Here is a 115343-nt window from a genome sequence, read left to right on the forward strand (position 1 = left end):
TCAAATGCCAAAGCAGACTCACCTCCGGCAGACCAACTACTCAAACTTACTTGCGTTAATTTTAACCCGAAGTAACCGGCTTTTGTCCATGCAGTATCTCTTACCGGTTGCGCATACAATTGTCCTAAACCCAATACAAATAGGGCAATAACAAAGAATCTTTTCATCATACTCTCATTAAATTATTTAGGTTTAAATTTTAATATCTTTTGACTGGTAAACGTAAAACAACAAAGATTTGTTATAAAAAAAGCAGGTTATTTTCTAACCTGCTTCAGAAGAAGTGTTTCTTCACTTATATTTTAGCACATAACTCGGAGATCTTCACAATCACGTTCACGATCTTCTCCATGGAAGACACGGGGATATACTCGTAACGTCCATGCCCGTTATGCGCCCCATTGGACAAATTCGGTGTGGGCAATCCCATAAATGACAATCTTGACCCGTTAGTACCACCGCGAATAGGAACAATCAAAGGTTTAATGCCCAATTCTGCCATGGCCTGTTTGGCTATTTCTACGATATATCTTACCGGTTCCAAACGTTCTTTCATATTCGCATACTGATCCTTCATTTCCAGAAGTACCGGCAAATCATACTTCTTTGAATATTCCCGAACCCCATTTTCAATGACGTCCTTTCTCCATTCAAAACGCTCCTTATCAAAATCGCGAATCAATATTTCCAACAAGGTTTCTTCTACCGTCCCTTTAATGGAATAGATATGAAAGAACCCTTCGTAACCGGAGGTATATTCCGGAGCATCTTTTTTAGGGAGACTAGCCATAAATTCATTAGCCACCTTGATTGAATTGACCATCTTATTCTTGGCATATCCCGGATGGAAATTACGCCCTTTAAACGTCAAACGAGCTAAAGCAGCATTAAAATTCTCACACTCTAACTCTCCGATCTCTCCCCCATCCAAAGTATAGGCAAATTTAGCCCCGAATTTTTTCAGATCAAAATGATCAACACCTTCCCCGATTTCTTCATCCGGCGTGAAACAAACTGCAATACGTCCATGCTTGATTTCCGGATGTTGAACCAAATACTCCATTGCCGTCAGAATTTCGGCGATCCCCGCTTTGTCATCTGCTCCTAAAAGCGTGTTACCATCCGTAACGATCAAATCCGTACCGACATAATTCATCAGTTCCGGAAAATCATCCGGTGACAGAGTGAATCCCTTTTCCTTGTTCAACAACACGTCATTTCCCCTGTAATTCTCGATAATCTGAGGTTTCACGTGTTTACCCGTCATGTCCGGACTGGTATCCATATGAGCGATAAACCCTATCGAAGGACACTCTCTATCAGCATTAGCAGGTACAAACCCCATGACATACCCGTAATCATCCACGGCAACATCCTGCATCCCTATTTTCTGCATCTCCTCGCAAAGAAGATAGGCAAACTGCAATTGTCCCGGAGTACTTGGAACTAAACCCGTCTCCCGATCCGATTCCGTGTGAATCTTAGCATACCTGATAAAACGCTCAACTACTGGCAGCATAAAATAATTTTAGATTTATGATTTATGATTAAGTGATTTATAATCCCGTAACGTGAATCACGCAATCATAAATCACACAATCATCAATTAGTAGGCTCTCGCAATCAACACCCTCTTATGAGAAGGTTTACCTGTTACCATACACTTACCCTCCTCATCGGGAGCATCGAATGGAATACAGCGGATGGTTGCTTTCGTTTCGTTCTTGATAAGTTCTTCAGTTTCCGGGGTTCCATCCCAATGACACAGGAAGAATCCGCCTTTCGTGTCCAACAAAGTCTTGAACTCCTCGTAAGAATCCACTTTTGTAATCAATTTAGAACGACGTTCCAAAGCCAGTTTGTATATATTTTCCTGAATTTCCTCCAACAACGTCTCGATGTGTTGTTCCACGCCTTCCAATGGCAATGTTTCCTTGGTCAAAGTATCACGACGAGCCACCTCAATCGTACCGTTTTCAAGATCACGTTCCCCCATAGCCAGACGTACCGGAACTCCTTTCAACTCGTAATCGGCAAATTTCCAACCTGGTTTTTGCGTGTCACGATCGTCAAATTTCACGCTGATTCCCGCAGCCTTTAATTTATCCATCAACCCGCTAACCGTTTGACGGATTTTTTCTAATCCTTCCAAACTCTTATAAATAGGCACTATTGCCACTTGCAACGGAGCTAACTTCGGAGGTAATACCAAACCGTTATCATCGGAATGTGACATGATCAACGCCCCCATTAAACGGGTAGAAACTCCCCATGAAGTTGCCCATACATATTCTTGTTTTCCCTCTTTCGTGGCAAATTGCACATCGAAAGCCTTCGCGAAGTTCTGACCCAAGAAATGAGAAGTTCCGGACTGAAGGGCTTTCCCGTCCTGCATCATCGCCTCGATAGTCAAGGTATCCAATGCACCGGCAAAACGTTCCGTTTCACTCTTATGCCCCATAATCACCGGCATAGCCATCCATTTTTCGGCAAACTCAGCATATACACGAATCATTTTCTGAGCTTCCTCAACGGCTTCCTCTTTCGTAGCGTGAGCCGTGTGTCCTTCTTGCCACAAGAATTCAGCAGTACGCAGAAACATACGCGTACGCATCTCCCAACGCATCACGTTAGCCCATTGGTTACAGAGGATAGGAAGATCACGATAAGACTGAATCCAGTTTTTATAAGTATTCCAAATAATCGTTTCAGAAGTCGGACGAATAATATATTCCTCCTCCAGTTTGGCAGCAGGGTCCACAACTACCCCACCTCCATTCGGATCATTTTTTAATCGATAATGAGTTACAACCGCACATTCTTTCGCGAAACCCTCCACGTGATCAGCCTCTTTTGAAAAGAAAGATTTGGGGATTAACAACGGGAAATAAGCATTACTATGCCCCGTTTCCTTGAACATCTTGTCCAATTGTTGTTGCATTTTTTCCCATATGGCATAACCGTAAGGTTTAATCACCATACATCCTCTTACAGCTGAATTCTCTGCTAATCCGGCTTTTACGACCAGATCATTGTACCATTGCGAATAATTTTCTTCTCTTGAAGTTAAAAACTTAGCCATCTCATTATTTTTTGATAAAACAGCAGCAAATTTAAAACAAAAACTAGGAAATCCGATTATTATTTTCTATTTTTATAACATAGAATACAAAACAAGCCGCATGGGATGCTTGTAACAGGGAAACACCGAATGAATGGTACGCATTTTGTTAGAAGTAAATAAACCAATAGTCAATGAATTTGTCATACAAGAAAGGAATTAATATTATTACTATGAAGATAGCATTATATTTTTCAGCATTAGCAGTCCTATTAGGCGCTTGCTCTTCCTCGCAAAACTTCACGCGAGCGCAGGAAGATGATATCTACTATGTTCCTGGTAAACGTTCCCTCTTCGCTCAAGAAATTAAAGACAAGACCGGAGTGGACATTACCTCGAATACTTCTTCTAGTTCTCAAATTAGTAAAAACACAAACAATGATAAAGTTTATCCGAAGGAAATAGATAACAGTGTAAACCCGAAATCTCATTCCATCGGTATGGCTCGTTATGCAACTGAAAAACAGGTGCAAAAAGAAGAGGCCAGAACCGGACAAACTGTTAACCGGGTTGCTGTTCCGGCAGATGACGGGTACTGGATCGGAGGCTTTAAAGGTAGTGAAAATGATTTGGAAGAGTGTGTCCGGATCATGAATCGTTACCCGGAAGGTTTCGCCTATTTTGGAAACGGGTACGAAATTGCCCAGAATCTTTCGTTCAGCTCCGACTGGAACGTGTACACAATTGACGGTCGCTACTGGTGGTTCCCCAGCAGTTCGAACGTGGGACTATACTCTCAATTAATTTTCGGTAATTACCCGAAATACATTTGGACCGTGATTTGGAACGATCCTCGTTTTGATAGTTTTGCATGGAGTAATAACGTAAGTTTCGGCTGGAACCGCTGGGGATGGGGAGCCTCGTTCGGTTGGGGTAACTCTTGGGGATGGGACCCATACTGGAACAATTACTATAGTTACGGTTATAATCCGTGGGGTTGGGGACATGGTTTCTACGATCCATGGGGCTGGAATCCTTATTGGAACCACTATTACGGTTATTATCCACACTGGGGACATCGTCCGGGACATGGACATCACGGCCCAAACTGGGGCAACCATCGACCGGACTGGGGTGGTGCCAGCAAACCAACTGTAACTACTCGGTATGCTCCTAAAAAGCAATACACGACGAATAGAAACGCCCGGTCATATAGTACCTATTCAAGAACTTCAAGAAGTTCCGCTATACAATCCAGGTCAAACAGCAGCCGCTACGAATCAGGCTCAAACTACAATCCATCGCATAACAACTCCAGCAATTCATCAGGAAGTTATTCTAGAGGGAACAGCGGATCTAGCTCGTATGGAAATAGTTCAACGACACGCTCCAGCAGTGGAGGTAGCGGACCTGTTCAACGTACAAATTCGGGTAGTAGAAGATAAGTCTAACTAACATTAATTGTCTATGAAAATATTATATATACTTCCGACATTACTCCTCTTCTCCTTATTCGTTTCGGCTCAAAACGAAGAGGATGCCCTTCGTTTCTCCAGGCAAACCCCATTCGGTTCTGCAAGAGTTACCGCAATGGGAGGAGCATTCGGTGCATTAGGTGGAGATTTAACAACCCTATCCACAAACCCAGGTGGTATTGGAGTATTCCGTAAATCTGAAATCAGTTTTACATCCATGCTCGATTTTGCTCACGCAAAAACAAAAGGTATTGATAATGAAAAAAATATGTATCTATTAGGAGGATTGGGATTCGTATTATCGTTCCAACCTATGAGTAATAAATGGAAAAATATCAACATCGGTTTTAATTATACGAACCTAAATAATTTCAATCGAAATATTTTCCAAGGATATTATGAAACTAATGGAGATTCATCCTTATCAAATATATGGAAAGAGGAAGCAGACGGTTTATCCCCGAAAGAATTAAATGATTTTACCACAGGACTTGCTTATGATGCTTACATGCTTTATTTAAGCCCGGAGGCGTTAGAAAACAAGGACTATGACTATCAAACTCCAATCAGAAGTATTGATCAGTTACAACATTATAAATACACGAGAGAACGGGGTTTTCAAAGTGAATATGCCATATCGGCAGGGGCTAATTATGATGACAAATTTTACTTTGGTATAACTTTAGGAATTCAATCACTACATTACAAATCGTTTTCCGTGTACACAGAAGAAATTGTTGGAGAAACAAATAACAAATTGGAAAAGTTCAGTATATACCAAGACTTTACAAGTAGTGGTATCGGGATAAATTTCAAAGCAGGTTTTATATATCGTCCGATTCCAGTTCTCCGTCTAGGTTTTGCCATTCATACACCTACATATTACGATCTTGATGCTTATGCCAATAATAATGTTTCTGCTAAATTCACTGAACTTCCGGTTGAAGACGCCAAACCTACGGACAACTTTGAATATGGAGAGAGTGCATGGACAGATTACTCCTACAAATTAAAAACACCGTGGAGATTTATGGCAAGTGCTGCAACAGTTCTAGGCCAAAGAGCTATTATCAGTTTTGACTATGAATATGTTGACTATACTACTGCAAAATACTCAAATGATGGTGCTAAAAACGAATATTTAGAAACTAATAATGCGATAAAAGCTATTTACAAAAGTACCCATAATTTCCGTGCCGGAGCAGAATATCGATTTAATAGTGTATTCTGTCTACGAGGTGGTTATGCTTATTCTGCCTCACCATACACGAAAGGAGAAATGAATGAAAAAAATGACATTCAAACAATCACTGGTGGTCTAGGATTAAATTTCGGAGTATTCTATGCAGACTTTGCTTATCTTCATAAGAATTCAAAGTTAAACGGTCTATTCTATTATTATGAAACTTCAAAGGGGGAAGTTATTGAATCACCCGAATTTCAGACAAAATTTAAAGATAACGAATTCAGACTAACATTAGGAATCAGATTTTAATAGACAAGAACGGGGACTATCAAAGTCCCCGTTTCTTTTTCGCTATTTGGCAAACTATTTCTTCATTTCAAATCCTAAAAGAATCTCATCATACCCATCCATTAATGAAGTAGTCGTTTTATCTGATTTTTTCAAAGCAGAGGATAATACACTAACAAAGTTCATAAGTTTTTCCGTATTGAAAAGTAATGATACCTGTTCTCCCGATTTCACTAACTGCACTTCCACACTTTTCACCGTGATCGTTTTTGCCAACACATAATGTAATGTCAATACACGTGTCTTCTCGTCCAAAGAATACGTTCCTTTTAATATCTTCTTCCCTATCGTATTTGTAAACGTACCATCACTATTAAACGTGTAGCTAAAATTCCCCGGCACAATCCCCAACTTTGTGTAAATATTCTCCATTTTTTTCTCTAACGCTGAGGTTACCAATGAACCGCTCGCCTCTTTCAACAAATCCCCACTCGTCATTTTACAAGCAGGCTCCACGTAATTCCAAGTTCCTTGAAGATCCGACAATTTAATCACATTACCTGTTACAAGATTCACCACGTCCTTTACCTTCGATGAATTCAAAATGTCCTTCAATGATTGGGCTTGTACTAATTGTACTCCCCCAAAGCACATCAATACACAACAAATTACAATAACTCGTTTCATAAAATATAATGTTTAGGTTTAAACACAAAAGCCTGTCTATCAGACAGGCCTCTATTTGAGCCAATTTGGGGACTCGAACCCCAGACCTACGCATTACGAATGCGTTGCTCTACCAGCTGAGCTAAATTGGCGATAACGGGTGCAAATGTACGACTATTTTTGTAATTTGAAAACGATAAATCAATTTTTTTCAACTCAAAAACGTACATTTTTTATACATTTGCGGCTACATTTTAATTATCAATAAGATGAAAAGAAAACTGCCGACAATTATTTTTCAATTTACCATATCACTTTCACTATTTTTATTCTTCATCACGAACATTTCTGCACAAAAGAAGGCTGTTGAGACCTCCGGAGACATTATATATTACGCAACTCCCGTCTTCTGTTTGACAACCTCTCTATTGAAAAAAGATTACCACGGAACCAAACAGCTTGTTTTTTCTACTGTCACAGCTGTAGGAATAAGTTACATATTAAAACATACGATCCGCAAAAAACGACCGGATGGAAGTGATTACCATGCTTTCCCGTCCGGACATGCAACCGTCACCTTCCAAGGAGCTTCCTTTCTACAACGCAGATATGGCTGGAAATTCGGTATCCCTGCTTACCTTTTATCCACTTACGTCGTTTGGGGACGGACTTATTGTGATAAACACGATTGGTGGGATATTCTCTGTGGTGCAGCAATAGGTGTGGGGAGTTCCTATATTTTCACCAAACCCTACGGCCGTACACGGATCACACTCACCCCTACCGTACTCCAGAAACACCCTGGAATCCACGCTTGTATCACTTTCTAACAGACTTCTAAATATTTTGTTAAAATAGTATTTAAAGAAATCATAAACCCTTTTTTTATCATGGTACATCCATATTATATGTCTATTTTTGTTTAAATCAGAACAACAACATATAATATGCAACTTTATATTTACAAAATAATTTTTCTTTTGTTCATGTTGGCCATACCCGTGACAATGTTTGCCCAAACGCAAAAGAGAGACACGATTAGAAAAGATACAACCACAATACCTGAAAAAAAGATTACCAAATACACACTAAAAGGTATTGTAACTGGAGAGCCTGATGACGAGACTCTGCCAGGTGCGCATATTTATGTTGGAGAAGATAAAAAACCGACAACTGTAACCAATGCCATGGGAGAATTCACCTTAAAAGACCTTCTTCCAGGAGAGCTGGTCATTACCGTTTCTTTTGTCGGTTACCAAGCTACAAGCAAAAAATATCTGGTAAAAGCAGATACAAATGTCGGAATGATTAATCTACTCCCGGAAGTACTGGAAGAAGTCGTTATTACAGCCAAACCACCTTTGATTATCCAGAAAGGTGACACGACAGAATTCAACGCAAATGCATTGAAGGTTCCGGAAGATGCTGAATTGGAAGATTTGTTGAAAAAATTACCCGGTTTCCAAATCGTCGACGGAAAATTAATGGCAAACGGAGAAGAAGTCAAGAAAATATATATTGATGGAACCGAATATTTCCTCAGCAACCCGATGGCCGCCCTCCAGACACTTCCGGCCAGCCTTGTCAACAAAATAAAAATGTTTGACGGGAAAAGTGAAGAAGCTGATTTCTCAGGATATGATGACGGGAAAAGATTCCGTTCATTAAACATTGAAACCAAGAATCCCAACCAGTTGAAAGTATTCGGTAAAGCCAACTTGGGATACGGCATTTCAGAAGACCTAGAAGATTCATTTAAAGACAATAACTATAACCTGGGTGTTTCTGCTAACGCCTTTAACAAAAAGCAGAAATTCTCCATCCAAGGAAGTCTACGTAACACGAACCAAGGATCTGAACTCCCCAACGCACAATACCACGGGAAAGGTGGGAATAATCGAGGGAAAAATTACTCCGTGGACTTCGCCAATACATTCAGTAAAGGTACTGATATAGGTGGGAGTTACAGTGGTAGCAACAGCGAATCCTATTCTGCCAGTTCCAGTATACAGGAATATTTCCCTTCTGAAAGTTTCCAGAGCAACATTTATAATTCAGAATCACATTCTTGGTCTGAAAGTTCAAGTCATAACGTGAATACCCGGTTTAATTACTCCATGAACAAGAAAAACAGATTCTACTTCACCCCCTCTTTTTCATTTAGCAAATCAGATAGTCGATCATTGAACATGAATAGTAATATTCAAGACAATGACACGATAAATATCACGAACAGTAAAAGACAAAGTCACAATGAAAATCGTTCCTTCGGGGGTAATTTCTCATGGATGCACGCTTTCCAAAAAACGGGACGGACATTAACATTAAACGGGAACATAAATATCAGTAAAAATGAAAACAATAATACACAACAAGATAGTAGTATTATAAACAAAAGAGATACGTTGCGTAATCTTATCAATACCTCCGAAGGTATATCAAATTCATACACGGGTTCGATCTCTTATTCAGAACCTTTAACGGAAAAAGCCCGATTATCGTTCAATTACTCTTTCAGTTACAACAAGAATAGTTCGGACAAAGAAAGTATGTCATACAAAGACGCACTTTTCACGGAAGTCATTGGTATTGATACGGCCTTAACGAATAAAACCAGTACCATAAGAACAAGTAATAACCTAGGCATCCGTTATGGGTATAATCAAGAAAAATTCTATTTCAGTGCAGGTGGATCAATCAATCTATCAAGAGAAGAAAATAGATACGAATACTTGAACGCACCGGACTCTAACGTGAGAAACAATTATTTGAATCTCTCCCCTCAAATAAATTTCAGTTATAGTTTATCCAAAAGATCAACCATGACTTTTTATTATAACGGGAATACAGATTCCCCTAGAGCCGAGCAACTACAAGACATTCTTGACGTGAGAGACCAATTAAATATTTCAACAGGAAATCCGAACTTGAAAAAAACATTCTCGCAATCAGCCTCAATGTCTTTTAGCCGGAACATTGTCAGTGAAGAAAATTTCAGTTTCTTGAACGTTAATCTTAGTTTTCGAAACTCTTTCAACAATATCGCCACGGCAACACAATTTATCTCAAAAGACACGGTTATCAACGGTTACCAAATATTACAGGGAGCCCGTCTCTCCCGCCCCGTTAACTTAAACGGGCAATGGGGGCTTTCCATGAATTCCAGTTATTCTTTCGAGATCAAAGCATTAAAATTAAGATTAGGCCCTTCCTTATCTTATAGTTATTCTCGTACACCTTCTATCTACGATAATATAAAGAACTTGACCAGTTCCCATAATGCATCATTCGGACTTAATATCAACAGTAACGTATCTGAGAATTTGGACTACAATATATCTTCCCGTACTTCTTACACCAATTCCACAAGTACAACCACGGAAGGTTCCAGTTCTTTCTCTCAATCTGTTAATGCAAGTGCCAAATGGGTTTTCTGGAAAGGATTCATTCTTGCAGGAGACTATTCATATAATTACACGTTAAGTAAAAAAGGTGGAAACGTGAACCAATCCAACAGTCTTCTAAACATGGAGATCGGGAAAAAATTCATGAAAAATAAACAACTACAAGTTAGATTTAAAGCGATGGACATTTTACGTCAAAGGAACCTGTTAAATTACAGTATTCAAGACCTGTATACTCAAACTAGTTACAGCACAAACGAGCGAAACTACTACATGCTAACTGTTTCCTATCGATTTAATTCCATTGGTAAAAAGAAAGAAGGAAGAAATGGTCCGGAAGGGCCACCACCTCCCGGATTCTTCTAAAAAAATTTAACGGGAACCTAATTCCTTAGCTTGTTCGAGATACGCTGTATTTCGAACATCTCCTTTTTTATCAACACCATAAGCAATAACCTCCCCGACAGAATGCCAACGCATATATTCTGCCAAAATTCGATAGGACTCTTGCACCCCTTTTATTTCATTTTCAACATCAGTTGCTGCTGCAAGCAGCAAGACACACTCTTTACCTGTCAGACTTCGTTCGCTTTTCTCCACGGTATAAGGATACAAACGATCTATAACACTCTTCAACTGAGTTGGCCAACTAAAAAAATACAGAGGAGAAGCAAACACGATCATATCCGCCTGCTCTATTTCCGGAAAAATCTTCTCCATATCATCCGACTGCACGCAAGGAGTTCCCATGGACCAACACATACCACAGGCAAAACACCCGTTTACCTTGTAACCCGGAACTTTTATCACACTTACTTCATACCCCTTGGCCCTAGCACCCGTGGCAAAGGCCTCTGCCAGCATATCACTGTTCCCGTTTGGCCGGGGACTTCCCTCTAAAATTAAAATGTTTTTGCCCATAATTTATTGTTTTATGATATACAAAAATACGTATTTATTGCTTCACTAAAACCACAAAAGGAAAAAACTCCTTGATCACGTGTCAAGGAGTTTTCATTTTTTAATGTACATAACGAATCTTTATCCGCTCTTGTATCTGAGTTGGAGGTAAATCCGTGTCAATCTTTATCTTATAACTCCTTCCCGGAATTACATCTATATAATTATCTGAAAAGAAAATCGATTCTCCCGGAATATAGAACATAACATTGCAAGCCAGTTTATCCGAGGAAACCCGAATAAATTTCTCTCCATTCTCCTCTCCTGCCTGTATAGAGAAATGAGGTGTCAGCAAATCTAAATCCTTATGATAAACGAAATAAACATTCTTTTCATCCAAGACCTGACCACCTTGTAAACGTACCACAAGCATCATCCCATTCTCAGAACCACCCGCAAGCAACGACTCCCGGTTCAATTTCCACAAAACCGTCGAAGTATTTGCCGGTACATTTACTCCTCTTTCAGTCAAGAAAATGAGATTACCATGAAAATCAAGAACCTCAATGCTCAATGTCCCATGAATAGCCTCCAACCTATCACTCACGGCATAAATTGCCAAGGAATCCCCCTCCCATTTCGGAGCAACGATCACCTCTTTAAAACAATCCCGCATCATGTAATGCGCCGCTTTCCATTTATGGTAATAATCCGTCGTCGACCAACTGGCAACAGGCCAACAATCATTAATCTGCCAGATCAGAGAGCCCATACAATAAGGCATATTCCGACGATGTGCCTCGATACCCATTTTCGTAGACAGTCCCTGCAACACGTGGGTCATGTAAATAAATTGTTCAAACTCTTCCGGAACCCGGTAATACATTTTCATATAATCCAGAATACGCCCGTTACCAATATAACTCCTTTGGTGTGATTTCATCACCTCCGATTCTATATCATAATCCTCCGGCAGTGCATACGTTTCTATCGTACTCATCTCCGGAAAGGACTGAAACCCGTATTCACTGCAAAAACGGGTTGTCACCTCATCAAAGCTTTCCAATGGTCGGAAACCATGCCACACACCCCAATAATGTTGATCCCCCGAAGTCGTCCCGTCCAATCCATGTTGATCCGGTTCCGGTCCCGCCATCGGTGAGGAAGGCCAGTAGTCATCTCCGTCCGTGTAATCCTTCACCACTTCGGGAAGTATCTCGTGAAAAACGGTATAGTAAGCCTTGAAAACCGTATCCTGTTCCTCTTTCGTGAAAGCGTTCTTCCATCCCCATCCCCCCGGCGCACCGTGTCGCCAAGCCAAAGCGTTTTCATTATTCCCACACCACAAAGCGATACTAGGATGATTCCGAATCCGAATAACATTATCAATAGCCTCCTGACGCACGTTATCCAAAAATTCTTGATTCCCGGGATACATCGCACAAGCAAACATGAAATCCTGCCACACCATGATCCCGTATTTATCACAGAATTCAAAAAATGCATCATCCTCGTATATGCCACCACCCCATATTCTGATCATATTCATGTTGGCATTCGCTGCATCTGCCACCATTTTCTCATACAAATCCGGGGTTACACGAGGCAGAAATACGTCATTCGGGATAGCGTTAGCCCCCTTGGCAAACACGGGTACTCCATTCAACTCGAAACCGAAAGACTCTCCCCATTGATCCTTTTCTCGAACTAATCTCAACGACCGTAACCCCGTCGTTACCTTCTTTTCCGCCACAACTCCTTCCTCGCTAGTCACCAGAATCGTGAAATCGTACAAGTTCTGTTCCCCTAACCCGTTACTCCACCACAAGCGAGGATTCTGAATTACATAAGGAATAGTTATTTTGTTTTCACCTTTTCTTAACTCTTTTGGCTCCTGCAACAGCACCTTCCCCTCATTCATAATCACTATCGTGACACTCTGTTGCTTGTCCGAATTCACACAAACCTCCGCCACCAGTTGAGCCTTTTCCTTTGTTACGGAAGGCTGGCGAATAAACACATCCTCCACCTTCACGTCATTCCAAGCCTCCAGAATCACCGGACGCCAGATGCCGGAAGTCACCAAACGAGGCCCCCAATCCCAACCATAATGGTAAGGAGCCTTACGAGTATACACGCTAACCCGGTCATTTCCCATCTCTCCCCGAACGCTCTGATCATTATCCGCGGGTAGTCTCAAACCGTAACGTTCCATCTCTTCCCGTCCCTTCAAAGTCGGGGAAGCAAACACGATACGCAACTCGTTACGACCAACTTTCAGTTTTCCTTCAACATCAAACCTCCACGTCCGGAACATATTATCCGTATTTCCCAATTTCTCCCCGTTCAAATAAACATCAGCGTATGTATCCAACCCCGTGAACGTGATCCGTTGATTGACCTTTTTCCCTATTTCCTCCGAAACAGTGAACTCCGTTCGGTACTCCCAATCCTTCTTATCAATCCATTGCAACTGCAATTCATTCATCCGGTAAAAAGGATCTTCAATCTTCCCGCTAGCCAACAAATCCGTGTGTACCGTACCGGGTACTGTTGCGGGCAACCACGTCCCCGAATCCCTCTGCCGGAATTGCCAACCGGAATTCAGCTCCGTACGAATCTCTTTTTCGGTTGAACACCCGATCATTCCCCAGGTGATACAACCGAAAAACAGCATCCAAACTATTTTATTCATTGGACTTTGACTCTTGTAGAATATGTTTTGCAAAATTATAACCTAAAGCCTCGTAACGTTGCGTCAATAACTTTGCCCGGTTCAGGAAATTCGAGTACTCTCTCGCCTCTTGCGGAGTCCATGCCACCTCTGCCAATGCAGCCATACGCGGCAATAACATATATTGAGCATGACTAAAAGTCGTGATATACTCCGCCCACAAATTAGCTTGTACCCCAATAATTTTCTTTCCTTCCTCGGCCGTCAATCCCTCTGTCGGGTTCAAACTATATACTTTTGCAACATCAACAAAACCACCAATACTAAAAGGTTCCTTGTCAACATCCTTAGATTGATAGTAATCAAAATAAGCGTAGTCATTCGGCACCATCACCACCTCATTCCCTCTCTTTGCTCCTTTGATTCCGCCCGTCTTACCTCTCCATGACATGACAATTGCCGTTTTAGAAACATCTCCTTCCAATATTTCATCCCAACCGAGGATTCTCTTCCCCTTCTCTTTCAAATACGCCTCGATCCGGTGAACGGTATAATTTTGCAATTCACCCTCTTCCTTCATCTTTTCCTGTTTCATCCGGGCCTGACATTTCTTACACTTTTTCCAAGCATCTCTCGGACATTCATCTCCCCCAATATGGATGATCTTTCCGGGGAACAATTCCGCTACCTCATCCAACACACCTTCCCAGAACTCAAACGTCTTCTCGTTACCGGGGCAAAATACTTCCGGGAACACTCCCCACATCTGGCATACCTCGTAAGGTCCACCCGTACATCCTAATTCCGGATAAGTAGCCAAAGCGGCAAGCGCATGTCCGGGAAGCTCTATTTCCGGAATGATCGTGATATACCGATCGGCAGCATATTGAATAACTTCTTTAATCTCTTCCTGCGTGAAAAAGTAGGGGCCGTATGGAGTCCCGTCATACTTTCCCGTATTTTTACCTATCACAGTCTGTTTCCGTTGACTCCCGATTTGCGTGAGTTCCGGATATTTCTTGATCTCGATACGCCATCCCTGATCATCCGTCAAATGCCAGTGGAACACGCTCAATTTATGTAAAGCCAACATATCGATAAAAGTTTTCACCTCATCCACCGTAAAGAAATGACGACACACGTCCAGCATTGTTCCTCGATACCCTAACCGAGGCTCGTCCTGAATCTGCACGTTTTGAATTCTGATCCGATCCATCTTCTCCCCTTTTTCCACGCCCACGGGCATCATCTGCCGTAAACTCTGCATGGCATAGAAAACCGCCTTTGAACTTCCTCCCTTCATATTAACCGCATTCTTCTCCACCGTCAAATCATAAGCATCCGCTTTCATAGAGGGGTCAACAAAAATATTTATCGCATTCTTTTTCGTTTCCCCATTCGCCACGGTTAAGGCCTTCCCGAAAGATTTTTCAACCAATGTACTCATAAAAGTACAAGCCGGTTGCAAATCATCCGCACCCTTCACCACGTTAATCACTGTTTTTGGAGATAGATAAAAACCGCCATCCGCAACTGTTACCTGCTGAGGCTGAGGAATAATATTCACCTCTTGATTTGGTTCACTGGCACATCCGCCAAGCAAAATAATACACAATACTACGATTGAAACAAAACTGATTTTTTTCATAAACGCATTTTTAAACACAACAGCCAAGATAAGTTAAAATTCGTTCCCGTGCAAATATTATAATTGTTCTATTTCTTCATTTGTTAAACCCGTACTACGAATGATGGAATCCAAAGGTACTCCTAGCTTTTTCAAATTACGAGCAACCTCAACAATTCCTTTTAATTTTCCTTCCACCAAACCTTCTGCCCGTCCTTCCACTCTTCCCTCCACCTTTCCTTCTTCCCTTCCTTCAGCTCTCCCCTCTGCTCGTCCTTCCACTAACCCCTCGAACTTGGCCGTTCCCAGCACGTCATTCTGGATCATGATCGCGTCAACGTGACGATCGTATGCCGCACGCTCTGATGCATCCATGCTATAATAAATCAATTTTTCCCGTGCTTCTTTCAATCCCGGAGCCGTTGTATCCGGACGGATATGATCATTCTTCAGGTAATCCAACCATTCCTCCAACGGCGTTGTAGCCACTTGATTAAACTCGTTCAAACGAATCAAGAAATACTCCGGGAATATCTCCGAAGGTAGGCGACGCACCAAAGCATCCTTTTCCTTCACGGTCACCTGCAGACGATCCCCCGTGTGAACCCCCGTGAACGTGTTCTGCCCGTGATAAAGGTAATCATCCCCCTTACCTATATCAAAATAAAGAATACTAATTGAATATACTTTTTTCACCTCCGAATAGAGATTACCCAACTTGATATGTTCCGTGATCGCTTTCGCCGCCCCGTAAAGAATACGTTCAAGGAAATAAAGCTCCCGGGTTACCTGCACCTCCACGATAATGATCTCCCCCTCGCTATTCCGTGCCTTAATATCCACTCGGTTAAACTTATCATTATCACACTGCTGATTACTCTCACTTTCTAGAATTTCCATGATATGGATTTCCTTACCCAACAACACCGTGAGCAAACCTTCCAACACCCCAAAATTCGCTTTATCACGCAATAATCGTTTCACGGCCCAATCAAATCGTATATACCTATCCTTCTCCATAACACAGCCAATTTAGTTATTCTTCACAAAGATACACTTTTCCACGACAAACGTTCCTTTTTTCGGGGAGAATATATCATTATAGAGACGACACACCTAATATAATGATTTTAGCATGAGCAACCACATTGCCAGATAAAACGTAGCATCTGTCACTTTACATACAGAACCTCCTTATCCCTGTATTTTCCCATGTCCGAAATAATCACCTTCTCCCCGACCGTCAACCCCTGCAACACCTCCACGTATTCGAAACCACTCTCTCCCAGCATAACCTTCCTCTTTTCCACTCGTTCCCCATTGCCAACCCACAAATCATAATCTCCCCGACCCATGTAATAGGCCCCCGTCGGCAAACGCAACGTTTCATCCTTCATGGCATGAGTAACATGTACATCCACTTTCAACCCGGAGCGCAACCGGGTGTTACTCTGATCATCCAGAAACACGACAAACTTGATGACACCGTTATTCACCGAGGGCGTGACATTCCCCACCGTGCCGGAAAGCTTTTCGTTCCCGATCACCACGTTCACCCGGTTCCCCGCGGTAATCTTATCCGCATAACTATCGGCAATCTCGCCCTCCACCTTAAAACTCGACAAATCAGACAATATCGCCAAATTACTTCCCTGCGCAACAGAAGCCCCAACCTGATCATTAATCCAAGTCAACGTGGCGGCACGAGGTGCCATCACTTGAGCCTCCCCAAGTGTCTTGAACAACAAGTCCATGTTCCTCTTGGCAATCTTGTAATCCAACTCCAGCGAGCGAATTTCCGATTGTGAAGTACTCTTTTTATTTTCAAACTTCCGTTTCAATTGTTCCAATTGCATTTGTTTCACCGTGTAATTCAATTCCGCCTCCCGCACCTTTTCCCTCGTACTGGCCCCGATACTATCCAGATAGCGCTCGTTATTCAGCGACACCAAAGTTCGTTTCAACATCATCTCGTCAATATCCACCTGCATTTTCATTTCCGCCAAATCACTCGCTATCGTTTTACGCTGTAAATCCAATTTATTCAACTGCATCTCCAACGACTCCTTCTTCGTTTCGTACTCCGTCCGTATCGTTTCCAAATCCAACTGTAACAACGGTTCATCTTTCTGCACCCGATCCCCCGACTTTTTATACACTTCCAGCACCTTCGAAGACACCGGAGAAGTGATGATTTCTTCTGCAAAAGGAACCACCTTTCCCGTGGCATACACGGAAACCCCCACTGCCCCCTCGTCCACCACACCAAAATTCACCTCTGCTCCCCGAATCTTGGGTTGAAACATATTCACCAAAAAAGAAAACACCCCCACGCATATTATCACAATCATAGTACCCCTTACGACCATTTTCCGTTTACGTCGTCTTTTTATCTCCAGAGATATTGCCTGATCCATAATCTAATATTTTTCTTGTTGATAAATTATATCTTCTCTCTTTTCAAAATCATACAAAGTCAACCTACGCAAGGCATAAAAATACACCCATGACGAATACAATTGACTCACATAAGTACGTCGGGCATTATCCTGCTCCGTCTGTGCGGCATTCAAATCCAGCACACTGATCTGCCCCAACACGAAAGTCTCGTATGCCGTCTTGTAACGCTTCCGGGCTACGGTATCCGCCAAACGCACGATCTCGTTCAGCCGATTCTGTTCCTGATACTGTTTTACCGCCGTCATCACATCTTGTTCGAAATTCAATGTTTCCTTCTCCACCTGTACCCGTGTGATCTCTGCTTGCGAGCGGGCCAACTCCACCTGTCCCCGTCCCTTTCCCCAATTCAATATTGGAATACTTATCCCCAAACTAACTGCCTCCCGATTTCGTAAATTCTGGTATGTCTCTTTAAAAGTCCTATCACTTCCAGTGAACCCGATCGAAGCATAAACGTCTGCCTTAAACCCTCTCCCGGCTTTTGCTTGTGCCACCTGCTGACGTGCTTGCAGCATCCGGCAAACCACATCATAACGGAAAGGATTATTCCTATTCGCCAGTTCCATAACCTCTTTAAACGTCACCTCGACTTCCGGACACTCTTCCGGCATATCAGGAACAATCACCACACGTTCATTATATCCCAGATAATTACGCAAAGCAAACATTTTCTGCTCGTAAGCCTGCTCCGTCTGAATCAGCGAAGACGAGGCATTCAAGTAATTCAACTTCAATTGCAACAAATCATTATCGGAAATCAATCCCCTCTCCCGTTTTCCTTGTGCTATCTGCATCAGTTTTTCCGAATTTTTCAAATTCTGCCGATCAATATCCACGTTAATCATCGCCAGCAACAAATCGAAATAATATGATATAACCTGTACTGCCACGTTTTCCATGTTCACGGCAAACTGCTGCTGAGCTTGCTTGTACTTTTCCGGCTCGATCTTCATACTCCATTTCAAAGGATTCGCCGTGATCAACGGTTGCGAAAAGATCACGTTAAACGGCACGCTCATATACTCCGTTGTCTTGTCACCATCCAACTGGTCCACCCGCTCTACCTGTGATTGTAAGGACAACGCACCTCCCGTCAGCGGGATATTCTGCGTCACCGACAACGCCAACTGCTCCGAAATCGAATTACTGGAAATATATTTGTACGTCCCATCTTCCTTCAAATAACTCGATAACGTCCGGTTAAAACTCGGTAATGTCCCCGTCAATGTCACGTTTGGCAACAAATCGGCCCTATAATTTCGATATTGCCAGTACGCTGATCTCAACTGACTCTTTGCCACCATCGCATCCAGCGACTGTTCCCGTGCCAGACGAATCGCCTCTTCCAAAGAAACGACCTTCTGTTCTTGTTGAGCTGCAACAGGTAAAACTACCAATAAACACCACCATATAAATAATCCTTTCATCATATCTCCATTTTTACTGTTACGCTTCTCGCATCGCCTCCACGGGATTCACCTGCGCCACTTTATAAGCCGGCCACCAAGCACTAAACACCGCAAAAACAATCATCACGACCAAAGTCATCCCGATTGCAGCCACGTTTACCCTCGTCCATTCATACACGAAACCGAAAAGCACCATTCCCGGCAAGGCAGCCAAAACACTCAAAATTAAACTTTCCATTACGACAAGACCTATCAAGCGCTGTTTCGTGGCTCCAACCACCAAACGCAAGGCAAATTCCACTTTCCGCTTTTTAGAATTTAGCCAAAACAAACCAAATGTCCCGATAAACGCGAAAAGTAACAAAAAAGCCGTAGGAATAGCTCGCATAGCAACACCAGAAACGACATCGAACATAGATTCTCGTTTCAATCCGCTCATTTCATAACAAAGCGATACCGCCTTTTCAGCCAACCCCAGTCGCTTATATTCCTTGCTAAAACAAGAGTGAAACTCATCCTCGTGTCCCGGCTTGATCTTGGCACAACATTCCTCGTAAGAAAATAATTGTTCCTCATCCCTAGGAATGATTATCGCCGTAGGCATATCGGAAAAAACATTTTGTTTCACGCCGGGACTTATCCCCACGATAGTCAACGTACGTCCCCCTAGGTACAATCTTTTCCCTATCGCCTCACTCCACCCCAACTTATCCATCAACTGGCGAGTTATGACTGCCGGACGAGAGCCGTCCTCCAAAACATTATTCGTAAGCCACTCTCCTTCCTCCAATTTCGGTTGAAAAACACTCTCCGCCTCTTTATCAGCAAACTTTACAATAACTCCCACGGATTTCCCATCCGCCTTAACCGTGTCGGCAAACATCTCGTCATAATAAACATCCGAACGTAGATAAGGAGCCAAACCGTCGCTCCGGGTGATCACCACCACGAACGGTTCCTTCCTCAATTTTTCAATAATAATATTCATTCCCTGTTCCACTTCCCGCGTATCCTCTAAACTACCATTACCACCACCATGCAACATATACCCGAAAAACACCACGTCATCCGTGTTTAGCAATCCGGGTTCCCGATATTTGTCTATCGCTCCAAACAAAGCCACCATACTTACCATCAGAATAATAAATATCAACATTTGCTCCATCAATACCCCGGCATATTTTCTCCGTTCCTGCCAAAGCATCTTTAATACATGACCTATCATTTAGAACCTCCTTTCAAAACCGTGGCTATATTTTTCCGGGCAATAATATATGCCGGGATTCCACCGGATAATAATGTAAACAACAACGAGAGAGGAAACACCCCGCATAGAATAACCAAATAATCCAAATCCTCTATCAACGATATTTGTCCCTCGTCTCCATTATTAAAAAATGACACGCTGATCCAATCCGCTACCGGATACGTCAGGAATATACCTAAAATAGCCCCGACAATCACCAACAGGGCGATCTCGGTGATCACTTGCATGAACGAATCCCAAAGCCCCGCTCCCAAAGCTCGTTTCAACGCGATTTCATCCGAATAATTATCCACGTTCGCCATGTTCAAGGTAACAATATTTATCGCGGGAATAAGTAGCAACAAGAGAATAGCCACGGGAATCCCGTAAGCATACAAATCAGAACCGAAATTATCAATTCTTGCCTCCCGGAATGTATATAAATTCTCCGGTTTCACATCCACTTGCATATTTATCAACCTCCAATAATCCCTAACTGCCACGGCAACATCTTCTTTCATATTTTGGACGGGAACATCCCGGGGAAACAGGACTCCCAAATCGTAATACCCAAACCCGCGAGGCGAAAAGCTATTAAAAACATGAGGTATCCATATCCCGTCCGCACGAATCGCGTAGGTCGAAAAATTACGCACCACGCCGATAACCGTGTACTCTCTCCCCTGAATCTCCATTTTCTGCCCGACAACATCTTCCCTCTTGAAAAACATCCCTGCCATATCCTCCCTCAACACGACATATGCGTCTTTATTCAGGCATTCCTGTTCCGTGAAAGGACGCCCTTCTATAAAATGGAACTGGTTAATTTTCCAATAACCTCCATTTACAAAAGCAAAAGAAAGTGTCTTACACGCGTCATTCACGGCCACCTCCCCAACACTATTATAATACATGAAATAATCCTCTTTCGCCCGTATCCTTTCCATCAACCAAGCTGTACTCTTCGAGTATATGCCTCCAACATCCCGTCCATTCATATCTTGAAAAGTGCTGAACACAATTGTCCTATCACCATTTACAAAAGGAGCCTTATTACTGGTTGTATCATACACGAGTTGGAGCATGATAATAATGAACACGAATGTAAACGCAGTACCAATCACGCAGAACAAAGCATACACTTTATTATGCCCTATACTACACAATGCTGATCTTAAATAATTCTTCCATTTATTCATAATCTCTTTATTTACTATTCCTCCCGCATCGCCTCCACGGGATTCATGCTCTTTTTCTTCACTTCAACGTCACCGCCGGGTTTACCTTCGTCACCCGGTAAGCCGGATACCAAGTACTCAACATCGAAAACATAACCATAACAAGCACCGTTATGCACACACCCGTCCATTCCGGCAAAGTATACTCATAAATAAACATGGACAAGAGAACTCCGGGCACACAGGCTAGTAAAGTAACAACAAAGCTTTCCAACATCACGAACACGAGTAACTTACGGGGAGTCGCACCCACGGCCAACCTCAAAGCAAATTCTCGTACTCGTCTTTCCGAATTCTGCATAAACAAGCCAAACGTACCGATAAATGCGAAAACAAACAGGAATATCGTGGGAACGGCTTGTAACATAATATTCACGAATGTTGTACTACATGCACCTCTTTTAGCTAACTCCATATTTATCGCAAACGGCTGAGCTTCTTGAACGGGTATCAATCGTTGAAATTCATTATAATAAGCCATAATAAACTCCTCCCCCTTGCCCGGCTCTACACGAACACAAAGTTCCCGAAACATATCATCATTCCCCATCGTATTACATGGTATAATGATCGTTGGATCAGAATCCAAAAAAATCTTATGTTTTATTCCGGATAGCACCCCCGTCACCGTAAAATTATTTCCTCTCACAAAAATTTTACGTCCAAGAGTTTGCGTCCATTTTAATTTATCAACGAGTTGTTGCGTAACGACACAAGCGGACGATCCATCCGCCAATCTATTGTCCGTGAGCCATTCGCCCTCCACAATTTCCAGATGAAACACCTTACAAGCCTCCTCGTCTGCTCCTTTGTAATTCACACGATACATTTTTCCTTCAACACGAATACTGTCATACCAAGCATACTCTCCCACATAAGGAGTCATCGCCATACTTTGTGTAATCCCGACCACATAATCCAACTTCTTCAAATTATCTGCCACAACATCAATACATCCTCCGATCCCTTCCTTATCGCAATCTTCACTCGCAAGTACATAACCAAAACAAACCGTATTATCCGTATCTAGCAATCCCGGCGAATACATCTTATCCAAAGTTACAAAGACAGAAACCACCACCAGCATCAATACAATGCAAACCGTTACCTGCTCTATGAAAATCCCATAAAATAATTTCCACGAATTCCTGATAGTCTTAAACACGTGCCCGATCATTCAGCACCTCCTTTCAGTACCACCGCCATATTTTTCCTCACAGCCAAGCAAGCGGAACAACCGCCCGTCAGCAGTGTAAATACAAGCATTAGAGGGAAAATTCCACCCAGTATAACCAAGGAATTAATATCCGTAACCAAAGAATCCGTACCGCCCGTCACGCCATTAACACACACCTCCTCGATCCAGTAAACCATCGGAAAAAACAACAATAATCCAAAGAACACCCCAACAACCACAAGAATCAGATTCTCCGTCATCATCTGAAAGAAAAGGGCCGAACGAGGAGCCCCTATCGCTCTTCTTATTGCAATTTCCTCGGATTGTTTATTCGAATTCGCCACGTTCAATGTCATGATATTAATCGCCGGAATAACCAAAAGGAGCAAAAGCACAACAGGTACCCCGTATGCCAACAAGCGGACTCCCACTCGGCGAATCAAACTCTCTCTCATCGTGTACAACGTTTCCGCGGAAACATCTACTTCCTCCCCTTGACGAGAATAATAATTCTTCACCACACGTACGATGCCCTGCTTTGCAGCAATCACAGGCATCTCATCCGGGAACAAAACATAAATCTCATAAAAACGATCCCCGCTAGGTGTAAATGTATTATACTTATCCGACAACCAGAACTTCCCGGATATTCCCGTTGTAAAAATAGAAACATCTTTCACCACCCCTGTGATTGTGTAAACGACCTTTTGACACTCTATTTTTTTGCCCACGGCACTCTCTTCCTTGAATAAAATATCTGCCATACTTTTATCTATCACGGCAACGGGTTGTTTCTTATCGAATTCTTGCCGTGAAAACGCACGCCCTTCTTGAAATTCAAACTGAAAAACATTCCAATAATCTGCATTCACGTAATTTACCGGGCGAGTAATAAATGTATGCTCACCAAAAACATCCGCAATCTCAGTGTGGCTGACTGCATACAAATCATATCCCTGTATTTCCTCCATAAAACCACTTACTTCCTTGGCAGAAATTTTATATAAAGGGTTACCTTGTGGATCTAAAAATTCATCAACACAAACAATCCGGTCCGCATTCACCATCGGCGGCTCGTTACCAACAACAGAATAAACGAGTTGCAACACGATCGCGATAAACACGAACGCCAACGCCGTACCCAACACGTAAAAAATTGCAAACGACAGGTTGTGCCGGATATGGTAAAACGCTGGAATTATATAATTTTTCCATCGATTCATAACACTAACTTTCCGTCAAACAAACGAATGATCCGTCCGGTTTCCTCCGCCAATCTCTCATCATGCGTCACCATCACGATTGTCGTCCCCTCCCGGTTCAATTGTACGAGTAAATCCATGATCTCCGTTCCCATCTTACTATCCAAATTTCCCGTCGGCTCGTCCGCCAGAATCACTTTCGGCTGCCCGATCAACGCCCTCGCTATCGCCACCCGTTGGCATTGTCCCCCGGACAACTGCGAGGGGAAATGTTTCAAGCGATGAGTCAACCCGACCTTTTCAATTAATTCCAGTGCCCTTTTCTTATTGGCCGATGCAGAACTTCCCCGGCGATACAACATCGGCAGCAACACGTTATCCAACACGTTCAGCGACGGGATCAAATGGAAACTCTGGAAAATAAATCCTAGTTTCTGGTTACGAATCCTCGCCATATCCCGATCATACAAAGAATCTGCCCGGACATCATCAATAATCACCCAACCACTCGTTGGCTTATCCAACAACCCCATAATATTCAACATCGTACTCTTTCCACACCCCGAAGGTCCCATGATAGCCACAAACTCACCTTTCTCCACCGTCAAATTAATATCTTCCAATGCCCGTGTCTCCACCTCGCTCGTGTAAAACGTTTTATTAATATTTTCTAAAGTTATCATACGATTTAAGTATTAGTTGATTCATGATTTATTTTACCATTACAAACATAACGAACTCCCTCCTAGGAAACCTCCCCGAATTATTGTAAAACTATTGTAAAATTTCGCTCCCGACATATCGCTCAACCACAACTCCTTGTAAAATCAATTCTAAATACGTAATTTCGTCTCGTCTATGTGACGGCAACCATTCAACAAACGTGCATGTTGAAATGGTAAAAGGAAAGTGAATGAAACACGATTTAAGAATAATAGGTTACATCACGTTCACGATATTCATTTTATTGTGGATCAATCAATTATTCTCCGGTATTAAATTATACGAAACCGTCAAGACACGCTGGCAAATTCACATGGATTCTATTATCGAATCAGTTATTCCCCCATACATAGAAATATTACAAACAGACTCCGTTCAAGAACGAACCCATCTTTTCTCGTCACTAGACAGCGTATTACGTATCCAAACACTCGATGCCGTTCATTTCACCATCGCACAATTAGACAGCACAAATCAAATCATAGTCCGGTTCCAGCATCACAAAACACGCACGCCCGACATAACACGAGGAAAAAACTTCCCGATAAATAATCTTTCCCACGAATCCTTGGCCATTTATTACAATTTTCCAATCTCCTTCTTTTTAGAGGAATCATGGCAAGACATCCTCGCCATTGTCGCGCTGACACTACTACTTGTTCTAGGTTTACAATACCTCTCCCACGCCCAACAACATCTATCCCGCCTTCAAGAAGAAATGATTAAACAAGTCGTGCATGACTGGAAGACCCCTCTTGCAAGTATCGTCACCCTGTCTGAACTTGTAGAAAAGAAATCCATCCCCGAGGATGACGAAAAGGGACGTGCGAAAATCCGGCTTATCCAAGAAGAAGCCAACCGACTGAAAACAAGCTCTCAGCAATTGCTTAAAACGTTAAGTGGGCTCGCCCACTTGAACATCACCCGGGACGAATTTAACCTGAAAGATGAGATACTCTCGTTATTCGAGAAACAATACCTCGCCAACCACGGACAAAAAAATATCCAGTTAAACTTGCGCTATCTCGTTGAATCCGAAATTGTTTATGCATCACATTTCTACCTACTCGGCGCTCTTCAAAATCTCTTGGATAATGCCGTGAAATACAGCGGAGAAACGCCACAGATCACCGTAATCTGTTACCAAAAAAGAGGAACCTTCGTTATAGAAATAAGGGACAACGGTCCCGGTATTCCCAAAAAGCAACAAAAATATATTTTCAACAAATATTATCAGGCAAACAAAGACTCTACCAATAAAAAAGGATACGGTTTAGGCTTGACATACGTCTACAACGTCATCAAAGCCCACAAGGGAAAAATCACGGTGGACAGCCCGCCGGGAAAAGGATGTACATTCACGATATACTTACGCAAATGGAAGAAAAAATAAATATACTCTATGCCGAGGACAACACCACGGCCGCCATGATATACACGGAAATCCTTGAAGAAGCCGGGTACACGGTAACCCTTGCCAAAGAGGGGAACAAGGCATGGCAACTATACGAAACCGGAACTTGGGATCTCCTGTTACTTGACATGGACCTACCGGGAAAAGACGGCCACGAACTGATTCGCCTCGTACGGGAAAAAGGGGATCAGATCCCGATCGTGATTCTCAGTTCCGTCAATCACAACCATGCCCTGTACGAGGGAGCCGACGATTATCTCGTGAAAGGTTGTAGCGTGGACGACGTGAAAGCTCGCTTGGACAAGGCTATCGCCAGAACCAAACGATTGAACACGGAAAAAGAACAAGGGCTTTTCCGCGTCTCTCCCGACACCACCTTCAACAAAAATAACCGACTGCTCACCATCTCCGGTAAACGAGAAGAGCTGAAAAGTATGGAATCAAACATCTTATGGCTATTCTGCCTGCGGATCAACGAGGTGATTCCCACCGTAGAAATGTGCGAAACGCTCTGGGGTGTCTATACCACAGACAAGGAAAAAGCCCTCACCAGATACGTCTGCCTGCTGAACAAAAAACTGAAAGCGGATAAAAGCATCGCCATCCAAAACGAATTTGCTCGAGGTTACAAACTCGTGAACGGCTTGTAGTATAAAAATTCACCCTAGGCCCTCAAATACGTAAATGCAAATTAATGTCACAAAATGTGACATTATCACTAACATATTCTTACCAAATTGCGAGCCGCTCCCATTCCGCTCCCATTCCGGCCCTATCCCCCTCCTACAATCAAAATTAAATATTGCAATTAATTTGTTTTTTTAAAGTAATCTATCTACATTTGAAAACTCCTATATAGCATTATTTTAGTCTAAAAATAGGAGACTGACTCATAAACACGACCGAAAGGTCAACAAAATCAGAAAATACATGGCAACATTAAACGATTCGGTATTACAAGGAGCCTCTGGGAAAATCGGGGGATACGTGACTTACTCGGTAGGAAACAAAACGTATGCCCGAAAATTGGCAGACACCATCAGCAACCCGCGTTCGGAAGGACAAACGACACAACGTTCAAAGCTCCCCGGAGCCCAGACCATGTACCGTGCCACACGAGGAAGCATGCTGGAAAAAGTGTACACGCTCGTGGCTCGGGAAGAGGAACGACGCTCCGGCTACCACTGGTTCCTTCACACGAACATGAATATGTTCGGCCCGAATGACTACATCGATTACCCCCGGCTAGTCCTGTCGGATGGTAGCCTGCAATTACCTTTCGGGATGAAAGCCACGGCCATTCACGCAGACAAACTGGAACTGGAGTGGCTGGATAACACGTCAACCGTCACCGCACAAGCGACCGACCAACTGACCGTTGCCGCCATCTTTGACAACGAACCCTATCAACCCGTCGTGCTGGATGACACAGGATTCTGCCGATCAGATGGAAAAGCCATCGTACCCGTCCCGGAAGGAACATGGACAACAGCTCATTTTTATTGCTTTTTCGCAGCCCAAGACGGGAAACGTTACTCCCCCTGCATGTATTTCTCTATTTCCAAATCTTAAAACACGAATATCATGGCAATCTTTAAACCGACCATATTTCAAGACATCTCCGGTTCCGTCGGCAACGTAACCTCCTACAAAGTGGGTAAAACTCAAATCGCGAGAGGAAAACCGGGTTTCGTGAAGGACGCGAAAACCCCGGAACAATTGAAACAACGTGCCAGACTTAGCCTGATCACGAAATTGCGTCGCCGTTTCCTCAAAATCCTATCCGTGGGGTATTGTTCCCCCTCCGGCAAGATATGCGCCAACTGCTTCACCCGTGACAATATTCACAAAGTGAACGCGGATGACGTGGAAAATCCCACCGTGGACCTGTTGACACTCTCGCTCTCCGGTGGCGGGTTACGATTACCCCTCATCGAGGCTGAAATGGACAAGGAAAAACGGCTGGTCACCTTCCGGTGGAAACAACAACCATTAATGCCTTTCATGGCTAAAGAAGACCGCTTGATGGGTGTGATTCACGAACGGGAAGAAAAGAAAAGCCGACTCGTGGAACTCGGAACTAGAAGCACAAGCGGGGAAAAAGAATGGCTGTTACCGGAAGACTGGGATGTAAACCAATTGGTCGTGTACGGTTTCGCTGTCAGCGCAAACGGGCAGAACGCATCGGGGACACTGGGATTACTCGAAACTAACGGGAACGCCTGATCACGAATCAATTTCCAGATTCGTGAAATCCCCCGTGATTTCAATTCTCGGTTCCGGATATTCAAAAAGGGCAAAACGGGATTCCGTGCGCCCTTCAGCATAATCCCACAACGAACTATAATCCTCCACACGTTCCCCCAACGCTTGCAATTGGCGTAAATAAGCCGCGATCGACTTGCTTTCCACGATATAAATCTCCCCCTCGTGATCCACTTGAGGGCTATGCCGTCGTCCCGCATCCAGAGAAAAACGTAAAATACGCTTTCCCTCCTTTGTCATCCCGACCGTCTGGTACGTCATGCTCTTCCCGATTCCGGGCAGGTTCATCACGTTTCGATCCGTGGCCAGAAACGGTTGCCGATATTTATCCAACAAATCCGGTAATTCAGCGGGAATCCTTTCCGGGTATTCCAACAATTCCAAGACCTCCTTTTCCAGCTCCACGGGCAAATCCCCGTACACTTTTTCCTCCAACACCTCTTGTAGCGAACGACTATTCGGGACAAACAAGGCATAATTCTCCTCGAATCCCTTCACGGAAAAAGTGTAATACGTCAGAATACCGATTCGATTCAAAACCTCTCTCAACCTCGCCGTATGTCCCCGACGTGAAGCCGCCACCGTGAACACAGCCTGATTGGTGATAATCCATCCGGCCTCCAGCAAGCGCCGGGTAGCCAGAATTACCTCCTCGGTCACTTCCAAAGGCGACTCGAAATGAGTCTGTATGAAAAATTGCTGAATCCCGACCTGTTCCGCCTTCTCCCGGAATCTTTTCAACACCTCGATCAACCCATCATTTACACGACTGGGTAAATAAGCCAATAACCTCGAACCCAATCTCACCCGTTGAATCTCGGCATATTTTTCTCCTTTCCCACGTCGCTTGTTCAATTCTCGCTTGCGCACGGCCATACGGAAAACGGCATCCAAGATTTTTTCCAACGTCTGGTTCTGACTCATCAGTGCATCCCCTCCCGTGATCAAAATATCCCGCAATTGAGAATCATGCTCGTAATACATCATCAGGCGCTCCATCTTGACTTCCCACCCGTCTGTCGGTTTCAGCCGATCCAAGTTAAAATTCAAATGTCCTTTCTGAAAGTCGTACATACGCTGGCATAAAGCACACAGCCCGCCACAAGCCCGTCCCATCGAATCCGGGATGAAAATAGCCACTTCAGGATAACGACGATGAATATTCGTGGCATTGGGCAACAACCACCCGGCAGCATTCGGTTTTCCCGGTTCCACCACATCCTCTTTCTCCCACGCCCGGATCTGCCCAAAATTCTCCACCAGCTCCTCGGAATAGATCACGTAACTCCGAATCGTGGAATCATCGTACCCATCCGTCCGAACGCTCAACAAGGAAAGATAATAGGGAGTCACGAAAAACGGGATTCCTTTCTGCTTCGCCCGGTGTAAAAGCTCCATTAACTCCGGCGATAACGTGTCACCCATGAACAGGTTCAACTCATCCGGTTCCCGGACGGCTAAAGCGAGATGAAATTTATAATCCCCCCACCATTCACCCACCAACTCCCGTTTTCTCTCCATGCTCATTCCCTCTTCAAAACGATAACGGGTATTCAACTTATCTCTCTTCTCTATTTTCCCAATCAACAAACCACATATCCGCTCCCGATTCTCCCGACGCTCTTGAGCTACATCCTCATCCATCCCGGTTTTCCAACGTCCCCGCCATTGATCACATTGCGCCCGCTCCGGTAAAACGACTTCATCTGTCTGGTATTTCTTAAATAGATAATACCAATCCAACAAAAAATCCGGATGTATGCCATCCCCCTCTCCCCGTAAAGCTTGCCATAACCATTTAATCGGTTCATAACGAATCTTCTCCCCCGTGGAAAAATCACGAATATGCCGGGTCTCGTTCATAAACATCCGGAAAAATCGTTTTATAGACGAAGAAGTCGAATGTTTTGTCAAAGCGGCACGCACGTACCCCTTCAGAAATTGTTCAAACTCTTTCCAATCCTTACTAAGGCTTGCACCTTGCATGATCGTCGGGAACTCCCGCTCAAATAAACTCACCAACTCTATACACGAAAAATTCAATACATCTTTCTCCTTCACATTTTCTCCTTATCTTAGATTAAACAAAAACGACAAATGGATATCGCCCAAACAAGTCCCCGGAAGTCAGGGTTTCGAATATTTATACAGAAAATAAATATCTGATGTTTACAAATTTAATAAAAAAAGAGAAAGTTCGCAACCTACAAAACAAAAAAAGACGCCGCAATCTCGTGGACACGGCGTCTTTTTCAATATTTACGTGATCTTATTTAAGATCTTCTTCTGTCAGATTTTCCAACAATTTACCATACATCATTCCGGAACAACCCAATATCATGGCCATATAAATAACCATCAAACAAAATGCAATAATAACCCCGATAAACGGAATCCAAGTCAATAACAAGGAAGCTACTAAAAAGGCTATATAAACAACAAACATCACGGCAAAAATGATCCATTTGTTGCCATAAGTCATTTTATTACTCAATGATAACGCTTTGGCCGGATTCACCCCCTTGTCCAGTACAAGATAAAGGGCTTGACTCCAAATAATCCCCAACACGATACCGGGTACAACAAGAAAAACCATGGCCATCAACACCCCTGCCGTGTACCACCCACAAGTCAAAAAGAACTCACCCATATAACGATAATATTGTTTCTCGAAAATACAGAGAGGGGAAAAAATCTCACCTTTACTGAATTTAATGGGGATCGTCATGATAGCTATCGTGGTTCCCACATTCACGTAAGGAATCCAGATCGTTAAAAGCCATAATACAATTGCTCCCAAAAGAGAAGGCAGATTTTTCATTCCCACCAAAAAACCTTGCGATAACACGCTACCAAAGTCTAATTTCTTTTCCATAGTTCTAAATTTAGGTTGAGTAATTAAATCCTACACACGACCTACCACGTTGTCATTCACAAATATAACAAATTTAAACGGAATAACAATTTCATTTAGAACACGAAAAAGAGAAGATATTAGAAAAAGGGAGTCAAAAAAAATTGACTCCCTTTTCTAATATCTCGTTTTATTATTGGTTGTCTGCCAAAGCCTGAATTCCTCTCCCGCACCCTCTTCTCGTTTGTTCTCAAAAGGGATACAACGCATAGGCCCATCCAACACGATCTCTTTATAGATAAAAGAATCATCAAATCCACCGACAGCGGCATCCTCCTTCGTACAGGCATAATACACCCGTTCCGGTCTCGCCCAGTAAATCGCCCCTAAACACATGGGACACGGTTCACAACTGGAATAAATTTCACACCCCTTCAACTGGAAAGAATCAAGTTGCTTACAAGCCTTGCGAATAGCATTCACTTCCGCATGAGCCGTGGGATCATTATCCGGAACAACCGTATTCCCGGAAGTTGCGATAATCTTACCATCCCGCACAACTACCGCCCCGAACGGTCCTCCCATCCCCTTCTCCACGTTCTCCACGGCAATACGAATTGCCTCCTTCATAAACTCCGGATTATAAGAGTTCGCCTCCGGCGAGTTGCAGGTTGATTGGTTACAAGTTACAGATTCTTTCATCTTTTAGTTTTTAACTTTTATCTTTTTCCCGCTTCTCCAAATCATGTAAATCCCGATCAATACAAACGGAATACTCAACCATTGCCCCATATTCAAGGTCATGGCGTTTTCGAATTCTTCCTGGTTCTCTTTCACAAACTCGATCACAAAACGAGCGGTAAAGATCAGTACCAAAAACATTCCAAAAAGAAAGCCCTGACGATCTTTCGCTTTCGTCTTCCAATACAAATGCATTAAAACAGCAAAACTGATCAAATAACAAATCGCCTCGTACAACTGTGCAGGATGACGGGGAGTCATCGGATCAGGCATCCCGGAATGTACAAAACGGAATCCCCAAGGCAGCTCTGTCGGTAAGCCGACAATCTCCGAGTTCATCAGATTTCCCATCCGGATAAAGAAACCGGCCAATGCGATTGGAATTACGGCACGATCCAGAATCCAAAATATTGATTTCCTACTTACCTTCTTGGAATAATACCACAACCCGGCAATAATACCGATTGCAGCCCCATGGCTGGCCAACCCTTGGTATCCTGTAAAACGGAATTCCGGTTGAAACCGAACCGGTAGAATAATTTCAAACGGATGAGCGCTATAATATGCCCAATCATAAAAGAAACAATGTCCCAACCGGGCCCCGATCACAGTGGCAACCGCCACGTATATCCACAACTTATCCAACCACTGCTGGCTTAACCCTTCCGACTTGAACATCTTCTCCTCTACCTTATACCCGCACACGAAAGCCAAGGCGAATAATAACCCGTAATAACGAATCGAGAAACCACCTAAACTAATTAATTCGGGACTAACATCCCAATTGATAAATAATGAAACCATAATTATTTTGTGATTTAGTGATTTATGATTAAGAGATTCAATGATTGCATAATCACGGAATCATCAAATCTCTTAATCACCGAATCAGTCTATTCTTCCCCCTTCCCGTGGCAATTCTTGTATTTCTTACCACTTCCGCAAGGACACGGATCATTACGTCCTACCTTGGGGCCCACTTTCACGGGCTCGGTTTTACGGGGAGCTTGATTGGTCTGAGCGGCAGGAGCATCACTACGTCCCATACGCATCTTACTTAAATCAGTTCGTTTCTCTTCAGCCTGTTTCACTTCTTCAGGAGCCTCAAAAGGAATTTGTCCCTTCATCAAAGTAGACACGACATTCTTGTTGATTTTGTCCACCATACTCTTGAACAAGTTGAATGACTCGAACTTATAGATCAATAACGGGTCTTTCTGCTCGTAAGTTGCATTCTGCACGGATTGTTTCAAATCATCCATTTCACGCAAATGCTCTTTCCATGCGTCATCGATATGAGCCAACATGATAGACTTCTCGTAAGCACGGATCAACTCCTCACCTTCAGACTTGTAAGTCTTCTCAAGATTAGCCACGACATTGTAAGCCCGTTTTCCATCAGTAAACGGCACCACGATATTCTTGAACATTTCCCCTCTCTGCTCGAAAACATTCTTAATTACGGGGAACGCCTGTTTAGCGATAGTCTCCGTCTTACGACTGAATGTATCCCGTACCTCTTTGTACAGTCTCTCCGTCAAATTGTCGGCAGAAGTCTTCTGGAAATCCTCCTCTTTTATATCAAAGTCTACGGCAAGATATTTCAACACATCCATACGGAAACCTTCTAAATCATTAGCCTCCTTGTGTTCTTCCACCAATGTCTCGCAAACATCATACATATTGTTGGCAATATCCACACCGATTCTCTCTCCCAGTAACGCATGGCGTCTCTTCTTGTAGATCACCTCACGTTGAGAGTTCATCACGTCGTCATATTCCAACAAACGCTTACGAATACCGAAGTTATTTTCCTCCACCTTACGTTGTGCGCGCTCGATAGATTTGGTAATCATGGAATGTTGAATAACGTCGCCTTCCTCGTGTCCCAAACGGTCCATCACCCGAATGATTCTCTCGGAACTGAACAAACGCATTAGATCATCCTCCAATGACACGAAGAACTGAGAAGAACCCGGGTCTCCCTGACGTCCGGCACGACCTCTCAACTGACGGTCTACACGACGTGAATCGTGACGTTCCGTACCGATAATGGCCAAACCACCCGCGGCACGTACCTCCGGACTTAACTTGATGTCAGTACCACGACCGGCCATGTTGGTTGCAATCGTAACCACTTGTGATTTACCGGCCTCTGCAACAATATCAGCCTCCCGTTGATGCAACTTCGCATTCAACACGTTATGCTTGATACCCCGCAATTTTAACATACGGCTCAACAACTCGGAAACCTCGACGGAAGTCGTACCCACCAACACCGGGCGGCCTTCTCCAACCAATCGGGTAATCTCCTCGATCACCGCGTTATATTTTTCACGTTTTGTCTTGTACACGTAGTCATTAGCATCCTTTCGGATCACCGGTTTGTTTGTCGGGATAACCACAACGTCCAGTTTGTAAATATCCCAGAACTCACCCGCTTCCGTCTCTGCCGTACCGGTCATACCGGCTAACTTATGATACATACGGAAATAGTTCTGTAAGGTGATCGTGGCAAATGTCTGCGTGGCAGCCTCTACTTTCACATTTTCCTTCGCTTCAATAGCTTGGTGCAAACCGTCTGAATAACGACGTCCTTCCATGATACGCCCCGTCTGCTCGTCCACGATCTTCACCTTGTTATCGATAACCACGTATTCAACATCCAATTCGAACAACGTGTATGCTTTCAACAACTGGTTCACTGTGTGTACACGCTCAGATTTAGCGGCATAACTTTGCACCATCTGATCTTTTTTCTCCAGTTTCTCTTCCTCCGTCAGGTTCATCTTATCGATCTCTGCCAATTCAGAACCCACATCCGGCAAGATAAAGAAGTTCGGATCTTCTCCCGCGGCCGTAATCGTATCATGTCCTTTATCCGTCAAATCGATAGAGTTCTGTTTCTCATCAATCACGAAATAAAGTTCATCCGTAATCTCCGGCATACGACGGTTATTCTCCTGCATATAAACATTCTCGGTTTTCACCAAGGTAGCCTTATTTCCTTGTTCACTCAAGAACTTGATCAATGGCTTATATTTGGGTAATCCCTTATATGCTCTCAACAACAATATAGCCCCCTGTTCCTCTTGTTTCCGATCACCGCTAGCCAACAACGTTTTAGCTTCCGTGAAAATCCGGGCAACCAACTCACGCTGCATACGCACCAACTTCTCCACACGAGGTTTGTACTCGTCAAACATCTGAATGTCCCCCTTCGGAACCGGACCCGAAATAATCAACGGGGTACGAGCATCGTCAATTAACACGGAGTCAACCTCATCGACAATCGCGTAATGATGTTTGCGTTGTACCAGGTCTTCCGGGTGGATAGCCATGTTATCTCTCAAATAATCGAAACCAAATTCATTGTTCGTTCCAAAAGTAATATCTGCCTGATAAGCCTTCCGTCTCTCCGGGGAATTCGGCTCCGTCTTGTCAATACAATCTACCGACAACCCGTGAAACATATAAAGAGGTCCCATCCACTCGGAGTCACGTTTTGCCAGATAATCATTGACCGTAACCACGTGTACTCCGCGACCCGTCAAAGCATTCAAGAATACAGGCAAGGTAGCCACCAACGTTTTACCTTCACCGGTAGCCATCTCGGCAATCTTACCTTGGTGTAACACGGAACCACCTATCAACTGCACGTCATAGTGAACCATGTCCCAGGTAACCTCGTTACCTCCGGCCAACCAAGAGTTGAAGTAAACGGCATCCTCACCGTCAATCTCCACGAAATCTTTCGTTACGGCTAAATCACGATCAAAATCGTTAGCCTTCACGACGATCTCTTTATTTTCTTTGAAACGTCTTGCCGTATCTTTCATCACGGCAAACGCCAAAGGCAATATTTCATTTAGAACATCCTCTAACTTCGTGTTAATCTGTTCTTCCAGCTTATCAATCCGGTTATAAATTTCCTCTCTTTCCTCGATCGAAGGTTTCTCATTCTCTACTTTTGCTTTCAAAGAAGCAATTTCATCCTCTTCTGCCTTCACGTGGGCATGAATCTTTGCTTTCAGATCAGCTGAAATCTGTCTCAACTCATCATGGCTCACGCCTTTAATCTTTTCCCACTCTGCATTTACTTTTGACGCGATCGGCAATAATTCTTTCAAGTCACGATCAGACTTGTTACCAAAAAGACTTTTTAATATATCGTTAAATCCCATAGTTTTATATAATTGAAAAATGAAAACAAATTAATTTACAATTTATGAATTACGATTTACGATTCAGAAAAACATTGGCTAGCAGGTGAAAATCACCTAATCTAAAATCATAAATCAAGAAATTAGTAGGATCGTAAATCTAAAATCATAAACCCGAAATCATTCCATTTTCCCGGGAGCCCGGATGGGATTTGCTGCAATTTCCGGGACTTTCCAACCCGGTAGAACGACAGACGAGTAAGTAGTATAAACTTTTACGGCATCCACGGTTTCCGCGTGACTCTGATTGTAGAAATCACCATAATCGAAATCCTCCGTGGATCTTTTCTCGGTAGAAACCGTGATAACCTTCTCGGTAGAAGAAACCAACAAACGATAGCAATCTGTCCTAACAGATACATTCCCCCCACGCACATTTATCGGCAGGGTTGCCACGCATCCGGCGACAACATACAAGGCTGCTATCAAATATTTGTTCATTTCCATACCGCCAAAGATAATGCTTTTCTCCTAACTTTCAGTTTTTATCTTTTAGTTTTTATCTTTTTAGATTCCGTGATTCCCTCCCACCATCCAATACTCTTGGTAATCACAAAATCATTCAATCGCCAATCACAAAATCTTACTCTTACAGTTTTTCCCCGAAAGCCAAATCTCCGGCATCACCAATTCCCGGATCAATATAACAACTCTCGGTCAGATGCTCATCCAATGCCCCCGTCCAGATCGTTACCGGCTCATCTTTCAAAGCCTCTGTAAGTTTTTCTATACCTTGACGACTGGAAACAATAGCCGCAATATGCGTGTGCGCAGGCCTTCCACCCTGTTTCAATAACTCGTGATAAGCCACCACGATTGAACCTCCCGTGGCTAACATCGGATCTACCAGCAATAACTGTTTTCCTTCCAAACTTGGCGTGTAAATAGAATCGAAACGAATTTCAAAATCAATATGATTTTCCTTATATTTTCTTCTTGCCGAAATAAAAGCACTCCCGGAACGATCGAAATAATTCAAAAAACCTTGATGAAAAGGTAATCCTGCACGCAACACGGATGCCACCACCACCTCTTCGTCTGCCAATCTGACATCAGCCACGTTAATCGGTGTCTGTACTTGCTGCGTTGAATAATGAAACGTCTTACTGATCTCGTAAGCCATCACCTCACCAACCCGTTCTAAATTCCGGCGAAAACGCAACGGATCTTTTTGAATCTCTTTATCTCTAAGTTCTGCTAAAAAACGATTATAAACCGAATCCTCCTTGTTAATAATATACACCATTTTATCTATTTCTTTTCTTAAACCTTTTCTATCACACGCACCTATCCTGTTTTAAAATCTAAAATTTAAAATCTTCATTTATTCTATTTCTTCATACTCCGCATCCTCAATCTCTCCGCATCCCATCTTCTGCTGTTGTTCGGCCTCATGTGTCTCTTTACGCAACTGATTAACCTTATAATGATTAATCAAATCCGTTATCCCGTAAAATATCGTAACAGCACCAAAGAAAGTTATAATTCCTTCTTTCGCCGAGAACGGATTAGCAAAAACAATCAATCCGGCCAACAAAATAATTACCGGATACACGTAACTCAACGGAGCGATATGCCCGAATTTCCTCGCAGAAGTCAACATCACCAACTGACCAATCCCCGCAACAATCAAGATAAATCCCAACAAATACATCAACATATTGGTGAAAAAATCAGCCATCGACCACAACAGAATACCCAAAATAATGCTTCCGATACCGTTAAAAGAAGTCAGTCCCCTGGCCGAACGCTCATCCTGATCCCGCATAGAGACCAGAAAGGAGATAATTCCGGTAACACAAAATACGGCACCGATAATTTTTACCGTGTAATTTAACACTTCAGTTGGCCACAGCACAAGTACAAGACCCAAAACAATCGCTACGATCGATTTGACGATGGTCCTTTTGTAATTTCCGGAAGTATAGATAATCTGCATAACTTCTATTTTTTAATTTATACGAAATTCGTCAACGAAAGTAGTGATTATTTTTGAAAAAATTAAGCCGGACGACTTGTCCGGCTTAATTTTTTATTTAATCAGTTCAACACTTCGCTTTACAAACTTATTCAGCGCCTCGCCTTTCAGCAGTCCGTTCGCCAATAAAGCCAAATCAATCAACTGACCAACAACCTTATTACCTTTTCCATATTCCTCCAATAACGAGTTCTTCTGCTTGTTCAGATCGGCAATCGTCTTGTTGTATTCACTCTTTCGATCTTTATCCACTTGAGGAATCTCCTCGTCTTTCTTACCCTTATTCAACTCGTCCAGCTCTGCCTGTTTCTTTTCAGTCTCCTTAATCTCGAAATTAATCGGCTCCAACTGGGCACTCATTTCCTTTTTCTCGTTTTCCAGGATTGCGTTCACCAACTTATGATCCGTGTTCACCACCAAAGTGTACTGATCGCCCATTGCCCCGTAGAATCCCATTCCCGGATTCATGGCTGCCATCTCTTTCATACGACGCATGAACTCAGAACGTGTCACAATCACCGGATCACCATTCTCACCCATCGCCTCAAAATTAACCATAAACATTCCTTCTTCCTTCGGTAACTGGGAAGTAAATACGGCACGCAATTCCTCTTGCTCCTCGTGACTCAAAGCAACCTCTTTTGTCTCTTCCTTCGGGATCAACTTGTCGATAACATCCGAATCCACCCGAACAAAACGGTGATCGGAATTCTTTTGTTCCAAATGGTTGATAAAGTGTGTATCCAACTGACCATCCATCAACAACACATCATATCCCTTACCCTTGGCAGTCTCGATATACGTGTATTGCTCTTTAGCATCCGTGGCATACAGGAACACCACCTTATTATCTTTATCCGTCTGGTTAGCTTTGATCAAGTTCTCGTACTCTTCATACGTGAAGTATTTCCCTTCCGTATTCTTGAACAAGAAGATACTCTTGGCTCTCTCGGCGAATTTTTCATCCGTCAACATTCCATATTGGATGAAAATCTTCAAATCATCCCACTTCTTCTCGTAGTCTTCCCGCTTATTCGTGAAAATATCATTCAAACTGTCAGCCACCTTTTTCGTGATGTGACTTGAAATCTTCTTCACGTTACGATCGCTCTGTAAATAAGAACGGGACACGTTCAACGGAATATCCGGAGAATCGATCACACCATGCAACAATGTCAAGTACTCCGGCACAATTCCTTCCACGGAATCCGTCACGTACACTTGATTACTATATAATTGGATCTTATTCTTCTGAATCTCGAACTTGTTGTCGATCTTCGGGAAATACAATATACCCGTCAGGTTAAAAGGATAATCCACGTTCAAATGAATATGGAACAACGGATCTTGAGCCATCGGGTATAATTCACGATAGAATTTCTCATAATCCTCCTCCGTCAGATCAGCCGGTTTACGGGTCCATGCCGGATTCGTATCATTGATCACGTTATCTTCCGTCGTATCTTTGTATTCCCCGTCCTTCCACTCTTTCTTCTTTCCTGAAATAATCTCTATCGGCAAGAACTTGCAATACTTGGTCAACAACTCATTCACCTTAGCATCTTCCAGAAAATCCTTCTCTTCCTCGCTGATATGCATGATAATATCCGTACCTCTCTCGGCCTTTTCCGTCTCTTCCAACGTGTATTCCGGATTTCCCTCGCATGACCATTTTACAGCCTTCGCCCCCTCTTTATAAGATTTCGTTACGATCTCCACCCGATCACTCACCATGAACGAAGAGTAGAAACCTAACCCGAAATGCCCGATAATAGCAGCAGCGTTATCCTTGTATTTGTTCATGAACTCCTCCGCACCGGAAAAAGCGATCTGGTTGATATACTTCTCCACTTCCTCCTGCGTCATACCGATACCGTTATCCGATACCGTCAGCGTCCCTGCCGCTTTGTCAGCCTTCACCCTTACCTTCAACTCACCAAGTTCACCTTTAAACTCCCCGTTCGAAGCCAATACTTTCATTTTCTGAGAAGCATCCACCGCATTCGAAACAATCTCTCTCAAAAAGATCTCGTGATCCGAGTATAAAAATTTCTTGATAATCGGGAACAAATTCCCTGTTGAAACTCCAATCTTTCCTGTTGACATAACTCTATATTTTTAATTTAATTATACTTCAAATTTTACGACAACTAAATGACAATAGTTATGCCAAACCCAAATTCCTGCCGATTTGACAGCCGCACCTTCACCTACAACAACTTTTTCATTATACAAAAATACCCCGGACTTTCATCCGGGGTACTATCTCTTTTTCAATCACGAAATCCTTACATCATTTAACGATCTTCATCAACGTCAAAAATATAATTTTAAAATACTCTTTCAAACATTGATTATCTATATACTTCATGTTATATCGTATCTTATCCGGCATAATTTGCTCCACGTAAGCCCGGTCCGGATCACTTGCTTGTCCCAAGATGGTATTTTCATCCGCATACTCGATAGAAGCATAATCCGTTATACCCGGCACTACTGCCAACACTTTACGCTGTTCGACAGAATACATATCCACATACTTCCTCACCTCCGGTCTCGGTCCCACCAAACTCATCTCTCCCCGCACCACGTTCAGCAACTGCGGTAACTCGTCCAGTTTATACTTTCTCAGGAAATACCCGACCCGTGTTACCCGTGAATCCTTTGCCCCCACGGTTATCAAACCCTTCTTATCCGCCCCGCTCGCCATGGATCGAAACTTAAACAACCGGAAATCCTTACCATCCCGCCCCACTCGCACCTGACGATAAAACACACCTCCCCGGCTATCCAACACGATACATAAAGCTATAATCACAAAAATGGGTGATAGAACTATCAAGCCCAATAAAGAAAAGAAAACATCACAAAAGCGTATCACGCCAAAACCTCTTCTACAGAACAAATAACAGCATCAATAACCGTTTTTACCATCTCCTCACTCAACCCATACCACACTGGTAAAGAAATCTCCCGGCAATAATTATCGTAAGCAACCGGATAATCTTCAATCTTATACCCCTTATTCTTAAATGCACTCAACAAAGGTAAGGGTTGAAAATGCACGTTTACCGAAACATCCTTGTCAAAAATCCGCTGAATAATCTCATCCCGTTGTTGCTCCGTAATTCCCTTCACCCGCAAACAGTACACATGATAAGAACTCTTCCGGTCTTCCGTTTCATAAATCGGCAATTCTGCCCATCCGTATCGGGCAAAAGCATCAGTATATTGATCATATATACACTTCCGGTAATGCAAAGTATCATCCTCGTAACGAGACAACTCCACCAAACCGATAGAAGCCATAATATCCGTCATATTCCCCTTAAAACCGGACACAAGCACGTCATAACGCCACGCCCCCTTTTTCGTCTTGGCCAGCGCATCCTTATTTTGTCCATGCAAAGTATATGTACATAAATACCTATACACCTCCTCGTTATCAAAAGGCTCCGGCAAATTCAACATGATCGCTCCACCCTCCGCCGTGGTCAGATTCTTCACCGCATGAAAAGAAAACACCGAAACATCAGCCAGGCATCCCGCTTTCCGCCCCTTGTATTCCGCACCTATCGAATGAGCCGAGTCCGACAAAATCAAAATCCTTCCCAATTTCCTCTGCTCTTCCGTCTTCGCCAGAAACAACGTTTTCACGTCCTCTGCCTCCACCAATTCAAACAACTCATCATACGCACATGGCATACCTCCCAAATCAACAGGCATTATCACCTTTGTCTTATCCGTGATCGCCTCCCTCACTTTCTCCAAACACACGTCAAAATCATCCGCATTCACATCCACCATCACCGGTTTCGCCCCACAATGCACGATCACATTCGCCGTGGCACAATACGTGTACGCCGGTACAATCACCTCATCCCCCTCCTGTACTCCAAACCACCGTAGTACAACTTCAAGCCCAACAGTATTCGAGTTTACAGCCAACGTCGCCTTGTTTCCACAATACGCTGTCAACCTCCGTTCAAACTCCTTCGTCTTCGGTCCCGTCGTAATCCAACCGGACTTCAAGGTATCAACAACCTCATCAATGACCTTCTGGTCAATTCTTGGTGGTGAAAATGGTATCATAATCAAAATTTTAAATCCTAAACACTCAATAATGTATCCAATATCTTCTCGCCTGCATCTCCATTACCATAGAGTCGATTTTCAAAACCCTCTTTATTTTTAAAGATCATAACATTAACACTACTGATAATCCTAGTAGGTTCACTTCCAGCAAGTACATTAAAACCTTTCTCGACTAATTCAACCCACTCTGTTTCATCTCGCATTGTCACACAATATTTTTCAAAAAAATATGCCTCTTTCTGTAATCCTCCACTATCAGTCATCACTAACTCACAGTTTTTCAACAGCCAAACCATCTCCAAATAGCCAACAGGATCGATAAAACAAATCTTACTTCTAGCAAAATCATAGTTAATCGCCAATAATTTTCCCTTTGTTCTTGGGTGTAAAGGCAATACAACAGGACATTGCTCAGAAATCGTTTCTAGGGCATAAAATATATTCTTCAACCGAACCTCATCATCTGTATTTTCTGCTCGATGTACAGTACACAATACAAATTTTGATGGGATAATCTCTTGAGGCATTCTTGCTCTATTCAAATAAAATAAAGCAGCATCCTGCATGACATCACCATTTTTTACAATATGACAATCAATATTATCATACCCTTCTAACTTCAAATTTTCAATTGCTTTATCTGTTGGACAAAACAAAACATCACTAATCCGATCTGTTAATATCCTATTAATTTCTTCCGGCATAGTCATATTAAACGAGCGTAACCCCGCCTCCACATGAGCCACTTTTATATGTAACTTTTTTGCAGCCAATGCACCTGCAAGTGTGGAATTAGTATCCCCATACACAAGAACCCAATCAGGCTTCTCTTCTAACAATACTTTTTCGATCTTTTCCAACATTTGCCCCGTCATGGCTCCATGACCCAACCCATTTATATTTAAATTATAATGTGGTTTCGGGATACACATTTCTTCAAAAAATACGTCACTCATGTTAGCATCAAAATGCTGTCCGGTATGCACTATTATTTCTTCAACATGCTGAGATTGTGTAAACGCTCGACTAACTACCGCAGCTTTTATAAACTGCGGACGGGCTCCAATAATTGTTACAAATTTCACGATCAGTCTACTATAAATAAATTACTACAAATTTTTTCCAATTCTCGACATATATTACAATAATCAAATCTGTTTATTTCTTCCTCCTTCGCATTATAAGCAACAGATCCTGTATTCATTTTATTTACGTATTGAGACAAGATATACCTTTTTAAATCATCTAAAGCACTTCGTTTTCCCACATATTCACATGATATGCCAACATTCAGCATGTTTATCAAAAATGTTAATTCCGCATTTGGTTTATCTCCAGTTACTAAACCTATTATAGGTTTCCGAGCATGCAAATACTCTAAAAATTTACCAGTTAAAATTCCTTGCTCTTGCTCCGTATTCCAACTCAAAACAACTAAAATATCCGAACACACCTGTAATTCCAAAGATTTTTGACGGTCAATAAAACCATGATTTTGTACAAATTTATACAAACTATCATCTTCTACTTGTAAAAGTAATTCTTCAAAATCATCTCCTGCGTAGTGAAACTCAACATTTCTCATATCTATTTTATTTTCACGATACAATTCAAGTAACGCTCGAAATAACATAGATAAATCTCTCAATCCTGAATACAAACCACCCGTATATGTAATAATTAATTTACAACTTTTTGATGCCAATGAATTTTGTAACTGGGGCATTTTATTAAAACCATTATAAAGTACCTGTACATCTACATTCTTACATTTATGACTTAATTGTTTCAATAATATGGCTTTTTGCCCTTCAGATACGACTGTTATTACATCTGAATTTTTCAACATTTTATTTTGAATCATTGTATATATTCCTTTATACACTTTAGGTGTAATCGTCGAAACAATCATATCTCGCATATCACTGATCCAATAAGTTGCATATCGTTTTCTTTTTACACAAAATCCTAATAAAAAAGAACTTAAAGGTCCATAAGAGGAAATAACAATGTCAAAATCCTTTGATTTACAGATTTTAGACAAAGCTTTATAAGCATTCCAAAACCAAAAAATATCCTGAAGCAAAGCAAATGAATGTCGTCTGAAAGCAATAATAGAACTTTTTGTTTTCTGATTTTTAGTATTACTCCTTAATGTTACATTTGTAATTCTTTTCCGTTTTAAACGTTCTAAAAAATTATTTTTACTTATTCGATAAACAACATACCCATTTCTAGCATCTTTTGTGTTATTACTAGATTCCCCGCTCGTCAAAACAGTTATATCATGTCCTAAATGGTATAAGTTATCTGCAAAATTAGTCGGTCTTATTGCACCAATCAGATTTTCTGGAGCAAATAATCTAGTGCATAATAGTATTTTCATTAAAATTAATTCTATTTTTTAAATAAAAAAAATATTCAGTGTTCATCCATGCTAAAACAATCCAATAATCCCGTGTTTTATCAATATCTAAAGTGAACATAACAACAAGCATTGCAATAAAAATAGAAGATAAAATCAAATTATTTCCTTTCATAATTCCATTTATCAAGGAAACTATGTAATAAAAAAATAATAACACTCCAATTATTCCATATTCAACAAAATATTGTAAATATTGATTATGTGTTATATTTAGTCTATGGGTATAATTATCTTTTATAGCAGCTCTTTCATTAGCCATCCCCATTCCTGATACAAAATATTTATCGATATTAGATAAATAATCTCCCCAAACATCTAACCTCCCAGCTCCCCTATCTTCTTTAGCTTTATCTATCGAAAATCTCAATTCTATAGCTGTCTTCATTTCAATAGGTAACCTTGTATAAAACCAGCCTAACATCACAACACACAAAAGAAAGATTCCTAATAAATGGAAAAATTTATATTTATGAATCAAGTAATAAAAGCCAGCCAATGCAAAAGCTAATATTCCACCACGAGACATCGATACAATAACTCCGACAAATGATATTAACATAACACCTATTGTCAAGACTCTAAAAAGGATCTTTTTACACTTATAATAACAATAAAGTCCGCCAAAAAAACTTATTATAGCCGAAAATGCCATTGCATTAGGATCCATGACGCCCCCTGAAACTCTTATTGTATTTTCGGCAATAAAGGTTCGACCTCCAATTAATAGTGTTACCACAAAACCTAAACTATAAAAAAAGATATAAATAAAGAACAGTTTTTTATCTTTCAACAAAAAATATGTCAAGACACAACTATATGCACAAAAAATAAAAAAACGTAGAATCGTATTTCCTCCCGCTTCAATCTCTCTCGAAAAATCATTTTGCAATCTAACAGAACTTTGTATTCCAAAATTCAATACATCAGGATTAAATACAAATATATAAATGAGAGTATGAAATGATATAAAACAAATTAGATATTTAAAACTTTTAGATAAATAGCTTTTCCGTTCTTTTACCAAAAGAACATAGTATATTATCAATGCTAAAGCTGCAAATAAAAAAAATTTAGACACATTTATTGATAAATGTTGCATCCCCTCCCCCCATGTCGCAAAAAAAGCTGAAAAGGAGACTAAAATATTTTTAAAAAAATATTGTAACTGATAAGAAGTATTTTTAACCAAATTAGACTGAACGCCAAATTCCATAATTAACTCATAATAATTGCTTTTCTAAATCAATCACAACATTAGAAATTGAAAACTTTTCTAGTTCACTCCCAAGTTCTTTTCCTCTTTGTTTACTGCATTTTGTACACTCCACAATTGTATCTATCCAAACCTCTTCTGGTTCACGCAATGAAACAAAATGAACTAAATCAGTAATTTTAACCTCTTTCGTAATAGAATCAGAAACTACACACGGTAAACTAGCAGCCTGTGCTTCAACTATCGTTACAGGAAAGCCTTCATGAAAAGAAGGTAATAAAAATATATCTGCCATTTGCATTAATGCTGAAATATCCTTTCTTTGTCCTAAAAAATATACACAATCACTTAACCCCATTGAATAAACCTTCTGTTTAATAGAATTTATTAATTCACCCTCCCCAACGAAAAATAAAATAAAGTCCATATGTCTATTCATAAATTTCATCATCAAGTTGAGTAAAAAAATATGATTCTTAACCTCAGAAAAACGACCAACATGTAATAAAACATGTTTATTCTCTATTCCCATTTGTTTCCGATATAGTTCTCTAATTCTTATATCAAAAGAAAATTTACTTATATCTATTCCATTATTTATTATCATTACGTTTTGCTGAGCAGTAAATTTTTTCCCATATAACCAATTTGCAGCATTTTTAGAACAAGCAAAAAATAAATTAGCATGCTTTAAATAAAATCTTCGATAGCAAGCATGCATTATAATCAAAACAAGTCGCTTAAATTTATTAGAACACTCAAAGCTACTACCATGAGAATGCAAAATTATTTTAGAATTTGAGTATTTCTTTATCACATTTAAAATAGTAATATTAGCAAATACACTCAAATTAATCCAAATATAATCATAAGAATTCTGTTTCAATAATCTCTTTAATTCATTTCTAAAACGAATTGGTTTATTACCCCACAAAGGTAGCCTATAAACACAAAAAGAGTCCAATTGATTTTCATAAAGACATTCACCTAAAGGTAATATTATATCTACACAAAACAAATCTTTATTCAAACGCTGAATAATAGATTTTATAATCATTTCAACCCCACCTAATTTATTTGACATCCCATAGATCAAAATTCTCTTCATTTATGTGTTATTTTATATAAACAAATCAATTTTTCAGCAATAGAATAATTAAGACAGAAAGAAATAGCTAACACTTTACGACAAAATGATATTGGAGAAAATAAAAGTAAAAAGATATTCTTCCGCAATTCATGCGTGTATTGATTAATAATCTTTTCCTTATTCACAATTTCACTTGAAATTCCATAATATGCAATTTTACTTAAAAAAGAAAAATAAGATCGAGCTTTTTTTACTTTTGCAAGAAATATAAGACGCTTATTTTTAGTTTCATTACACAATTCCACTAATCTAGATGTTACTTCTAACAAATCTAAATCTTTCAATTTCAATTGTCCCCGTGTAACACTTTCACTGCCCTGATAATAATAGTATACAACCTTATTCACAACTATCATTTTTTGAGCCATTTGTAGTAACTGAAAGTTTGTATTAATATCTTCATATATTATACCTACAGGAAACCTCAAATTGTCAAACAAGCTTTTTTTATAAACAAAATCACAAACTCCATATATACCCTCTTTTGTTCCTCGATACATGTATTCTAACAAGATATCTTCACCTTCAAATATCTTTTCTGTTATTTTCCCCTGCACAAAATGAATATTCCCATTAGTCTCTATCCTTTTAGCACGTACGACATCGCTTTTGGTTGATTCTAATCTCGCAATTAAATATTCATACATATCAGCAACAACCCAATCATCACTATCAACAAAACCTATATATTTACCTTGTGCATTATCTAGACCAACATTTCTCGCAGAAGATGCACCCCCATTAATTTTATGAAAAACTCTTATTCTTTTATCTTTATCTGCGTACTCATCACATATCAAACCAGATTTATCTGTGGAACCGTCATCAATTAGTAATAATTCATAATCCTTAAAAGTTTGTCGCAAAATAGAATCTAAGCATCTAGACAAAGTATTTTCTACATTATATACTGGAACGATTATACTTAATTGCATAAAACTACTATCTTAATTTATAAATCATCGCTTTTATTTTAGCAGGAGTTATTGTTATAATAAACATTACTATAGCAAAAACATATGAAAAAAAACCATAATGCAATTTTTTATTAATCATAAAACGATCTTTAAGCATACTCCAAGCTCTTTTTAATCCATTCCTTCTCTTGAGAAAAAAATCTTCCGTAATTCTAAAATAAAGTACAGTATTAGGAATATTAGCAAAATGACACCCATTCAAAAAGCCATCTAACCATAACATTGTATCTTGATTTTTCCGATATTTATCACGATAACCGCACACTTTATCGAAATAGGTTGACCTAAACATAACCGCAGGATGGGCTAAAGGATCCCTATATCTAAAAAATCTAAAACAATCATGATGTGATAACGGATACATAATTCTCTTATTTCTTAATTGAGTATACTCATCAATTTCTTCGATGGCACCACCGACCACATCTATTTCAAGATTATTTTGCAAAAACTTTATTTGATATTCAAAACGTTTTTCTTCTGCAACATCATCTGCATCCATTCGTGCATAATAAGTTATTCCCAATTTTTTAGCTACTGAAATTAAATCATTTAAAACACATGCCAACCCCCTATTAGATTTAAAAAAAGAAACATTTACATTTTCAAATGAATCCAAATGATTTAAATAATCATGAACTTCCTTAGTAATTATCCCATCTACCCCTATCAAAAGGATGTAATTAGAATATGTCTGCTTAAAAATACTATCTATTGCTAATCGTAAATACTCTAATTTATCTCCATTATAAACAGGTAACAATACACCAATAACAGTAGAAGTATCCATTATTTAAAATATTCTTTATACCAAGTAACAAAAGAATTAATACCATCTGATAAATCAACTTGAGGCTTATAATTAAAGTCTTGCTCGAGTTTATTTGTATCTGCCCACGTTTTAACAACATCTCCAGGTTGCATTCCAACGAATATCTTTTTTACTTTTTTTTCAAAAGAATTTTCCAACAATTCTATAAATTGGAGCAGATTCTCTGCTTTTCCTCTCCCGATATTATAGACATCATTTAAATGTAAACTATGACCTCGCATTACCAAATATATACCATAAACGATATCATCGATATAGGTAAAATCTCGAGCTAATTCTCCTTTATTAAAAATTTGAATTACCCCACCTTCTTTTATTGCTTTAGCAAATAACATTGGAGCCATATCAGGTCTTCCCCATGGACCATATACAGTAAAAAAACGTAACCCGATGGTATTTATTTGATACAAATGAGAATATACCGCAGCCATTAATTCATTACTTCTTTTAGTCACAGCATAAATACTAACAGGGGCATCAAGTAACTGATTTTCTAATAAAGGAAAATCTGTAGCATCACCATACACAGAAGAAGAAGATGCATAAACAACTTTTTTACATTGGTAGGATTTACATGCTTCCAAAATATTCAAGAATCCTGTTATATTTGAATGAATATAAGCATGAGGATTCTCTAAACTATAACGAACTCCAGCTTGTGCTGCTAAATTAACAACCAAATTAAAATGATATTTTTCAAAGAGGCTATTTATCAATACTTGATCTGCAATATCCCCTTTTACAAATTTATAATTATCAAATTTACTAGAGGTAATAATCTGTCTATCTTGTATATTCTCAATTCCACATTCTTTCAAACGATTTAATTTCAAAACAGGATTATAGTAAGAATTAATATTATCAATACCTATAATCAAATACTCTTTAACTTGAACTAGTTTTTGGATTAAAGAAAAACCAATAAAACCAGCGCTCCCCGTCACCAATATTACCATATTCTTTTATTTATCCTATACATTCGTATATAAAACCATTTTCCAGCATCTCTCTTCGATTATATATATTTCGACCATCTAAAATCACTGGTGTATTCATCGACTTTTTCACAATATTCCAATCTGGAATTCTAAATTCTTTCCATTCAGTTAGCAGCAACAAAGCATCTGCTCCAATCAATTTATCATACATATTTTCAGCATAGGAAACTTTTTTACCTAAACGTTTTTTTGCTTCAGGCAAAGCAATTGGATCATAAACTGCCACTTCACATCCTGCCGTCAAAAGAAGATCAACAATCACTAATGAAGGAGCTTCTCTCATATCATCAGTATCAGGCTTAAACGCTAATCCCCATATCACAATTTTTTTACCATTCAAATCTCCATGATAAAAACTTGAAAGTTTTCTAAAAAGAACTCTCTTTTGAAGCCCATTTACTTCTTCAACAGCCTCAAGTACTCGCATTTTATATTGATAGTCAGAAGCTGTTTGAATAAGGGCTTTAACATCTTTGGGGAAACAAGATCCTCCATATCCACACCCCGGATATAAAAATTTATTTCCAATCCGTAAATCCGACCCTATACCTTGACGAACCATATTCACATCAGCACCTACTAATTCGCACAAATTTGCAATATCATTCATGAAGGAAATTCGAGTTGCTAACATAGAATTAGCTGCATATTTTGTCATTTCTGCCGAAGGAATATCCATAAAAATAACACGGAAATTATTTAACATCAATGGTCGATATAACAAGCTCATTAATTCCCTAGCTCTTTCTGTTTTTGTTCCAATCACAACTCTATCAGGTTTCATAAAATCTTCTATTGCAGAACCTTCTTTCAAGAATTCAGGATTAGAAGCTACATCAAATTCAACATCCACTTTTCGTGAATTAAGTTCCTGTTGTATAGCCTTTTCTACTCGCATTGCCGTACCAACAGGCACTGTACTTTTAGTTACAACTAAAAGATATTTGTTTAAATATTTCCCAACAGCATGGGCTACATTTAATACATATTTCAAATCAGCTTTTCCATCCTCATCAGGAGGTGTACCAACAGCACAAAATAATATATCAACTTGATTTACAACTTTACTCAAATCTATTTCAAAATGTAAACGTCCTGCTTTTACATTTCTACTTACTAATAAATCTAAATTAGGCTCATAAATAGGAATGATTCCTTCTTGTAGTTTTTCAATCTTTTCATTATCAACATCTACACACGTAACATCTATTCCCATTTCCGAAAAACAAGCCCCCGTAACGAGACCAACATATCCCGTTCCTACTATCGCTATTTTCATTTTATATGTTTTTATTCAAATCCTTAATCTTTTTAGCAGGATTTCCAGCAATAACACAATATCCTTCTAAAAAACTTTTAGTAACCACACTCCCTGCACCAACAATTGTTTTTTCACCTAAAACGACACCAGGCAAAATGACAGAATTCATTCCAATCCAACAATTCTTTCCTAAAACAATATCCTTTGGTTCACTTCTTTGATCTAAATTATCAAGATCATGATTTTGTGTTATCATCCCAACATTCGATGCAATATAACATCCTTGTCCTATAATAATCTTCCCACAACCTTGAAAATAATTACCCATCATTTGAAAATTATTTAAGTCATCCATGTGAAATTTTATATTTTCACTCTTAACAACAATTATTCGATGTGAAACAGGCCAAGGAGTCTTTTGATTTATTCCTCCAATTTTTTGCCAAATAAAACTAGACCATATCCATTTCCATCCATCTGCCCCTGGAGAACAAAACCAACGTGAATTCAAATCTAAGGATGGAAATAGTAAACGGGCAAAAATTTTACCAAACAAAAAATATCCAACTAATTTAGCATAAAACAAAGGACGAGTTATATATTTAATCATTTGCTTAGATTAATACAATTTCACTAAATTACAGTATTCTAAAGCTAATACTGCATTTATATTAGATGGTGTATTTAAAAGATAATTTAAAGACCACTCATTCTTGCCTCTATAATAATTAACAACTACATAAAATAAGTTTTCATCTTTTTCTACATTCCTTTCCCGCAACATATTTTTTATATATCGTATTATCAAAAAAAATTGCAATGGAAATATCCTCTTTACTTGTGAGCAAAACGAAGAAGATGAAGATTGTATTTTTAGAAAATCAACAGAAAAATCCTTAAAATACTTTTCCATTAAAAAAGTATGATACAAATATGATCCTTTTTTTTTCTCCCATTCTATAGAGTTCCAAAATTCAGAAAATTCTGTATCCCAAAATAGAAGACGCCATTCTAACCCAAAAAATTCATATATACGCACACTATTTACAATAAAATGAGATTGACGAACTTTAATTCCCCAGTCATTAAACAGATTCCAATATTCTTCCATATCTCTGCATCTGATCTTTATTGATTGCTTTATTTTTCTCTGTATTTCTTTTTGGTAAGTCCATTTCAACACATTTAAATTACAATACTTTTCATATAGTAAACGATCTAGAGATAAATTATTATTAAAAACAAGATGACTCCCCCCCAACAGATCTGCTGAATGTCCCGGCAATACAACTGCATTATCAGATATTAATTTTCTTTTTACTAATTCTTTAATCGCAATAAAATCTTGTATACAAGGAACTGTATTTAAATTTCCCGCAAATTTTTGATATTCTGTATAAAATTCTGAACAACATAAATCAATCCACAAATCTTGAGTGTATTCTACAAAATACCACATAAAACCTAGATTCTCTGCAACTTGTTTAGATATTCTAACTTCATCACTTTCAGGAACACCATAAGTAAAACATACAATATCCGATACATTATATTTCTTACAAAGACAAGCAATTAAACGGGAATCATACCCTCCACTTAAAGGAATAACAATTTGCCTTTCTCCTATTGTCCGTAAAATTCGACAAAAAGCTTTTTCAAGTTTTATCGACGAAATATTAATTAATTCTTGGTCTGTCTTTCCTTGTATTTTCGGGAAAATATGGCGATAATAAACACATTTTTCATATATTTTATTATTTGACAATAAAACATACGAACCAGCTTCGACACTTTTTATGTTCTCATATAATGTCTTATCCCCATACAAATACCCCATTGCTAAGAACTCTGCTATAACAACATCCTTAAAATCAGTATTTTCATAATATTTTTCTAAAAAAGATGCATTATCTGATATACAACAATTTTTACCATCACACACATAAAGCAACGGATAACTTCTTATTTGATCAACAATCAAATAATATTCATTTCCATTTTGTATTATAGCAGCAAAAGAACCATTTAATTCTTCTAACGATTTTGATAAATCTCCATGTTTAATTCGTTCACTTAAATATAAACACAAAGCTTCTTCCTTGATTAATTGCTCTCCAATAAAAGCATAACCAATAGAATATACATTATTCCCTACATACCAAGATCGATTATGAGTATCTAGTAATATTTCCATAATTTGTATAGATTAATTCCCCATTTTCTCTTTAAATATCCTAAAAACATATATCGATAATGAATATATTTAATTTGCCTACGAAATCTATAAAATCTATAAATATCATACAGAAAATTAATTACGATATTTTGTTTAAATCGATGTGTATTAAAGTTTTCGTAACATTCTTCTTCCCAAAGACACTCATTTTGCTCATAAATTTTTGTACACTCTGAACCTTTCCTAACTCTATCCAAAACTTCCTTTAACTCATGTTCAGATAAAATAGAAATTCCTTCTTGAGAAAAACGATAATAATATTCATCAATCTGATAACATCCTTTCTTATCAAAATGTAAGACAGAGTAACAACTTATTGTTGCATCTATATTTGATTTCGAGTGATAATCAATAGAAATAAAACCATTACCATAACTCCAACAAATAGGGATCTCACCTAAACTATATCCCTGATAAATATGCTGATGTCCTGAGATTAATGCCGCTGGCAAAACTTTATCTCGAATTTGTTTTAATAATTTAACACGCCAAGGAAATGGAATTGAATATAATTCATCAAAACCATGAATGAAATAAATTAAATGAGAAGCATCACAACTCTCAACCATTTCTATAGAATTTAAAGACTTCCCATAGGATGTTAAAAATTCATCACTTTCATAAGGAGTAACTACACCCCTCAAACGAAAAGAGATTCCTTTTTTATTAATACTCAACTCTTCCAATCCTTTTACTCCAAAAGAAAGTATTTCTTCTTTAGTCAAAGCTTCAATAGAATCATAAATTCCATCTAATCCATAATCATCTATATGATTATTGGCCAAAAGAGCAACATCAACTCCGATCTTTTTTAATATTTTCAAAAAGTTCGGATCTGATTTTAAAAAAATTCCTTGTTTCTTTACTGGTGATAAATTTCTATTTGAAACTACCGTTTCTATATTCGCAATAACAATATCTGTATTTTGCATGACAGATATCAAAGGAGTAAAAAAATCTATCGAAGGAACATCTATATTATGGAAAGAAACATCTCCTACAATTCCAATAGAAACAGAATTATCTTCTTCTTTTTTTCTTATTTTATTTATAATAGGATTTATCATTCGCGAACAATGTCTAATGGACTTTTTCTAAGTGCATTCAATAGATTAGACCATTTTTGTTTAGATAAAATCATAACAAAAAAAATTCCTACAACATTCACTAAAACACCCGATATCCCAAAAAGAAGAATTGACAGGTATATATCACTATAAATTCCTCCTATAATAATTGCTACAATTCTAGTTATTATTATTAATATTGTTAAAAATAACGACAACCCTTGCCGCTCCAAAATGCTAAATATCAAACTTAACGGACTAAAACACAATTTTAAACAACACCAAGGAGCCAACATTTCCGCATATTTACCAGACATCGCCCAACGATCTCCCAAAAAAAAGGCAAACAACTCCTTTCCCCATAAAAAAATGATAAGAAATACAGGAACTCCTATCTGTAATAATAAAACAAACGAATCCGAAACCACTTGTCCTATCTCCCCATTATGCTTTGCCTCACTTAACCTTTGGAAAAGAACTTGTCCCAAAGCAGAAGCAATCAGAGCTAAAGGTAATTGCACCAACGTCAAAGATTGACTATATAAACCAACGTCAGAATCAGAAAAATAAATTGATAATAAAATAGGAACTATCAATAAAGAACCTGTATCTAACAAACCATTCCATGTATCAATCAAGGGGAATTTTTTATACCGAATCAACTCCTTCTTTATCGCATAGTAAGAAACACTACAATAATCAACATTACGATCTTTAAAACAAATTATACTACGCCATAAAAATTCCCCAAACAAAATAAACAGATTCACAAATATTAAAGATGCAACAGAAATAAATCCCATAACCCCTACTCCAACATTAACGATTTTAGTCCCTCCAGAATTAAATATATTCAATAAAGCATTCTTTCCAAATTGTTTATTTCTATTAAACCAATAAAGTAATATTCTATTCCAGCAAGTAAAAAGTACAGCCAAAGGAATAAATATCACATAGGATTCAATACTTCCATAATTCCCAATTCTTAAAAGAAAATCTTTTCCTAACAATACAATTATAAATAGAAATACAGACCAGAGTAGAGCTATAAACATAGAACCGTGCATAATATCTATGGCACGTTTTTTCTCTTGAGGTAACATTAATGCTAGTTCGTAACGCCCACTACCAAATACAGCCAAAATACCTACCAAAGAAGTAAATAAAGCATATTGTCCTACTATCTCTGGAGTAAAAAGACGAGCAAAAATAGGTATTGTTAATATACCTATTCCTTGTGCTAATGCTGCTGATCCTGCTATTTTAAATGTATTTTTGAAAAACTCTTTTCCTAATGCCATTACAAACTCCAATACTTCAATTCATTTATCTTCCCTCTGTACATTCCTTTCACATCTACTAACACCGCATTATCATAAGTCAACGACTTGAAATACGTCTCGTCCAAATCCTTGTAAGCATCATGCGAAACAGCCACGATCACAGCATCATAATTATTCCTCGGCTTCTCGATCAACCCGAAACCGTACATCTGTTTCACCTCTTCCGAATCTGCATGAGCGTCAACCACGTCAACATCAACTCCGAAATCTTTCAACTCGTTAATAATATCAACCACCTTCGAGTTACGAATATCAGCCACGTTTTCCTTGAAGGTCATACCCATAACCAAAACTCTAGCCCCAAGAATTCCCTTACCCATATTTATCAATTTCTTCACCAGTTTCTTGGCGATGTAACCTCCCATCGTGTCATTGATAAAACGCCCCGCACTGATAATCTGCGTGTGATATTTTAACTCGCTCGCCTTGTACACCAGGTAATAAGGGTCAACACCAATACAATGTCCTCCCACCAATCCCGGGTAGAACTTCAAGAAATTCCATTTCGTCCCGGCAGCCTCCAACACGTCATACGTGTTGATTCCGATTCGGCTGAAAATAATCGACAACTCGTTCATCAAGGCTATATTCACATCTCGCTGCGTGTTCTCGATAATCTTAGCAGCCTCGGCCACCTTGATATTCGGGGCTCGATGAACTCCCGGCTTAACCACGAGCTCGTAAACTTTGGCGATGACATCCAGGGCTTCACCATCACAACCGGAAACAATCTTGATCGTGTTAGGTAACGTGTGAACCTTCTCCCCGGGGTTGATACGTTCCGGTGAGTAACCAATTTTAAAATCAACACCCGCCTTCAAGCCGGAAATCTCCTCCAGGATCGGCAAGCAATCCTCCTCCGTGCAACCGGGGTAAACCGTTGACTCGTAAACCACGTAATCCCCTCTCTTCAAGGCGTGAGCGACCGAACGTGTCGCGCTTAACAACGGGGTCAAGTCCGGTTGATTATGTCGATCTATCGGGGTCGGTACTGCCACGATAAAGAATGAAGCCTCCCGTAACTCGTCAATAGAGGAGGTAAACTTTATATCAGCCTCTTCAAAAGCGGTATGATCCAGCTCTTTACAAGGATCTATCCCCTGTCGCATCTTCGCGAGACGCTCCTCGTTGATGTCAAAACCGATAACAGAAATTTTCTTGGCGAACTCTAACGCGATGGGCAAACCCACGTAGCCTAAACCGACAAGTGCCAGCTTGGCTTCTTTATTCACTAGTTTATTATACATGACAATTGGAAATGGAATGTTGATAATTGAAAACGAAAGAATGTTATTTCGTCCAGCCAAAAGGATGTTTCACGAGAGGCAATTTAGCCAGCGGGTGATAATCACCTTTCAAACCTATCGGTTCCGCGTTACGGATATGATGAACGATATTTATACAATTACGCACCTCGTCCAAACCAAAACCTTCACCGGAAAGAACGTGCTTGTAACTTTCCGTGTGCAACTCCGTGAAACCGTTACTGAACTCGAATTCCTCGCCCTCGATACGGATGGAACGATACGTGCGCTTTTCTCCCTCCACGGCATTCTCCGGCAGGTTATTGGCATTTATGCTCAAGAAATAACGAACACGAGCACGTTCTAGCTCCAAATACCCGGCTACACGGTCATGGCTCTTCACGTGAACGATGTTCTCCTTCACCCCACCGAAAGCCCAGGTCAACATGTCGTAAAAATGAACACCGATATTCGTTGCCACGCCTCCACTCTTGCGCTCGTCACCTTTCCAGCTCGTGTAATACCAGTTACCGCGAGAAGTGATATAAGTCAGATCCACGTCGTAAACTTTATCTTTCGGACCCTCGTCTATTCGTTTTTTCAAGGCCTTGATCGAGTCATGCAAGCGAAGTTGAAGGATGTTGTTCACCTTGTGCCCGGTTTCCCGTTCCACCTCGGCCAAAGCATCGATATTCCACGGGTTCAACACCAGCGGTTTCTCGCAGATCACGTCAGCACCCAAGCGTAACCCGTAACGGATATGAGCGTCATGCAAGTAGTTAGGTGTACAAATGGAAACCATGTCTACCCGGTTATCATCTCCCTTTATCCGAGAACAATAACGATCGAACAATTCCATCTCCGTGAAAAAGGACGCTTCGGGAAAGAAACTGTCCATGATTCCCACGCTATCAAACTTGTCGTAAGCCGCTACCAAACGATTACCCGTGTCTTTTATGGCACGTAAATGACGGGGAGCGATGTAACCGGCCACCCCGATCAAAGCAAAATTCTTCATGATATATTTAACGATTTCAATTATGATTCAAAACCTTTACCCTTCAATTCCCACATCCCCAATATCTCGAAACAAAAAGTTTCTCTACCCACTATTCCGGTATTTTCTATAGAACCAATGATATTACTCAAAATCTCCTTCTCTTCTTCATTCCATCTCTCTAAAAACATCGTATCTTCTGACAAATTTTTAAAGCATCTCTCCGTCCGCAACCACTGCCACACTTGTTTTTGTTCCAGATTATCGTAATCTTCAGCAATCTCCTCCGCCATCTCCAAACACCACTCCTCCCCCGTAAAATAGTACCAATTACAAAGTAATCGACACACGTTAGGAGTTTTATCCGGTATCACGATCTCCCCTTGCTCATCCACGGTCAATACCCGATAAGCCATATCCAACGCCTCATTCAAAAGATCCATATCCGAATATGTCTGATAAGCATCCATCAAATCAGCCACGTACCCTATCCTTTCGTCCTCCTCGATAGAGGTATCTTTCATTGCCTTAGACAATTCCTTGGCTATTTCACGTAACCGTTCATGAATTTCCTGCAGTGTTCCGTACTCCCGTTCCAAAGTGGGAGAAACCCGTACCATCGCATACACGGACAAATAACCATGTAGCAAATGAGATAATGACATTGCAGAACAATCCCTTACTCGTACATCCCGAATGGTCATGTACAAGTCATGAAAAAAATCATTCTTCATTCTTCTATTCTATCTTTTCCAGAAAACTACCAGGAATATACGCTGTAGCTAAAGACACGACCCCTTCCAGCCTTACGACCACTCTTTTATGACCTTTCACCCGGATCAATTCACCTTCGATTCCGGCAAAATCCCCTTTTATGACACGTACTTTATCGCCTTTTTTCAGATTCTCGTTCACCACCTCCACCATTTCTTTGGAGAAATCAAGCAAGAATATAAAATCATTCATCTGTTTATCGGGAACAATCAAGAAGTTACCCGTTTCCCGATCCCTCAAATAACGCATGTCAAAAGCATACTCTTGAATCAATGACATGCAAGATTTAAAGGTCGTATGAATAAATACCAGATTAGGAATAACCGGTACTTCAATTAATTTATCAACACCATGAATTTTTCGTGCAATTTGTTGGAACGGAATGAAATTCTCGATCCCCATGCTATCCAAACGCTGTTTTATCTTTTTCTCCTGACGACAAGTATTTGCAACATACCAATGTAGCTCGTTATCGGACAATTTAAGCATTACATAATTTTTATTCATTCATTCCAGGACAAAGCTGCGCCTCCTGATCATCCACGGAGTGATCTTTGCCCGAAGAATTAAATAAGACGCTCTTTTCCTAAACGTCCGCCTCTTAAACAGAGAGGACCATATTAGACAAATGAACGAGGCAAATGTAGTTCATAAAGAATTTCAATGCAAATTTTCAAATACATTTTTCCTCTAAACTTAATAAATGCCTGAGTTTCAATATCTCTTACATCTCTTCGTTATCTCTTCGATATACTATCGATGAACACATGCTCTATAGGAACGAATGGATTACGAAGAGATAACGACAACATATACACTATATGTATTTCCAAGACAAACGAAAGTATGGTTTTGTATTTTTAAAAGAAAATAGAAAGTCCGTAGACTAAAATTCATTACCTTTGCCCCCTGCAAATAAAATCAGGAATGAAGGTAAAGAAATTTTATATCGAAACTTACGGTTGCCAGATGAACGTGGCAGACAGTGAAGTGGTTGCAGCCATCTTGGAAGACAAAGGATACCAACGGACGCAAGAAAAAAGTGAAGCTGATGTGATTCTGGTGAACACCTGTTCCGTGCGTGAAAATGCGGAACAACGGGTTCGCGGACGGGTACAAGGATTTTCCGAGGTAAAGAAAAAGAACCCACACGTGCTGGTCGCCATCATGGGATGTATGGCAGAACGTTTGGGTGAGGCTCTTTTTGAACAGGAGAAGAACGTGAACATCGTGGTTGGTCCCGATGCGTACATGGATCTCCCGCTCTTGATTGAGAAAGCCGAGAAAGGCGAGAAAGCCATCAACATTGAACTCTCTACCACGGAAACCTACAAGGACATCTGCCCTTCCCGAATTGACGAAACAGCCATATCAGGATTCGTTTCCATCATGAGGGGATGTAATAATTTCTGTACCTATTGCATCGTTCCGTACACACGAGGACGCGAGCGTAGCCGAAGTCCCAGAAGTATTGTCAATGAAGTTCTAGACCTTCAATCCAAAGGTTACAAAGAAGTGACACTACTCGGTCAGAATGTAAATTCCTACCTTTGGCGGGGAGATAATCAGGAAGTGAATTTCCCGGCATTACTTGCCATGGTTGCCCAAACGGTACCCAACATGCGTATCCGTTTCGCCACGTCACACCCAAAAGATATGAATGATGACATTCTACGTGCGATAGCCACCCATTCCAATATTTGCAAACACATCCATCTACCCTTCCAATCCGGGAGTAATTCCGTACTGAAAGACATGAACCGAAAATATACCCGTGAATGGTATCTTGACCGGATTCATGCCATCCGGGAGATCGTCCCCGATTGTGGAATTTCCACGGACGTGTTCGTCGGGTTCCACAATGAAAGCGAGGATGATTATCAGCAGACTCTTGCCTTGATGAAAGAGGTGATGTTCGACTCCGCTTTCATGTTCAAATACTCGGAACGTCCGGGTACCATGGCTTCCCGCAACTTGCCGGATAACGTGGACGAGGAAGTAAAAGGACGTCGTTTGCAGGAACTCATTGATATGCAGGTGGAGATTTCTCACCAAAGCAACTTGAAAGACGTGGGCAAAGTATTCGAGGTACTCGTGGAAGGGGTTTCCAAGAAGAAATCGGATGAACTTTTCGGTCGCAGCAGCCAGAATAAGGTGATCGTCTTCCCAGATAACGGGGCTAAAGTCGGAGAACTCGTTCAGGTTCGTGTCACGGAATGTACCCCTGCAACCCTTATCGGCGAAGCAATAAATCAATAACCCTAATCGAAAATACTCAATTTTCAATTAACATGTCTCGTAAACTCCTCAATGAAGAACTGAACCGACTCACCACGGAAGAGTATAAAGACGCTGAAAAACTCCCGATCGTGGTCGTACTGGACAACGTGCGCAGCTTGAATAACATTGGTTCCGTGTTTCGCACGTCCGATGCCTTCCGGCTTTCCAAGATATATCTTTGCGGTATCACAGCAACACCACCCCACCGGGAAATACACAAAACAGCCCTCGGAGCAGAAGAAAGCGTGGACTGGGAGTATTTCGAAGAAACTACCGATGCGGTTCAGGCATTGAAAAATGAGGGATACACCATTTTATCCGTGGAACAAGTGGAGAACAGTATTTCCCTAGAACAATTTACCATCAAAAGCGGACGAAAATATGCTTTCATTTTCGGAAACGAGGTAAAAGGCGTACAGCAGGAAGTGGTTGATCTTTCGGATGACTGTATCGAGATCCCCCAATTCGGGACCAAACATTCATTCAACATATCCGTCACCGCCGGAATCGTGCTATGGCAGGTCATCCATCCGCTATTTTATAAACAACTGAAATAAGTCATAAAGTTTATAAGGTTCATAAGGTTTATAAAGTCTTGTTTTATACAGACAGACTACCCCCTCCAACTCCCCCTTACACAGGGGGAGGGCTAAAAGGTAGCATATGCGACCGTTGGTAAAGCGCCCCGCAGAGGTCCATGAACCTTACGAACTTTATAAACCTTACGAACCTTCAAACTATACCAATTTTATAAACTCATTTTCATCGCCTCCACGATTTTCACGGCTTCCACGGCTTCCCGCACATCATGAACCCGGAGAATATGTGCCCCTTTCAACAGGGAGATCGTGTTCAGTACGGTTGTTCCATTTAATGCCTCTTGGGGTGTAATCTCCAGTAAACGCCAAATCATTGATTTCCGGGAGATTCCCACCAATAAAGGATAACCCAAATCCAGGAAGGACTCCATTTTACCCATTAACTCGTAATTATGGGCTACGGTCTTTCCAAAACCGAATCCTTGATCCAATATTATATTATTAAATCCCAAAGCATTTAAACGAGTAATCCGTTCCGTGAAAAACTCCCGAACCTCACGCACGACGTCATCGTAATGAGGATTAACCTGCATATCCTGAGGTGTTCCCTGAATGTGCATCATGATATAAGGAAGTCCTAATTCCGCCACCGTCTCGAACATCTTGTCATCCATCGTTCCCCCGGAAATATCATTAATGATTATCGATCCGAGACAATGACTGATCTCTTTCGCCACGTCGGCCCGGAACGTGTCAATCGATACCGGAAAATGCGGGTGGTACTTACGAATCAATTCCACGGCAAAACTCAACCGGGACAACTCCTCCTGAGCATCCACGAACGCAGCCCCCGAACGGGTTGAATATGCCCCGACATCAATAATCCCGGCTCCCTGTTCCACGATCTCATCCACCCGTTCCATGATCTTCAACTCGCTCGTGTACTTTCCCCCATCATAAAAAGAATCCGGTGTCACGTTCAATATACCCATCACCACGGGTTTCTCCAAGCTAACCTTTTCCGCTCCGATCGTTATATGTGTCATAATTTTCAACTTTCGATTTCCAATATTCAATTATTTGAGTACTTTTACAGGACAAATTAACAATTTATTTTTCAGATTTCATTATCAAAAATAAATAGAGTATGCCAAATACAGCACAAGAATATGATAAAGTGATAGATATATGTCAGGATATCTTCGTGAAGAAAATGCAGGACTACGGGACAGCCTGGAGAATACTCCGCCCGACCTCCATTACCGACCAGATATATATCAAAGCAAACCGTATACGCAGTATTGAAGAAAAGGGGATTACGAAAGTCGGGGAAGGCATTGTTCCCGAATTTATCGGGATCATTAACTATTCCATTATGGGACTGATCCAACTCCAACTCGGACCGGGCAACGACACCCCCCAAGATGAAGTCCTTCGCCTGTATCAAAATTATTTTCATAAAGCGAAGGAACTGATGCTTGCCAAGAATCACGATTACGATGAAGCCTGGCGGGAGATGCGGGTCAGCTCGTACACCGACCTGATTCTGATGAAGATTAACCGTACGAAACAGATAGAAGATCACCAAGGTACCACGATCATATCGGAAGGTATTGATGCAAATTACTTCGACATGGTAAATTACGCCGTTTTCGGGTTGATTCGCCTTGTCGTGGAGCAAGAGTAAGGTCTAACTGGAAAATAAACAAACATGAGACTCGTCAAAAACCTGTGCAGGATTATTGTCGGGATAGTATTCATCTATTCCGGATTCGTGAAAGGAATTGACCCGTTAGGATCTGATTACAAATTCACTGACTATTTCAATGCTTTCGGCATGGGCTGGATGAACACGACCACGTTGTTTTTCTCTTTCGCCCTCTCGCTGGCTGAATTTCTGATCGGAATTGCCCTATTGTTTAATTTATGGGTATCCCGTATGGCATGGGGCTCTCTGTTATTCATGGCTTTTTTCACCCCACTGACCCTTGTACTGGCACTAACGAATCCAGTGAGTGACTGCGGTTGTTTCGGGGATGCCATGATCTTGACGAACTGGCAAACCTTTTGGAAGAATATCATTTTGCTCTTGTTGGCCATCATGATCTTCGTGTACCGCAAGGAATACAAATCATCGCTTCCTTTGATGGGACAATTTTCGTTTCTCACCCTGGCAGGAGCCGGAATGCTATGTCTTTCCATCTATTGCTATCGTCACTTACCCGTACTGGATTTCCGTCCTTACGCTGTCGGCAAGAACATCACGGAAGACATGAGACTTCCCGAAGGAGCCGAACCGGATCAATACGAAGTCACACTAAAGTATAAGAACAAGCAAACCGGAGAGATCCGGTCTTTCACGGAAGACAACTACCCGTGGCAAGACACGCTGAACTGGGAATACGAGAGTAGCTCGGAGCGACTGGTAAAGAAAGGGTACATCACACCGATTCATGACCTTGTAATCGAACACCCCACGCTTGGTAACATCACAGAAGAAATTCTGGAAGACGATAATCACACGATCCTCGCCGTAGCATACTACCTTAACCAGAGTGATACACAATATCAACCCGCCATCAACCGACTGGCGGAGTACGCCCAGGAAAAAGGGATTCGTTTCTACGGATTAACCTCATCCTCGGAACGGGATATTGAAGCATATAAAAAGCGGAATCACGTTCCCTATGAATTTTGTACGGCTGACGAGATTCAGTTAAAAACCATGATTCGCTCTAACCCCGGCGTGATCATTCTCCGGGAAGGCACAATTCTCGACAAATGGGCCGGAAAAGATGTTCCCGAGGTGAAAGAATTACAGGATACCAACTTGACAGCTTATTGCGTGTATTCAAGGGAACAAATGCAACGAATTTATTTGGTTTACTCCATTATCCTTCTTTTCTTTGTAGCATATTTACTGATTCCACGTAGAAAAGGGAAAAGAAACAATTAAGCACAAACAATTCAAAACATAAAGATATGAGAAAAAAGATTGTAGCAGGTAACTGGAAAATGAACAAAACCTTCGCTGAAGGAGTTGAATTGGCTAGAGAAGTGAATGATTACGTGAGATATAAAGAAGGCGGAGAAGGCGTTCTTGTTGTTCTCGGTACTCCCTTTATCCACTTGGCAAAAGTGGCTCATAACATCACAGAATCTTCCATCATGGTTGCTGCCCAAAATTGCGCAACGGAAAAAGCCGGAGCCTACACGGGTGAGATCTCAGCTGAAATGATAGCTTCCACGGGTGCTAAATGCGTGATCTTAGGACACTCTGAAAGAAGAAGCTACTATGGCGAAACAAGTCCTATTCTCGTGAAGAAGGTTGCACAAGCCCTAGACAGCAAGTTGGAAATCATTTTCTGCGTGGGTGAAGTACTGGAAGAAAGAGAATCCGAGAAACATTTCGAAGTTGTGAAACAACAGTTGACCGACGGACTCTTCAATCTTACCCCGGAACAATTCGCTCATGTGGTAATCGCTTACGAACCGGTTTGGGCTATCGGTACCGGTAAAACCGCTACTCCCGATCAGGCACAAGAAATGCACGCCTTCATCCGTTCTGTTGTAGCAGAGAAATACGGACAAGCCGTAGCTGACGAAACCTCAATTCTTTACGGAGGAAGCTGTAACGCTGGAAATGCCGACGCTATTTTCTCCAATCCGGACGTGGATGGTGGACTTATCGGTGGTGCATCCCTGAAAGCAGCAGATTTCTTCGAAATCATCAAAGCGAGAGCAAGACATTAAATAAAGGGCGAAAAGCCTTTTTAGTTCATAAAGTTTATAAGGTTCATAAAGTCCAAAGTGACGGGTGTCCTTCGGACCGTGTTTAATGGCAGCACAAGCTGCCGTTGGTAAAGCTCTCCTCAGGAGTCCACGGACCTTATAAACTTTATGGACTTTATAAACTTTATGAACCTTATGAACTTTACAAACTCTTATTTCTCTTCCTCAAATCCCTTATAAAAGGTGGAACCAGACACACGATTAGCTGTGCCCGAGGCCAGCGCAAACAATGCTGGAAACAGATCATTGCCAATCCAATAAATAACGTAGCTCCCACGAGCACCTGCAAAGGCAACCACAACAAACCTTCTTCGGGAATGATCATCGGAATCAAAGCAACAGCTCCCGCCGGGGCAAAGAACTTTCCTAGAAATTCAAACAAAGAAAACATACAAATAAAAATCGGGAGTACGACCATAACTTCCGGTAAATGCAAGTATTTATGTCCCACAATCTGAAAGAACACGCCAATAACAGCCGCCGTGAACAAGACCAATAAAACTTGTACGGGACGATTGCGGAACCCGGCCTTCGAATTGGCAAACTCCACGTAAGTCACGATCAACGGAGGAAGAATGAAGTACAAATTTCTCGTATAGATGGCCAATGCGGCAACCGCTATCACGGTCACCAATAAAAACGACCAACGTACCAAGCTATCCTTCCAATGGACAATCACGGGCGTATAAGTCACCCTCTCCCGCAATCCAACTTTCTCCATCCCCCATTGTCCACCAACAACAATAACCGACATAACAAGTACAGCTACCGGATAAACCCAACTTTCCGTGCCCAATAACACAGGTAACATACAGGCAGAAATCTGCGGTACCAAAGTTGCACGAAATAACGTGAGGCAAATTGCGGCAAAAATAAAGGCAAACGCCAGATTCACAAGCAAGGGGAAAGGAGAATAACGTACAATACACACACCCGCCACAGCTCCTAAAATCATGAGAGCGACCATACTTGCCCGACTCACCTGCCACACCCGTTTATCCACGATCCACATACCGATTGTCAAGGCTGCCATTTCCGGAAAGATAATTTCCCTTTCCATCAACAGTTCTGCAGCACCAATCATTAGCAAGATCATTAACAAGGCGTAAAAATAGCGTTTACGTCGAACTATATCCCCGAACATTTGCTTTCCACTTGCACTTTTCAGCATTCTAAAATCTCCCTTTATTCATTATTTTACGACAAAAGTACACAAAATAATCCGTAATTATCATATGTTAATTTTTCTCCGTTTTATTCGACCTACCTTTGCCGAGCTAAAAAAATTATATATACATGCAACGAGACAGTATAGATTTTGGTTCAATGAAAGTCGGACAGTTGTTCTGTAAACAACTATTCCCGACCTTGCTGGGTATGGTTTTCTCGGCTTTATTCGTGATCACCGACGGGGTTTTCGTCGGTCGTGGAATTGGCAGCGACGCTTTAGCCGCGGTAAATATTGCCGCCCCATTATTCGTGTTCGCTGCCGGAATGGGATTAATGTTTGGTATGGGCGGGGCAATCGTGGCATCAATCAACCTGGCCCGGGGAAAAGAACGTGTGGCTAACATCAATGCCACGCAAGCAACGCTTGTTTCTTTTATCGGCATGACGTTAGTATCTATCCTTGTCATGGCTTTCCCGACATCTGTGGCTCGAATCCTCGGAGCACCCGAAGATATTATCGAGTTGGCACGGGAATACCTGATTGCTTATGCCGCTTTTGCCATGTTCCAGACGGCACTCTGTGTACTTACTTTCTTCACCCGCATTGACGGGCCTAAAATAGCCATGTGGTGCATGACGATCTCCACGGTAATCAACATCGTACTCGACTATCTGTTTATATTCGTGTATAAATGGGGATTGACGGGAGCTGCCGTGGCCACGGGTATCGGTGAAATCGTGGGTTGCCTTCTTATGGTTGTCTATTTATTACGCTATTCTCCTCGTGTCCGTCTCGGCAAATTAAAGTTCAGCCGGAAGAGTATACAACTCACGGCACGTAATAGCGGATATATCATTCGTCTGGGATTCTCGGCATTCTTGGGAGAGGCAGCTATCGGTGTGATGATGCTGACCGGGAACTATGTGTTCGTGAGTTACCTCGGTACGGACGGAGTGGCGGCATTCAGTATCATGTGTTACTTCTTCCCGATCATATTTATGGTTTTCAATGCCATCATCCAGTCGGCCCAACCTATTATCAGTTTCAATCACGGATGTGCGGCACACGATCGTGCACAGCAAGCACTCCGATTGGCATTGATAGCAACGATTGCAACAGGCTTGTTTTTCCTGGTTCTCACGATTTTACTACGGGAACAAATTGTGTCCTTATTCATCGCAGACCATACAAACAACGCTTGGAAATATGCCGTGTACGGGATTCCCTTTTTCTCGATATGCTATGTTTTCTTTGGAATTAACATCACCTCTATTGGATATTACATGAGTATCGAAAAATCACGGTTGGCAACGATATTTACTGTGTTAAGAGGAATCATATTACCTGTGGTTTGCTTCTTCCTCCTGCCATTATGGTTAGAGGTTAAAGGTATCTGGCTAGCGGTAGCCGTAGCAGAATTCATCACGTTTGCCGTGATCTGTATAAATGCGATGTGTAAAAGAGTTTGAAGGAAGTGTCCCCAAAGTCATTTTATTTCAAAAAACTCCTCCGTCACTTCGTGCCACCTCCTCTATAAACAGAGGAGGAGCTGGTGACTCTTACCGAAGACAGGAGGTATTTCAACTCTCCCTCTGTTTATAGAGGGAAATCGGCGAGTAAGCGAGAACAGACAGAGAGTTTACTCGTTGTCTGTCGAGCGAGAGCCGATTCGAGACGGCTTGCAAGCTCAATACCCCGAAGGGGGGAGGGAGTTTGAAAGGGGCTTTTTCAAGCCCCTTTCTCCATTATTTCGTTACCCGAACCCGTTTTGCAGTCTCTCCTGTTTCATCCACAGCGTGAGCCACGTTACGAGCCAGTTCTATAAATGCCTGTCCGGTGACACTATCTTCATCCAACGCTACCGGGCTACCATTCTCGCCACCTTCCATAATACTCTGCACGATTGGAATTTGTCCCAACAGACGCAATCCCCTCTCGTCAGCCAATTTCTTGGCACCCTCTTTACCGAAGATATAATATTTATTATTCGGCAATTCCGCAGGAGTAAACCAAGACATATTCTCAACCAATCCCAACACGGGAACTTGTATTCCCGGAGATTCAAACATATTGATCCCCTTCACGGCGTCAGCCAAAGCCACCTGTTGTGGGGTACTAACCACGATTGCACCACTCAAAGCGACAGTTTGTACCAAAGTCAAGTGAATATCACTTGTTCCCGGAGGAAGGTCGATCAGCATAAAGTCCAGTTCGTCCCAGAAACCGCCTTCAACCATCTGTTTTAAAGCATTGGAAGCCATTGGTCCTCTCCATACGGTGGCAGAATCGGGGTCCACGAAGAAACCGATCGACAACAACTTCACCCCATACTTCACAACCGGCTCGATCAACTCCTTACCACCCACTTCTACCATGTAAGGACTGGCATCCTCACACCCGAACATTTTCGGCATGGAAGGTCCATAAATATCAGCATCCACCAACCCGACTTTATACCCCAATTTAGCCAAAGCTACCGCCAAGTTTGAAGCTACCGTTGATTTACCAACTCCTCCTTTACCCGAAGATACAGCAACAATATGTTTCACCTTCTCCAAGGCCAAAGGTTTCTCCAAGTCATGTACGAACACGGTTTCAATCTCCACGGTTGTATATCCTAATTTCTCTTTCAACAGAGATTCACATTTCTTTCTCACCGCTCCCACGAACGGGTCATTGGACTTTTGGAATACCAAGCGGAAATCCACCTTACCGTCCTCAGCCTTTATATTCTGCACCATATCCAGCGCAACGATACTCTTCGAAGTGCCGGGATATTTCACTTCCGACAAAACGTCACGTATCTCTTTTACTATCTCTTGCATAATATCTGTTTTTTATAAATCTTCCAGACAAAATTACTGTTTATAAATTAATTTCCCAACAAACATTCGTTTTGTTAAGGTCAACAGGCTTAAAGGTTACAAATTATTGTCATTATTCCATTGTCAATTGCATATACAAATCATAAGCCTTACGACTAAAACAAGCAACAATCACCCGCTCGAAATCCGGATGTGTCTCCAAGAAGGCCTTGATCTCACGCAAAGCAATCGGGGTTGCCTCCCCCAACGGATAACCATACACACCCGTACTGATCAGAGGAAAAGCGATGGTTTTCAAACCGTTCTCCACGGCCAAGACAAGACTATTCCGGTAACATGCCGCCAGCAACTCCGGTTCCCCCTGTCGCCCGTTAGAATAAACCGGTCCTACCGTGTGAATCACGTGACGAGCTTTCAGATTATACCCTTTTGTAATTTTCGCTTCCCCGGTCCGGCATCCGTTCAACATCCGGCATTCCGCCAACAACTCTTTGCCGGCAGCTCGGTGAATAGCTCCATCAACTCCTCCACCTCCCAGCAAGGAAGTATTCGCCGCATTCACGATTGCATCCACGTCCAACGTGGTAATATCCGCCTCAACGATTTCCAATCTATCCATATATTCTATAATTTATCAGGAATCAGATCCTGCAAACGCTTCAAGTCAAATCCCTTAAAATGTTCATCTAGTTCCTCGATCTCGTTCAATTGTAAATAAACTTTTAATGCCAGACGATGTAATGCCACCTGCAACACGTGTTCATGATCAAAAGCCAGAGAAGGCATATCCGACAAGGTAAACCATCGAGCATCTGCCGCATCGTCATATCCGGCCACGTTTATTCCCACAGGATTCACCAAAGCATAATAAGCCACCGTAATTGTCCGTCCCCGGGGATCCCGATCTACATCGGAGAAAGCCTGTAATTGCTCTACAAACACATCTCTCAAGCCCGTTTCTTCCTCCAATTCTCGCACGGCACATTCATCCGTCGTCTCGTCCATATTCAAGAACCCACCCGGAAATGCCCAACAACCTTTATAGGGTTCTCCACCCCGTTCCACCAATAACACCTTCAATGTCTCCCCATCAAACCCGAAGATCACGCAATCCGTGGTCACCGCCGGACGAGGGTATTGATAACAATATTGTCCTTCCATTGTCTTCACTTATTTAAGAAATAACTACCAAATATAACGAATAAACCTCAAGCTGGATTCCTCTTTTCCCAACATTTACAAATAAATCAATAAAAAACGCCCGAGAACGTAACATTTGGCCACATTTCAGCATAAAACGTATATTAAAACTTGCATCATGAAAAGAGTCGAAATGTTATTATTTATGTTGGGAATCGTGTTCATTCTCACGTTCTGGCTAGCAAGCCGTGAAGAAAAAATACCGTTCAAACTCTGGTATTATACTGACGTAACCTACGACGCAATTGCATACACCCGGGACACACTTTTTCCATCAACGCCCAAAAATTACTGGAATGATTCTTTTCAACCGTATGACATAACTCGTGCAGAATCACGTAATCAATAATCTCATCCGGCAATTTCATCAATTTCACGTTCAAGCTGATATTATCATCTGCCGAACAACTCCCCCAGTTCGATATATTATTCCGAAAAGACAATGCCCGGTAACGGAAACCAAACAGCCCAGCCAGTTCCCTTACGCGTCCCGGCAAGTAACGCTTACTCTCCATACGATAAATCTCTACCAAGAAATTCTCCACGTAGGGAGCAATTTTCGAGTATGCCGTACCACGGGGAATATACAGGCGGATTTCCTTCCCCTCGATCTTATAGTATGGACGCAGTTCATCACAGGCAAGCACTTTCAGCACGTGGAACTTCGTCTTCACCTCGGAATCCATGCCTAACCCCACCCCCGTGTCTTTTTCGTAAACTTTGATCTTCGCCAAATTCTGCACTATCCAGTCCCGTTGTGTATCCACGAATTCTTCTACCTGCCGTCCGCTTACCCCGAAAGGAACGTTTACCCACACACCTCTACCCGGTGCCATTCGCACCGAGAGGAAACGGATATTCTTTCCCCGTCTCACCTTTATCTTGCCGATTCCCGGTAATACAATCTCGTCGTTCATCATCAAAAAGAGCTACCACAGAACGTGGTAGCTCAAACATTTGGGGGCAATCATCATTTAAGCGTTCTGTTTTACCAACTCGCTCAAACGGGTAAATTCTCCGTCTACTGTTTTCAACAGATCGATAGATATTCCTTTATAATAAGATCTAGCTTCTTTCTTATCGTTAAATGATTTACGAGCAGAAATTTTACTTCTCGTTTCATTTCTATATTCAACCATCTTTTTCACGATGTTAACAACTTCCGGCTCACTCTTCCCCACGCTAGAATTGTAATTCATACAATCGGCGATTACCGCGAAAGTCAAATAATCAACATCTTTCTTCAATCTTCTAATACTTGCCATAACACTGATATTTAATTTCCAACAAAATTAATAAAGAATATCATCCTAAACAAGCTTATTGTCAAAAAAATATTTACTTCTTTCATACCCGAGAGGGTACTTTCCCGGCCTCCAGCATCATATCCAATACCAGCATGGCAGCCATCGCCTCCACCACGGGAACCGCACGAGGCACCACGCATGGATCATGACGTCCCCGGGCTATGAAAGTCACCTCTTTCCCGAAACAATTCACGGTTTGTTGCTCCTGCCCAATCGTTGCCACGGGCTTAAAAGCAACCCGGAAATAAATATCTTCCCCGCTAGTGATTCCTCCCAGAACTCCCCCGGCATGATTTGTCAAGGTCCTCACTTGCCCGTTTCTCATCATGAAAGCATCATTATGCTCACTCCCCCGCATACTTGCAGCATGGAATCCCTCGCCATACTCGAAACCTTTTGCCGCATTAATCCCCATCATGTAATATCCCAACCGGGCCTGAAAACGATCAAACACGGGTTCTCCCACTCCCACGGGAACTCCCCGGATAACACAACTCACGACCCCACCCACACTATCCTGTTCCTCCTGCACTTTTCGGATAAACAATTCCATTTCCCCCGCTACCACCGAATCAGGACAACGTACCACATTGGCATCCGTTTCCTCCAAATTTAGCTCGTGATAAGTTTTATTCAACACGATCGGCCCCACTTGAGACGTGTAACCATGAACGAAAATACCCAATCTTTTCAAAATCTGACGAGCCACAGCTCCCCCCACCACACGAACCACGTGTTCCCGGGCTGACGAACGTCCCCCGCCCCGGTAATCCCGGATACCATATTTCGCCTGCATCGTGTAATCGGCATGAGACGGACGGAATAAATCTTTTATCTCGTCATAATCCCGACTCCGCTGATCCTTATTCCGCACGATAAAACCAATAGGAGCCCCTGTCGTCACCCCTTCGAATACTCCTGAAAGAATTTCCACTCGGTCCTCTTCCGTCCTGGAAGTAGTCACGGAAGACTGTCCCGGTCTCCTTCGGTCCAGCTCATACTGAATCTCGTCCACCGACAAGGGAAGTCCCGCCGGACACCCATCAATCACTCCTCCCAGCGCCTCCCCATGTGACTCACCAAAAGAGGTTAATGTGTATAGCTTACCAATCGTGTTCATAACAATTGAAAATTGAAAATTGAAAATGAAGGAAAACAACACTTCAATATTCAAAGATCAACATGGATTAAACTTTTGGTCTGTATAAAAAATGGAAAACCAAGACTTGATCATCCCAATTTTCCATTTTCAATTAATTAGTGGCAGCAACCGTCACCGCAAGAGTGTTCTGAACCGCAACCGCCATCAGACCCACAACCGTGGCAACCGCCACATTTGTGCGAATGTAAGCTTTCCAATTCTTCATCAGTAGCGTCTCTTACTGCCAACACCTTACCCTTGAAAAACAAATCTTTGCCGGCCATCGGGTGATTGAAATCCATGGTCACCGTATCGTCACCCACGGTAACGATTGTCCCGTTCAGGTGCCGTCCCAAACTATCCTGCATTGGCAGCACGTTTCCGGGAATCAACTCTTCCGCCTCAACTTCCGCGAATATATCTTTAGGTAACTCTACAATCATGTCCTCGTTCACCTCTCCGTAAGCGTTAGCTGACGGGATATGAAAATCGAAAGAATTTCCCGTATTCAAATTCAACAGGTTCATTTCGAAATATTCCAGCGTTTGCCCTTGACCGCAAATAAACTCCAGGGGAGTTTTCTCGTCAGCTATCTCAATGGGTTCTGCATCCGCTGCCGTTCTCAACTCGTAACTCACGGTTACAAACTTATTCTTTGTTATCATTTCTCTGTTTTTTAATTATTCACGGGCAAAGATACAACTAATTAAGCGAAAAGCTGAAAGCGAAAAGCTAAAAGTTATATAAAACCGCAAGAGCAATAAAATAAGACCGGGATAAAAGTATCACCCTTTACCCCGGCCTCTAAAATGTATAAATGGTTAGTAGTTATGTAGTCTTAATATCATTCAACGATAACCACGCGGCTCAATTGAACTCCACCCTCGTAAAGATTGTCAACACCACCCTTGCCAACGACTTGCAATTGACTGGCCTTAACTCCAAATTTCTTCACTAAAGCATCTGCCACGTTCTGAGCGCGTTTCTCGCTTAACTTCTGATTGTAAGCAGGAGTACCTGTTGCTTTGTCTGCGTATCCGGTAACCTTGTAAACTTGATTCGGATTGTTCTTGATAATCTCTGCGTAGTATTTCAAGTTAATCATTTCCTTGGCGCTAATGTTTGCTTTGTTGATATTGAAGAAAATAGCCAATGGAGCTGCTTTTACCTCTTTAACTACTTGCGGTTGAGCTTTACGAGCTTGATTCAACTCATCCTGCAAACGATCTGCCCGACGAATTTGCTCTGCCAATTTAGCCTCTGCAGCACTCAACATTTCCGGTGAAACTCCGGTAGAAATGATTTCTGTCGGTTTCTCTCTTCTAAAATTACGCTGGTTGAATTTATAAGTAAATCCGGCTGTTACACCCAAAATACCTTCTCCCTTGCTGCCGCCAGTTTCACCGTCAAATGCCTGGGGAACCAAACTACCCTTGATTTCGATATTAAAGTCAAAAGCATTAGATAAACGCATTTTATTGATCAAACCTGCCACGAACATGAACTTTGTGTTGTCCACGGAAGAACAACCATGAATCATTCCAAAACCGGCAAACGGCACTGCCTCGTAGAAACGATCCGTACGATAACCGCCGATCCAGTTTGAAAGGTTCAATAATCCATCAACATGCACGTTAAACTGTTGCCATTTTTGTTTGTAATATCCGTCTACACGAGAAGGACCCTTAGCGTAAATATTTGCAGGATCACTCGTCAAACCTTTTAACGTGAAACCACCAACTTGAGCCCGAATCCCTAATGTCGGCATCAGCCATTTCCCCACGGAGAAATCAAATGCCGGGGTAATCCGACGCCCGAAATCATCCTTACTATCACTTTCTCCAAAGTAAACTTGCCCACCGGCACCTATTGAAATAAACCAGTTATCCCAAAATTTATTGGTAACGAAGCCACGCCATGGAGCCGTAGATTCTTCTTCTACCACAGTCACTTTTACCTCTTCTTTTTGTGCACTAGCCAATAACGGCAAAATCGCTACAAATAACAAAATAAACGTCTTTTTCATATTCATCATCTGTTTGTTAACTATTGTTTGCTTGTTATATATCTAAGCTGATCTTAAATAACACTCGAAATACGGGACTTCGTTTAAAAATGTTACACTCCCATAGGAAAAAATCACACTAAAAATTTTAATTAACTTTATACCAATTCAAACAAGGAGATAATTAACAAATATTATGCCAAAAACAATATCTTTTTGTTAATAAAACACGACAATCGACATAAATATACCCATAAAGCTAAAATTAAGAACGTAAAAAAATTGCAAATCAACACACCTCTAACACGCACGCCTGCCTTATTGACAGACTACAATACAATCATCGCCATAGTATATGCCAAAATCCCAATCGCATGACAAAAGGTCTTAACGATATTCCACGAAAAACTTTTTTAACAACATCGAAAAAACCTTCTCGTCATCCCCGTACCTCTTTATCATCTTATCCCACGACTCCTTCGAATACTTGACTTTATTCCCCTTATTATCAGAATATTCTCTCTCATCAAAAATATTCTTCTTCAAAGTTGCACACTCTTTATAATTATGACGAAACTTCAAATCCCCGAATATATCCCGTTCTACACTCCATTTATTTCCCTTATTATCTTTCACCTGGAGATCTCCGAAAATATCTCTCCCGACATCCACTTTATTTCCCCTGCAATCATTTACCTGCACATGATCAAAAATATCCTTCCGGATAGAAAGACTTACCCCCTGGTTATCCTTATACTCGAAACCATCAAAAATATCTTTCTTTATCGAAACCCGACGTCCCTCGCTATTCTTGTATTCAAGATTTCCGAATATATCCACGGTATACTCTTCCGTGTAATTTTTCTTTTTCCCGACATCTTTGGCTAATCCTAACAACAAAAACTCTTCGACATTCCTGTCTCCTCTATGCCTTCCTCTTCGGAACTTGTCAAGAAACTCTTTTGAATAGGTCACCTTATTTCCCCGGTTATCCTTGTATATTATATTATCAAAAATATCTTTTCCTAACGTGGCTCGAAATTCGTTACTGGAATATTCCAACTCCCCCATGATATTCCGCCTTAATGTCATGGATTGTCCCTGATTATTCCGGTATCGTGCATCTCCAAAAATATCGATTTCATACACCTCATGCACGTTTCTCCGATCCCGATATTTATGTATCAGTTCAGAGAACAAGAAATCTTCAAAATAAGGTCTATCCTTCCCCGGCACCTTCTCCCACATCGTCTTCGAATATTTCACCTCATTTCCCCGATTATCCTTGTAAACCTTATCCCCGAAGATATTCGTGGAAAGTGATGCTTGAAATCTATCCCGAGATTCATAACGCAAATCACCATGTATATCAACAAAATATTGTTCTCCACCCATCTGAGCGTAAGAAAACAACCAAAGAACAACGAAAAACAGTAACAATGTAAACTTTCTCATAGCAAAGATTTATTCCTCAAATATAACAAAATTCCTGCCAAGCGCAAAAGAAAAGCGGGTAACCGTCACGGCCCCGCTATTTTAGTGAAATTAGAATTTTAAAATTGTTACCCTACGAACAATATCAATATGTATTATTTACATTACATACAAAACATAAAAGCCTCCGGACTGTAAATTAAGATCTCACCCAAAATTTAACACTACGCATAGCCACGCACCGGAGGCTTTATAATACCTTCAGCGTCGCTACACGTTGTATTATTTTCTGAGTGAGATGTGCAAATGTAATTTATATTTTCGAAATAGGAACATGAAATACAAAAAAGTTTACCGAGACCCGCCTTTTTACTATGATTCACGACGGATTCACTTTATAAACAATTCATCTATTTACTGCCCCGTTACGCACTTCTTCGATAACCATTTCAATCGCCTTCATCGTGGCCTTACCAATATTTCTTTCACGGGTAAACGAGAACACGAACTTGCGAGCAATCGTTCTTTCCGGTCCGGCAACCCCGATCCACACGGTTCCCACCGGTTTCTCCACCGTACCGCCAGTCGGCCCGGCAATTCCGGAAGTAGAAACGGCATAATCCGTCCCGATCAAACGGCGGGCTCCTTCTGCCATCTGCCGTACCACGGGTTCACTGACTGCCCCGAATTGTTCCAAACTTTCAGGACAAACTCCCAGCACTCGTTCCTTCACGTCATTGGCATACGCCACCACGCTCCCTCTAAAGTAGGCGGAAGAACCGGCTATCGACGTGAGCTGAGCTGCGATATTTCCACCCGTACAACTCTCTGCCGTGGCAATCGTCTTTCCCTTCAACATCAGTAATTCCCCAAGCTCCCGTTCCGTCCCGCCATTCTCTCCTTCCGTGTAACGCTGGCCTTCAAGAGCCTCTTTCAAGCTATCGTAACGGGCATCCAGGTTAAAAACCTGATCCCCCTTAGCCGTCAGGCGCAACTTCACAAATCCCGGCGACGGCAGGTAAGCCAAGCTGAACCCTTCCGGCAAATGTTCTTCCCATTTCTCCAACAAAAGAGCCAACTCCGATTCCGGGATGTCATACACTTTCAACATTCTGTAATCCAGATGCAAATGCGGATACAAGCGCTGCAATTCCGGGATCACGCACTGGATCATCAAATCCTCCATCTCGAAAGGAACACCCGGCAGAGACACCAATACCTTTCCGTCCCGTTCAAACCACATCCCGGAAGCCGTCCCTTTCCGATTGTAAAGAATTTTGGCCGATTCCGGTAGGATAGCCTGACTACGATTCCCCTCGTTCATCCTCATTCCCCCGTTCTCCAGCAACTTCCCGATCCATTTTAACACGTCTTCATTCATCACCAAACGAGTATCGAAATATTCTGCCAGCACCTTTTTCGTCACGTCATCCTTTGTCGGTCCCAATCCCCCGGTCACGATGATCAGTTCCGCCTGTTTCATCGCGTAATCCACCCACTGCCAAATCTCCTCCCGCTGATCAGCAATAGACAAAATATCCGCCACCTCGGCCCCCAAACGGGTCAACTGCCTCGAAATATATTGTGAATTCGTGTCCAGAATCTGTCCTAACAGAATCTCGTCCCCGATAGTAATAATAATAGCTTTCATTCGTTTATATTTTTATTCGTGAATACGTTTTATAGCATCTATCCGTTTCAATAACGACGGATGAGAATAATAGATATACTCGTACAAGGGATGGGGTGTCAAGTTACTTAACGATTTCACCGATATTTTCTTCAAACCGGACACCAGGTAACCACCCTCGTAATACCGGGCCGCAAAAGCATCCGCCTCGTACTCGTTACTCCGGGACCACACGTTCATCCCGACCCCCAAAATCAAATTCACGGGAGAATACAAAATGGCAAAAGCGATTAATCCCAGCTGGAAATATGCCCGGTCCCCGCCCAGCGCCTCTGACAAAGCCGCATTATTCACGCACAAGGAAAACAACCAGAAAAGCACTCCCATCTGTATCACGGAAACCACCATAGAACGTAACGTGTGTCGTTTCTTGTAATGCCCGACCTCATGAGCCAGCACGGCCACAATTTCCTCTTCCGTCAACTCGTCAATCAGCGTGTCATACAACACGACCCGCTTTTTAGGCCCCAGCCCCGTGAAATAAGCATTTGCTTTCGTGGAGCGTTTCGATCCGTCAATCACGTATATATTATCCAATTTGAACCCGACTTTCCCCGCAAAAGCCTGTATCTTATCCCTCAACGCACCTTCCTGTAAAGGCGTCTGCTTATTAAACAAAGGTACGATCAGTTGCGAGTAGAACATGGCCATAAACACGGAAAACAGGGTAACAGCACCCCAAGCGTACAACCAAAAATAAGTCCCCGCCCACGTGTAGAACCACACCACAAGTGCTAACAATACCCCTCCCAATACCAACGAAAGAACCAACTCTTTCACCGTATCCAACCAGTAGACCCGCCTCGTAGTCTTGTTAAAACCATACTTTTCCTCTATCCGGAAAGTCGCGTAATAATCAAAAGGTATATCCAACACGGAAGAGACCACGGAAAGCCCCACCACGAAAAGAATGGTCTGCCAAACCACACTATCCGTCAAAGAAACCACCCAACTATTATACCACCCGAAACCTCCTGCCACGAGAAACACGATCATCACGACAAAGCCGACCCCGGAACTCCAACTATCCAACCTCCCGTTTTCCCGCTTGTAGGATTGAAAACGACTGTATTCCTTCTCGTCATAAATTCCCTTCAGACTATCAGGTAACACGGGAGACATATATTTAGAATTCAAAAACTCCAATACTCTCTCCAACACGAAATCCAAGCACAGGAAAACAACAATGATAAAAAATATGGTTTCGGAACTCATTTTATCTGTTTTTAAGATTCATTGCTTGCAAAGGTACAATAATAATCGTCTTTCGGATGAAACTTTAACAAAACGGTAAGATAAATTCGATTCTTTTTTACATACCTTCGCCCGCTGTTGAAAACGTTGCACACAAATATGTATGTACACAAATCTAATAAACGAGATATAATTAATTGATTAAACGAAGAGAACTATGAGGAAAATTTTACTCGCGGTTGTCGCCCTGTCATTACTTGCAGGGTCCACGGCACAAGCTTTCCCTTTCAAGAAAAAGAAGAAAAAAGCAAAAACCGAACAGACCGCAACACCTCCTGCTCCTAAAGAATCTGCTTTCGACAAGCAAGTGAAAGGAGCTAAACACTTACCGGGAGTTATTGATGCTTACTACACCCCGAAAGGAACCTTAATGTGGGCAATCCAGGCTCGTAACTTGGACAAGATCTACTTGATTGCCAATCGTCTTTCTGAAACCAGCGCCCCGACCGATTTCGTGGCAGGCCAGATGATCGACGATCCGTTCATGGTTCGTTTCTCAACGGATTCCACGAACGTATACATGCACTCAGTGCTTTGCGAGGACGTGTTAAGAGAAGGTGATCCTATCGCCCCATCTTTCAAACGGAACTTCAATGACCCGATCATGAAGACCTTCGAGGTGAAAGCCACCAAGGGTGACACGCTGTTGATCGACATGACCGCGTTCTTCGGACGGGATGAAAAATGTATTACCCCGATGGGCTCCAGCCCGATGACGGGTAAAAAACCGAGCGCCATGTTCGACCCATCCGCATCTCGCGTGAAAGAGGTAAAGAACTTCCCTCGAAACATGGAAATCTCCTCTCAAATGAACTATAACGGACAAAACGGTCCTCTTACCCTTGTTGTTCGTCGTTCTATTGTTGAACTGGATAAAGATCCCATGCCCATGCGTTACAAAGACAGACGTGTTGGTTATTTCAGTACTCCCCGGAACTTCTACACGAGCGATAAAGACCGCGTGGAAGATTTCGAATTCATCCACCGTTGGAGAATCGAGCCGAAAGATATGGCTGCTTACTTGCGCGGAGAACTCGTGGAACCGGTAAAACCGATTGTATTCTACGTGGATAATGCTTTCCCTGAAAAATGGAGAGGTGCCGTTAAACAAGGTATCGAGGACTGGAACATCGCTTTCGAAAAAGCAGGTTTCAAAAATGTAGTTATCGCCAAAGATTACCCGACCGACGATCCGAACTTTGATCCGGACGATATTCGTTACAATTGTGTGCGTTATGCCGTAACACCTACTGCTAACGCCATGGGACCGAGTTACGTGGATCCTCGTAGCGGTGAAATTCTCGTGGCAGACGTGATCTGGTATCACAACGTGATCTCTCTTGTACACGATTGGCGTTTCGTTCAGACGGGAGCCGTTGATCCTCGCGTTCGTACGGAAGTATTCAGTGACGACGTGATGAATGAATCTTTACGTTACGTGGCATCACACGAGATCGGACACACGTTAGGTCTGATGCACAACATGGGTGCAAGTTACTCTTTCCCCGTGGACTCTTTGCGCAGTCCGTCATTCACGAAAAAATACGGAACCACCCCGAGTATCATGGACTACGCCCGTAACAACTACGTGGCTCAACCCGGAGACTACGAACGCGGTGTAAACCTCGTTCCGCCCGTATTAGGAGTATACGATATTTACGCTATCAACTGGGGTTACCGGATCATTCCGAACGCTAATACCCCGGAAGCCGAAGTCGCAACATTAAATAGCTGGATCGAAGAAAAATCTGACGATCCGATGTATCGTTTCGGGGCGCAGCAATTCCCGCAGACACTTGACCCGACTGACCAGACAGAAGATTTAGGGGATGATCACGTGAAAGCCAATTCACTTTGTATCAAGAACCTCAAGATCATCATGAACAACTTGGAACAATGGTGCAGCAAACCGGGAGCCTCGTATAAAGACATAAAAATGTACTACAATGGAATCCTGAGCCAGTACCAAAGAATGCTTAGCCACGTGTTGGCTTACCCCGGTGGTGTTGAATTCACGGACCTGGTACAAGACGGCAAAGGTGGTGTAGCTAAAAAATACATCCCGAGAGCCAAACAACAAGAAGCGATCAAATGGTTAGTAAACGAAGTAACGACCTGCCCGAAATGGTTGATCACGAATGACCTGAGAGAGAAATTGGAATTAAACCCGAATATGTACGATCAATTACAATACGCTGTGGTAGGTAAAATCTTCAACGCGGCTACTCTTGGTAGTATATACGAGGGAGAACGCTCCGGCCAAAAAGACGCTTATAAGCTTGATGCTTATGTAAATGACGCTTATAAATTACTTATGGCTCCGACCCTTGCATCCCGTTCACTTTCTCACGAAGAAATGAACTTGCAAGCTGCTTTAGTAACCATTGCCTGCCAAATGAGTGGTCTTCAAGCTACTCCTGCGGCCTCTGCACCGAAAAGACTTACTTCCATCGATCCGACCGAGGCATTGGCAACTTTAGAAAACAGTGTAAATAGCCAACATAAACTTTGTAGCCATGCGGCATGTAATCTGGGAGAATATGACTACTTCCGCATGACAATGAATGCTGCGACACTTCCTGCATCAGTAGGACGTCCTGCCATGTTATCATTGTTGAAAAAAGTACAAGCTCTTTACAAAGAAAAACGGGGAACCGGAAATGCCGCTACCCGCGCATTCTACGATTACCAAATCATGACTATTGACAAGTTATTCAAAGACTAGTCATTAGCCTAATATTCATAAAAGCCGGACCAAATTTGTCCGGCTTTTTTATTGGACTTCTCATTTATTAATTCTAATTTCGTTGCGACATATTAAAGAAATTTTTCCGTTATAGGAATAAAAATATTAACAACACTAAAACAATAAAGAATTATGGCAGAATTCAAGTATCAAGAACCATTTCCGATTCAAAAAGACAATACGGAATATCGCTTACTGACAAAAGACTACGTGAAAACCATCGAAGTTGAAGGACGTAAAATATTGAAAATTCAAAAAGAAGGGCTTGAATTACTCGCCCGTGAAGCCTATGCAGATGTTTCTTTTTACCTGCGTGCCTCTCACTTGCAGAAATTAGCTAATATACTGAAAGATCCAGAAGCCAGCGACAATGATAAATTCGTGGCCCATACCATGTTGATGAACCAAGTGGTTTCCGCCGAAGGCGAACTTCCCACCTGCCAAGACACGGGCACAGCCATCGCTATCGGTAAGAAAGGCGAAAACGTGTGGACTGACGGTAATGATGCGGAAGCCATCAGCAAGGGAGTTTTCGAAACCTATCGGGATCGTAACCTGCGTTATTCTCAAGTAGTTCCCTACACCATGTTCGATGAGAAAAACAGCGGCACGAACCTGCCGGCTCAAATCGACCTGTATGCCACTCAAGGAAATAAATACGAGTTCCTGTTCATCACCAAAGGCGGTGGTTCTGCAAACAAGACGTTCCTGTACCAACAGACCAAAGCCTTGTTGACCGAGGAAGCACTGACCAAGTTCATCAAGGATAAAGTGAAAGACTTGGGAACATCAGCCTGTCCTCCCTACCATCTGGCAGTAGTCATTGGTGGAACCTCCGCCGAGGCCTGTCTGACAACCGTGAAGAAAGCTTCCGCAGGATATTATGACAATCTTCCGACCGAAGGAAATGATGGCGGTCAGGCATTCCGTGATCTGGAATGGGAAGCCAAAATTCAGAAAATCTGTCAAGATATGGGTATCGGTGCTCAATTCGGTGGTAAATACTGGGTACACGACGTACGTGTCATCCGTATGCCTCGTCACGCGGCATCCTGCCCCGTGGGTATCGGTGTAAGTTGTAGTGCCGACCGGAACATCAAGGCTAAAATCACGGAAGACGGTATCTTCCTGGAACAACTGGAAAAGAACCCAGCTCGTTTCTTACCGGCAGAGAACTCGGCATTAGCCCCCGCCGTGAACATCGACCTCGACCAACCGATGGAAGAAGTATTGAAAGAACTAAGAAAATATCCGGTTAAAACCCGTTTGAACTTGTCCGGAACACTTATCGTTGCCCGCGATATCGCTCACGCCCGCATCAAAGCCATGTTAGATGAAGGCAAGCCCATGCCGGAATACTTTAAGAATCATCCGATTTACTATGCAGGACCGGCTAAAACCCCGAAAGGGATGGCCTCCGGAAGTTTCGGACCTACCACAGCAGGACGTATGGACCCCTATGTTGACCTTTTCCAAGATCACGGTGGTTCTATGATCATGGTTGCCAAAGGTAACCGCTCTCAAGCTGTTACAGATGCTTGTAAGAAACACGGTGGTTTCTACTTAGGATCTATCGGCGGACCAGCAGCTATTTTGGCTAAAGAAAGCATTAAATCAGTAGAAATCGTTGCCTTTGAAGAATTGGGGATGGAAGCTATCCGTAAAATACGGGTGGAAAACTTCCCGGCATTCATCATCGTGGATGACAAGGGAAATGACTTCTTTGCCGAATGGGCACATTAATAAAAATAGAGGCGAATCTCAGGATTCGCCTCTATTTTTATTAAGATAAAAGTTAAAAACTAAAAGATAAAAATGGAACTTTTTACAGCTTTCAACTTTTATCTTTTAGTTTTTATCTTTTAACTTCATTTACTCTTCCACCGGTTCGAAATCTTCTTTACCAACGCCACAAAGCGGGCAAACCCAATCTTCCGGAATATCTTCAAATGCGGTTCCAGGTGCGATTCCACCATCTGGATCACCTACTGCAGGATCATAAATATAACTACATACTGTGCAAATGTACTTTTTCATAATCTTCATTGTTTTAAAGTTTCCAACAAATATAATAAACTCACCAGACATTACATGAATTTTTTCAATAAATTCAAGTGTTTATACGGGGCATAACGAAAATGGTTATCAAAAAATGTGAAAGATTTTACCACGGAACGTAAATTACTGAAAAGTTCAAAACTTGCTTTCCCGTGATACTTTCCGATTCCACTCATCCCCACACCCCCGAAAGGCAAACGGGGATTTGCCAGATGCACGATTGTGTCGTTCACACAAGCCCCTCCCGAAGAGGTTCGGTTTAAAACTTCACGAGCCTCTCGCTCGGTTCCGAAATAATACAAGGCCAAGGGTTTCTCCCGCTTATTCACGAAACGAATCACGTCATCTATCTCCCGGTAGGTCAGTACGGGTAGAATGGGACCGAATATCTCTTCCCGCATGATCGGACTATCAGACTCCACGTCAATCAGTACCGTAGGAGCAATATACTTTTCCTCCACGTTCACCTCACCCCCGACAACCACCTGTCCGGAAGAGTGCATCAAGCGCGCTAACCTTTCTGTCCCCTCCCGGTGAACAATCCGCGGATAATCAGGACTTTCATACGGGCAATCCCCATAAAATCGTTTCACGGCCAGTCTTACGGCCTCAACAAACTCTGTCCTTTGATCTTCATGCACAAACACGTAATCGGGGGCAACACACGTCTGCCCGGCATTGATAAACTTTCCCCAAGCCGTACGACGAGCCGCAATCTCCACGTTCGCACCACGCCCCACGATACAAGGACTTTTCCCGCCCAACTCTAAAGTTACCGGGGTTAAATGTTTCGCCGCCATTTCCATAACATGTTGTCCGAAACGGGGACCTCCCGTGAAAAAAATATAATCAAAATGCTCTCTCAACAACTGCTCCACCACATCCCCTTCTCCATCAAACACAGATACATAAGCGGGTTCAAAAACTGCCGCAACAATCTTCTTTATAACCTCCGCCGTTGCCGGCGCAAAAGGAGACGGTTTCAACACAACACAATTCCCAGCAGAAATGGCACCAATTAAAGGTTCCAACAATAATTGAAACGGGTAATTCCAAGGGGCAATGATCAACACAACGCCATACGGCTCGTACATGATCCGGCTTTTCGAGGGCCAAAAAGCCAACGGGGTTGCCAGTCGTCGGGGTTTCACCCACCGTCTCAGATGTTTCACGTGATAGTCAATCTCCCCCAACACCATACCGATCTCCGTCAGGTAAGCCTCTCCCCCCGACTTTCTCAAATCACTCCACAAAGCCGCATTTATCTCTTCCATCTGTCCGGTAATAGCCCGCCTCAACGCCCTCAAACGTCCTATCCTGCAAGCGACCTCCCTTGTCATTCCCTTATCAAAAAACTCCCGTAAAGGAATCGTGTACTCCTCTTTTCTAGTTTCCGATTCTACCATATCTCAATCATTCCTGTATCATGTTGTTATAAATACTAAAACAAAGGTATATTTTATTTTGACAAAAAACCTTTTCTCCATCGAATCGTTATATCCGGAGAGAAACAAAAAACAAAATATGAAAATAGGTGCTTTATATGCCTTACTATCAGTCATAACATGGTCGATCATCAGTGTCATCACCCGTTTTTGCCTGTTAAACTACGAGGCCAACATTCTCGTGTTCGCCTCCATGCAGATTTTCGCCGGGGGAGTCGCGCTATTACTTATCCGAAAACCTGTAACCGCAGAAGGCTGGAAAGCAGGTGTCGGTTATTCATGGCTGTACACGTTACTGCAAATATTCCGGAATTTCTTTCTAGCCGCAGTTTACCTGTACATCACCAGTACCGAAACCAGCTTGTTAATCAACATAGAAGTTGTAGTAACGGCAATACTGGCCTACATCTTTTTCAAGAGAAAACCCCACAGTAGCGACATCGTGGGGATGCTCGTGATCACGGTCGGCATTATCCTGTTTATCCGTACCCTCCCGGAAGCCATACAACTACGGGTCTCCATTCTCGTCTCCCTGGCAGTTCTGGCAAGCTGTACACGAGCCATTGTGGTCGAAAAAACCACTATCGCCAGTCCCAACACCTCCGTACGCCAAAAATGCGGGATCTCCGGGTTCACCATGTTCTGGGGTGGCACGTCGGTCATACTTTTCTTAATCCTGATCGCCCTCGTGGAACACTATTTTGCCAAGGAACTTATGGCCATCCCGTTTTCAATGCTCTACCTGCCTAAGCTCACCGAGATATTCCACCCGATGACGATTATTGCCGCCTGCGTGACAGGTTTCCTACTCACCTCACTCTCCACGTACCTATACTACGCCACCCTGCAAACGGCAACTGCCGAAACCTTCATGACCTTCCGGGCCTTCCAGCCCATGCTAACCTTCGGTCTGGAGGCATGGATTGCTGTCTACTCCATCGACTTGCGCCCCGACTTGGACACGAGAGATTACATCTTGGCCTGCATCATCATCCTAGGTTCCCTACTCATCTTGATCATGCCTCCAAAACGAGTGGAAGAAAATCGCTCGAAACAATACATGACGGACTAAATAATTGAAAAAACTACCCCCTCTAACTCCCCCTTACACAGGGGGAGAAACAGACGCAAGAAAACACTACAACATAACAATGGAGTATATCCTCCCCCTTACACTGGGGGAGAAACAAACGCAAGAAAGCACTACAATGTAACAATGGTGCATGTCCTCCCCCTTTCCAAGGGGGAGCTAGAGGGGGTTGGAATTTAAAATTTAAAATCAACAAGACTTAAAAGAAAACGTTTGATTTCATCTTTTTGATCCGGATGGAACCAATGAATATCAGCGTCATTGCGATACCAGGTAAGTTGCTTTTTTGCATATCGGCGGGTATTTCGTTTGATGAGCCGGATAGCCTCTTCCTGGTCAAACTTGCAGTCAAAGTAATCGAACCACTCCTTGTACCCTACCGTATTCAAGGCATTCAGGTGGCGTAAAGGATAAAGACTACGGGCCTCCTCCTCCATTCCGTCCTCCACCATCTGATCCACCCGGCGATTAATCCGGTCGAACAATTCTTCTCTTTCCCGGTTCAACCCGATCTTCACGATGTCAAACTCCCGCTCCTTCACGCTCCCGGTCAAAAAAGAAGAATAAGGCTTTCCGGTCATCAGGCAAACTTCCAAAGCGTGCATGATCCGTTTGGCATTCTTCAAATCCACCGTGGTATATGACACGGGATCCAACCTTTTCAACAACATCCGCAACGCCTCGATTCCATCCCGTTCAAACATCTCTTTCACGGAAAAACGCACTTCCTCGTCAATCGTGGGCATCTCGTCAATTCCCTTGCACACGGCGTCAATGTACATCATGGAACCACCCGCCATGATCACCACCTCTTTCGTCTCGAACAACTCCCGGATCTTCCGAAGCGCTTGTTGCTCGAACTCCCAACAATTAAAATAATTCCGGACAGACTCCGTTTGTATAAAAAAATGAGGAACTGCCTCCAGTTGCTCTCGCTCCGGCACGGCAGTTCCGATATACATTTCCTTGTAAATCTGTCGGGAATCACATGAAATAATCGACGTCCCATACATCTTGGCCAACTCAATACTCAAATCTGTTTTCCCCACTCCTGTCGGTCCAAGCAATACGATTAACGTCCCCATGCAAATTTTCGATTTAATGATTTTAGATTTTAAATTAAAAAAATAAACCTTGTCCGGCTGGAATCTAAAATTTAAAATCTAAAATCCAAAATAATTAAAGTCTATCTATATAATCATCCAAGCTCTCGTAGCGTTCATCACGATAATACTCATCATCACCACCCCGGTCTTGGCGATCCTCGTCGTCATAATCCCCGTTACCGAACTCTTCCATGAAACTATCGTCATAATCCCCCTCGTACTCTTCCTCCGGCTTGTCAAACTCCCAATCAGCATTCCCATCCTCGTAAGAGAATTGTTCCGGAATATCCCCCTCACAAGCAACGCATACCGGCATCACGTCGGACGAATCACGAATGTATTCCCCGGCATACTCTACCTTAAAATATTTGTTAGAGAAGAAATCATACACGTACTCTAATTCAAGACACCCCGGTTTAATGATGTCACTGATTTTCGTGTTGTCCATGACGAGCGTTTCATTTTCCTCGTCCTCTGTCGTCATATCCATCAATGCAATTTCTTTCACCCGGTTTCCCATCCGGTCAAGCGTGAAAAAAGATGCCATTTGAGAGCTGTCATAATTCAACGTCTCAACTATTTTATCGTGAAATTGTTGAAACGTCTGTTCTCCACCAACAGCAATCTCACATCTAAAATCCGAACTAGTCGGTAAACTGATTTCAAATCTGTAGTCCATATGTTATTTTATTTTAACCTAGCATCAATGCCGACCCGACGCCCAGCGCCGTTACACCCAATATCACTAAAATCACGAAAGCGACAACAGCCAACGCCACGCAGATTCCAACAATACCACAAACCCGTCCGGCACTAAGATTCTTGTAGGAAGCCTCCGTGTACTCTTCCGGATGTTCCAGATAAGCCCTCCGGGGCCCGGAAGCAATGGCTACCGCCAGGATTCCCAGCACCAACCCCACGAACCCGTAACACCAGCAAAACACCAGAGACAAAATCCCTAAAACCAACACTGCCGTCGCGTTAGGAAGATCCTTTTTCTTCATTTCCATTATCTCCATGGTCGTAATTTTAATGAATTATTAATTTAAGCAAATATGAAATTAAAATTATTAGCAAGCAAACAAAACCAGCAAATTTTATTGCCCCGGGAGTAATTTTTTTCACCCCTACAAAATGCGCCATGGCAAGGCCGATAAACACAATCAAGGGGATCAACCCCGGATAGATTTTCACGGATTCCCACAACTCTCCTTTCAAGAGCAACAGTATCGCGGTCTGGAATCCACATCCGGGACACTCGATCCCGAAAGTGTCTTTAACCAGACAAGGCAGTTGATGCCCTTCCAGCCACGTCCAGATGCTCAATTCATACATTTATCGTGTTGAGCAAATGGGGTTTTACCGAAGCATATACAGCAAAAATGACGGCAAGAATAACCGCCAGCAGGATGAGCGCACCGATACAAATCCCGATGATGCCACATATTCTCCCGGCGTTCAAGTTCTTATAGGATACTTCCGTGAATCGCTCCGGGTTCTCCAGATAAGCCTTGCGGGGAGCCGAGGCCAGTACCACCGCCAGAATACCGAGTACCAACCCGATGATCCCGTAGCACCAGCAAAACACCAACGACAGCGCTCCTAAAACAAGCGCTGCCGTGGCATTCGGTAAGTCTTTCCTTTCTCCGTCAAAATCTCCCATAATTTATACCTTAAATTTTATATATCATGAACCACTGTTTCCAGTATATCCATTGCCTCCTTGATTAGGTTGATGTTTGCCTGGGAACCCATATGTCCGATCCGGAATACTTTCCCGGCCAGTTTACCATAATTGCCTCCCACGACCATCCCTTGCACTCTCAATTCCGAATCCAAGCGCTCCCAAGTCATGTGTTCCGGCACGTAAACCGCAGTTACGGTCGGGGAACACACGGCTCCTTTCACGGGGTAGATCTTCAATCCCATCTCCTTAATCCGTTCACGGCAGTAGGCAGCCACCTTCTCGTGACGAGCGATGCAACTCTCCAACCCTTCCTCGAAAATCAGCTCGCAAGCCTTATGCAACTGGGCTGTTCCCTGCCAGTAGGGCGTGTACGGAAAGTACCCGGTTTCGGTTACATTCCGGAAAGGTAACAAGGCCTCGTATCCAGCGTAATTCACCTCCTCCACGATCTTCCAAGCCTCCTCACTCACGGAAAGGAATGACATATTAGCCGGGGCCGAAAGACATTTTTGCGAACCACCCAAGGCGAAATCCACGTGCCAGTCGTCCACGTGTATCGGGGTTCCCCCCAGACCGGAAACGATGTCCACGCAAAGCAACGATACCCCATGTTTCACTTTCAAATCACCGATTTCCTTGACCGGGTTCGTCGTCCCACTAGGCGTTTCGTTCTGCACCATCGTGATCATCTTCGGCTTGAACTCCACGATCGCTTTTTCCACGGCATCAAAGTCATGAATCGTCTCATCATAACCGAAATCCAGCACCCGAATCTCGCATCCCAGCGCCTTGGCCATATCGCCGAATCCCTCACCGAACAACCCGGTAGAAAGCACCAGCACTCGATCGCCCGGTTTCAACGTGCTTTTTAAAGCCGTCCACAACACCAACATACCTTCTCCCGTCTGAATCACCACCCGGTTACGGGTTTCCATCATCTTCTGCAACAATTTTTCCGTATCCTTGTACAAAGCCAGATACTCCGGCTCAAAATCGGCAGACCCGAAATTCGTGGCAGCAACTTTCAAAATCTCCTGGGGAACAGCAACAGGTCCCGGCACTAACGGTATCAGATATTTTTCCATCTCTTTTGAACTAATATTTAATTTTCTTAACTCTTAATCATTTACTTTTCCATTCAACTTATCTCCTGACACAAGGATACAAGCAAATATTACTCAATTAATTAGCGGTAAAAAACACCTCCCCGTACCTTCAAGCACCGGATTTATTTCCGCCATTCCAAATATAGTAATAATTTCAGATTCTATCACGTTTCCAACTTTTTTCCTACACGAAAATAATCGTTTCACTTACCTATCTTATCCAAGTTGCCTTACGGTTACCAGACTGTTGCCTGCCTGTTAGGCGCTCTCGCCGCCTTATCGCCGCCTAGTCGCCCGCTTATAACCGCCATTTTAACAGGATTTATACAAATATAACACACACTCTTTTCTTATTTTAATACGCAACATACATTCTATCATAAATAATCGTTATTTTAACTTCCAAACGCATCCAATACAATAGTATATTATTGCCTTTAAAAAAGGACATCCATTTTTAACCTCACCAATACTTCCCCGGGTAAAAATAAATAATTACTTTTGGAAGTTTACAAATTTATTATTAACGATCTCATGCAGAACATTCTGATTATAAACGGAAGCCCCCGGAAAAACGGGAACATCTCGAAAATGTTGGAGGCCATAAAAGAAGAAACTGAAAAACAGGGAGCGAACGTTTCAGTCATCCATGTTCACGATTTACAAATAAAGCCCTGTAACGGGTGCATGAGTTGCCGGAAAAACTTAACTTGTGTTCTCCCGGAAGACGGGGCTCAAGCCACTCTTCAATTAATAAACAAATGTGACGTGCTGGTCGTCGGCTCCCCGTGTTACTGGGGAAACCTACCGGGAGAATTAAAACTCCTGTTCGACCGCATCGTTTACGGGATGATGGGCGAAAGCCCGAAGGGAATTCCCCTACCGCTACACAAGGGGAAAAAAGCCATCATCGTGAGTACCTGCACGACTCCCTACCCGTTCAATATACTTTTCAACCAAACGAGAGGAACCGTCAAAGCACTAAAGGAAATTCTCAAATGGAGCGGATTCAAGATCGTCGCCACCGTCGAGAGAGGCGGTACGAAAAAATCCCCCTTGCAGGAAAAAGATTTCCGGCTTTGTCGAAAAATCGCCCTGAAAGCCCTGAAATAATTACAATACAAACTAATTAAGAAAAATAAACCATCCGGAAGTTCATCCCTTGTCATAAAAAACAGGACAAAAACCGAACTTATTTTATGCCAATTCGTCATAATAGCTGATAGTGGCAATTACAGGTACGCTTTTTGTATAAAAAACAGTGAAGTGTACTTACAAAACACGTTTGGATTAAATATTAAAATGTATATTTGTACCTTAATTAGAAATTAGTTTTTAAAGAATGAGTGGAGCAGAAAAATTAGTGGAACAAATTATTGAAACGCTGAACAAAAATAAAGGGGTTAATATTGTAAAAATTGATTTGAGAAGAATTGAGAACTGTTTCTGTAGTTTTTTCGTAATATGTCATGGAACTTCCAACACGCACGTGGCCAGTCTTACAGACTTTGTCTACGACGAAGCCAACGAGAAATTGGGAGAAAAACCATTACACGTGGAAGGAGAACAACAAGCCCAGTGGGTGGTGTTGGATTACGGAAATGTGGTTGTACATATATTTCAAAAAGAACAACGAGATTATTATCAAATTGAAGATTTTTGGGCTGACGCGGAAATAACGAATGTAGAAGAAAATTAAAATTAAATATGGCAGAAAATAACAAAAAGGATAGTTTCAACTTCCCTCCTGTCGGGGGGAAAAACAATAAAGGCCCGAAATTCGGCGGCTACTGGTCGTTTATCATCATTGCCGCTTTCATTATCGGGATTCAATTTTTCAGTATGCCTTCGAATCCGGAACGGATCTCGTGGCAGAAGTTTAAAACAGACCTTTTAGCGAAAGGTGAGGTAAAGGATATTTACATCGTCAGAAATGGCGGTAAAGCCGAAATCACCTTGAAACCGGAGAAAGTGGAAACCCACAGCGACCTGGTAGCAAAAGGATTTAACCAAAAAAGTGTAGGTCCGCAATACTACGTGCCTTTCGGAACACTAGAGCAATTTGAAAAGAATTTACAGGATGCACAGAAAGAATTCCCGGAAGAGGCATCCAACGTGTTCATTGACTATAAAGACGATTTCAACTGGTGGGGAGAAGTCATCACCTTATTCCTACCCATCGCCATTTTCGTGGGTATCTGGATATTCTTCATGCGTCGCATGAGCAAGGGAGCCGGCGGCGGTGGCGGCGGTGGCGGCATTTTCAATGTCGGGAAATCCAAAGCGAAATTGTTTGACAAAGAATCCAACATAAAGATTACCTTCAAAGATGTTGCCGGGTTAGCCGAGGCCAAACAAGAGGTGGAAGAGATTGTATCTTTCCTCAAATCCCCGGATAAATACACCAAACTGGGAGGTAAAATTCCGAAGGGAGCCTTGCTGGTTGGCCCTCCGGGAACCGGTAAAACCTTGATGGCAAAAGCCATGGCAGGAGAGGCAAACGTGCCGTTCTTCTCCATGTCGGGATCGGACTTCGTCGAAATGTTTGTCGGCGTGGGAGCTTCCCGCGTACGCGACTTGTTCAAACAGGCTAAAGAAAAAGCCCCCTGCATCATCTTTATTGACGAGATCGACGCTATCGGTCGAGCCAGAGGGAAAAACCCGAACATGGGAGCCAACGATGAACGCGAGAACACGTTGAATCAATTATTAACCGAAATGGACGGTTTCGAAACCAATTCGGGAGTAATCATACTGGCTGCCACGAACCGGGCAGACATCTTGGATAGTGCCTTGTTGCGTGCCGGACGTTTCGACCGCCAGATATACGTGGATCTTCCGGAATTAAAAGATCGGGAAGAGATTTTCAAGGTTCACTTGAAACCGTTGAAACTCGCCGAAGACATTGACTACGCCTTTTTGGCAAAACAAACCCCGGGATTCTCCGGTGCGGACATCGCTAACGTGGCAAACGAGGCCGCGCTGATCGCTGCCCGGAAAAATAAATCGGCCGTGGAGAAACAGGATTTCCTGGATTCTATCGACCGTATCGTGGGCGGACTTGAAAACCGCAGCAAAGTCATCAAACCGAGTGAAAAGAAAGCGATTGCTTATCACGAGGCCGGACACGCTACCGTATCGTGGTTACTGCAACACGCTCACCCGCTATTGAAAGTAACCATCGTGCCGCGAGGAAAAGCCTTGGGTGCCGCTTGGTACTTGCCGCAGGAGCGCCAGATTACCACGAAAGACCAATTACTGGATCAGATGTGTTCCGTGCTGGGTGGACGGGCAGCCGAGGAAATCGTGTTTGGGGAAATATCCACGGGTGCGCAAAACGACCTCGAACGTGCCACGAAACAGGCTTACGCCATGGTATCCATCTACGGGATGAGCGACAAGGTGGGAATGTTGAGTTATTATGACTCCACGGGTCAGAGCGATTTCAGCTTTACCAAGCCCTATTCCGAGAAGACTGCAGAGTTGATTGATGCCGAGGTAAAAGATATGGTTTCTGCCGCTTACGAGCGAGCCAAACAGCTATTGAGCGATCATAGGGAACAACACCGACAAGTGGCGGAATTGCTGATCGAACGAGAAGTTATCTTTAGTGATGACTTGGAAAATATTCTCGGGAAACGTCCGTGGACAGAAGAAGAGGAGACACAACAGCCGGAAGAATTGTAACGGCAAGGCGGAAGGATTCCCGACAGGAAAAAACAGTATAAACTTAAAACCGATGACTATGGAAAATTGGGTATCTGTTTTCACAACAACAAGCGAACTCGAAGCAGGGATCGTGAAAGATCTACTGGACGAGGCGGGAATCCCGGCCGTGATTTTGAATCAAAAAGATTCTTCTTACCAAACCTTTGGCGACATCAGCGTGATGGTCAGCCGGGATGACCAGGAAGAAGCCAAGAAAGTTATTAAAGACTATTATGATCGTGAGTAATTTTTTAAAACGAGCAATCAGCGGCTTGCTGTTTGTCGTAGTACTAACAGGGTGTATTTTCATACACCCCATTTGTTTTTATATCCTGTTCTTTATCATCAACATTCTTGGCCTGATGGAATTCAGCCGGATGGCGAAACACATGAACATCCACGTGAACTTGTTCTTCTGCATCCTTTGCGGGAGCGTACTGTTCACCGTGGGATTCTTGCATAATTACATCAATTACAAGGACGGCTATCTCTATTTTTTCCTGTTGACCTTCATCATGTCTATCTGTGAACTCTACCGGAAAAGGGGAAACGGGTTCCAGAACATAGCCTTCTCCTACTACGCCTTGTTGTACATCAGTTTACCTTTCACGTTGCTAATATACCTACCCTACATGACCTCGGGGAAATGGATGCCGGAAATCATCTTTTTCCCGTTCTTGCTCGTGTGGGTTAACGATACCTTCGCTTACCTCTCCGGTTCATTACTCGGGAAACATAAACTTTTCCCCAGAATATCGCCCAAGAAATCATGGGAAGGAGCCATTGGCGGGGGACTGATGACCATTATTGTCGGTTTGTGCGTGTCTCCATATATCGAGGGTTACACGATCCGGGACACGGCCATTATTTCATGTATCGTGGTTGTTTTCGGGATATACGGGGATTTACTGGAATCCCTGTTTAAACGTAGCATCGAGATCAAAGATTCCGGCAACATACTACCGGGACACGGGGGCATTTTGGACAGATTCGATGCAATCATATTCACAATTCCCGCTATTTTTGTTTATATGGAATTCATGTATTAACTTTGCCCGCTGTTTTACTAACGTAACGAAATTAATATGAAGATACATAAAGCAGGTCATATATTATTGTTCAAAGCATTCGTACTCTTTGCTTTCATCAATGTACTCGTGTATGCCTTCATCCCTAATATCATTGTTTTCCGGGCGGTACTGATCGTCAGCGGAATTTTGTACCTCTTGATGGTAAACTTTTTCCGTTTCCCCAACAGGCACATTGTCGTGAAGGATAACACGATCCTCGCCCCTGCCGACGGGAAAATCGTGGTCGTGGAAGAAACCTTCGAACCCGAATACCTGAAAAAACAATGTATACAGGTTTCCATTTTCATGAACATCTTCAATGTTCATATTAACTGGTTTCCTATCAACGGAATAATCAAATTTTTCAAATATCACCAAGGAAGATACATGGCGGCCTACCTGCCCAAGTCTTCCACGGAAAACGAAAGAACAACCATTGCTATCGAGGCAACCAACGGACAAGAAATCGTGATGCGACAGATTGCCGGAGCCATGGCTAAACGTATTGTTTCATACGCTCCGGTCGGGGGTAAAGCCCGCCAGAACGAACATGCCGGATTCATCAAATTCGGTTCCCGGGTAGACTTGTACCTACCGTTAGGAACTAAAATTGACGTGAAACTCGGCCAAAAAGTAACAGGGTCTCAAACCCTTATCGGAACATTTCAAGAACCCGAATCCAAGTAATCATACCGAGGATTCGTAAATCATTATTACTATGTCTGTTCAAAAGAAAGTAAAAAGAGTAACCACCCACGTGTTATCAGAAATGAAACTCAAGGGGGAAAAGATAAGTATGTTAACGGCCTACGATTTCTCGATGGCTCAAATTATTGACAATGCCGGGATCGACGTGATTCTAGTGGGAGACTCCGCCTCTAACGTGATGGCCGGAAACGAAACGACCCTGCCGATCACGCTGGATCAAATGATCTATCACGGGGCATCCGTGGTGAGAGGTGTAGATCGTGCGCTGGTTGTCGTGGACCTACCTTTCGGTAGCTACCAAGGAAACAGTAAAGAGGCGCTTTGCTCGGCAATCCGTATCATGAAGGAAACAAGTGCCGACGCCGTGAAACTGGAAGGCGGACGAGAAGTCGTTGAATCCGTAACACGTATCCTGTCAGCCGGAATCCCAGTTATGGGACACCTCGGACTGACCCCGCAAAGTATCCATAAATTCGGTACTTACGTGGTACGCGCCCAAGAAGACGCGGAGGCTAAAAAGCTGATCGAAGATGCCCACCTTTTGGAAGAGGCCGGATGTTTTGCCATCGTGCTGGAAAAGATTCCGGCAAAACTGGCTGCCCAAGTCGCCAAAGAACTAACCATCCCGATCATCGGAATCGGTGCCGGGGGTGGCGTTGACGGACAGGTTCTCGTGATTCACGATATGCTGGGAATCAATCAGGAATTTTCTCCCCGATTCTTACGTCGTTACCACAACTTGTACGCTGAAATGACAGGAGCCGTGGGGAATTACATCAACGATGTAAAAAGCGGAAACTTCCCGAACGAGAGAGAACAATATTAAAATTTTAGATTTTATGATTTTAGATTTTAGATTAAAAATCACGAATCATAAATCGTAAATCATAAATCAAAAATACATGAAGAATCTGGAAATATTATACGAGGATAACCACATTATCGCTATCAATAAAAAGGTTTCCGATATTGTGCAGGCAGACCAGACGGGAGACGAACCTCTCAGCGAGCGTGTTAAGGCATACATCAAAGAGAAGTACAGCAAACCGGGGGATGTTTACCTCGGAATTCCTCATCGGGTCGATCGCCCGGTTAGTGGAGTCGTATTGTTCGCCAAAACCAGTAAAGCACTAGTAAGGCTGAACAAGATGTTCCAGGAACATGATCAGGAAATCACCAAAATATACTGGGCGATCGTGGGTAATCTTCCCGAAGAGGATCATGCTAAACTAATCCATTACATGGTGCGGGATGCTGAAAAGAATAAATCCTATGCTTACAATAAACCCAAAAGTGGAGCGAAAGAGGCCATCCTGGAATATAAGTTATTGGGATGCGGACAACGTTACTATTTGTTGGAAGTAAAACTTTGCACGGGACGCCATCACCAGATTCGTTGCCAGTTGGCAAAGATCGGATGCCCGATCAAAGGGGACTTAAAGTACGGTTTCCCCCGTTCCAATGAGGGAGGTGGAATCAGTCTTCACGCCCGGTCAATCACGTTCACTCATCCGGTGAAACAGGAAAAGATCACGATCGTCGCCCCTCCACCTATGAATGATACACTTTGGAAATTCTTCTACGAGAGTTTAGAATCATAAAAAAAGACTGTCCAAAAAGTCATTTTATTTCAAAAAACTCCTCCGTCACTTCGTGCCACCTCCTCTATAAACAGAGGAGGAGCTGGTGACTCTTCCCGAAGACAGGGAGTATTTTCAGCTCTCCCTCTGTTTATAGAGGGAGTACCCCGAAGGGGGGAGGGAGTTTTGAAAAATGACTTATCGGACAGTCCCGTTCATCATTTACTATCCTTCAAAGACTTATTCAACTTCATCAACAACGATTGATAGTGAATCTTCGTGTCACCTGTCGCCCCCGCAATCTTGGAATTCAAAAGCCGTTGAGCCTTCAAAGCCATATCCTGCAAGTACACTTTAGAATTATCTATCTCTCCGGTATTCACTTTCCGCACGAAACCATAGCCATAACCGAATTCATTTAACGCCATCTGTTGTGCCACGTAACCGGGGCCACGTTCTTGCTCCACTTGCCGGAACTGATCAAGATATTTGTTAATCAATCCGGTTTCATCCAACCCGTAGGCCGCAATCTCTTCCACGGAAGGCATATAAGCCGCATCCGTCAGCATCCGCAACGCTCCCCCTCCGGCATCTTTCAACGAACTGGCGGAAACATCCACGATAAATTGTTGCAGCATCTTGTCGGCATCCGTCAAAGCCCGTCCTTTCACCGTGTTTTCAAATGCACCATTATACAAGTCTGTCAGGAATTCCTGAATCGTGTATGGATTAGACGCGAGATGAGATGACAATATGATATTTCCGGTCAAACGTTCCAACTGGTCCAGTATTTTTTTTTGCAGTACCGGAGTCATGTCCACTCCCATGGCGAAATTCTTTTTCAAATCCGTCTTGCTCAACCAATCCGAAGACTTGAACTCTTTCAGTATCCACGCCAAAGAAGCCCGTTGTTTTTCCTTTGAAACCGGCTCATGACGCTGTCCCTTCGTTCCGTCTTTCACTTCCGTCAAGTAGATACCTCCCACGTTATACATCACGTTCATGATATAACGATAGTATTGATTCGCCAACTGTTTGTAAAGCTCTTCCCGGTGCGTGAAATCCGCATCGTCATTTACCCATTCTCCGAGATTAGACAAGATATATTTCAAATTCTTTATCCCGTACTCCCCGGCTTTCATCGGATCATCCCCCAAGTCCTCTTCAATAGCACTCGGATCATAACGGGAATAAATCTGTTGCCTTCCATAACGATAGCGAGGGTCTCCGGCTTTCTCGTCCACCCAACTTTCAAGAATCGCTTGTTCTTCCCATTCATCATTCACCTGTGGTAAGGGTTGATAGTTCCATTTCACCAGGAAACAATCATATACACCTAAATCCGGTGGGGTCAAACGTACGCCCTTGTCTCCGGGTTGAGCCACGTAATTAAAACGAGCGTAATCCATGATACAGGGTGTTGTCCCATACGTGTTGGTAAAAGATGCGGAACGTAACGAATCCACCGGATAAGCGGCAGAGGCCGACATATTGTGCATGAAACCGAGGCAATGTCCCACCTCATGAGCCACCACGTAAGCGATGGATTCTTTCACGATGTCATCCGGCATCTTCTTTGCCCGCACGGATGGGTCGATTTGTGCCGTCTGCACGAAACGCCAGTTATTAATCAAACGAATCACGTCGTTATAGACCAAAACAGAGGCATTAACAATTTCCCCGGTCGTCGGATCCACCCACGACGGTCCCATCGCATTTGCCGTTGAAGAAGGTAAATAACGAATACAGGAATATTTCAGGTTATCCGGATCAAATTCAGGATCATCCTTCGGAAAATCACGTACCTGCACGGCATTCTTAAACCCAATCTTCTCAAAAGCCTCATTCCACCGTAGCGTACCCTCCTTTATCGGTTGTTTCCACAATTCCGGAAAAGCATCATCAATATAAAACACGATCGGTTTCACGGGTTCCACAAGTTCCCCTCGCTGAAAAGCCGCCATATCTTTAGGCTCCATACGCCAACGGTTGGCCAGCGTGTAATCCAGAATCCCATCCCTCTCCGTGGAGACGTGTTGTTTACTCGTGATAAAAATACCTACCCGTGAATCGGAAATCCGGGGACGCATCTTCTCTTCCGGTAATAACAATAGAGAACGGGTCACCGTGGCCGTCAACGGCATATTATCCAAGAACGAGAACGACATGAATTTCAACGATACTTTATAAGATAACATGGACTTCACGCTCAAATTATCATCAAACGCCTTGACTTCCCCTAAAGCAACACCATCTTTGTTAAAGACAGAATTCAACTGGATCAATCCCATGATCGTCGTCGGAAGAAAGGCAAATTCTTTCATATCCGTCGTGAATATCGGTGTCACATCAATCACCACGGCCGTACTGTCCGGCGTGTAAGCTGCAATCTTGTACGAGTACAACACGGCATCCGCAAAGTTCTTGTCGATAGCCTTTTTCAGAGAAGGTTCTTTCGGATTCGAGGTCACGAAAGCATTTACCTCATTCAGGTAAATAGTACTGTCGATCTTCGTGAAACGCACGTGTAACGGATCATTTTGCTTGTAACCCACGTCACAAAAATCATTACTAGAAGTCGAGGTCAACGTGGATGCAAACAACATTTCCCGTCCCAGATATTTCACCGGAATCTCGAAATACAATTTCCCATCCACCTTGTGCAAGGTGATGAAATTACTCTTCACCGTCTCGCACGATTTTTTCTGAAATAATTTGTCATAAGCACTCTTCTTCTCCACCACCTTAGCCGTCACGGCATTTTTACCTTTCTTCTTCCGCCCGGCTGCCTCGGCATCCCGCGAACAAGGTAGCACGAAAAGTGCCACGAACAATACTAGCATCCATTTTTTCATACTTTTCAATTTTATATTAAGACATTAAAAGAGGTTCTAAAGTTTGTAAGGTTTATAAGGTTCATAAAGTAACAGGCGGCCTTCGGTAATCAGAACAGCCATGAACAAAACTTCCCGTAGAGAGTTCATAAACTTTATAAACCTTACAAACTTTATGAACCTTATAAACTTACTCTTCGACTTTCGTAAAGTGGAACACCAACGGGAAAAGATCCTTCATCGGGAACTCGTCCGGTTCACCCCATCCGGGATGCAGCTGGTCGTAGTATGATCTCGTCAGGAAGTCCGTCGGTTCATAATCCACGATTCGCAATTCCAACGTGGTATTTTTGTTCAATAATCTCACTCCCACGAAAACCCTACGTTCGTCAATGCTCGTTGCAGAATAATTCACGTTCGCCTTGCTCAAATACAAGGTAATCACGTCCCGAGACGGCATTCCGGTTTGTTCATATAGCCTCCAAGGACCTTCCTCCCCGAACTCGGCCTCACAATTCCGCAGATACTTCAACAGATCACCCTGTACTTGATCCACGTTTAACGTATTACTTGCTCCGGCAATAAATTGAATCACATCGGTAGACCTATTGTCTAATGGAAGATTATCACAATCATTCGGGTCAACGTACCCGGCCATACGACGAATAAAACTCTCGCTCGTGATCTCGCTGAATGCCCATTTCCCAACTAACGCTTTAAAAGTCGTGGGACCGGAAACCGTGATTGTCGTGGCCGCATTATTTCCTCGTTCAAACAATCCCCCTTCTTGCATACGGAAAATCACTTTATCTTTTCCTTCTTCATTTTTCAAGAAACGGAGCGTGACATCGGCCGTAGATTTATAGTTCCCAACCATCACTAACTCCTGTTTCCCTCCAACAATCTCATAATGTTCCCCTAATACTGCGGTTGATGCCGGATCGATCTCAAAAGGAACACGAACCTCGTCATTCCGGGTATAATACATCTTTCCATTTACCATTAATCCCATTTTGACAATCACCTCGTTTTTCAGATCATATTTAGAATCCTCAAAAGAACACGAGAAAACATCTTTCGTCTCAACAGGAATCATCGCTACCCGGTTGTTCCAAAGTTGGAAACCGTTCACCTCTTTCAATGCCAAACGAATTTCCCGTCGGGTAGTCACGTTTTCCTTCGGGGTAATCCAGATCGTGTCAATCGTTTTCCCCGGTTCAAGCGTGAAAGCATCCGTCTCGATCGTGTAATCCTCATCCAATATAGCCGACCCCGAAATATCAAAAGGAACTCTAACAGACTCTGTCACGGGAACGGAAGAAATAACCTCCACGGCAAGAGGTGCCGCCGCTTTCAAAATATAGATCGGACGCCCAAAACTTAACGTCGGAGCGTTATTATCATCATCCGAACAAGCTGTCAGGAAACAGGTCGCCAGCATCAGTACATATATAAATAATATCTTTCGCATAACTCGCTATTTTATCATGTTAATCACCATAAGCTTCATTATAGGCATCTCTTTTAGCCTGCACCATATCACTCTCCGCATTCGTCAACTTCGGTGGAGAGGGTAACCGGAATTCATTGTTAACATCCGTCACGCGAGGCGGCATATCCTTCACATTCTCGCTACATCCCATCAAGGAAAAAACAAGTACTATAATCGCGATTATATATTTTATTGTCTTCATATCTGTCTCATTTTAATTAATACACATCATAACCGGGATTTTGTTCCAATGCCGGATTCAACGCTATATCCGATTTGGGTAACGGGAAGGTGTACAAGAACTTCTGCGTCTCGTACTTCACCCCGGCATATCCCCACCAGAATTCAGGACATCCATTTCGTTTCAATTCAAACCAACGGTCGCCATTCTCCATATAGAACTCTTTTCTTCGCTCATTCAATATAGCGGCCAACAAAGGAGTTAAAGCCTTACCCGTGGCATCTGTTTGTATCAAAGCATTCTGATCTACAACCGGTAACGAGTTCTCCGTATAATCCGTGTAAGACGAAATCCGGTGCGAGCGAATGAGGTTCAGATAATAAAGGGCATCTTTCGTGTTATTCAAATGTGCATAACTCTCGGCCATGATCAGGCACATTTCCGCACTTCGGATCACGGACCGTAGTGCCTTGCGATTCAATAACTTTTTAGTAAAGAACAGATCAAACCGAATATCATTTTCCTTTTCCGTGAATAAATCAATCAACCCTTGTGACACCGGACGTCCTTGCACGTAACCGAATTCCAAATCCGTGTAACCCAAATGTTTTTTAATCCCCGAACGTAAAAGTTCATTCCCTTTCTGGTCAACTTCACTCTGCATCATGGCCACGTATTCTTCCCCTTTCACCAAAGGATACACGTCCAGCACTTCTTTGGCCGTGGCGGCGGCCAGTTCCCATTCCTGTGTCCAGAAATAGGTCCGAGCCAAGTAAAATTTCATCACGTTTACATCAAAACGATACTGTTTATCGGCCTGATTCATCTTGATTGCAGTGGTCAAATCATTGATAATAAAATCAATCGTCTCCTGCATCCTCGAACGAGCCGGTTTACCTTCCATGTCAAAGGTCACCACTAACGGAACCCCATTCATCGTGGAAACCTTCGCCTTATCGTAAGGTTCACAATAAGCCCGCATCAGATTATAGTAACAAATCCCCCGCAACGCGTAAGCAATAGCCATCGTCTTTTTCCCTAATTCAGAAGTCTGATCCTCCAGATTATCAAGGATAATATTACAATCCTTGATGACAGAATAAAGCGTTCCATAACGGGTAGTCATACTATTGATGTCCGTCCCCACGTACAAAGGCACCCGATCCGTCGTGTTCAAATCGCCATCAAGATTATCGGAATACCCTTCATAAGAAACCGTTGTCGTGTAAGCCCCTAAAATCGCAAAATCATTTCCTTCATCTATATTCCGCAAATGATTATGGATCAACGCAGAAAACTCCTCGGCTGTTTCCGGGATCACCTGTCCCTTATCCTTCACGTCCAAATATTCCGTACAGGACGTGAAAGCGAAAAACAGCGCTAAACCTATATATAAACTTACCTTTTTCATAAATCTATTTTCTATCATTTAACTTGTATACTTAGAAACCCACGTTTATACCCCAATTAATAGAACGAGTCAGTGGGTAAATTGCTCCCGAAGTTTCCGGGTCTATCCCCGAATAGTTCGTGAACGTGAAGAAATTATTAAACGTGAGAGATACCGACACAGAGGAAAGGCGCATATACCGCGTCCAGTCCTGAGGCAAATTATAGGACAAGGTAATATCCCGTATTCTTAAGAAAGAAACATTCTCCAAATAAGTTCCGTCCGTAATGTTTTGCCTGGTCACGTTATACTCGTCAAGCGAAAGACGTTGCCCCAAATAGTCAACAACACGGGGATATTTCACACCGGTATCACCTTCTTTTTTCCAACGATTGACCATGTCCTTTCTAACATTCAAGTGATTCCTGTACAGGTCACTATAAGCCGTTTGTGGCTTTTCACCCGTGATATAAGAAGTCACAACGCTATAACTGGCCGGGGAATTTATCTTGTTGATAATCTTCGCTCCCGAAGAGATATAAGCCCCCGCACTCAACCGGAAATTACGATAACGGGCCTCCAGGCTAAAACCACCTGTCACCGGAGCGATGGAAGTCCCCCGATAATAACGGTAATTATCGGCTACCTGTAAATCCGAGCCTTGATATATTTGTGCATCCGGGCGCAACTCGTAAGTGTAAACTCCATCCCGCGGGTCAATTCCCGTGTAACGTCCGGTAAACACGGCCTCCAACGGGTAACCTTCGTATGTTCCGTCTGTCATGATCCCCTCCCCGTCTCGTTTGAATTTAGTCAGTTTATTCCGATTCAATGCTATATTTCCTCCTAGAGTCAAACCGTACATTCTTCTGTCCAGTACTTTCACCCGTAAAGTTCCTTCCAAACCTTTATTCACGACAGTCGACGTGTTATAAGGCTGATTAATGAAACCAGTCGTGGAAAGCATATTCACGCTTGAAACTAAATCAGTACTTTTCCTGTAATATCCTTCAACCAACCCAGTAACCCGGTCATTAAACAAACCGAAATCAAGGGCCAATTTCATATCTCTCGTCTTCTCCCATCGCACCTTAGGATTAGGAGCCGCACTTACCGTTCCCGTACGTAAACCTTCCCAGTAATTTGTTGAATAACCAAGCACCAACTCTTTATTCACGGATTTCACGATATTTCCCGTATATCCCATGGCTGCCCGCAAACTTAAGCGGCTGATCACCGGGGAAAGCGAATACATGAAAGACTCTCTGTCAATATGCCACAACAATCCCAAAGACCACGTCGGGTTAAACTGTTCGTCACTACCAAAATTATTGGACCCATCCGTCCTAAAGGTCAAACTCATCAGATAACGCTCCATGAACCCGTAATCCAGCGAGGCATAAAACGATGCGAAACGGTTCTCCGTGGTAGCTTCCCTAGACAACAAATCAATCAACTCGGCATAACGATTCACGTCATTTACCGATGGATTAGGTGGAAGAGGAATAGATGAATTTCCCGTAACATGGTCATACCCATATCGTTTTTGAGAAGTAGCTACCGTTTTATCTCCCCGTAACTCGGCTCCTGCCAGCAATGAAAGCCGATGACTGCCAAATATATCATCGTAAGTGAAAAATCCACGGGCACTATAACTATCGGCGTTAGACTCCGACCGTTCGATATTCCCGTAAGGAATCAATTCCCGGTTATTATCATCAAAATAAAGATGATCTTCAAAAGCCGCGTAGGAATCCTGTTTTTTAATATCCACCATGCGATTATTCGTGTAGGTGTACGAGGCCAGACCATCAAATCGAATCTTATCCGTAAACTGATATTTCAGATTTACCCGTACCACTACATTCGACTGGTCGGCATCCCCCGATGTTTCCCGCATCTCCCGCAGGATATTAAAACCATTGGCCGGCACAATTGGTATATTGGCACCCACCCCGTCACTCAAAGATCCCAAAAGGAAATAAGTCATATCAGCACGATAGCTGCCATCCTCGTTATAAGGTTTTTCGTAAGGATTAGCAAAATAGGCATACTGAAAAGGATTCACGTTCATGGAGGCCCCTCTGGATTTTTGTTTAGCCAAATCAATCCCGAAATCCAAGTCTATCCGTTTCGTCGGTTTCGTGTTCACCTTGGTATTAATACTATACCGCTCGTAATCGGTCTCCTTTACCAAACCGTTATTCTGATTATATCCTAACGAAACATAGTAAGTAACATCCTCGGAACCTCCCGAAAAAGAAATATTATGCGACATGGAAAATGAATTACGGAAAATCACATCAAACCAATCCGTCGAACTCTTCTTTAATTCCGTGATACAAGCATCCTGTTCGGCGGTTGTCATCGTCTCGAAATCATCATGTGTCCAAAGCGTGTTGTTCTTTCCTAACTTACCAGCCCGTAACATCCCGACAAGCCCCACGATAGCAACATGGTCTTTTCTGTTATTTTCGATATTGTTAGCGTAAGCATCTGCCGAGAATTCATCCCATAATTCTTGCTCCCAAGCCAGTTTTTCCGATGAATTCATCAGTTTTGCATCTCGTTGAGGTTTTAACCCCATGGAAAAATTAGCGGCATAATTAACGGTCATCTTTCCCGGTTTCCCTTTCTTCGTGGTGATAACGATAACTCCCCCGGCAGCACGGGAACCGTAAATTGCGGCAGCAGAAGCATCCTTCAGGATCGTCACGTTTGCGATGTCATTCGGGTTAATTCCCGCTACCCCCCGGACAAAAATATCATTCAGCCCCCCGGAATTAATACGGTTACTGGAGATCTTCGGAACATCTTGCTGCAAAGGTACCCCGTCAACCACCCACAAAGGCTCGGCATCACCACTCAACGTGTTCGTTCCCCGAATTCTCACCTTAGCAGACTCTCCGGGACGTCCGGAAACCGCCATCACACTCACTCCGGCAACCTGTCCTTGTAATAACATATCCACCGTGGGAATGGCCTTATTCGTAAAAGCCTCTTCTCCAATCGTGGCCGTCGATCCTGTCGAACGATCTTTCGTTGTTTGTCCATATCCCGTAATGATCACCTCCTCCAACTGGTCAACTTTCTCTTTCATCACCACACGCAACGGTTTATTCACGTCCGTCACCTTCACCTCTTGCGTTTCCATCCCCACGAACGAAAATAACAGGAATATCTCCTTCTGTTCGGGAATCGTCATCTGAAAACTCCCGGAAACATCTGTCGTAACTCCCACATAAGTACCTTTTAACAGGACAGTTACTCCCGCTATCGGCACGGAATCCTTATCCATCACGATCCCCTTCAAGGTCACCTTTTTCACCTCTTGCTTGGCCGGACGATCCGGACGTATAATCACCACGTGATCCTCGATCTCGTAAGAAAATCCTGTTCCTTTCAGGCACTTGTCCAAAACCTCCCGGATAGATGCATCTTTCACATCCAGAGACTTCACCCGTACATTTTGAATGTCATCCAGATTATATACAAACGTGTAATCACTACTTTCCCGAATCTGGGAAAAGATATTGGTCAGACTAATATCATTCCCTTTCAACGTTAATTTTAACTCTTGCGAGTAAACACTTGCCGATAAAGCAGTGTTTTGCAAGAACAAGCACACGCACAGCAACTTCACGATTAACAATTTTCTCCACAACTTGAATCTCCTCAAGCTGTTGGGGTTGTCATTTTTTTTCATACTTTTGCTTTTAGGTTTCACATTTCATTTAATGATGAGCTTAGTAGGCAGGTAATGGGGCTACATTACCTGCTTGCATCATTTTAAAGTTACATTACAATTTTTCGAATTCGATTATGCTAGTAAATTTTTGACAAAAGTAACCTTTGAAATCTGTTCTCTAAATCCCCTATTATAGGGATTTTCTTTTCAAGGTTCACTCTAGCAAATCGTAGGCTTCCAACCATTTATGAATATAAATACTTTTTCCTTGAATTAGAAACTTTACTTTTTGTGTCTTTTCAATTTTAGTTAGTAAATCCTGAATATTATTATAGCGTTTCATTTCAACCGAATATCTCAACTGTTTCAATGCCTCATCATTAAAAATTATATTAACATCATACCATTGTGACAAACGCTCGGCAATCGTCTCCAAAGCCGCATTTTCGAAATAAAACACACCATCTTTCCATAACGTGAAATTCCTTGCATCCACCTCTCTCATCAAAATCTTTCCGGTCTCCGTGATCACCTCGGCCTGTCGATCCGGTACTATAAGTACTGATTCATCCTTATACGTCAAGCAAACTTCACCCTCGACAAGAGTCGTAATCGTACGTCCCCGGTAAGTCATCACGTTAAAACTTGTTCCCAACACTTTTATATCCGCCCCATTCGCCAACACGTGAAAAGGTTTCCCCTCATCCTTTGCTACTTCAAAATAAGCCTCCCCTTCAATCTCCACGCTTCGCCTATCCCCGACAAACGTAACAGGAAAGCGCAACTCGGAATCGGAATTCAACCACACCTTCGTCCCATCCGACAATTCCAGCATATACTCTCCCCCGCGAGGTACAACCAACGTGTTGTACTCCTCCACCTTCGGGGTACTCGTTTCTTCTTCTATTGCTCGGTAAACAATTTTCTTTCCCGTCGCAACTACTTTTACCCCGGGTAAATCCAATTTCATATCTTCTTTTTGTTCCAATTTCAAGAATCTTCCGTCAGCCATAATTAACTGGGCTCTTCCTGTCCCCGGAATAATTTCCACGTCGCCAGCAATCGTGACTTCCGAAGATTTCCACTCGGAAGACACGAAATACCCGCACACCAATAAAGGCATCACCATAATAGCCGCACATCGGCCTATTCTTCTCCAAATAACATACTTTCTGAAATGAACACGCTCAAATTTCCGCCACTCATTCTTTACTGTTTGTTTTTCTTTCTTCCTACGCTCGTTTTCCGTCATGATATATATCCGGATCTCATCATATTCTTTCGCATGGGCAGGGTTTTCTACACGCCATTGCTCCAACCGGGCTTGATTCTCTTTCGTAATCACCCCGGCAAACTCTTCCGCAATCAAATGAGCAATTTTAAAACGTCTTCTTAGCAAATTCATACGATTTAAATTTAGCGTTTATTAAGAAGACGATTGAGAAAAAAAAGTGGGTGAGTGTAAAAATAAATTATTTATCGACTAAAACGAATAAAATCATCAAAAGATCCTTTGACAGCAAGGTTCTTAACGTCACGTAAGCACTCTTTTTCAATGATTTAATTGTATTCACGGAAACACCTAACCGTTCTGCCACTTCCGTGTTGTTAAATCCTTTCAAGTTCAATAAAATAATCGAACGTGTCTGTGAAGGTAGCTTATCAACAGCATCGTACAATATTCGGGACACCTCCTGTTGAGTAACCTCCTTCAAAAAATCATATTCTTCGGGATCTTCCTCGTTTACCCGATTCTGGTACTGATTTTCTATCTTTTGATGCTTACAATGATCCAGATAGATACGACGGGCTACGGTGTACAAGAAAGCTTTGGCATTCTCTTCCGTCTCGAACTCTCCCCGATGCTCGAACACTCTCACGAATGCCTCCTGCGTGAAATCTCTCGACAATTCACGCTCGCCCGTGTAGCGTTGCATCAACGTGTAAACGGGAATAAAAAAAGTCTCGAAGAAAGCCTTAAACTCTTTATGCGATACGATAGCCATAATGAAAAGCATTGTTCTTTCGCAAATATAAACATTTTATAATAATATTCCACACGACCACAATTGCTTATTCCACTCCTTCACACGCAAAAAGTTTTGAAAAATATCACAAGGTTTATTTACAACAACCTTTGACCATTAATCACCAGTTCAAAACTGATATTCAAAAACTCGGCAGCCTTTCGGCTTAACATCATCCGCCCCAAAAAGATTTCGAAATAATCCATCACGGCCGAAATAGAAGTATCAATCTTCAAATCCAAAATAATAGCCGAATGATCTTCATTAAAATAAATCTTGGATTCTTCCACGGCATAATTCACCCGGTCATGAATATCAAAACTCGCAAAATCCTGATTACGCACCCGACTTCTCCGCACATCCGTTTTATCAGCCAAAATCAAGGCGGCGGCTATTGGATTCACGGCAGCAGCCGTACTCTCGTCATGATTACCGATAGCACTGATGACCATTGCAATCTCCGCCGGGTCCATCCCCATCCGGTCCAGCAATCGGAATGCCATTACCGCACCACTCTGTGCATGGTCAATCCGGTTCACGATATTGCCAATATCGTGCATATACCCGGCAATCTTGGCCAGTTCGGCCGTTCGCTTCGGGTAATTCAAAGTTAATAAAATCATCTCCGCCATCGTCGCCGCTTTCACCACGTGGGGGAATGAATGTTCTGTATATCCTAAAGCGGACAAGGCCTTGTCGGCCTCCGTGATATAACACTTTATACTCTCGTCATTCCGTATATCCTCGTACGTAACTAACATAAAAAACTATCTATTATTTTAACAATACCTTTTCCCACTCTTCCGGCTTGAATCCCACCAACACGAAATCCTCCCCGATAACCAAGGGACGTTTCACCAACTTCCCGTCAGACGCCAATAACTCCAATTGTTCCTCCTCGCTCATCCCGTCCAACTTCTCTCTCAACTGCATGGATTTATATAACAACCCGCTCGTGTTAAAGAACTTCCGCAACGGTAAACCACTTCTCTCGAACCATATTTTCAATTCCTCCCGTGTCGGGCGTTCTTCCACGATATGCCGATCCGTGTAATCCACCTTTTGCTCGTCTAACCACTTTTTCGCCTTCCGGCAAGTACCACACGCCGGGTACTCCAAAAATAAATATCCTTTCATCATTTTAATCTTAACATTCTCAAACATAAATCGACCTCGTCCGGGTAACCCGTATGTTTTCCCTCTACATCCGACAACTTCACGGCAGGCAAAAACACCTCGCTCCCTTTCGGACGACATTCAAATAACTTGATTACCATATTTAATGGTGTGACCCCCACATCATTCGTGAGATACGTTCCGATTCCATACACGTCATGTAGACGTCCGTTCACGAAAGCCTTGATCTTTTTCACTCCCTCCAGATCCAACGCATCACTGTACACGATCGTCTTACTTTTCGGGTCCACCCGATGTTTCCGGTAATGCTCCAATGCTTTCTCCGTGAATTCAAAAGGATCACCACTATCCCAACGTAAACCATCAAACAACTTGGCATACTTCGTGTCAAAACTATTAAAGAAATTATCGGAAGTATACGTGTCTGTCAAGGCTATACCCAAATAACCGTCATAAACATCCACCCAATTTTCCAACGCCAAGGCATTCGCCGACCGATAACCGAAATGCGCCCCGTGATACATGAACCATTCGTGGGGATGAGTACCCATCGGAATTAAGTCATATTTCATGGCAAAATAAACATTACTTGTCCCGTTCAACAAGCCCTTCATATTCTCTTTCAATATGCCGATCACCCGATCCTGCACGTCAAAGGAGTATCTTCTCCGGGTTCCGAATTCGGAAATTTCCGCTTTTATATCCGCAAAGGCTCTTGCTTTCTCCGTTGCATTTCGTTCCAAATCACGGGCAACCTGTCCCGTCATCCGGAAATATAATTCGGAGATCATCGCCATTAAAGGAACTTCCCACAACACGGTCCGGTACCACAAGCCTCGAATTTCCACGTCTAGCTTTCCACCCTCCTGACTCACCTTCACCTCGGCAGGATTAAAACGAAAACCTTTCAAAAGGTCGAAAAACACCGAATCAAAATAATAACATTTTGCTCGCATAAACTTCTCGTTTTCCTTTGAAAGTACCACTCCCGCCATAGCCTCCACCTCTTTTTTCAAAGCATCAGCAAAACCGGGAGGGAAACTCGTATTTCCCCTGTTCACGAAACGATAAACCACTTCCGAATCCGGAAACTTCTTTTGTATGGCATTCATTGCCGTGAACTTATACAAATCATTATCCAAAAAATCATGGATGATCATATTACCCCCTTTTTATGAAAACAATAAAGATTCCGACGTCTCAAAACGAGCCCCCATCCGGGCGGCCTTCTCGTAAATTGGAATAGCTAAATCCTCGCATCCCGAAATATTGCCCATACAATCTTCCAGTATCACCAGTCGCTGAACTACCTCCGGATAATCAAACAACTGCCTCAACGTGTTTGCCACACAGTGACTTTTTGCCTCTCCGGCCAACCAGATCACGTCATACGACTCTAGCTCGTCCTTCAGTTTCATATTAAACTTTGTATCAGCAGCATAATCCAAAGGAATATTTGCCCGAAAAGCACCGAAAAACTCGGTTGAAGGATTCAAGCCCTTCTCCACCACCTCGTAATACTTTCCTTCTCTGGCCCAGCACGTCACGGCCTCCATCAACACGGGGGTTATGGCTGCCCCTTCACTCCCGTACAGACAATGTTCCGGCCAAATCATATGCTTATATTCCTCGTTTTCAATCAATCGACGTAAATAATCAATTACCTCTTCTCTATCCCCGAAAGGAATCCACTCTCCCGACAATACCTCCCACCATGAAATAGTTGTAAAAGGAGCCGGATGCTCTCCCCGCTTGTTCTTCCAATAGAACGGATGAGCGATGTCCATCACGTGATGTTCATCTGCCGTGAGAATAATCTTATCAATAACAGTCATTTTCTCCTTGATCAACCGACTTAACCTCTCCACGTCTTTCTCTGCCCCCGGCACGTAAAGCGAACCCGAAGGCAAACAAAAATCATTTTGCATATCCACTACCAACAATACTGTCTTCATCTTCTTACAACATTCCTAAATCATGAAACATCACCCGATATTCTGCCGCTTTATCCTCTAAAGGCTTCGGGTAAGCCCGTGAAGACGAAGGCATCCGGTACAACCGTAAAGCCCTCCCTTTATATTCAAAATCACTGAAACCTCCCACTTTAGGAGCCTCAGCCCCGACCAAGGCCAGCAAAGTATCTGTTGCTTTCTGTCCCGTGGTTACAATCGCCTTACATTCGGGAATTCGTTTCAGCACGGCATCCAAATCCACGGGAGTAACAATCTCCAAAAACTGATCGGACGCATTTCCCCGTTGACGAATCACCTCCATCGCCGTGTCAAACAAGGCAACCCCGGTTTCTTCCAAAAAAGCGACTAACCGTTCCCGGCTAAAGGCTTTCTTCCCCTTTTCTAAAAAATAATCTTTATTCCCGAAAAACAACACCCCATATATCCTCCACATATCATTTTGCAGATTCGGGTAATAAAACTCCATAGACCACCTCGCTCTTGGCGGTGGAAAACTTCCCAGCATCAACAACTTGGCATTTGCCGGCAAGAACGGCTCTAACGGATGCTTTTCTACTTCTATATGTTGATTCTTTATCTCCATTACCAACTTCTACGTTTTCTACAACATTTTTGTTAAAAAATGCCTTTCCTCTTTTATATTTTCTACAAAGGTAAAAGAGATTATGAATTTCACAATTTATATACCTAAACAAATAAGTTCCGATTCAAATTATTTATACCACAACTTAAACCGTACCAAAACAGTCCCCTGTAACTTGATCTTCTCAAAATTCACTCCGGCATCGGCACTTCCCCGACCGGCATCAAGAGCCACGTTCGACATATATTGGGCAGCCATCCCTCCCCAATGCTCTTCCCTGATATAAATAGCTTCTTTTATACTCTGACCGATCGCCGCAGCTAAGCCCGTCGCTTTTTCCTTTGCCACCTTTATCGCATCCTCCTTAACCTCCCGACGCAATTTCTCAATCTGTGAATGATCCACCCGTTCCACTTCGGCCTCCACGCCACCCATCTGTTCCAATCCCGCAAAAACACGCTCTAGCGTATTAACATCATGCAACAACAAAACGTACTCTTTTCTCAACTTCATAGCCCCGCTTTTCAATTTATAGCGATTACCAGCCATATTCCTCACGGCTAAATCCTTCTTCACATCAATCCCTACTTTTTGCAACGTTTGGAACAACTTTTTCTCCTGTTGCTCCAACTCCGTCTTCCCTCTCTGATCCTTTTCCCTCAATATGATTTTCACGTAAATTTCATCCGGAACCACTTCCATCATGGCCGTCCCTGTTACCTCGATATAAGGCTGATCCAAAAAATCGTTTTCTTTACTTTGAGCCATCCCCAAAGCCAATGTTCCTAAATATAACACGAGCAACAAAACCGTCTTTTTCATCATGCGGTAATTTTAAATGATTATTTCTTTTTCCTTTTCTTCTCCACAGACCACCCGAATTTACCAATTTTTTCTCCCAACTCAAAATATCCACCATGCAGATATACCAAAGGATCAGCATTCGCCAACTCAAACTTCCCGCTATCCTTATCCAGATAACGATCGTCCGCCTGCACGTTCACCACGTCAGCAATGAACACGTGATGTGACCCCAAAGGAATGATCTCCTTCACCCGGCACTCGATCGACACCGGCGACTCCTCAATAATCGGGGCCTTCACCACCTCTGCCTTTCCCGGAGTCAACTTCATCTCTTCAAATTTATTATAATCCTTCCCGGAACGTACCCCACACCAATCCGTGGCATACGCCATATCCCTCGTGGTCAAGTTTATCACGAACTCCCCGTTCTTCTGAATAATCGGGTACGAATATCGTTCCGGCCGCACCGAAATATAACACATCGGTGGATTCGTACACAACGTTCCCACCCATGCCACCGTCAGCACATTATATTCACTCGGTTCACACCCGCAACTCACCAACACGGCAGGTAAAGGATAAATCATATTTCCCGGTTTCCAGTTATGTTTCATGTCAATCTATTTTATGCAGGCAAAGATAAAGGAAAAGATCAGCTAAAAAAAGACCGGGTTCTCACAAACCCGGCCCGTTCACTACTCACTCATACACAAAACAAGTAGCATGGATGAACCTTATTTCTTTATATATACCAAAGCGACACAACCGCTTCCCATCCAAGGATCAAGCACTTTATTCGTTTTCGGGTCAAACGGCAAAATTCCATCACCGTCCTCTCCAAACATTCCGTAAATCAAACCTGTTGTAGGATCGTACACCTGATCGGTGAAATAATCATCTATGGTTGCAACAACCGGATTATTATAATCAATACCTGTCCACTCATATTCTTCTTCAAATTCATGTACCGTGGCTTGAGCGGTAACATCTTCACCTTCATTATTCCTAAACACATAATAGTTCCCATCCGTCTTAACAAAGTAGTAAGATTTCTTCACCTCCCTCGCTGGTCCAGTAATATTATAATAATCATCACCCAACTCACCAGTCATAGGCATATGATACACTTCATTTCCCATATCAAGGCGTAAACTAACAAATATATTTTCTTCTCCATACAAAAATGTGCCACTAGTTGAATAAATTCGTATATACTCTATTCCTAATTGATCGGAGTAAGTATTCACTAGTTCTACATTTCCGTCACGTCCAACAGAATACAAGTTAATATCATAACTTTCCGTGTCATAAGTCAAAGCGTATAACTTTTCCCCATCCGTGGCAATAGAGAAACAACGTCCCGCATCTGCCCAAGCAATCTTTCCACCTTTACCCGCTTTTATATCATAATAACGCAATTCATAGGTACTCTTATCATCCACGAACGTTATAGCTTTGTAGTACAC

At 42.4% G+C, this 115343-nt stretch carries 103 protein-coding genes and 1 tRNA gene (2 of these 104 only partly in view); 25 read left to right on the forward strand and 79 right to left on the reverse strand.

Features of this window, described 5'->3' with window-relative positions:
* From I2I33_RS03665 to proS, 3 genes are all read right to left on the reverse strand, one after another.
* On the reverse strand, window positions 1-167 hold the beginning of the coding sequence (locus I2I33_RS03665; RefSeq protein ID WP_162613745.1) for a DUF3078 domain-containing protein. 703 nt of this gene lie to the left of the window's left edge; 167 of the gene's 870 nt are visible here — the first part of the coding sequence; the start codon lies at window positions 165-167; its stop codon lies off the left edge, out of view.
* A gap of 128 nt (window positions 168-295) precedes the next feature.
* Window positions 296-1519 carry a peptidase T gene (gene pepT, locus I2I33_RS03670; RefSeq protein WP_087419941.1) on the reverse strand — a complete coding sequence of 408 codons (1224 nt, stop codon included), beginning with the start codon at window positions 1517-1519 and terminating at the stop codon, window positions 296-298.
* 87 nt (window positions 1520-1606) lie between these two features.
* On the reverse strand, window positions 1607-3082 hold the full coding sequence (gene proS, locus I2I33_RS03675) for a proline--tRNA ligase (protein ID WP_087419940.1): 1476 nt from the start codon (window positions 3080-3082) through the stop codon (window positions 1607-1609).
* Window positions 3083-3294: 212 nt separating this feature from the next.
* Here proS and I2I33_RS03680 point away from each other — a divergent pair, with 212 nt between their 5' ends.
* Together I2I33_RS03680 and I2I33_RS03685 are read left to right on the forward strand one after the other, a co-directional pair.
* Entirely contained in the window at window positions 3295-4506 is a 1212-nt protein-coding gene (locus tag I2I33_RS03680) for a hypothetical protein (RefSeq protein WP_140402547.1), read from the forward strand.
* 22 nt (window positions 4507-4528) lie between these two features.
* On the forward strand, window positions 4529-6031 hold the full coding sequence (locus I2I33_RS03685; RefSeq protein WP_087419938.1) for an OmpP1/FadL family transporter: 1503 nt from the start codon (window positions 4529-4531) through the stop codon (window positions 6029-6031).
* 54 nt (window positions 6032-6085) lie between these two features.
* Here the strand turns inward: I2I33_RS03685 and I2I33_RS03690 are convergent, their stop codons facing one another.
* A complete protein-coding gene (locus I2I33_RS03690; protein ID WP_087419937.1) occupies window positions 6086-6697 on the reverse strand; it encodes a DUF4923 family protein in 612 nt (203 codons plus the stop codon).
* Window positions 6698-6755: 58 nt separating this feature from the next.
* Window positions 6756-6828 (reverse strand) — tRNA-Thr (locus I2I33_RS03695).
* A gap of 117 nt (window positions 6829-6945) precedes the next feature.
* Between I2I33_RS03695 and I2I33_RS03700 the strand changes: the two genes are divergently transcribed.
* A complete protein-coding gene (locus I2I33_RS03700) occupies window positions 6946-7506 on the forward strand; it encodes a phosphatase PAP2 family protein (protein WP_087419936.1) in 561 nt (186 codons plus the stop codon).
* 117 nt (window positions 7507-7623) lie between these two features.
* Entirely contained in the window at window positions 7624-10446 is a 2823-nt protein-coding gene (locus tag I2I33_RS03705) for a TonB-dependent receptor (RefSeq protein ID WP_087419935.1), read from the forward strand.
* Between the two features lie 6 nt (window positions 10447-10452).
* Here I2I33_RS03705 and I2I33_RS03710 read toward each other — a convergent pair whose 3' ends face one another.
* The 11 genes from I2I33_RS03710 to I2I33_RS03760 all read right to left on the reverse strand — a co-directional run bounded on the left by I2I33_RS03710 (window position 10453) and on the right by I2I33_RS03760 (window position 24696).
* On the reverse strand, window positions 10453-11001 hold the full coding sequence (locus I2I33_RS03710) for a flavodoxin family protein (protein ID WP_087419934.1): 549 nt from the start codon (window positions 10999-11001) through the stop codon (window positions 10453-10455).
* A gap of 100 nt (window positions 11002-11101) precedes the next feature.
* Window positions 11102-13675 carry a beta-mannosidase gene (locus I2I33_RS03715; protein ID WP_087419933.1) on the reverse strand — a complete coding sequence of 858 codons (2574 nt, stop codon included), beginning with the start codon at window positions 13673-13675 and terminating at the stop codon, window positions 11102-11104.
* Window positions 13668-15302, reverse strand: coding sequence for a beta-N-acetylhexosaminidase (locus tag I2I33_RS03720; RefSeq protein WP_195666734.1), 1635 nt, complete (start codon window positions 15300-15302; stop codon window positions 13668-13670). The genes I2I33_RS03715 and I2I33_RS03720 overlap by 8 nt, the downstream gene beginning before the upstream one ends.
* Window positions 15303-15359: 57 nt before the next feature.
* Entirely contained in the window at window positions 15360-16301 is a 942-nt protein-coding gene (locus I2I33_RS03725) for a PD-(D/E)XK nuclease family transposase (protein ID WP_087419931.1), read from the reverse strand.
* A 152-nt stretch (window positions 16302-16453) separates the two neighbouring features.
* Window positions 16454-17698: an efflux RND transporter periplasmic adaptor subunit gene (locus I2I33_RS03730; protein ID WP_087419930.1), complete on the reverse strand. Its 1245-nt coding sequence runs from the start codon at window positions 17696-17698 to the stop codon at window positions 16454-16456.
* A 3-nt stretch (window positions 17699-17701) separates the two neighbouring features.
* Window positions 17702-19168, reverse strand: a complete 1467-nt coding sequence (locus I2I33_RS03735) for a TolC family protein (RefSeq protein ID WP_087419929.1) — start codon at window positions 19166-19168, stop codon at window positions 17702-17704.
* A 19-nt stretch (window positions 19169-19187) separates the two neighbouring features.
* On the reverse strand, window positions 19188-20375 hold the full coding sequence (locus I2I33_RS03740; protein ID WP_087419928.1) for an ABC transporter permease: 1188 nt from the start codon (window positions 20373-20375) through the stop codon (window positions 19188-19190).
* Complete coding sequence (locus I2I33_RS03745; RefSeq protein ID WP_087419927.1) at window positions 20372-21595, reverse strand: ABC transporter permease; 1224 nt, start codon at window positions 21593-21595, stop codon at window positions 20372-20374. Before I2I33_RS03745 ends, I2I33_RS03740 begins: the two co-directional genes overlap by 4 nt.
* 58 nt (window positions 21596-21653) lie before the next feature.
* Window positions 21654-22799 carry an ABC transporter permease gene (locus tag I2I33_RS03750; protein WP_162613715.1) on the reverse strand — a complete coding sequence of 382 codons (1146 nt, stop codon included), beginning with the start codon at window positions 22797-22799 and terminating at the stop codon, window positions 21654-21656.
* 8 nt (window positions 22800-22807) lie between these two features.
* Window positions 22808-24034: an ABC transporter permease gene (locus I2I33_RS03755; RefSeq protein WP_087419925.1), complete on the reverse strand. Its 1227-nt coding sequence runs from the start codon at window positions 24032-24034 to the stop codon at window positions 22808-22810.
* Window positions 24031-24696, reverse strand: coding sequence for an ABC transporter ATP-binding protein (locus I2I33_RS03760; RefSeq protein WP_087419924.1), 666 nt, complete (start codon window positions 24694-24696; stop codon window positions 24031-24033). The genes I2I33_RS03755 and I2I33_RS03760 overlap by 4 nt, the downstream gene beginning before the upstream one ends.
* Before the next feature lie 230 nt (window positions 24697-24926).
* Between I2I33_RS03760 and I2I33_RS03765 the strand changes: the two genes are divergently transcribed.
* From I2I33_RS03765 to I2I33_RS03780, 4 genes are all read left to right on the forward strand, one after another.
* Window positions 24927-26129 (forward strand): sensor histidine kinase, encoded by a 1203-nt coding sequence (locus tag I2I33_RS03765; protein WP_087419923.1) that lies wholly within the window; start codon window positions 24927-24929, stop codon window positions 26127-26129.
* Window positions 26114-26800, forward strand: a complete 687-nt coding sequence (locus I2I33_RS03770; RefSeq protein WP_162613714.1) for a response regulator transcription factor — start codon at window positions 26114-26116, stop codon at window positions 26798-26800. Before I2I33_RS03765 ends, I2I33_RS03770 begins: the two co-directional genes overlap by 16 nt.
* Before the next feature lie 280 nt (window positions 26801-27080).
* A complete protein-coding gene (locus I2I33_RS03775) occupies window positions 27081-27722 on the forward strand; it encodes a DUF6266 family protein (RefSeq protein ID WP_087419921.1) in 642 nt (213 codons plus the stop codon).
* Between the two features lie 12 nt (window positions 27723-27734).
* Window positions 27735-28376, forward strand: coding sequence for a DUF6266 family protein (locus I2I33_RS03780; RefSeq protein ID WP_087419920.1), 642 nt, complete (start codon window positions 27735-27737; stop codon window positions 28374-28376).
* Here the strand turns inward: I2I33_RS03780 and I2I33_RS03785 are convergent, their stop codons facing one another.
* The 27 genes from I2I33_RS03785 to I2I33_RS03915 form a co-directional block, all read right to left on the reverse strand.
* Window positions 28377-30476, reverse strand: a complete 2100-nt coding sequence (locus I2I33_RS03785; RefSeq protein WP_087419919.1) for a KamA family radical SAM protein — start codon at window positions 30474-30476, stop codon at window positions 28377-28379.
* A gap of 208 nt (window positions 30477-30684) precedes the next feature.
* On the reverse strand, window positions 30685-31290 hold the full coding sequence (locus I2I33_RS03790) for a hypothetical protein (RefSeq protein ID WP_087419918.1): 606 nt from the start codon (window positions 31288-31290) through the stop codon (window positions 30685-30687).
* A 156-nt stretch (window positions 31291-31446) separates the two neighbouring features.
* A complete protein-coding gene (locus tag I2I33_RS03795) occupies window positions 31447-31971 on the reverse strand; it encodes a nucleoside deaminase (protein ID WP_162613713.1) in 525 nt (174 codons plus the stop codon).
* A 3-nt stretch (window positions 31972-31974) separates the two neighbouring features.
* The gene (gene lgt, locus I2I33_RS03800) at window positions 31975-32814 is read right to left on the reverse strand and encodes a prolipoprotein diacylglyceryl transferase (RefSeq protein WP_087419917.1); all 840 of its coding nucleotides are present in this window, start codon (window positions 32812-32814) and stop codon (window positions 31975-31977) included.
* Window positions 32815-32903: 89 nt separating this feature from the next.
* A complete protein-coding gene (secA, locus tag I2I33_RS03805) occupies window positions 32904-36194 on the reverse strand; it encodes a preprotein translocase subunit SecA (protein ID WP_087419916.1) in 3291 nt (1096 codons plus the stop codon).
* Between the two features lie 159 nt (window positions 36195-36353).
* Window positions 36354-36680 carry a hypothetical protein gene (locus tag I2I33_RS03810; RefSeq protein ID WP_087419915.1) on the reverse strand — a complete coding sequence of 109 codons (327 nt, stop codon included), beginning with the start codon at window positions 36678-36680 and terminating at the stop codon, window positions 36354-36356.
* Window positions 36681-36822: 142 nt separating this feature from the next.
* On the reverse strand, window positions 36823-37479 hold the full coding sequence (upp, locus tag I2I33_RS03815) for a uracil phosphoribosyltransferase (RefSeq protein WP_087419914.1): 657 nt from the start codon (window positions 37477-37479) through the stop codon (window positions 36823-36825).
* Between the two features lie 78 nt (window positions 37480-37557).
* On the reverse strand, window positions 37558-38172 hold the full coding sequence (locus I2I33_RS03820; protein ID WP_087419913.1) for an HdeD family acid-resistance protein: 615 nt from the start codon (window positions 38170-38172) through the stop codon (window positions 37558-37560).
* 93 nt (window positions 38173-38265) lie between these two features.
* Window positions 38266-40317, reverse strand: coding sequence for a molecular chaperone HtpG (gene htpG, locus I2I33_RS03825; protein WP_087419912.1), 2052 nt, complete (start codon window positions 40315-40317; stop codon window positions 38266-38268).
* A 187-nt stretch (window positions 40318-40504) separates the two neighbouring features.
* A complete protein-coding gene (locus I2I33_RS03830; RefSeq protein WP_087420610.1) occupies window positions 40505-41092 on the reverse strand; it encodes a sugar transferase in 588 nt (195 codons plus the stop codon).
* Window positions 41089-42306, reverse strand: a complete 1218-nt coding sequence (locus I2I33_RS03835) for a DegT/DnrJ/EryC1/StrS family aminotransferase (protein ID WP_204247531.1) — start codon at window positions 42304-42306, stop codon at window positions 41089-41091. The genes I2I33_RS03830 and I2I33_RS03835 overlap by 4 nt, the downstream gene beginning before the upstream one ends.
* 14 nt (window positions 42307-42320) lie before the next feature.
* On the reverse strand, window positions 42321-43391 hold the full coding sequence (gene wecB / locus I2I33_RS03840) for a non-hydrolyzing UDP-N-acetylglucosamine 2-epimerase (protein WP_087419910.1): 1071 nt from the start codon (window positions 43389-43391) through the stop codon (window positions 42321-42323).
* Window positions 43392-43393: 2 nt separating this feature from the next.
* On the reverse strand, window positions 43394-44692 hold the full coding sequence (locus I2I33_RS03845) for a hypothetical protein (protein WP_087419909.1): 1299 nt from the start codon (window positions 44690-44692) through the stop codon (window positions 43394-43396).
* On the reverse strand, window positions 44670-45947 hold the full coding sequence (locus I2I33_RS03850) for an O-antigen ligase family protein (RefSeq protein ID WP_087419908.1): 1278 nt from the start codon (window positions 45945-45947) through the stop codon (window positions 44670-44672). The genes I2I33_RS03845 and I2I33_RS03850 overlap by 23 nt, the downstream gene beginning before the upstream one ends.
* A gap of 7 nt (window positions 45948-45954) precedes the next feature.
* Window positions 45955-47055, reverse strand: a complete 1101-nt coding sequence (locus tag I2I33_RS03855; RefSeq protein ID WP_087419907.1) for a glycosyltransferase — start codon at window positions 47053-47055, stop codon at window positions 45955-45957.
* Window positions 47052-48032, reverse strand: a complete 981-nt coding sequence (locus I2I33_RS03860) for a glycosyltransferase family 2 protein (RefSeq protein ID WP_087419906.1) — start codon at window positions 48030-48032, stop codon at window positions 47052-47054. The genes I2I33_RS03855 and I2I33_RS03860 overlap by 4 nt, the downstream gene beginning before the upstream one ends.
* A gap of 7 nt (window positions 48033-48039) precedes the next feature.
* Window positions 48040-48864 (reverse strand): glycosyltransferase, encoded by an 825-nt coding sequence (locus tag I2I33_RS03865; protein WP_087419905.1) that lies wholly within the window; start codon window positions 48862-48864, stop codon window positions 48040-48042.
* Window positions 48864-49862, reverse strand: a complete 999-nt coding sequence (locus I2I33_RS03870) for an NAD-dependent epimerase/dehydratase family protein (protein WP_087419904.1) — start codon at window positions 49860-49862, stop codon at window positions 48864-48866. Before I2I33_RS03870 ends, I2I33_RS03865 begins: the two co-directional genes overlap by 1 nt.
* Before the next feature lie 10 nt (window positions 49863-49872).
* Complete coding sequence (locus I2I33_RS03875; protein WP_087419903.1) at window positions 49873-51183, reverse strand: UDP-glucose dehydrogenase family protein; 1311 nt, start codon at window positions 51181-51183, stop codon at window positions 49873-49875.
* Window position 51184: 1 nt separating this feature from the next.
* The gene (locus I2I33_RS03880; RefSeq protein ID WP_087419902.1) at window positions 51185-51775 is read right to left on the reverse strand and encodes an acyltransferase; all 591 of its coding nucleotides are present in this window, start codon (window positions 51773-51775) and stop codon (window positions 51185-51187) included.
* A 9-nt stretch (window positions 51776-51784) separates the two neighbouring features.
* Complete coding sequence (locus I2I33_RS03885; protein WP_087419901.1) at window positions 51785-53359, reverse strand: asparagine synthetase B family protein; 1575 nt, start codon at window positions 53357-53359, stop codon at window positions 51785-51787.
* On the reverse strand, window positions 53344-54468 hold the full coding sequence (locus I2I33_RS03890; protein ID WP_087419900.1) for a CapA family protein: 1125 nt from the start codon (window positions 54466-54468) through the stop codon (window positions 53344-53346). The genes I2I33_RS03885 and I2I33_RS03890 overlap by 16 nt, the downstream gene beginning before the upstream one ends.
* Window positions 54465-55769, reverse strand: coding sequence for a lipopolysaccharide biosynthesis protein (locus I2I33_RS03895; RefSeq protein WP_087419899.1), 1305 nt, complete (start codon window positions 55767-55769; stop codon window positions 54465-54467). The genes I2I33_RS03890 and I2I33_RS03895 overlap by 4 nt, the downstream gene beginning before the upstream one ends.
* The gene (locus I2I33_RS03900; protein ID WP_087419898.1) at window positions 55769-57058 is read right to left on the reverse strand and encodes a nucleotide sugar dehydrogenase; all 1290 of its coding nucleotides are present in this window, start codon (window positions 57056-57058) and stop codon (window positions 55769-55771) included. The genes I2I33_RS03895 and I2I33_RS03900 overlap by 1 nt, the downstream gene beginning before the upstream one ends.
* 43 nt (window positions 57059-57101) lie before the next feature.
* Window positions 57102-58073 carry a Gfo/Idh/MocA family protein gene (locus tag I2I33_RS03905; protein ID WP_087419897.1) on the reverse strand — a complete coding sequence of 324 codons (972 nt, stop codon included), beginning with the start codon at window positions 58071-58073 and terminating at the stop codon, window positions 57102-57104.
* A gap of 20 nt (window positions 58074-58093) precedes the next feature.
* Window positions 58094-58786: a hypothetical protein gene (locus I2I33_RS03910; protein ID WP_087419896.1), complete on the reverse strand. Its 693-nt coding sequence runs from the start codon at window positions 58784-58786 to the stop codon at window positions 58094-58096.
* Window positions 58787-58790: 4 nt separating this feature from the next.
* Window positions 58791-59315 carry a UpxY family transcription antiterminator gene (locus I2I33_RS03915; RefSeq protein ID WP_087419895.1) on the reverse strand — a complete coding sequence of 175 codons (525 nt, stop codon included), beginning with the start codon at window positions 59313-59315 and terminating at the stop codon, window positions 58791-58793.
* A 438-nt stretch (window positions 59316-59753) separates the two neighbouring features.
* Between I2I33_RS03915 and miaB the strand changes: the two genes are divergently transcribed.
* Window positions 59754-61085 (forward strand): tRNA (N6-isopentenyl adenosine(37)-C2)-methylthiotransferase MiaB, encoded by a 1332-nt coding sequence (gene miaB / locus I2I33_RS03920; protein WP_087419894.1) that lies wholly within the window; start codon window positions 59754-59756, stop codon window positions 61083-61085.
* A 32-nt stretch (window positions 61086-61117) separates the two neighbouring features.
* Window positions 61118-61663 carry an RNA methyltransferase gene (locus I2I33_RS03925; RefSeq protein WP_087419893.1) on the forward strand — a complete coding sequence of 182 codons (546 nt, stop codon included), beginning with the start codon at window positions 61118-61120 and terminating at the stop codon, window positions 61661-61663.
* 191 nt (window positions 61664-61854) lie between these two features.
* Here I2I33_RS03925 and folP read toward each other — a convergent pair whose 3' ends face one another.
* Window positions 61855-62691 (reverse strand): dihydropteroate synthase, encoded by an 837-nt coding sequence (gene folP / locus I2I33_RS03930; protein ID WP_087419892.1) that lies wholly within the window; start codon window positions 62689-62691, stop codon window positions 61855-61857.
* Window positions 62692-62792: 101 nt separating this feature from the next.
* Between folP and I2I33_RS03935 the strand changes: the two genes are divergently transcribed.
* Genes I2I33_RS03935 through tpiA form a run of 3 tightly spaced genes read left to right on the forward strand, consistent with a single transcriptional unit; the run spans window position 62793 to window position 65398 of the window.
* Complete coding sequence (locus I2I33_RS03935; protein WP_027201166.1) at window positions 62793-63332, forward strand: DUF1599 domain-containing protein; 540 nt, start codon at window positions 62793-62795, stop codon at window positions 63330-63332.
* A gap of 24 nt (window positions 63333-63356) precedes the next feature.
* Window positions 63357-64601 carry a BT_3928 family protein gene (locus I2I33_RS03940; RefSeq protein ID WP_087419891.1) on the forward strand — a complete coding sequence of 415 codons (1245 nt, stop codon included), beginning with the start codon at window positions 63357-63359 and terminating at the stop codon, window positions 64599-64601.
* Window positions 64602-64627: 26 nt separating this feature from the next.
* A complete protein-coding gene (gene tpiA / locus I2I33_RS03945; RefSeq protein WP_087419890.1) occupies window positions 64628-65398 on the forward strand; it encodes a triose-phosphate isomerase in 771 nt (256 codons plus the stop codon).
* 181 nt (window positions 65399-65579) lie between these two features.
* On the opposite strand, the gene I2I33_RS03950 is transcribed toward tpiA, so the two are convergent.
* Complete coding sequence (locus I2I33_RS03950) at window positions 65580-66608, reverse strand: HPP family protein (protein ID WP_229128180.1); 1029 nt, start codon at window positions 66606-66608, stop codon at window positions 65580-65582.
* Window positions 66609-66733: 125 nt separating this feature from the next.
* On the opposite strand from I2I33_RS03950, the gene I2I33_RS03955 reads away from it, so the two are divergent.
* Window positions 66734-68077 carry an MATE family efflux transporter gene (locus I2I33_RS03955; RefSeq protein ID WP_087419889.1) on the forward strand — a complete coding sequence of 448 codons (1344 nt, stop codon included), beginning with the start codon at window positions 66734-66736 and terminating at the stop codon, window positions 68075-68077.
* Between the two features lie 276 nt (window positions 68078-68353).
* On the opposite strand, the gene I2I33_RS03960 is transcribed toward I2I33_RS03955, so the two are convergent.
* The 11 genes from I2I33_RS03960 to I2I33_RS04010 form a co-directional block, all read right to left on the reverse strand.
* On the reverse strand, window positions 68354-69433 hold the full coding sequence (locus I2I33_RS03960; protein ID WP_087419888.1) for an Mrp/NBP35 family ATP-binding protein: 1080 nt from the start codon (window positions 69431-69433) through the stop codon (window positions 68354-68356).
* A gap of 112 nt (window positions 69434-69545) precedes the next feature.
* Window positions 69546-70052 (reverse strand): O-acetyl-ADP-ribose deacetylase, encoded by a 507-nt coding sequence (locus I2I33_RS03965; RefSeq protein WP_087419887.1) that lies wholly within the window; start codon window positions 70050-70052, stop codon window positions 69546-69548.
* A 5-nt stretch (window positions 70053-70057) separates the two neighbouring features.
* Window positions 70058-70594 (reverse strand): NUDIX domain-containing protein, encoded by a 537-nt coding sequence (locus tag I2I33_RS03970; RefSeq protein ID WP_087419886.1) that lies wholly within the window; start codon window positions 70592-70594, stop codon window positions 70058-70060.
* Window positions 70595-70839: 245 nt separating this feature from the next.
* Window positions 70840-71550, reverse strand: a complete 711-nt coding sequence (locus tag I2I33_RS03975; RefSeq protein ID WP_087420608.1) for a M48 family metallopeptidase — start codon at window positions 71548-71550, stop codon at window positions 70840-70842.
* Window positions 71551-71607: 57 nt separating this feature from the next.
* Window positions 71608-71898 carry a hypothetical protein gene (locus tag I2I33_RS03980; RefSeq protein ID WP_027201158.1) on the reverse strand — a complete coding sequence of 97 codons (291 nt, stop codon included), beginning with the start codon at window positions 71896-71898 and terminating at the stop codon, window positions 71608-71610.
* Between the two features lie 82 nt (window positions 71899-71980).
* Window positions 71981-73060, reverse strand: a complete 1080-nt coding sequence (gene aroC / locus I2I33_RS03985) for a chorismate synthase (RefSeq protein WP_087419885.1) — start codon at window positions 73058-73060, stop codon at window positions 71981-71983.
* Between the two features lie 137 nt (window positions 73061-73197).
* On the reverse strand, window positions 73198-73746 hold the full coding sequence (locus tag I2I33_RS03990; protein ID WP_027201156.1) for a peptidylprolyl isomerase: 549 nt from the start codon (window positions 73744-73746) through the stop codon (window positions 73198-73200).
* A gap of 179 nt (window positions 73747-73925) precedes the next feature.
* On the reverse strand, window positions 73926-75107 hold the full coding sequence (locus tag I2I33_RS03995) for an OmpA family protein (RefSeq protein ID WP_229128181.1): 1182 nt from the start codon (window positions 75105-75107) through the stop codon (window positions 73926-73928).
* Window positions 75108-75473: 366 nt separating this feature from the next.
* Entirely contained in the window at window positions 75474-76541 is a 1068-nt protein-coding gene (locus tag I2I33_RS04000; protein ID WP_087419884.1) for a hypothetical protein, read from the reverse strand.
* A gap of 385 nt (window positions 76542-76926) precedes the next feature.
* A complete protein-coding gene (locus tag I2I33_RS04005; protein ID WP_087419883.1) occupies window positions 76927-78171 on the reverse strand; it encodes a competence/damage-inducible protein A in 1245 nt (414 codons plus the stop codon).
* A 12-nt stretch (window positions 78172-78183) separates the two neighbouring features.
* Complete coding sequence (locus tag I2I33_RS04010) at window positions 78184-79425, reverse strand: M48 family metallopeptidase (protein ID WP_087419882.1); 1242 nt, start codon at window positions 79423-79425, stop codon at window positions 78184-78186.
* A gap of 196 nt (window positions 79426-79621) precedes the next feature.
* On the opposite strand from I2I33_RS04010, the gene I2I33_RS04015 reads away from it, so the two are divergent.
* Both I2I33_RS04015 and I2I33_RS04020 read left to right on the forward strand, forming a co-directional pair.
* Window positions 79622-82189, forward strand: coding sequence for a zinc-dependent metalloprotease (locus tag I2I33_RS04015; protein ID WP_087419881.1), 2568 nt, complete (start codon window positions 79622-79624; stop codon window positions 82187-82189).
* Window positions 82190-82342: 153 nt separating this feature from the next.
* Entirely contained in the window at window positions 82343-83953 is a 1611-nt protein-coding gene (locus tag I2I33_RS04020) for a fumarate hydratase (protein ID WP_087419880.1), read from the forward strand.
* Between the two features lie 129 nt (window positions 83954-84082).
* On the opposite strand, the gene rd is transcribed toward I2I33_RS04020, so the two are convergent.
* Entirely contained in the window at window positions 84083-84247 is a 165-nt protein-coding gene (rd, locus tag I2I33_RS04025) for a rubredoxin (RefSeq protein ID WP_065219960.1), read from the reverse strand.
* A 50-nt stretch (window positions 84248-84297) separates the two neighbouring features.
* Window positions 84298-85674, reverse strand: coding sequence for an aldehyde dehydrogenase (locus tag I2I33_RS04030; RefSeq protein WP_087419879.1), 1377 nt, complete (start codon window positions 85672-85674; stop codon window positions 84298-84300).
* Between the two features lie 118 nt (window positions 85675-85792).
* Here I2I33_RS04030 and I2I33_RS04035 point away from each other — a divergent pair, with 118 nt between their 5' ends.
* Window positions 85793-86785 carry a DMT family transporter gene (locus I2I33_RS04035; protein WP_087419878.1) on the forward strand — a complete coding sequence of 331 codons (993 nt, stop codon included), beginning with the start codon at window positions 85793-85795 and terminating at the stop codon, window positions 86783-86785.
* A 194-nt stretch (window positions 86786-86979) separates the two neighbouring features.
* On the opposite strand, the gene miaA is transcribed toward I2I33_RS04035, so the two are convergent.
* From miaA to I2I33_RS04065, 6 genes are all read right to left on the reverse strand, one after another.
* Window positions 86980-87888, reverse strand: coding sequence for a tRNA (adenosine(37)-N6)-dimethylallyltransferase MiaA (miaA, locus tag I2I33_RS04040; protein ID WP_087419877.1), 909 nt, complete (start codon window positions 87886-87888; stop codon window positions 86980-86982).
* A 94-nt stretch (window positions 87889-87982) separates the two neighbouring features.
* Complete coding sequence (locus tag I2I33_RS04045; protein ID WP_087419876.1) at window positions 87983-88588, reverse strand: IS1096 element passenger TnpR family protein; 606 nt, start codon at window positions 88586-88588, stop codon at window positions 87983-87985.
* A gap of 13 nt (window positions 88589-88601) precedes the next feature.
* Window positions 88602-88928, reverse strand: a complete 327-nt coding sequence (locus I2I33_RS04050) for a CCC motif membrane protein (protein ID WP_087419875.1) — start codon at window positions 88926-88928, stop codon at window positions 88602-88604.
* 10 nt (window positions 88929-88938) lie between these two features.
* A complete protein-coding gene (locus I2I33_RS04055) occupies window positions 88939-89244 on the reverse strand; it encodes a DUF2752 domain-containing protein (RefSeq protein ID WP_087419874.1) in 306 nt (101 codons plus the stop codon).
* The gene (locus I2I33_RS04060) at window positions 89237-89572 is read right to left on the reverse strand and encodes a CCC motif membrane protein (RefSeq protein WP_087419873.1); all 336 of its coding nucleotides are present in this window, start codon (window positions 89570-89572) and stop codon (window positions 89237-89239) included. Before I2I33_RS04060 ends, I2I33_RS04055 begins: the two co-directional genes overlap by 8 nt.
* A 17-nt stretch (window positions 89573-89589) precedes the next feature.
* Window positions 89590-90681, reverse strand: coding sequence for a pyridoxal-phosphate-dependent aminotransferase family protein (locus I2I33_RS04065; RefSeq protein ID WP_087419872.1), 1092 nt, complete (start codon window positions 90679-90681; stop codon window positions 89590-89592).
* A 555-nt stretch (window positions 90682-91236) separates the two neighbouring features.
* On the opposite strand from I2I33_RS04065, the gene I2I33_RS04070 reads away from it, so the two are divergent.
* The 8 genes from I2I33_RS04070 (at window position 91237) to I2I33_RS04105 (ending at window position 97789) form a co-directional block, all read left to right on the forward strand.
* Window positions 91237-91815: a flavodoxin family protein gene (locus I2I33_RS04070; RefSeq protein ID WP_087420606.1), complete on the forward strand. Its 579-nt coding sequence runs from the start codon at window positions 91237-91239 to the stop codon at window positions 91813-91815.
* Between the two features lie 229 nt (window positions 91816-92044).
* On the forward strand, window positions 92045-92401 hold the full coding sequence (gene rsfS, locus I2I33_RS04075; protein WP_087419871.1) for a ribosome silencing factor: 357 nt from the start codon (window positions 92045-92047) through the stop codon (window positions 92399-92401).
* Window positions 92402-92409: 8 nt separating this feature from the next.
* On the forward strand, window positions 92410-94389 hold the full coding sequence (gene ftsH / locus I2I33_RS04080) for an ATP-dependent zinc metalloprotease FtsH (RefSeq protein ID WP_087419870.1): 1980 nt from the start codon (window positions 92410-92412) through the stop codon (window positions 94387-94389).
* 58 nt (window positions 94390-94447) lie between these two features.
* Entirely contained in the window at window positions 94448-94657 is a 210-nt protein-coding gene (locus I2I33_RS04085) for a DUF2007 domain-containing protein (protein ID WP_087419869.1), read from the forward strand.
* Window positions 94644-95459: a phosphatidate cytidylyltransferase gene (locus tag I2I33_RS04090; protein ID WP_087419868.1), complete on the forward strand. Its 816-nt coding sequence runs from the start codon at window positions 94644-94646 to the stop codon at window positions 95457-95459. The genes I2I33_RS04085 and I2I33_RS04090 overlap by 14 nt, the downstream gene beginning before the upstream one ends.
* A 36-nt stretch (window positions 95460-95495) precedes the next feature.
* Window positions 95496-96167, forward strand: coding sequence for a phosphatidylserine decarboxylase family protein (locus I2I33_RS04095; RefSeq protein WP_087419867.1), 672 nt, complete (start codon window positions 95496-95498; stop codon window positions 96165-96167).
* 31 nt (window positions 96168-96198) lie between these two features.
* Window positions 96199-97014 carry a 3-methyl-2-oxobutanoate hydroxymethyltransferase gene (panB, locus tag I2I33_RS04100; protein WP_087419866.1) on the forward strand — a complete coding sequence of 272 codons (816 nt, stop codon included), beginning with the start codon at window positions 96199-96201 and terminating at the stop codon, window positions 97012-97014.
* Window positions 97015-97099: 85 nt separating this feature from the next.
* Window positions 97100-97789: an RluA family pseudouridine synthase gene (locus I2I33_RS04105; protein ID WP_087420605.1), complete on the forward strand. Its 690-nt coding sequence runs from the start codon at window positions 97100-97102 to the stop codon at window positions 97787-97789.
* A 197-nt stretch (window positions 97790-97986) separates the two neighbouring features.
* On the opposite strand, the gene I2I33_RS04110 is transcribed toward I2I33_RS04105, so the two are convergent.
* The 15 genes from I2I33_RS04110 to I2I33_RS04180 form a co-directional block, all read right to left on the reverse strand.
* Window positions 97987-100623, reverse strand: coding sequence for a zinc-dependent metalloprotease (locus I2I33_RS04110; RefSeq protein ID WP_195666736.1), 2637 nt, complete (start codon window positions 100621-100623; stop codon window positions 97987-97989).
* A 169-nt stretch (window positions 100624-100792) separates the two neighbouring features.
* Complete coding sequence (locus I2I33_RS04115; RefSeq protein WP_087419864.1) at window positions 100793-102073, reverse strand: hypothetical protein; 1281 nt, start codon at window positions 102071-102073, stop codon at window positions 100793-100795.
* A gap of 19 nt (window positions 102074-102092) precedes the next feature.
* Window positions 102093-102296 carry a hypothetical protein gene (locus tag I2I33_RS04120; protein WP_087419863.1) on the reverse strand — a complete coding sequence of 68 codons (204 nt, stop codon included), beginning with the start codon at window positions 102294-102296 and terminating at the stop codon, window positions 102093-102095.
* A 16-nt stretch (window positions 102297-102312) separates the two neighbouring features.
* The gene (locus I2I33_RS04125) at window positions 102313-103686 is read right to left on the reverse strand and encodes a RagB/SusD family nutrient uptake outer membrane protein (RefSeq protein ID WP_087419862.1); all 1374 of its coding nucleotides are present in this window, start codon (window positions 103684-103686) and stop codon (window positions 102313-102315) included.
* A gap of 31 nt (window positions 103687-103717) precedes the next feature.
* The gene (locus I2I33_RS04130; protein ID WP_087419861.1) at window positions 103718-107371 is read right to left on the reverse strand and encodes a SusC/RagA family TonB-linked outer membrane protein; all 3654 of its coding nucleotides are present in this window, start codon (window positions 107369-107371) and stop codon (window positions 103718-103720) included.
* Between the two features lie 196 nt (window positions 107372-107567).
* On the reverse strand, window positions 107568-108758 hold the full coding sequence (locus tag I2I33_RS04135; protein ID WP_087419860.1) for a FecR family protein: 1191 nt from the start codon (window positions 108756-108758) through the stop codon (window positions 107568-107570).
* 67 nt (window positions 108759-108825) lie between these two features.
* A complete protein-coding gene (locus I2I33_RS04140; protein ID WP_087420604.1) occupies window positions 108826-109359 on the reverse strand; it encodes an RNA polymerase sigma factor in 534 nt (177 codons plus the stop codon).
* Between the two features lie 119 nt (window positions 109360-109478).
* Entirely contained in the window at window positions 109479-110141 is a 663-nt protein-coding gene (locus I2I33_RS04145; RefSeq protein ID WP_087419859.1) for an HD domain-containing protein, read from the reverse strand.
* Window positions 110142-110154: 13 nt separating this feature from the next.
* Entirely contained in the window at window positions 110155-110517 is a 363-nt protein-coding gene (locus I2I33_RS04150; RefSeq protein ID WP_162613711.1) for an arsenate reductase family protein, read from the reverse strand.
* Complete coding sequence (gene pncB, locus I2I33_RS04155; RefSeq protein WP_087419857.1) at window positions 110517-111677, reverse strand: nicotinate phosphoribosyltransferase; 1161 nt, start codon at window positions 111675-111677, stop codon at window positions 110517-110519. Before pncB ends, I2I33_RS04150 begins: the two co-directional genes overlap by 1 nt.
* Before the next feature lie 12 nt (window positions 111678-111689).
* A complete protein-coding gene (locus tag I2I33_RS04160) occupies window positions 111690-112472 on the reverse strand; it encodes an isochorismatase family protein (RefSeq protein WP_087419856.1) in 783 nt (260 codons plus the stop codon).
* Window positions 112473-112476: 4 nt separating this feature from the next.
* Window positions 112477-113073: a uracil-DNA glycosylase family protein gene (locus I2I33_RS04165; protein ID WP_087419855.1), complete on the reverse strand. Its 597-nt coding sequence runs from the start codon at window positions 113071-113073 to the stop codon at window positions 112477-112479.
* 129 nt (window positions 113074-113202) lie between these two features.
* Window positions 113203-113895 (reverse strand): SIMPL domain-containing protein, encoded by a 693-nt coding sequence (locus I2I33_RS04170; protein WP_162613710.1) that lies wholly within the window; start codon window positions 113893-113895, stop codon window positions 113203-113205.
* Window positions 113896-113915: 20 nt separating this feature from the next.
* Window positions 113916-114491, reverse strand: coding sequence for a flavin reductase family protein (locus tag I2I33_RS04175; protein ID WP_087419853.1), 576 nt, complete (start codon window positions 114489-114491; stop codon window positions 113916-113918).
* A gap of 120 nt (window positions 114492-114611) precedes the next feature.
* A protein-coding gene (locus I2I33_RS04180) for an IPT/TIG domain-containing protein (protein ID WP_087419852.1) crosses the window boundary here: on the reverse strand, window positions 114612-115343 show its 3' portion. The gene runs 498 nt beyond the window's last position; only the last 732 of its 1230 coding nucleotides appear in the window; its start codon lies beyond the right edge, outside the window — the gene reads right to left on this strand; it ends in the stop codon at window positions 114612-114614.

Source organism: Butyricimonas sp. BSD2780061689_150309_C8 (genome assembly GCF_015560935.1).
GTDB lineage: Bacteria > Bacteroidota > Bacteroidia > Bacteroidales > Marinifilaceae > Butyricimonas > Butyricimonas paravirosa.

Bases quoted from the DNA above. Each gene is read 5' to 3' on its own strand.
- pepT (WP_087419941.1), bottom strand. From the start codon at position 1,519: ATGCTGCCAGTAGTTGAGCGTTTTATCAGGTATGCTAAGATTCACACG.
- proS (WP_087419940.1), bottom strand. From the start codon at position 3,082: ATGGCTAAGTTTTTAACTTCAAGAGAAGAAAATTATTCGCAATGGTAC.
- I2I33_RS03680 (WP_140402547.1), top strand. From the start codon at position 3,295: ATGAAGATAGCATTATATTTTTCAGCATTAGCAGTCCTATTAGGCGCT.
- I2I33_RS03685 (WP_087419938.1), top strand. From the start codon at position 4,529: ATGAAAATATTATATATACTTCCGACATTACTCCTCTTCTCCTTATTC.
- I2I33_RS03690 (WP_087419937.1), bottom strand. From the start codon at position 6,697: ATGAAACGAGTTATTGTAATTTGTTGTGTATTGATGTGCTTTGGGGGA.
- I2I33_RS03700 (WP_087419936.1), top strand. From the start codon at position 6,946: ATGAAAAGAAAACTGCCGACAATTATTTTTCAATTTACCATATCACTT.
- I2I33_RS03705 (WP_087419935.1), top strand. From the start codon at position 7,624: ATGCAACTTTATATTTACAAAATAATTTTTCTTTTGTTCATGTTGGCC.
- I2I33_RS03710 (WP_087419934.1), bottom strand. From the start codon at position 11,001: ATGGGCAAAAACATTTTAATTTTAGAGGGAAGTCCCCGGCCAAACGGG.
- I2I33_RS03715 (WP_087419933.1), bottom strand. From the start codon at position 13,675: ATGAATAAAATAGTTTGGATGCTGTTTTTCGGTTGTATCACCTGGGGA.
- I2I33_RS03720 (WP_195666734.1), bottom strand. From the start codon at position 15,302: ATGAAAAAAATCAGTTTTGTTTCAATCGTAGTATTGTGTATTATTTTG.
- I2I33_RS03725 (WP_087419931.1), bottom strand. From the start codon at position 16,301: ATGGAGAAGGATAGGTATATACGATTTGATTGGGCCGTGAAACGATTA.
- I2I33_RS03730 (WP_087419930.1), bottom strand. From the start codon at position 17,698: ATGGATCAGGCAATATCTCTGGAGATAAAAAGACGACGTAAACGGAAA.
- I2I33_RS03735 (WP_087419929.1), bottom strand. From the start codon at position 19,168: ATGAAAGGATTATTTATATGGTGGTGTTTATTGGTAGTTTTACCTGTT.
- I2I33_RS03740 (WP_087419928.1), bottom strand. From the start codon at position 20,375: ATGATAGGTCATGTATTAAAGATGCTTTGGCAGGAACGGAGAAAATAT.
- I2I33_RS03745 (WP_087419927.1), bottom strand. From the start codon at position 21,595: ATGAATAAATGGAAGAATTATTTAAGATCAGCATTGTGTAGTATAGGG.
- I2I33_RS03755 (WP_087419925.1), bottom strand. From the start codon at position 24,034: ATGAATCGATGGAAAAATTATATAATTCCAGCGTTTTACCATATCCGG.
- I2I33_RS03760 (WP_087419924.1), bottom strand. From the start codon at position 24,696: ATGATAACTTTAGAAAATATTAATAAAACGTTTTACACGAGCGAGGTG.
- I2I33_RS03765 (WP_087419923.1), top strand. From the start codon at position 24,927: ATGAAACACGATTTAAGAATAATAGGTTACATCACGTTCACGATATTC.
- I2I33_RS03770 (WP_162613714.1), top strand. From the start codon at position 26,114: ATGGAAGAAAAAATAAATATACTCTATGCCGAGGACAACACCACGGCC.
- I2I33_RS03775 (WP_087419921.1), top strand. From the start codon at position 27,081: ATGGCAACATTAAACGATTCGGTATTACAAGGAGCCTCTGGGAAAATC.
- I2I33_RS03780 (WP_087419920.1), top strand. From the start codon at position 27,735: ATGGCAATCTTTAAACCGACCATATTTCAAGACATCTCCGGTTCCGTC.
- I2I33_RS03790 (WP_087419918.1), bottom strand. From the start codon at position 31,290: ATGGAAAAGAAATTAGACTTTGGTAGCGTGTTATCGCAAGGTTTTTTG.
- I2I33_RS03795 (WP_162613713.1), bottom strand. From the start codon at position 31,971: ATGAAAGAATCTGTAACTTGTAACCAATCAACCTGCAACTCGCCGGAG.
- lgt (WP_087419917.1), bottom strand. From the start codon at position 32,814: ATGGTTTCATTATTTATCAATTGGGATGTTAGTCCCGAATTAATTAGT.
- secA (WP_087419916.1), bottom strand. From the start codon at position 36,194: ATGGGATTTAACGATATATTAAAAAGTCTTTTTGGTAACAAGTCTGAT.
- I2I33_RS03810 (WP_087419915.1), bottom strand. From the start codon at position 36,680: ATGGAAATGAACAAATATTTGATAGCAGCCTTGTATGTTGTCGCCGGA.
- upp (WP_087419914.1), bottom strand. From the start codon at position 37,479: ATGGTGTATATTATTAACAAGGAGGATTCGGTTTATAATCGTTTTTTA.
- I2I33_RS03820 (WP_087419913.1), bottom strand. From the start codon at position 38,172: ATGCAGATTATCTATACTTCCGGAAATTACAAAAGGACCATCGTCAAA.
- htpG (WP_087419912.1), bottom strand. From the start codon at position 40,317: ATGTCAACAGGAAAGATTGGAGTTTCAACAGGGAATTTGTTCCCGATT.
- I2I33_RS03845 (WP_087419909.1), bottom strand. From the start codon at position 44,692: ATGAAAATACTATTATGCACTAGATTATTTGCTCCAGAAAATCTGATT.
- I2I33_RS03850 (WP_087419908.1), bottom strand. From the start codon at position 45,947: ATGGAATTTGGCGTTCAGTCTAATTTGGTTAAAAATACTTCTTATCAG.
- I2I33_RS03855 (WP_087419907.1), bottom strand. From the start codon at position 47,055: ATGAAGAGAATTTTGATCTATGGGATGTCAAATAAATTAGGTGGGGTT.
- I2I33_RS03860 (WP_087419906.1), bottom strand. From the start codon at position 48,032: ATGCAATTAAGTATAATCGTTCCAGTATATAATGTAGAAAATACTTTG.
- I2I33_RS03865 (WP_087419905.1), bottom strand. From the start codon at position 48,864: ATGGATACTTCTACTGTTATTGGTGTATTGTTACCTGTTTATAATGGA.
- I2I33_RS03870 (WP_087419904.1), bottom strand. From the start codon at position 49,862: ATGGTAATATTGGTGACGGGGAGCGCTGGTTTTATTGGTTTTTCTTTA.
- I2I33_RS03875 (WP_087419903.1), bottom strand. From the start codon at position 51,183: ATGAAAATAGCGATAGTAGGAACGGGATATGTTGGTCTCGTTACGGGG.
- I2I33_RS03880 (WP_087419902.1), bottom strand. From the start codon at position 51,775: ATGATTAAATATATAACTCGTCCTTTGTTTTATGCTAAATTAGTTGGA.
- I2I33_RS03885 (WP_087419901.1), bottom strand. From the start codon at position 53,359: ATGGAAATATTACTAGATACTCATAATCGATCTTGGTATGTAGGGAAT.
- I2I33_RS03890 (WP_087419900.1), bottom strand. From the start codon at position 54,468: ATGATAAATCCTATTATAAATAAAATAAGAAAAAAAGAAGAAGATAAT.
- I2I33_RS03895 (WP_087419899.1), bottom strand. From the start codon at position 55,769: ATGGCATTAGGAAAAGAGTTTTTCAAAAATACATTTAAAATAGCAGGA.
- I2I33_RS03900 (WP_087419898.1), bottom strand. From the start codon at position 57,058: ATGTATAATAAACTAGTGAATAAAGAAGCCAAGCTGGCACTTGTCGGT.
- I2I33_RS03905 (WP_087419897.1), bottom strand. From the start codon at position 58,073: ATGAAGAATTTTGCTTTGATCGGGGTGGCCGGTTACATCGCTCCCCGT.
- I2I33_RS03910 (WP_087419896.1), bottom strand. From the start codon at position 58,786: ATGAAGAATGATTTTTTTCATGACTTGTACATGACCATTCGGGATGTA.
- I2I33_RS03915 (WP_087419895.1), bottom strand. From the start codon at position 59,315: ATGCTTAAATTGTCCGATAACGAGCTACATTGGTATGTTGCAAATACT.
- miaB (WP_087419894.1), top strand. From the start codon at position 59,754: ATGAAGGTAAAGAAATTTTATATCGAAACTTACGGTTGCCAGATGAAC.
- I2I33_RS03925 (WP_087419893.1), top strand. From the start codon at position 61,118: ATGTCTCGTAAACTCCTCAATGAAGAACTGAACCGACTCACCACGGAA.
- folP (WP_087419892.1), bottom strand. From the start codon at position 62,691: ATGACACATATAACGATCGGAGCGGAAAAGGTTAGCTTGGAGAAACCC.
- I2I33_RS03935 (WP_027201166.1), top strand. From the start codon at position 62,793: ATGCCAAATACAGCACAAGAATATGATAAAGTGATAGATATATGTCAG.
- I2I33_RS03940 (WP_087419891.1), top strand. From the start codon at position 63,357: ATGAGACTCGTCAAAAACCTGTGCAGGATTATTGTCGGGATAGTATTC.
- tpiA (WP_087419890.1), top strand. From the start codon at position 64,628: ATGAGAAAAAAGATTGTAGCAGGTAACTGGAAAATGAACAAAACCTTC.
- I2I33_RS03950 (WP_229128180.1), bottom strand. From the start codon at position 66,608: ATGCTGAAAAGTGCAAGTGGAAAGCAAATGTTCGGGGATATAGTTCGA.
- I2I33_RS03955 (WP_087419889.1), top strand. From the start codon at position 66,734: ATGCAACGAGACAGTATAGATTTTGGTTCAATGAAAGTCGGACAGTTG.
- I2I33_RS03960 (WP_087419888.1), bottom strand. From the start codon at position 69,433: ATGCAAGAGATAGTAAAAGAGATACGTGACGTTTTGTCGGAAGTGAAA.
- I2I33_RS03965 (WP_087419887.1), bottom strand. From the start codon at position 70,052: ATGGATAGATTGGAAATCGTTGAGGCGGATATTACCACGTTGGACGTG.
- I2I33_RS03970 (WP_087419886.1), bottom strand. From the start codon at position 70,594: ATGGAAGGACAATATTGTTATCAATACCCTCGTCCGGCGGTGACCACG.
- I2I33_RS03975 (WP_087420608.1), bottom strand. From the start codon at position 71,550: ATGAACGACGAGATTGTATTACCGGGAATCGGCAAGATAAAGGTGAGA.
- I2I33_RS03980 (WP_027201158.1), bottom strand. From the start codon at position 71,898: ATGGCAAGTATTAGAAGATTGAAGAAAGATGTTGATTATTTGACTTTC.
- aroC (WP_087419885.1), bottom strand. From the start codon at position 73,060: ATGAACACGATTGGTAAGCTATACACATTAACCTCTTTTGGTGAGTCA.
- I2I33_RS03990 (WP_027201156.1), bottom strand. From the start codon at position 73,746: ATGATAACAAAGAATAAGTTTGTAACCGTGAGTTACGAGTTGAGAACG.
- I2I33_RS03995 (WP_229128181.1), bottom strand. From the start codon at position 75,107: ATGAAAAAGACGTTTATTTTGTTATTTGTAGCGATTTTGCCGTTATTG.
- I2I33_RS04000 (WP_087419884.1), bottom strand. From the start codon at position 76,541: ATGAGAAAGTTTACATTGTTACTGTTTTTCGTTGTTCTTTGGTTGTTT.
- I2I33_RS04005 (WP_087419883.1), bottom strand. From the start codon at position 78,171: ATGAAAGCTATTATTATTACTATCGGGGACGAGATTCTGTTAGGACAG.
- I2I33_RS04010 (WP_087419882.1), bottom strand. From the start codon at position 79,425: ATGAGTTCCGAAACCATATTTTTTATCATTGTTGTTTTCCTGTGCTTG.
- I2I33_RS04015 (WP_087419881.1), top strand. From the start codon at position 79,622: ATGAGGAAAATTTTACTCGCGGTTGTCGCCCTGTCATTACTTGCAGGG.
- I2I33_RS04020 (WP_087419880.1), top strand. From the start codon at position 82,343: ATGGCAGAATTCAAGTATCAAGAACCATTTCCGATTCAAAAAGACAAT.
- rd (WP_065219960.1), bottom strand. From the start codon at position 84,247: ATGAAAAAGTACATTTGCACAGTATGTAGTTATATTTATGATCCTGCA.
- I2I33_RS04030 (WP_087419879.1), bottom strand. From the start codon at position 85,674: ATGGTAGAATCGGAAACTAGAAAAGAGGAGTACACGATTCCTTTACGG.
- I2I33_RS04035 (WP_087419878.1), top strand. From the start codon at position 85,793: ATGAAAATAGGTGCTTTATATGCCTTACTATCAGTCATAACATGGTCG.
- miaA (WP_087419877.1), bottom strand. From the start codon at position 87,888: ATGGGGACGTTAATCGTATTGCTTGGACCGACAGGAGTGGGGAAAACA.
- I2I33_RS04045 (WP_087419876.1), bottom strand. From the start codon at position 88,588: ATGGACTACAGATTTGAAATCAGTTTACCGACTAGTTCGGATTTTAGA.
- I2I33_RS04050 (WP_087419875.1), bottom strand. From the start codon at position 88,928: ATGGAGATAATGGAAATGAAGAAAAAGGATCTTCCTAACGCGACGGCA.
- I2I33_RS04055 (WP_087419874.1), bottom strand. From the start codon at position 89,244: ATGTATGAATTGAGCATCTGGACGTGGCTGGAAGGGCATCAACTGCCT.
- I2I33_RS04060 (WP_087419873.1), bottom strand. From the start codon at position 89,572: ATGGGAGATTTTGACGGAGAAAGGAAAGACTTACCGAATGCCACGGCA.
- I2I33_RS04065 (WP_087419872.1), bottom strand. From the start codon at position 90,681: ATGGAAAAATATCTGATACCGTTAGTGCCGGGACCTGTTGCTGTTCCC.
- I2I33_RS04070 (WP_087420606.1), top strand. From the start codon at position 91,237: ATGCAGAACATTCTGATTATAAACGGAAGCCCCCGGAAAAACGGGAAC.
- rsfS (WP_087419871.1), top strand. From the start codon at position 92,045: ATGAGTGGAGCAGAAAAATTAGTGGAACAAATTATTGAAACGCTGAAC.
- ftsH (WP_087419870.1), top strand. From the start codon at position 92,410: ATGGCAGAAAATAACAAAAAGGATAGTTTCAACTTCCCTCCTGTCGGG.
- I2I33_RS04085 (WP_087419869.1), top strand. From the start codon at position 94,448: ATGGAAAATTGGGTATCTGTTTTCACAACAACAAGCGAACTCGAAGCA.
- I2I33_RS04090 (WP_087419868.1), top strand. From the start codon at position 94,644: ATGATCGTGAGTAATTTTTTAAAACGAGCAATCAGCGGCTTGCTGTTT.
- I2I33_RS04095 (WP_087419867.1), top strand. From the start codon at position 95,496: ATGAAGATACATAAAGCAGGTCATATATTATTGTTCAAAGCATTCGTA.
- panB (WP_087419866.1), top strand. From the start codon at position 96,199: ATGTCTGTTCAAAAGAAAGTAAAAAGAGTAACCACCCACGTGTTATCA.
- I2I33_RS04110 (WP_195666736.1), bottom strand. From the start codon at position 100,623: ATGAAAAAATGGATGCTAGTATTGTTCGTGGCACTTTTCGTGCTACCT.
- I2I33_RS04115 (WP_087419864.1), bottom strand. From the start codon at position 102,073: ATGCGAAAGATATTATTTATATATGTACTGATGCTGGCGACCTGTTTC.
- I2I33_RS04120 (WP_087419863.1), bottom strand. From the start codon at position 102,296: ATGAAGACAATAAAATATATAATCGCGATTATAGTACTTGTTTTTTCC.
- I2I33_RS04125 (WP_087419862.1), bottom strand. From the start codon at position 103,686: ATGAAAAAGGTAAGTTTATATATAGGTTTAGCGCTGTTTTTCGCTTTC.
- I2I33_RS04130 (WP_087419861.1), bottom strand. From the start codon at position 107,371: ATGAAAAAAAATGACAACCCCAACAGCTTGAGGAGATTCAAGTTGTGG.
- I2I33_RS04135 (WP_087419860.1), bottom strand. From the start codon at position 108,758: ATGAATTTGCTAAGAAGACGTTTTAAAATTGCTCATTTGATTGCGGAA.
- I2I33_RS04140 (WP_087420604.1), bottom strand. From the start codon at position 109,359: ATGGCTATCGTATCGCATAAAGAGTTTAAGGCTTTCTTCGAGACTTTT.
- I2I33_RS04145 (WP_087419859.1), bottom strand. From the start codon at position 110,141: ATGTTAGTTACGTACGAGGATATACGGAATGACGAGAGTATAAAGTGT.
- I2I33_RS04150 (WP_162613711.1), bottom strand. From the start codon at position 110,517: ATGAAAGGATATTTATTTTTGGAGTACCCGGCGTGTGGTACTTGCCGG.
- pncB (WP_087419857.1), bottom strand. From the start codon at position 111,677: ATGATCATCCATGATTTTTTGGATAATGATTTGTATAAGTTCACGGCA.
- I2I33_RS04160 (WP_087419856.1), bottom strand. From the start codon at position 112,472: ATGAAGACAGTATTGTTGGTAGTGGATATGCAAAATGATTTTTGTTTG.
- I2I33_RS04165 (WP_087419855.1), bottom strand. From the start codon at position 113,073: ATGGAGATAAAGAATCAACATATAGAAGTAGAAAAGCATCCGTTAGAG.
- I2I33_RS04170 (WP_162613710.1), bottom strand. From the start codon at position 113,895: ATGAAAAAGACGGTTTTGTTGCTCGTGTTATATTTAGGAACATTGGCT.
- I2I33_RS04175 (WP_087419853.1), bottom strand. From the start codon at position 114,491: ATGAAACATAACTGGAAACCGGGAAATATGATTTATCCTTTACCTGCC.